This window comes from Sphingosinicella terrae (assembly GCF_003347635.1).
Taxonomy (GTDB): domain Bacteria; phylum Pseudomonadota; class Alphaproteobacteria; order Sphingomonadales; family Sphingomonadaceae; genus Allosphingosinicella; species Allosphingosinicella terrae.
In genome coordinates, this window is the sequence record NZ_QDFY01000009.1 from 1 (window position 1) to 115,343 (window position 115,343).

A 115,343-nucleotide genomic window follows, 5' to 3' on the forward strand; every position below is an offset into this window, starting at 1 on the left:
CGCGCGGTCAGACGCCCCTTGGCATGCTGCGCCGCGATCCTCTTCTCGCCGCCGCCGAGCCGTGCCTGCTCGCGCCTCTTCTCCAGTTCCTCGATGGTGGTGGCCATAAGCGACTCTTCGTCCGGTTGATCTGCCTGCGCTTCCCTCTTTCAGAAGTCGGCGCGGAAGGCAAAGCCCCGGGTCGCTCAGCGCCCTTCGAAGCGCGGCTGCTGCTTCTGCAGGAAAGCGAACAAAGCGGCCTTGAAATCCGCGGATTGCCCGGCTTGCCGCTGCGCCGCGCGCTCCGCGGCGAGCGCCTCGCCGAGCGTCGAATGGCCGGCCTCGCGCCCGAGCTGGCGAATGAGGCCCAGCGCCACCGTCGGTCCCTGCGCGAGCCGGGTGGCAAGCGCGACCGACTCCTGGGCGAGATCCTGGTCCTCGACGACGCGGGAGATCATTCCCCATTCCAGGGCCCGCTCGGCCGGGATCCGCTCGCCCAGCATCATCATCTCCATCGCCCTGGCACGTCCGGCCAGCCGCGGCAGCAGCCAGGTCGCGCCCGCATCGGGGATGAGGCCGATATTGACGAAGGCCTGGAGGAAATAGGCCGAGCGGGCGGCGACGACGATGTCGGCGGCCAGCGCCAGCGAGCAGCCGGCGCCGGCGGCGGGACCGTTCACCGCCGCCACGAACGGAATCGGAAGGGCGAACAGGGCCTCGACGAGCGGATTGAAATGCTGCTCGAGCGCCAGCCCGACATCCTCCGGCAGCCCGCCGCCGGAGGCGAGGTCGGCGCCGCTCGAGAAGCCGCGCCCGTCGCCGGTCAGCAGCAGGCAACGCGCTCCCGATCCGGGCAGGCTCTCCGCCGCCTCCCGTATCTCGTCGAGCATGCCCGCGTTGAGCGCGTTCAGCGAGTCGGGCCGCGCAAGAGTGATGGTCGCGACGGCGGCGGGGCTCTGCTCGAGCCGGATATGCTGGAAGGCCATGGCGTCATCGCTGTCACGCCGCCGCCCGCCACGCAAGTATCGGGATCACGGACGTGGGATCGGCGCGCCCGCGATCAGCGGGCGGCGGCGACCCGCCAGACGGCGCCGCCCACATCGTCGGCGACGAGCAGGGCGCCGTCGCGACCGATCTCGACGCCCACCGGCCGCCCCATGGCCTTGCCGTCCGCGCTGAGGAAGCCGGTGAGGACGTCGACCGGCGTGCCGGCAGGGCGGCCGCCGACGAACGGGACGAAGACGACCTTGTAGCCGCTGAACGGCCGCCGGTTCCACGAGCCGTGTAGGCCGACGAAGGCGCCGGAGGCGAAGGCGGGCCCGAGCCGCGCCCGTTCGGCGAAGGCCAGGCCGAGCGGCGCGACATGGGATCCAAGCGCATAATCCGGGACGACCGCGCGCGCGACCAGGTCGGGCCGCGGCGGCTCGACCCGCCCGTCGACATGCTGACCCCAATAGCTCCACGGCCAGCCGTAGAAGGCACCGGGCTGGACCCGCGTCAGATAATCGGGAACGAGATCGCTGCCGAGCTCGTCGCGCTCGTTGACGACGACCCACAGGTCGCCGCTGCCGGGCTGGAAATCGAGCCCGACAGGATTGCGCAGGCCGGTCGCGAACAGGCGGTGCGTGCCGTTCGCCGGATCGACTTCCCACACCGCCGCCCGGCCTTCCTCCTCCGCCAGGCCGTGCTCGGCGACATTGCTGTTCGATCCGACGCCGACATAGAGGCGCCGGCCGTCGGGGCTGGCGGCGAGGCTCTTCGTCCAGTGATGGTTGCGCCCGGCCGGCAGGTCGACGACGCGCCGGCCGGGGGAGTCGATGCGAGTCGCGCCGGCGCCATAAGAAAAGGCGAGCAGCGCGTCGGCATTGGCGACGAACAGCGTGTCGCCGACCAGCGCCATGCCGAACGGGGACTGGAGGCCGGTCAGGAAAGGCGAGCGCAGCTCGGCCGTGCCGTCGCCGTCGGCGTCGCGCAGCAGGGTGATGCGGTTGGCGCTCGGCACCGCCGACCCCGCCGCGCGCATGAACATCCGCATGAAAAGCCCCTTGAGGCTGTTATCCTCATACTGCTCAGGCTTGGGCGGAGCGGCGCTTTCGGCGACGAGGACGTCGCCGTTCGGCAGGACCAGCAGCCAGCGCGGATGATCGAGCCCGGTGGCGAAGGCGCCGACCGCGAGCCCCGGCGCGGCGGCCGGGGCGTCTCCGGCCGGCCAGCCGACCGCCTCGGCGATGTGGACGGTCGGTAGGACGGACCGGTTGGGCTCGGGCAGAAGCGGCGCCGGACCGGTGCTCTGGGCGATATTGAGGTCGGCTGTATCGCCGCAGCCGGCGGCGATCAGGGCGAGCGAGGCAGCGACGGGTATCGAGCGGCGAGGGCGCATGGACGCCTCCCCTCATGGCTTCGTCGGGCCTTGGACGCCCGCCGCGGCCGGAAGTTCCCGCCGTGCCCCCGCCCGCGCCTATTCGATCGCGGCCGGCTCCTCCGGCGCGTGCAGGCGAAGGCGGGTGACCCGCCTGGTGTCGCCTTCGGTGACCTCCAGTCTCCAGCCGCTGGGATGTTCGAGTATCTCGCCCGGCTGAGGGATGTGGCCGGCAAGGACGAAGGCGAGCCCGCCGAGCGTATCGACATCCTCCTCCACCGCGCCGAGCCGGGCATCGATCGCCTCGGCCACGTCCTCGAGCTCGGCGCGCGCGTCGGCGTCCCAGACCCCGTCCTCGAGCGGGATCAGGAGGCCCGGCATTTCCTCGTCATGCTCGTCCTCGATTTCGCCGACAATCTCCTCGACCACGTCCTCGATGGTCAGCAGGCCCTCGGTGCCGCCAAATTCGTCGACGACGATCGCAAGATGGACGCGCTCGCTGCGCATGCGCGCGAGCAGATCGAGCACGCCCATCGATTCGGGGACGTAGAGCGGTGCCCGGACGAGCTGCCGGATGTCGTCGGGCGGCTCGCTCTCGGTGACCTGGACCGCGAACACGTCCTTGACGTGGATCATGCCGATGACGGTGTCGAGGCTGCCTTCGTAGAGCGGTAGCCGGCTGTGGCCCGCCTCGGCGAAGGCGGCGACCAGCTCCTGGAAGGAGGTGGTCGTCGGCACCGCGATGATGTCGCTGCGCGGGACGGCGACGTCGCCGACCGTCTTCTCGCCGAAATGGAGGATGTTGCGCAGCATCTGCCGCTCGACATGGCTGAGGTCGCCAACCCGCGGCACCTCGCCCTCGCGATTCTCGATCGCCTCCTCGATCTCGTCGCGGAGGGTAGCCTCGCTTTCCTCGCCGAACAGGAGCGTGCGCAGACCGCTCCAGAAGGTACGCCCGTTTCCGTGGTCGTCCGGACTGTCGTCTTCCATTGTCTAGGTGTTCACCTCTGTGACCCGATAGGGATCGGCGATCCCGATCGAAGCGAGCGCGCGGCGCTCCGTCTCCTCCATCGCATCCGCATCCGCATCGGTCGTTTCGTGGTCGTAACCTAGCAGATGAAGCGCACCATGCACCACCAGATGTGAGGCATGGGTCTCGATGGCCACGCCCTTCTCCGCCGCCTCGGCGGCGCAGATACCATGAGCGAGGACGATGTCGCCGAGCATCGTCTCGCCTGGGCGGCCGAGCCGGGCGGGCTCGACCATGGGGAAGGAAAGGACGTTGGTCGGCTTGTCCTTGCCGCGCCAGGCGGCGTTCAGCGCGCGCACCTCCGCGTCGTCGGTGAACTTCACCGAGACTTCGGCCTCGCCGTCGGCAAGGCCGGCATGGCGGCTGTGATCGATCGCCGCGCGCACGGCGCGATCGGCGAGGGACGTCCAGTCGGTGCGACTGTCCCATTCGTCCGAGACGTCGGCCTCGACCAGCATCATTTCGGCTGGCCCTCATAGGCTTCGACGATCCGGCCGACCAGCGGATGGCGGACGACGTCGCCGGGGCCGAAGCGGATGGTGGCGATCTTGTCTATGCCCTCGAGCCGACCGACGGCGTCGTGCAGCCCCGACTTGCCGGGCTCGGGCAGGTCGATCTGATTGGGGTCGCCGCAGATCACCATACGGCTGCGCATGCCGAAGCGGGTGAGGAACATCTTCATCTGGGCCGGCGTCGTATTCTGCGCCTCGTCGAGGATGATGAAGGCGTCGGCGAGCGTGCGGCCACGCATGAAGGCGATCGGCGCGATCTCGATCTCGCCCGAGGCGATCCTCCGCTCGACCTGCTCGGTCGGCAGCATGTCGTAGAGCGCGTCGTAGAGCGGCCGGAGATAGGGATCGACCTTCTCCTTCATGTCGCCGGGCAGGAATCCGAGCCGCTCGCCCGCCTCGACGGCGGGGCGCGACAGGATCAGCCGGTCGACGGTGCCGCCGATCAATTGCTGCACCGCCTGCGCCACGGCGAGGTAGGTCTTGCCCGTGCCGGCCGGGCCGAGCGCGAAGATCATGTCGTCGCGCGCGAGCGCCTCCATATAGACCGCCTGGGTCTTGGAGCGCGGGACGATCGTCTTCTTGCGGGTGCGGATCATCACCTTCGGCGGATCGGCCACGTCCGCGACGATGATGCCGTCGAGCGTCGGCTCGCCCGACATGGCGATGATCGCGTTCACCGTCTCGGCATCGATGTCGTGGCCCTCGTCGAGCCGGTTATAGAGGCCGATCAGCACCTCGCGGGCGCGGGCGGCGTCCTGCGGCTCCCCCTCGATCTGCACCTTGGCGCCGCGGGCGGCGATGTAGACGCCGAGCCGATCCTCGATGGCGACGAGATTGCGGTCGAATTCGCCGAACAGCGGCCCGAGCAGATGGGGTTGCTCGAATTCGACCTCCAGCCGTGCGCGGGCGCCAGCGTCCGGGCTCTTCTTCTGAACCATCAGGCGGCCGATCTCATCAGGGGCGCGCCGGAAAGGCTGTTGGGACCGGCATCGAGGATCTGCACCTCGACGAGATCGCCGATCGCCGCCCTGCCGGCCTCGAGGTGGACCGATTGCAGCCAGGGTGACTTGCCGATGAGCTGCCCGGGCTTGCGGCCGGTCCGCTCGACCAGAATCTCGGTGCGCGCGCCGACGGTGGCGCGGTTGAAGGCCAGCTGCTGCTCGCGAAGCAGCCCCTGCAGCCGTTGGAGTCGGTCGTCCATCACCTCCGCGGGCACCTGATCTGGCATGCCCGCCGCCGGCGTGCCGGGGCGGGGCGAATATTTGAACGAGTAAGCCTGCGCATAGTTGACCGCGCCGACGAGGAGCAAGGTCGCCTCGAAATCCTCCTCCGTCTCGCCCGGAAAGCCGACGATGAAATCCCCCGACACCGCGATGTCGGGGCGGGCGGAGCGCACGCGCTCGATGGCCCGAACATAGGATTCGACGCTGTGGCTGCGGTTCATCGCCTTGAGGATGCGGTCGCTCCCCGACTGCACGGGAAGGTGCAGGAAAGGCATCAGCTTCGCGACCTCGGCATGAGCGCGGACGAGATCCTCCCGCATGTCGTTGGGATGGCTCGTCGTGTAGCGGATCCGCGCCAGTCCCGGCAGCGCATCGAGCGCGCCGATCAGGCCGCCGAGACCCTGGCGACGGCCTTTCTCGTCCTCGCCCTCCCAGGCGTTGACGTTCTGGCCGAGCAGGGTGATCTCGCGCGTGCCGCGATCGACCAGCGCCTTCGCCTCGTCGAGGATCGCCGCCCACGGGCGCGAGACCTCGGCGCCGCGCGTGTAGGGAACGACGCAATAGGTACAGAACTTGTCGCAGCCCTCCTGCACGGTCAGGAAGGCGGCCGGCGCCTGGCGCCGGCGGCCGGGCAGGGCGTCGAACTTGGACAAAGCGGGCATGTCGGTGTCGACCGCTTTCTCTCCCTGGCGCGCCCGGCGCACCAGCTCAGGCAAGTTGTGATAGGCCTGGGGACCGACGACGATGTCGACACCGGGGGCGCGGCGCGGGATCTCGGCGCCCTCCGCCTGGGCGACGCAGCCGGCGACCGCCACCAGAGGCTGCGACTCGCCCGGCCGGTGGAGCAGGCGGCCGATTTCCGAATAGACCTTCTCCGCCGCCTTCTCGCGGATGTGGCAGGTGTTGAGCACGACCAGGTCGGCCGGCTCCGCCTCGCCGGCCGGCGCTAGGCCTTCCGCCTCGAGCAGCTCGGCCATGCGCTGGCCGTCATAGACGTTCATCTGGCAGCCGAAAGACTTGACCTGGAACGTGCGGGGATTCCGGTTCTTCATCGCCGGCCATATAGGGGATGGCCCACGGCTTCGAAAGCCTGACGACTAGGCACGGTAGAGGGCCTCGACGATTTCGGCGCGCGCGGCCGCGGCAAGGGCCTTGCGCTCTCCCGCCGCCTCGGGATCGACCGGTGGCAGGAAGCGCAGCACGACCGGAATGGTTCCGGCCCTCGACAGGATCCGCCCCGCATTGGCGCCTGCCGGTTCCGCGCCGACCCAGGCGATCTCCTCCGCCGCCGCGCCATAGTCGATCGCCACCGGCTGCACCCGCACCCCCGGCAAGGGCGGGTAGAGCGACGCGAACAGGCTCGGCCGGAAGGGAAGCACCGCATGGCCGCCTTCGGTGGTGCCTTCGGGAAAGAGCGAGACCGCTCGACCGCTTGCGAGCGCCTGCCGGAGGCGGTCTGCCTGGCCGTGGACCTCGCGACGGGCGTGGCGGGCGACGTAGATCGTGTCGTTGAGCCCGGCGATCCAGCCGACCAGAGGCCAATGCTCGACATCGTCGCGGGAGACGAAGGCCGTGCCGGTCGCGCCGCCCAAGGCGAGAATGTCGAGCCAGGTCACGTGATTGGATACGAACAGGACATGGCCGGCGAGCGGCTCGCCCTCGATCCGGACCCTGAGGCCCGCGCGGCGGCCTGCAAAGCCGAGGAAGCGGCGCGGCCACGGCGAGCGGAACCCGGCCGCCTTCCACAGGAAATGCAGAGCGACGCAGGCGCCGAGGCCTGCCGCCATCGCGGCGACTCGCAAGCCGAGCCTGAGGCTCGACCCGCGCGCGCCCTGTTCCGACAGATCAGTGATCGCGGGTAAGGGCGACGCCGTAAAGCTCCATCCGGTGGTCGACGAGGCGAAAGCCGAGCTTCTCGGCGATCCGCCGCTGGAGCGCTTCCAGCTCTTCGTCGGCGAACTCGATGACCTTGCCCGTCTCGACGTCGATGAGATGATCGTGATGGGTCTCGGCCGCCGCCTCGTAGCGGGCGCGGCCGTCTCCGAAATCGTGCCGCTCCAGGATGCCCGCTTCCTCGAACAGCCGGACCGTCCGATAGACGGTGGCGATCGAGATGCCGGGATCGATCGCCGAGGCGCGGGCGTGGAGCGCCTCCACGTCCGGATGATCGTCCGATTCCGAGAGGACCCGGGCGATGACCTTGCGCTGCTCGGTGATGCGCAGGCCCTTTTCCGCGCAGAGCGCTTCGATGTCGATGCTACGTGCCATTTCGCGTCTATGTAGAGCAGAACCGAGCCCTAAGCCAAGCGCGGCGGCGAGGTCTGCGAAACGGGCAAAGCTAGAAGCCCGATCCTTGCCGGGCGCGCACCCTGCGCGTCTCCGGCCCGGACCGGGCTTCCGAACTCCGACGCGGTCAGGCGCGGGCGGGTCACGCCGCCTGCGCCTTCACCGCGCGAGCCTGTTTCGTCTTTCTGCCCCCAGGTCTCGCTTACTTGCGGCCGGTGCGGCGGCGCTTGGTGCCGAGGCCGATCTTCTTGGCCAGGCTCCGACGCTGCTCGGCGTAATTCGGCGCGACCATCGGGTAGTCGGCGTTGAGACCCCATTTTTGACGATATTCGTCCGGGGTCATGTTGTAGTGGGTCATCAGATGCCGCTTCAGCATCTTCAGTTTCTTTCCGTCCTCGAGGCAGACAATATAGTCCGGCTTGATCGACGAACGGATCGAGACCTTCGGCTCGGGACGCGGCGCAGGCTCTTCCTTGCGCTCGCCGAGGCCGCTCAGCGCATTGTGCACATTGCTGATCAGCAAGGGAAGATCCGAGACGGCAACGCTGTTGTTGCTGACATGGGCCGATACGATATCTGCTGTCAGGGTGATCAACGTCTCCCCGAAATTGTCCTGGTTTTCCATGAGTCGGTACCAACTTTCTATAAGTGTGAGGGGCCCGCCATTGGCCGTGGCAGGTGATATTATCGATAGGTCCGTTTTGGTGGCTTTGACAAGCTTAAATGCAGGCCGCGGCGTCTCAGTCGAGACCGTCTACAATCTTGGCCATGGTCAAGGCATCGTAACAGCGTCCATCTGGACCGCTGTAATAGTTGCGACGACGGCCCACCAAGGCAAAGCCGAACTCCTCATACAGCTTAACTGCATGATTTCCTTCGCGGACTTCCAGGTGAAGACGATCCGCGCCGCGCTTCTTCGCATCCTCGATGAAGCGCTGGAGAAGCATCTTGCCGACCCCGCGACGCTGCGTCGAGGATCGAACGGCCAGCAGCAGCAGCTCCGCTTCATTAGCGACCACACGCGACAGCGAGAAGCCGATGGCGCCGGCATGGTCGCTCGCCAAGGTCAGCCACACGCCGGGCATCGGCAGCAGGCCCGCACATTGAGGTGCCGTCCAGGCCTCGCCGTAGCGACGGTCGAAGCTGTCGCTCATCACGGCCATCACGGCGTCGATATCGGCCCCGCCACCCGCCCTCAGGTCGATGCCTCCGGCCGTCATGTCATCGGCTTCGCGTCAGGCGCTCGGCCGTAGATCGGTCGCGGCGGCAGGTTGCGCAGCGTATCCGGCAATCGCACCGCGTCCGACGCGCGAGGCAAGGCATCGACCGCCCGGCCATGGCCACGCGCCGCGACCAGCGCTCCGGCGCCCGATCCGACGACCAGCTCGGCCTCGACCAGCGCGGCCGCCGCCTCGGGCGTGAGCGAGCGCAGTTCGTCGGCGGGCGCGAGGGGGTCACCCTCGTAGCTTTGCACGAAAAGCTCGCCATGTCCCCCCAGCATGGCGACGGCGAGCGCCGGTGCCCCGGCGGCGGCGGCGACCAAGGCAAGCGAGGAATAGCCGCGGACCGGCACCTGCCAGCCGATCGCCAGTCCGTGGGCGGCGGCAAGCCCGACCCGAACCCCGGTGAAGCTGCCAGGACCGCAATCGACCAGGATCGCGTCGGGCCGACGGCCGTCGAGCAGCTCGGCGATCATCGGCACGAGCCGCTCGGCATGACCGCGCCCCACCACCTCGTGACGCTCGGCAATGACGCGCCCGTGCGCGCCGATCAGCGCGGCGGAGCAGGCGGCGGTGGCGCTGTCGATCACCAGCTGCATGGCACGGTATCGCGTCGGAACATGCCGCTTCCGTCACGCGCGGAAACGCGAGAGTCCAGCATTGTTTGGCCGAGAAGGCGTGAGCGGGCGCATGGACAGTCGGCAACGATCGGCGGAACGGGTCGTCCGGCGCTTCCGATCAGACGGCCTCGACCGCCTGGACCTCCGGAACGTAATGCTTGAGCAGGCTCTCGATGCCCTGCTTGAGGGTCATGGTCGAGGAGGGACAGCCCGAACAGGCGCCGTGCAGGGCAAGATAGACGGTGCCGCCGCGAAAGCCGCGATAGACGATGTCGCCGCCGTCGCGGGCGACGGCGGGCCGGACGCGCGTGTCGATGAGCTCGCGGATCTGGCCGACCACCTCGGCGTCCGCCGGATCGTCGTCGAACGACTCCTCCGCGGCATCGATCGAGATTCCGGCGGCGCTTCCCGGCCGGAACAGCGGCGCGTCGCTGGCGAAATGGTCGAGCAGGACCTCGAGCACTTGCGGCTTCAGATGCCGCCACTCGACGCCGGGGGCGGCGGTGACCGAGATGAAGTCGCGGCCGAAGAACACGCCTTCGACATCGCCCGTCGAGAAGATCGCCTCCGCCAGAGGCGACGCCTCCGCCTCCTCCGGCGTCGCGAAATCGCGGGTGCCGTGATCCATCACCATGCTTCCGGGAAGGAATTTCAGGGTGGAGGGGTTGGGCGTGGATTCGGTCTGGATGAGCATGTTTCCGATGTGGGCCTTCGCTGACGGCGGATCAAGGCGATCGAACGCCTAGAAGTCGACCTTGTCGTAGTGCGTCGGCGGCATGATCACCTCCATCCGCTCGCTCAGCAGGGGACGGAAGCTGGGCCGCGACTTCATCACCGCATACCAATCGGCGGTCTGCTTGTGGCCGCGCCAGTCGACGCCGCCGAGATAATCGGCGACGGAAAGCTGCGCCGCCGCGGCGAGGTCGGCCAGGGTAAGCGACGGCCCCGCCAGCCAGCGGCGATGGTCGAGCAGATAGTCGATATAATCGAGGTGGCCGTTGGCGGCCATCATCGCCTTCCTGAGCTCGCCCGTATCAGGCGGCGCCCGGCTGATCAGGCGCTTCCTCATCCGCTCTTCCATCAGCGGCGCCACGACCTCGCGATGGAGGCGGCCGTCGAACCAGGCGACCAGGCGCCGCACCTCGGCGCGGTTGATCGCCGTCCCCGGGATCATCGGCGAGCGGTCCAGCGTCTCCTCGAAATATTCGCAGATCGCGCCGGAATCGATCAGCACCGTTCCCTTCTGGTCCTCGACCAGCACCGGGGTCTCGCCGGCCGGATTGAGATCGGCGAAGGCGTCGTCGTCGAGCCAGGGCGACACGCGCTTGAGCTCGTGCGGCACGCCCTTCTCGGTGAGGAGAAGACGGACCTTGCGCGAGAAGGGACAGAGGGGGAATTGATAGAGCTGCCACATGGACAGCCGCTCTTTACCGGACGCGCCGCCCCAGTCCACCGGTCATTTGGAAGGGCGGCGGCGCCCGTCGGATTCAATCCTCCGGATAGTAGGGATCGTCCGGATAGGGATAGTCGTCGCGATAGGGCGGCGGATCGCCGCGGCGGCGCTGATAATCGTCGATCGCGGTGCCGAAAGCGCGCTCCAGCTCGCGGACCGAGCGCGCCAGGCCCGGCGCGGCGGCGGCGAAGGCGCCCATCATCCGGCTCATGTCGGCGGTGGCGCCGTAGACCGATCCGCGCAGCCGCTCCTCGAAATAGGGGTCGTCGCGGCGGCCGAGCTCGCGCAGCGTCCGTCCCGAGCGGCCGTAGCCGGGACGCCGGCCATAGGGATCCGCGGCGTCGAGGATCGGCCCGACGTCGAGGCTCATCAGCGCGCCGAGCGACCGATCGAGCACCGGCGCCATCGCCTCGACCTCGTTCGGATCGGGCAGCGATCGGACGATCGACTCCTCGATAGGATCGACCGGCTGGGCGAAGGCGGCAGCGGGGACCACGGAAATCGCGGCGGCGACCAGGAAACGGAACATAAGAGGCCTCCTCAATGGCTTACGCCAGAGCACGGCGAATCAACGCGCCGCGCATGGGGTCGGTTGCCCTTTGCCCAGGCATCGATGAGCCGATCCTGAACATATCAGGCCGGCGGGCGTGAGTCCCTTTGCGCTTCGTCGCGCTAAAAGCAGTCTCGGCCCCTCGGGCGAGCTCTCGGCGGTCGCTCGACGAAGCGCCCGCTGGCCCGCTCACAAGCGCGTTGTCGTCGAAACCTACTCTGCTAAGGCGACGCCTCTGCCGGCAGGGATTCCCACATGACCTTTCTTCAATTGCTCATCATCGCGATCGTCCAGGGCGTCACCGAATTCCTGCCCATCTCGTCATCAGGCCACCTGATCCTCATCCCGTTCATCACCGAGATGCCGGACCAGGGGCCGCTGATCGACGTCGCGGTCCACATCGGCTCGCTGCTCGCCATCATCCTCTTCTTCTGGCGCGAGGTGATCGGCCTTGCCCGCGGCGGCTTCGCCACGGTCGGGATCGGCCAGGCCCCCGAGCAGAAGAGGCTGCTCTGGTGGATCGCGATCGGGACCGTGCCGGCGATCCTGGTCGGCCTGTTCCTGAAGACCGGCGGCTATCTCGAGAGCTTCCGCTCGACGACGCTCGTCGGCATCAACCTCATCGTCTACGGCATCCTGCTCGGCATCGCCGACCGCGTCGGTGCCGCGACCAAGCGCTACGAGGATATGAGCCTCAAGGACGCGATCATCGTCGGCCTCGCCCAGGCGCTTGCCTTGATCCCCGGCACCAGCCGTTCCGGCGTCACCATGACCGCGGCGCGCTTTCTCGGCTACGAGCGGGTCGAGGCGGCACGTTTCTCCTTCCTCTTGTCGATCCCGGCCGTGGCCGGCGCCGGCACGCTCGCCGTTCTCGACCTCGCCGAGGCGACGGCGGCGATGCAGTGGGACGCCTTCGTCGCCGGCGCGCTGACCTTCGTCGCGGCCTTCGCGACCATGGCCTTCCTGATGCGTTTCCTTCGCCACGCCTCGATGCTCGTCTTCGTCGTCTATCGCGTCGCACTCGGCGCCGCCTTGCTCGCCTTCTTCTGAAGGCCGGCGCTTGTCAGCCGCGGCCCGTCCCGGCATGGCAAGCCGATGCGACGCAAGGCCCGGCAGGCGAGCAAGCCCGAGAACCGCCCCCGCTTGTGGGGCCGCCACGCCGTCGCGGCGGCGCTCGCCAATCCGCAGCGCGAGATCGTCCGCATCTGGACCACCCGCGAGGCCGCCGCGGAGCATGACATACCGCGCGACGTGCAGGTCACCTTCGCCGACGTCGCCGATCTCGGCCGGCTTGTGCCTCGCGACGCGCCGCACCAGGGCATCGTCGCCGAGGTCGAGCGCCTGCCCGACCTCCTGCTTGCCGACCTGCTCGACGAGGCCGAAGACGGGCGGCCGCTGCTGGTACTCGACCATGTCACCGATCCCCACAATGTCGGCGCGATCCTGCGCTCGGCCGCGGCCTTCGACGCGCTCGGCCTGGTGACCCAGGATCGCCATGCGCCGCCCGAATCGGGCGCGCTCGCCAAGGCCGCGAGCGGCGCGCTCGAGACCATGCCCTGGGTACGCGTGGTCAACCTGTCGCGCGCGCTCGACGAGATGGCGGAAGCCGGCTTCTGGCGCATCGGTCTCACCGGCGAGGCCGACACCAGCCTCGCCGACGCGCTCGGGCCGAAGCGGGTCGCGCTCGTCCTCGGCGCCGAGGGCGAGGGGCTGAGGCAGAATGTCGAGGCGCATTGCGACGCGCTGGCGCGGCTGCCGATCAGCGAGAGGATCGAGAGCCTCAACGTCTCCAACGCGGCGGCGATCGCGCTGTACGCCGCGCGGGCTACTCAGGCGTCGTAAGGTCGATTGTCGACGAAGAAGTCGATCAGCGCACCGACAGCCGTGCCGTCAGCATCGGTGATTTTGAACACTGGAAAGCTTCCCCGCCCATGACCGCTCCGCACGGTGATGAGCGCGCCGGCGCCATCACGGGTGGAGATTCGTTTCCATCGGCCGCCCAAGGTTGCCGGGACCGCGGGATCGGGCCGGTTGACGATCTGCCCTAGGCCCTTTCCAGGGTGCTCCAATGCAAGCTGCTCCGTCACGCCGCTCGCGGCAAACAACAGACCGCCCATCTCTAGCCAGAGTTCTTCACCGTCGGTGTTGGTCATCGGCTCGATCATCGCCACGCCCATGTTGCCGCGCAGTAGTGCAAAAACGTGCGATGCGTACTCGGCATAATCGCCGTCCTCTTCGGACCCCTCATGTGCAATCGTCACGACGACCTCGTATTCCCCAGCTGCCAGGTCGACGACAATGCCCGGGTCCGATCGACCCGGGGCGTCCACGTCGACTGCGCTGCCGATAACAAGACGCCCGTCGGGGAGGGGAATCGACCCTGCCGATTCTCGGCGGCTGTTCACGAGAACGCCCTCCCAGGCGTCGGTCAGCCGTTGCGTCCAATCAGGGTCCGGGCGGACACGAATATGTACGCACGGATCGAGTGGGTGCTGGACCTCGGTTTGCACGCCTGCCCGCTCGACCGTGTCCACCTGCTCTTGGCTTAGACCGAGGCGCGCAGCGACGGACCTGAACCACGTCCATTCCATGCCCTCAGTCCTCGGGCGCGATCGTGACCCGCAGGCCGTCGAGCGCGTCCTTGAACTCGATCTGGCAGGACAGCCGGCTGGTTTCGTTGCGGTGATCGGAGGTGTCGAGCAGGTCGCCCTCGTCCGCATTGGGCGGGCCGACCGCGTCGAGCCACTCGGGATCGACATGGACGTGGCAGGTCGCGCAGGAGCAGCAGCCGCCGCAAAGGGCGAGCAATTCGTCGAAGCCGTTGTCGCGGATATTCTCCATCACGCTCCAGCCGGCGCGGCCCTCGACCGTCTTTTCGGTGCCGTCGCGGGTGACGATGGTGAGCTGGGGCATTCCGGCATCCTGCAAGAAAGGAGATGTGCGCGCGCCGACCTATGCTAGGCGGAACCGCGCAGCGCAAGGCGGGAGCAGGCGGTCGGGATGGGCATCGGTGCGGACCAATTGCGGGAGTCGCTCGACGCGCTTGCGATGATCGAACCGGCTTTCGCTCCAGTGATCGGCCGCATCGGCTATCCGCCGCCGAGGATCCTCGATCGCGGTTTCGAGACCCTGCTGCGCGCCATCGTCGGCCAGCAGGTCAGCATCAAGGCCGCCGCCTCGATCCTCGCCAAGGTGGATGCGGCGACCGGCGGCATTGCCGATCCGGAGAATGTCGCCCGTACCAGCGACGAGACGCTGCGCGCCGCAGGGTTGTCTCGCCAGAAGATCGCCTATGTGAAGAGCCTGGCCCAAGAGGCCATCACCGGCGGTATCGAATTCGAGCGGCTGCCGGAAGATGACGAGGCGGCGGTTGTCCTTCTCACCCGTGCCAAGGGCATCGGCCGCTGGACCGCCGAAGTCTATCTGATCTTCGCCGAAGGCCGGCGCGACATCTTCCCGGCCGGAGACCTCGCCGTCCAGGTCGAGCTCGGCCGCATCCTCGGCCTTGACGAGCGGCCGACCGAGAAGAAGGTGCGCGAACTCGCCGAACCGTGGCGCCCGCATCGCGGCGCGGCGGCGATCTTCGCCTGGCACCATCGGCATGTGGTGCCGGTGTAACCGGGGCCGAGAAGAGACGCGGCCATCGAGCGCGCGGCGTCGAGACCTCATACGTATCCCAGCGAAGGCTGGGATCTCAGTGCCTTACGGCTGTCGTCCAAAGGAAGAGAGATGCTGGCTTTCGCCAGGATGACGAGCAAGGGGACTTCTTCGCCCGTTCTAAAGCGGCGATGAATAGGATGGGCTACGCCGTGCGCTTGCGTGGCGGCCTCATTGCGGATGCGCCTCAGCGCTCCACCACCCTCAGCTCCTCGAGCAGGTGGTCCATGCTGTAAGCGTGGCGGAGCGCCGCGGTGATGGCGGCGGTGGTGACGAGGACGCTGCGATTGACCGCCGGATCGTAGCCATAGGCGTTGCGCTGGGTAAGCACCGTCGAATCGAAATTGGCGCCGATGATCTCGCCCGCCGCGTTGACGGCCGGCGAGCCGGACGAGCCGCCGATCGTGTCGGTCGAGGCGGCGACGTCGAGGACCGTTTCGGCCGGGATCCGGTCACGGGCGGCCGCGAGGCGGGGCGCGAGGTCGAAGGGCGGCGCACCGGTGGCGCGGTCCCACAGGCCGGCGAAGGTCGTGGCGTGGGGGATTGTGCGCCCCTGGTGCGTCCAGCCCTCGATGCGGCCGTAGGTCAGCCGGAGCGTTCCGGTCGCGTCCGGATAGAGGCTGGTGCCGTAGACGGCGAAGCGGGCGCGGGCGAGCTTTTCCCCGGCGCGCTCGGTCGGCGCCTCGACCCGCGCTTCATATTCGCTGCGCGTGCTCCGGGTGACCTCCTGGATCCGGAGCAGGAAGCGGATGAGCGGATCGTCCGAGGCGCTCACGGCCGCAAGCCCGCCCTCCCAGAGCGACCGCCGGAAGGCGAGATCGCCAAGGCGGGTATTGTGGGCGAGCCGCCGCGCCAGCGCCTCCGGCGATTCTTCGCCGAGCACCGCGCGGACGCGTGGATCGTCCACGGTCAGTATCTCTCTCAGCTTGGACAGCCACCAGGCGAGCTGGACCTCGTCCAGTGCGGGATAAGCGGGCCGCTCGGCGAGAAGGCTCGTCTCCACCTGGGGCAGCCTTGCGTCGCCATATTCGGGCAGGCGCTCGGCATTGGGCTTCTCCCGCTCCTGGGCGCCGCGGACCAGATCCTCGGCCCAGCCGAACAGGCGCGAGCCGCCGCCCGCGCGGATCTCGAGCAGATAATAAGCAGGATGGAGGCGGCGCACCTCGTCCTGCACCTCCGCCAGCTCCGCCCAGGGATCGCCGATGTCGCGCGCGAGCGCCGGGTCGGCGGCGACGCGGCGGCGGAAATCCGCTTCCGCCGCGGCGCGCCGCTCCATGAAGGCGCGGTCGACGAGGGCCTGCTGGCGGCCGTAGCCGCGCTTGTAGCCGTTCTCGACGCTCGACAGCGCCTGGCCGGCGATGAATGCATTCTGCTCGCTCGCGGCGCCGAACTGGATGAGCCGCCCGCGCAGCTCGCTGTTGAGGAGCTGCTCGAGCGGCAGGATCAGGTCGGCGACGGTGCGCAGCTGGTCCTGGGTGAGCAGGCGCTGGGTGGCGCCCGGGCTTCCCGACAGCAAGACCGGCTCGCCCTCGCGCGGCGGCGCCGGGTTCCAGCGGAAATGGACCGGCGTCGCCGCCGGACGGTCATTCTCGTAGATCCGCACGAAGGCCGCATCGACGGCGAAGCGCGGAAAGCTGAAATTATCGAGATCGCCGCCGAAGGCCGAGGCGCGATGCTCCGGCGCGAAGGCGAGGCGCACGTCGGCATAGCGGCGATAGGCATAGAGCTTGAACTGGCCGCCGCGGTAGAGCGGCACCACCTGGCAGCGCCGGCTCGAATCGCCGCCGCAGGCCTCGCTCTCGATCCGCGAGATCTCGGCGTCGCGGGCGCGCGTGAAAGCCTCGCCCTCGAGGCCGCGTCCCGCCGCCTGCACCCGGTCGGTGACGTCCGAAATGTCGGTGAGGATCTCGGCGACCATGCCGGGGCAGCGCCGCTCTTCGCTGCGAGAGGCGGGCGTGAAGCCGGACGCGACGAAGTTCCGCTCCGGCGTCGACAGGTCCTCGACGCAGCGCGAGGCGACATGCTCGTTGGTCAGGATCAGGCCCTCGCCGGACACCAGCCCGCCGGAGGCGCCGCCGAGCCGCACCGAGGCCAGGCGGACGCGATCGAGCCAGGCCTGGTCGATCCGCGTATCGAGCGCCGCGTTCGCCGCCGGAATCGGAAAATTGTCGAAGGTCCACATTCCCTCCTCGGCCGCCGCGGCGGTGGGAAGGGCGATGGCGGCGAGGAGAAGGGCGCGGACGCGGCGGCTCGGCATGAATGGGCTCCTGAGGGGTAGCGCCCGCCTACCGCGGCGCAGCGCCGCTTGTCACCCGCTCAGCCGAGTCCGGACTCCGACTCGGTTCTCGATCAGGCCGAGCGGGCCCGCCGCCGCTCCGCCAGGCGCTCGCGCAGGAGCTCGTCCAGCTCGTCGAGGGTGAACGGCTTTTCGAGGATGCGCACATCCTCGCCGGCGGCGCCGCGCAGGGCGCGCAAGGCGGCATGGCCGGTCGAGAAGATGATCGGAAGCTCGGGATCGATCGCGGCGATCTCGCGGGCCACCTCGGTCCCGTCCATCCCCGGCATCATGTAATCCAGGATGATCAGGCTCGGCGCCTTCTCGCGCACGAGCTCGATCGCCGTTGGGCCATCCGGCGCCTGCCGGACCGCATAGCCGAGCTCGGTCAGCGCCTGGGCGATGGTGGCGCGCACCGTCGAATCGTCGTCGACGACCAGGATCATGGGGCATTTTCCGTCATGGGCGGCGGTCACTACGAGCCCCCGCACAAAAGCTCAACTGCGGTGTGGCCGTTCGGCTCCCCGCCCGCGACCGACTATTCAGCCGCCTGGCTCAAATAGCCGTCCTGGCCGGCGCCCTGACGGAGCAGCGGAAAGGCGTCGGCATAGCCATAGTCCACGACCGCCCGGAGCCGGTAGGAGGCGCCGGCCGGCGGGCGGCGCGGCGGCGCGGGCACGGCGGGAATGATTCGCGGCCGACCCTGCGGCCGGCGGACGACCATGTCGCGGAACCACTCGCCGACATAGGTGCCGTCGAAGCGGTGGACGCGGCAGCCGACGATGCGGCCGAGCGGGATTCCCTCGAGATCGTAGATATTCGTCTCGTAGACGAAGCCGACGGGATCCCCGTCGGTGCTGTACACATACATGGTCATTCGAACGCCCCACAACTCGGCGAGCAGACGGCTCGCCCCGACTCGTACGCGATCATGCCGGCTGGCGGCATGACGCCGCCGAACGTGGGCATGCCTGGGGCCGCGACGCGAGTCCCGCTGCGACGGGTTGTTTTCCCAAGGCGGCGGGCGGATGGTTAACGGCCTAAAAGGAACGCCGGGGCGGGCAGGCCGTTGCCGCGGCGTCACAATGGAGGGACTCGCATGAAGCTGAGAACGGTCCTCGCCGCCGGTGCGGCCCTGGGCGCCATCGCCGCGCCCGCCGCCGCGCAGAACAGCAGCGCCGAGCCGCCTATCGTGGCGGTGCCGCCGCCGCCGCAGAAGGCCGAGCCCGGCCCGCCGCCGCCAAGCCCGCCCGCTTCGCCGCCGACGCCCGCGCCGCCCGAGGGCGGCACGGCGAGCCCGCCGCCGGAGACCGTCACGGCGCCGCCGCCACCGCCGCCGCCTCCCCCAGCCGAACCGGTGGTCATCAATCCCGATGCGGTTTATCCCAATGGCTTCGCCGATCCCGCCGATCCCTTCTCGAACGAGCTTTCGCCGAGCTATCGCGACGACGACGGCTTCGACTGGGGATTGCTCGGCCTGCTCGGCCTGCTCGGGCTCATTCCGCTCTTTCGCGGCCGTGAAGGGGGGCGCCGCGTCGTCTATGTCGAGCGGGACGACGACCCCCCGATCCGGCGCACGGTCCGTCGCGAGCGCGAGGAATAAAGGGACAAGGGCCGCACCTCGCGGTGCGGCCCTCGTTGGCGCCGGAGGGGAGGGCGCGATCGCGTCCGCTTCGCCTCAGGCGGCCAGGGGCAGCTCGCCGCCACCCAGCGACCGCAACCGTGCCGCGGCCTGTCCGATCGAAGCTTCCGCGGCGTCAGGGAAGCCGAGACGCTCGGCGCGGACCCATTCGACGTCGTCGATGCCCATGAATCCGAGCAATGTGCGGATATGAGGCTCCTGCGTGTCCATTACTCCCGCCGGACCTTCGCTGTACAGGCCGCCGCGGCTCTCGATCACGATCGCCTTCTTGTCCTTGAGCAAGCCCTCCGGGCCGGTCTCGGTGTAGCGGAAGGTGACGCGGGCGCGAAGGACATGGTCGAACCAGGTCTTGAGCGTCGAGCTCATGCCGAAATTGTACATGGGCGAGGCGATGACGATGAGATCGGCGGCCTGAAGCTCGGCGATCAGCCGGTCCGAGAGCGCGCGCGCCTCCTGCTCCGCCTCGGTCCGCGGCTCCGCCCGGACGCCCGCGACGGTCGCGGGGGTGAGGTGCGGGATCGGCTCGGTGCCGACGTCCCGGCGCACGATCTTCGCGCCGGGGTGACGGGCAAGAAGCGCCGAAGCGAAATCGTCGGCGAGGCGGGTCGACACGGACTCACCGGCCTGGGCGCTGCTCGTGACGATGAGGACGTTGTTCATGATCTTTCCCCTTTGCCGGAAATGACGTTGCAGGCCCTGATCTAGTGGTCTAGCGGCGTTGCCAGAAGTGAAGTGAACGGCATTGCAGGGTTGTGAAACATGGAACACTCGACCGATCTCGTCGATGTCCTCGCCTTCGTCAGGGTCGTCGAGACCGGCTCGTTCGCGCGCGCGGCCGAGCGGATGGGGCTGTCCAAGCCGGTCCTCTCGAGGCGGGTGGCGCGGCTCGAGGACCAGTTGGGCGCGCGCCTGCTCACCCGCACGGCCCGCGGCGCCCACGCCACCGACATCGGCCAATCCTATTATGCGCGCGCCGCCAACATCCTCGCCGAGCTCGAGGCCGCGCAGGAGGTGGTCGCCGAGGCGGTGACCCAGATAGCGGGACCGATCCGGCTGTCGGCGCCGCTCTCTTTCGGGATCATGCATCTGGCGCCGGCGCTGACCGATTTCGCGGCGGCCCATCCCAAGGTCGAGCTCGACGTCGAGTTCGAGGACCGTACGGTCGACCTCACCGGAGGCGGCTACGACCTGGCGATCCGGATCGGAAGCCTGCCCGACTCATCGCTGGTCGCGCGCCGGATCGCTCCCGTCCGGACGGTCGTGGTCGCCTCGCCGGCCTATCTCGACCGGCGCGGGCGTCCGCAGCGTCCCGCCGATCTCGCCGCCCACGACGCCATCGCCTACGGAACCGACCCCTGGCGTTTCCGCGTCGGCGGCCGTTGGGAGACCGTCAGGGGACAGACGCGGCTCCGGGGGAATAATGGCGAGCTGCTGCGCGCGGCGGCGGTGGCGGGCCTGGGCGTCTGCATCCTCCCCTCCTTCATCGCCGCTCCGGCGATCGACAGCGGCGAGGTCGAGGTGATCCTGCTCGATTTCCCTCTCGAGGAAAGGGCCCTGCACGCGGTCATGCCGCCGGGCCGTTCCACCACGGCGCGGGTGCGGGCGCTGGTCGACTTTCTCGTCGCCCGCTTCGGCCCGGAGCCCGCCTGGGATCCATGCTGGCTGGCCCGGTCCACCGAGGTTGGACGCGCGCAGGCCAGCCGCTAAGGAACCGTCCTGCCCGATGAAGGACCAAGTCTTGAAGCCCCAACTCCCCCTCATTCTCCTGCTGCTCGCCGGCGCCTGCACCACCGCGCCGACTCATCTGGGCTCCGCGCCGGGCGCCGGTGCCGCGACGCTGCCTGTCCCTGAAGCCGCGCCGGCCGATCCGGCGGCCGAGGATGCCCGGCTGACCGCCTTTCTCGACGCCGCCTTCGACGCCCAGGCCGCGCTCAATCCTCAGCTGCTGACGAGCCTCGGCAGCAAGGCGCAATATGACCGGCTCAACGACTATACCGACCTTCATCGCGAACGGCAGCTCGCGCTCGCCGAGCGCCAGCTTACCGAGATGCGCCAGGCTTTCGATCCGGCGCGGCTGAGCCCGGCGGGCCGCCTCTCCTTCCGGCTGTTCGAGACGGAGGTTGAGCGCGACCGCGACGCCTTCCGCTGGCGCTGGCACGGCTTCCCGGCGACCAACAATGGCAGCCCGATGGGGTCGATCCCGGTCTTCCTGATCAACAATCATCGGATCGACGACGTTTCCGATGCCGAGGCCTATGTGTCGCGACTGCGCGAGGTCGATCGCGTGATGGGCGAGATCTCGGCCAACATGCGCCACCAGGCGGAGCTCGGCATCGTCCCGCCGGCCTTCAATTTCGCGCCCGTCCGGGCCGATGGCCGCCGCATCCTCGACGGCGCGCCCTTCACCAGCGCCGCCGACAGCGCCGTCTTCGCCGACTTCAAGCGCAAGGTCGGTGCGCTCGACGTCGCGCAGGCCGAGAAGGACCGGCTCGTCGCGGCCGCGCGCGAGGCGCTGACGGGTCCCTTCCGGCGCGGCTACGAGACGATGCTGGCGACGCTCGACGCGATCGAGCCGCGGGCACAGGGCATTCGCGGCGCCTGGTCCCTCCCGAGCGGAGAAGCCTTTTACGCGCAGCGTCTGCGCCAGTCGACGACGACCACCCTCGGGGCCGAGGAGATCCATCGGACCGGCCTCGAGCAGGTCGCCCGTATCCACGGCGAGATGGAGCGGATCAAGCAGCAGGTCGGCTTCGACGGCTCGCTGCGGGACTTCTTCCGCCACATCGATTCGAGCGACGACTTCAAATATCCGAATACGGAAGCGGGCCGGCAGGCCTATCTCGCCGACGCCCGCCGCTTCATCGACCAGGTGATGGCGGCGGCGCCGCGCTGGTTCGCCCGGCTGCCGCGCGCGCCGCTCGAGGTTCGCGCGGTCGAGGCCTTTCGCCAGGACACGGCCGCCGTCGCCTTCTACAACCGGCCGGCGCCCGACGGCTCCCGGCCCGGAATCTATTATGTGAACCTCGCCGACATGAACCAGGTGCTGCGCCCGCAGACCGAGGCCATTTCCTACCATGAGGGCGCGCCCGGCCACCATTTCCAGATCGCGCTCGCCCAGGAGCTGCCGGACGTGCCGAAATTCCGGCGTTTCGGCGGCTATGGCGTCTACAGCGAAGGATGGGGCCTCTATGCCGAGGGGCTGGGCAAGGAGATGGGCTTCTACCAGCAGCCGATTTCCGAGTTCGGCATGCTGTCGACACAGCTCTGGCGGGCGATCCGGCTGGTGCTCGATACCGGCATCCATCATCATCGCTGGAGCCGCGAGCAGGCGATCCGCTATTTCCTCGACAACGGCCTGCTCTCCGAGCGGGACGCCACCAAGGAAGTGGAGCGCTACTTCAACAATCCCGGCCAGGCGACGAGCTACATGATCGGGCAGCTCAGGATCCTCGAGCTGCGCGACCGAGCGCGACGGGAACTGGGCGACCGTTTCGATATTCGCGAGTTTCATTCGGCGGTGCTCGAGAACGGAGCGGTTCCGCTCGACGTGCTCGAGCAACTGGTCGAAGACTGGATAAGGCAAAGGAGGAACGGCTGATGGCCGACAATGCACCCCCCGATCGGCTGTCGAACAATCCGCGCAGCGAACATTTCGACATGGACGCCCTGCAGCGCGGGGTCGGCGTGCGCTTCAAGGGGCGCGAGCGGCAGGATGTCGAGGAATATTGCGCGTCGGAAGGCTGGATCCGGGTCCAGGCCGGCAAGGCTGTGGACCGGCACGGCCTGCCGGTGACGGTGAAGCTGTCAGGCCCGATCGAGATCTGGTGGCGGGACGAGCCTCCGGCCGGCGAAGGCGAAGATGAGGGAAGCGGCGACGGAACCGAAGAGGGGGCCGAATAGTCGCACGTGGCGTGAGAATCGCCACCTTCAACGTGAACGGCGTCAACGGCCGGATCGACCTCCTGATCGAATGGCTTGCGGCCACGCAGCCCGACGTTGCCTGCCTGCAGGAGCTGAAGAGCCCTGACGACAAGTTCCCCATCCAGGCCATCGAGAAAGCCGGCTACGGCGCCGCGTGGCACGGCCAGGCGCGCTGGAACGGCGTCGCCATCCTCGCCCGCGGCTGCGAGCCGGTCGAGACGCGACGCGGCCTGCCGGACGGCGCCGGCGACAGCCACAGCCGCTACATCGAGGCGGCGATCGCCGGCGTGCTGGTCGGCTGCCTCTACGCGCCGAACGGCAATCCGCGGCCCGGCCCGAAGTTCGACTACAAGCTCGCCTGGATGGATCGGCTGATCGCCCATGCCGGCGCGCTGCTGGAGGCGGATTGTCCGATCGTCCTCGCCGGCGACTATAACGTCATCCCGACCGATGCGGACGTCTACAAGCCGGAGCGCTGGGCCGACGACGCCCTCTTCCAGCCCGAGCCGCGGGAACGCTATCGCCGGCTGCTCGGTCTCGGCTGGACCGATGCGATTCGCCATCTCCACCCGGACGACACCATCTACACCTTCTGGGACTATTGGCGGAACGCCTGGGCACGCGATGCCGGCATCCGGATCGACCATCTGCTGCTCAACCGCCAGGCCGCGGACCGGCTTGTGGCCGCCGGGGTCGATCGTGAGGTGCGGGGATGGCCGCATGCCAGCGACCATGCGCCGGTCTGGGTCGAGCTTCGCGACGCCTGAGCCGCCCGGTGGTCGTGAGTTCCGGCCGCCGCGCCCGAAGGCGTCGCGCGTCCGTCGCCACCCATCGGCAAGAAAGAAAGCCCTCGCCAGGGAATGCCTCTTCCAAGTGGGCAGCGAATTCCGTGCTCGCATTACAAAGGCGGGAACACGGCAAGATGATTTGACTTCTGCGGCCGCGAGAGTTCTACTTTGGATCGAGTCGCAGGAAGATCAGGCGAGCATCACGACTTGCCGGTCTCAGGCGCCGCCCCCTCACGGGCTCTAGCTCAAGCGGACAGCTCATTGACGTTCGACCAGCCCCAGCTGCGGAGAGGGGGAGCGATATGGACGTGCCTTCGGGTTTCGAGCAGCGCCAGGCGGAAGCCGACGCGAAGGCCGGGGTAGAGGCGCAATATCCTGCGCCGGCGATGAGACGATTGCGGGTCTATGCTTTCGACCCGCAAGCCTCGCTCGATCTCGACACCGCGGTCGTCAACGATGCCGTCATCAGCCTGCCCTGGGAAACGCCGTGGGAGGAACCGCTGACGGCGGGGCCGCGCAACGAATATCTCGAGGTCATCGACTACGATCCCACCAACGGCCTGTTCTACGCGCCGGTCGATCTTTCCGATCCGCTGCTGCTGGCTCAGGACGGGCTGCCGCCATCGGAAGCTCAGCCGCAATTCCATCAGCAGATGGTGTTCGCGGTGGCGATGAAGACGATCCGCTTGTTCGAGCGTGCGCTCGGCCGCTCGGTAATGTGGGCGATGGAGCCGCGCGAGACCGAGGCGCAGCGGAAGGAAAGGGCCGATCTCGACCTCCCTCATCCGCGCGACAAATATGTGAAGCGCCTGCGCATCTATCCTCACGCGCTTCGCGAGGCGAACGCCTATTACAGCCCGGAAAAGACGGCGCTCCTGTTCGGCTATTTCCGCAAGGGCGAAGGCGAGGAGGCCTATGACAAGGACAGCGGCTGGGTCTTCACCTGCCTGTCCCAGGACATCATCGCCCACGAGACCGCCCACGCCATCCTTCACGGCATGGAGCGCCGGTCGATCGAGGCGAGCAATCCCGACTCCCGCGCCTTTCACGAAGCCTTCGCCGACATCGTCGCCTTGTTCCAGCATTTCGCGATGACCGACGTGGTCGCGCATCAGATCGCGCATACGCGCGGCAGCCTTCGCGCCCTCAGCCTGCTCACCGGCCTTGCCCAGCAATTCGGCCATGCCACCGGACGCGGCGGCGCGCTTCGCAGCGCCCTGGACACGATCGGCCGTGAGGCAAAGGCGATGGACGCAGCGCCGGACGCCGGGGTCCGCCGCGAGACGATCTCGCGCACCACCAAGCCGCACGACCGCGGTGGTTTTCTCGTTGCGGCAGTCTTCGACGCGTTCGTCACCATCTACGAACGCCGCACCGAGGATCTGATGCGGCTCGCGACCGGCAGCTCGCGGCCGGACGGCCGGGAGCTCTCGCCCGATCTGGTCCGCCGGCTCGCTGCCGAGGCGACCAAGGCGGCCGACCACCTCCTGCGCATGTGCGTGCGGGGCCTCGACTATCTGCCGCCGACCGGCATCCGGTTCGGCGAGTATCTGCGCGCGGTGGTGACCGCCGATGCCGATCTGGTTCCGGACGACCCGCTCCGCTACCGGGTGGCGCTCGCCGAGGCGTTCAGCAAGCGCGGCATCTTCGCTCCCGGTTGCCTCTCCATGTCGCCTCCGGCCCTCTATTGGGAGCCGCTCGATTTCACGGAGTTCGAATCCCTCGGTCCGGCGGCGGTCAATGCGGCCTTCGAGAGGCTGCTCCCGAACATCCGTTCGACCGTCAATTACGAGCGGGTCCAGGAGGAGATGCACCTGACCGGCGCCCGCCGGCTCAACCTGCGCGAAGAGAGCTTCCGGGTCATCCGCGAGAACCAGATCGCCGTGCATCGCTGGCTCAAGGACCTCATGTCCGGGCTGTCCGGCGACGGGCCGGAGGCGATGGCGCAGCGGCGAGACTGGGAGAGGATGCTCGGGGTCAAGCTGGACGGCAGTCTCCGCTCGATCTCGCGAAACCGAAAGGGAGAGCCGGCGGTCGAGGTGCATTCGGCGCGGATCGCGCGCCGGGCCGGACCGGACGGACAGGAATTGCGACAGCTCATCGTCCAGATCACGCAGCGCCGCCGTGCCTATGCGGACGACAAGACCCAGGACGCGGCGGACGACGGCAGCCTCGAGAGGACCGACCCGGAACGCTGGAACGACAATCCCTTCTGGTTCCGCGGCGGTTGCACGATCCATGTCGACCTTCGCGACGGCCGGGTGCGCCGCGTGATGCGGACGCGGATCGACAATGACGCGCGCCTGGAGAAGGAGCGCGCCTTCCGGACGGGCCCTGAAGGTCGCCTCGGCGTGACCGAGCGCGAGCCCTTCGCGATCTTGCACAGGAGCTGAGGGATGGCGCGCAGCACCAGGGCCGCGGCGCGGGCGGACGGCAGCGACGCCGTCGCCGTCACCGTGCGTATGTACAAGGGCATCCTCGGCGACTGCTTCCTGCTTCGCTTCACGCGGGGTGAGCGTACCAGCCGCGTCCTCATCGACTGCGGGATCATCCAGGGCGTTGCCGGCGCCAAGGGACGCATGCAGGAGATCGCCGCCGATATCGTCGCCCAATGCGGCGGCGACGTCGCCGAAGGGCGGGCCGGCCACCTCGATCTGCTCGTCGTCACCCACGAGCATTGGGACCATATCTCAGGCTTCGGCCAGGCCGCCGAAATCTTTATCGGCGAGGATGGCGGCCAGCCCCTGCTCGAGATCGGGCGGCTCTGGATGGCCTGGACCGAGGATCCCGAGGACGATCTGGCGGCGGAGCTCAGGGGCCGGTTCGACCGGCGCAAGAAGGCGGTGGCGATGATGGGACTTGCCGCCGCCGGCGCGGTCAATGCCTTTGCCGCGGCGCCCGCCGAGGCCGCCACCGGGCTCGAGGCCTTCGTCGGACCGCTGGACGAAGCCGGCGCCCTCGGCTTCGGCTCGAAGCTGACCGGACGGGCGATCATGGCGAAGTTGCAGGAGGTCGCATCCGCGACCGATTATCTCCGGCCCGGACAAGTCGTGGAGACGCCGGGCGAGGTCGCCATCCGGACTTTCGTGCTCGGGCCGCCGCGAAGCAAGGATCGGCTGTTCAAGGACAGCCCGAGTGCGGGTGACCGCAAGGAGACCTATCTCGACGAGCCGGACGTGTGCGAGGGGCCGATCCTCGCCTTGGCGGAAAAGGGCAACGAGGCCGATCTCTCCGCCTTCTCGCCATTCGCGCCGCGGCACCGCCGGCTGACGCGTCGCGAGGTCGAGCGCTGCAACGCGGCACGCGGCGACCGCGCCAGCGAGGCTCCCGACGTCTTCGGCTGGCTCCAGCGCCACTATTTCGATCCACGGCCCGGCTGCCGCTACGAGGCGAACCGGCCGAAGGACCATGATTGCCGCAAGGACCTGTTCTGCAGCCTCGATCAGGGCCAGCGGCGGATCGACAATGACTGGATGCAGGCCGCCGGAGCGCTTGCGCTGAAGCTGGACAGCGACACCAACAATACCAGCCTCGTCCTGGCGTTCGAGCTGCCCGGCGGCGAGGTATTGCTCTTTGCCGCCGACGCCCAGGTCGGAAACTGGCTGTCCTGGCACGACCAGACCTATGCCGCCGCCGGCGGCGAGGTCACCGCCGAGGCGCTGCTCGGCCGCACCATCCTCTACAAGGTGGGGCATCATGGCAGCCACAATGCGACCCTCGACGAGAAGGGCCTGCGGATGATGCGCGATCCGCGGCTGACGGCGATGATCCCGGTGGTCGAGGCGGTCGCGAAGAAGCAGCCGGGCCATGGCTGGAAGATGCCGTTCCCGGACCTCAAGTCGGAGCTGCTGGTGCGCACAAGCGGGCGCATCCTGCGCGGCGACTGCGCGGCCGGCCGCGACCTCGACCATGGCGAGGATCGTGACCTCAAGCCCGGACGGGAGTTTCTCGACCGGGTGGCCGATCCCGATCACCAGCTCTGGGTCGAGTATCGCGTCAGCGGCTGAACGAATGGCGGCGGTTCGCCGGCCGCCGCTATCTTCGCGGCTTCAGAACGTCAGCCGGCCACCGGGCGAGAGCACCGGTGCATGCGCCTCGCGCTACGCTTCACGAAATGGGGGTTTCTCACTCCGCTTCGCAGGGGGCGGCGCCCAAGTTTGAAGCGCCGGCCCCGCCTCAGAAGGCCTCGGCCGGGAGCGCCATGGTAGACCTCTTGCCGGCCTTGATCGCCAGGAAGAGGGCATTCACCTGGGGCAGGATCCGGTCGAAGAAGAAGGCGGCCGAGGCGAGCTTGGCCTCGTAGAAGGCGCGGTCGGCATGCCCTTCCTCGATCCGCGCCCGCGCGATCCGAGCGGCCTTGAGGAAGGTGAAGCCGATCCCGACCAGGCCGAGCATCCGCAGATAGTCGCTCGCCGCCGCGCCGGCTTCCTCCGGATCCCTGAGGCCGCGGCGGACGATGGTTGCGGTGGTCAGCTGGAGCGCGGCGAATGCCTGGTAGAGGCCGCCGGCGAGGCCGGACAGGACGTCGTCCTTCGTCCCCGCCATTTCCTCGCACAGGCCCGAGACGGCGTGGAAGAAGGGGCGCAGCGCCCGCCCGGTATGGGCCGCCATCTTCCGTCCGACCAGGTCGAGCGCCTGGACGCCATTGGTACCTTCGTACAGCTGGGTGATGCGGGCGTCGCGGACGAGCTGCTCGACCCCATGCTCGCGGATATAGCCGTGGCCGCCATAGGTCTGCACCGCCAGGTTCGCCGCCTCGGAGGCGAGGTCGGTGAACAGCGCCTTCACGACCGGAGTCATCAAGGCGATGAAGTCGGTGGCCTGGGCGCGCATTTCCGGATCGGCGCTGTGCTTCTCCGCATCGAGCGCGCGCGACACCCATTGGCCGAGCGCGCGGCAGCCCTCGGCGTGGACGCGCATCGTCATCAGCATCCTGCGCACGTCGGGATGGACGATGATCGGATCCGCAGGCCTGTCGGGGAAAGCCGCGCCGCCAAGCGCGCGCCCCTGGAGCCGCTCCCGGGCATAAGCGACGGCCGACTGATAGGCGGTCTCGCCGACGCCGAGGCCCTGAATGCCGACCGAGACCCGCTCGGTGTTCATCATCGTGAACATCGCCGCCAGGCCCTTGTTGGGCTCGCCGACCAGCCAGCCGGCCGCGTCGTCGAAGGCGAGCTGGCAGGTGGCCGAGGCCTTGAGCCCCATCTTGTGCTCGAGCCCCGCGACGGCGACCCCGTTGCGCGGCCCCGGCGAGCCGTCCTCCTTCGGCAGGAATTTGGGAACGAGGAACAGGCTGATTCCCTTAACGCCCTCGGGCGCGTCGGGAAGGCGGGCGAGGACGAGGTGGATCACGTTCTCGGTGAGGTCGTGGTCGCCGGACGAGATGAAGATCTTCGACCCGCTGATCCGGTAGCTGCCGTCCGGCTGTGGGACCGCCTTGGTGCGCAACAGGCCGAGGTCGGTCCCGCAATGCGCCTCGGTGAGGCACATCGTCCCCGACCAAAGGCCGCTCACCATCTTCGGCAGATAGGCGCGCTTGATCGCGTCCGGGGCATGGCCCTCGATCGCGGTCGTCGCCCCATGGGTGAGGCCGGGATAGAGGCTGAACGACAGGTTGGCCGAGCAGATCATCTCCTCGACCAGCTTGTTCAGCCGTTCGGGCAGGCCCTGCCCGCCATATTCGGGATCGGAGGCGAGGGCGGTCCAGCCGCCTTCGCGGAATCGGTCATAGGCCTGCTTGAAACCCGCGGGCGTGCGGACGACGCCATTGTCGAGCCGACACCCTTCCTCGTCGCCGCTGGCGTTCAGCGGGAGCAGCACCTCCTGCGCGAAGCGGGCGGCTTCCTCCAGCACGGCGTCGAGCAGATCGGGCGTGAGCTCGGAAAAGGCGTGGATCCCGCCATAGTCGCGCTCGTCGAACAGCTCGTGGAGGACGAAGCGCATGTCGCGCAGAGGGGCGTTGTAGACTTGCATCGCCTTGCCTTCGATCAGTTGCGAAGCGGCTTGCCGGTCTCGAGCATGTGCTCGACCCGGGCCACGGTGCGGCTGTCACGGACGCTGGCCATGAAGGCCTGGCGCTCGAGCTTGAGAAGATCGTCTTCCGCGACGATGTCGACCGGATCGGCGTCGCCGCCGGTCAGCACCTCGGCGAGACGGCCTGCGACGACCTCGTCATAGGGCGTGGCGACGCCCTTGGCGCGGAAGTCGTGGACGACGCCCGCGATCGCCGTCCGCCCGGCGGCGCCGGGGAGGCGGAAGACGGGCTTGTCCGGCGGCGCATAATCGTCGACGAGCGACAGCGCCCTGGCCTTGGCGTCGGCGAGCAGCCGGTCGCGGTTCATCGTGATCGCGTCGCCGGGCCGCAGGAACAGCAGCTCCTTCGCCTCGGCGGCGGATCGGGACACCTTGGCCGTCGAGATCGTCTCGAATGCCCGGGCCACCGCCGGCATCGGTCCCCTGGGGGCGCCCGGCGCCTTGGCGCAGCGATCGAGCAACTCGCCATTGCCGCCCCAGCCGGGGACCAGGCCGACGCCGCATTCGACCAGGCCGATATAGCTTTCGGCATGGGCCTGGACCGCGTCGGAGTGGAGCAGGAATTCGCAGCCGCCGCCCAGCGCCATTCCTGCCGGCGCGCCGACCACGGGGAAGGGCGCATATTTGAGCGCCTTCAGCGCCTGCTGGCCGGCCGAGACCAGCCGCTCGATCTCGCTCCAGGCGGCGATGTTCACCGCGAACATCGCCAGGCCGAGATTGGCGCCGGCGGAGAAGTTCGATCCCTCATTGTAGATGACCAGCGCCTTGAACTGCGCCTTGACCAGCGGGATGGCCTTCTGGACGAGCTTCATCACCTCCTCGTCCAGCGCGTTCATCTTCGCGGTGAATTCGAGACAGGCGATTCCGTCGCCGACGTCCCAGAGCGCCGCCGAGCCGTTCTTCAGGAGCGGCGCGCCGGCGAGCTTCACGTCCTCGAGCAGCAGCACGCCTTCGGGCCGGACGATGTCGCGATAGACGCCGTCGGCGCCGAGGAACTGCCGCTTGCCGCCCTCGACCCGGTAGAAGGGCCGATCGCCCGCGGTCTCGAGGATCGCCGGCACGTCGCGGCCTTCGTCGCGCAGGCGCGCCGCGAGCCGGCCGGGGCCGAGCCGGTCGACCAGCTCGAACGGCCCGAACTTCCAATTATAGCCCAGCTTCATCGCATCATCGATCGCGACGATGTCGTCCGCCGCCTCGCCCACCAGCATCGCCGCGTAGGAAAGGACGTTGCCGAGGATCGTCCAGGCATAGGTACCGGCCTTGCCGGGCAAGGCGACGAGCGCGGAAAGATCCTTCTCGGCGTTGCCGGGGAGCTTCTCGGGCTTGCGCTCGGGCCGGTATTCGCCGGTGCCAAGGTCGAGCGCGAGCTTGCGGCGGGCGCCGTCCGGCTGCTTGTCGAGACGGTAGAAGCCGCCTTTGCCCTTCCGCCCGGTAAAGCCTTCCGCGATCATCCTGTCGACGAGCGGCATCGGCCGCACGGTGGCGAAATAGGGGTCGCCCGCCGGGAGGGTGGCGGAAAGGCTCTTCGACAGCAGAGGCATCAGATCGACGCCGACCAGGTCGACCAGGCCGAAGATGCCGGTCCTGGGCACGCCCATCGGCCTGCCGCCGACCTGATCGGCCTCCTCGACGGTCAGCCCCTGGTCCATCGCGGCGTTGATCGCGACCGCCAGCCAGTAGGTGCCGATGCGGTTGGCGATGAAGCCGGGCGTGTCCTTGGCGCGGACGATGCGCTTGCCCATCATCCGGTCGACGAAATCCTCGACCCGTCCGGCCACCGCATCCTCGGTGTCGGGGCCGCGGACGATCTCGATGAGCCGCATGTAGCGCGGCGGATTGAAGAAGTGGGTGATGAGGAAGTCGCGCCGGAACGGCTCCGAACGCCCCTCGACCAGATGGCCGAGCGGGATGGTCGAGGTGTTGGACGATACGGCCGTCCCCGGCCGCTTCAGCGTCTCGAGCTTCGCATAGAGCGCCTGCTTGATATCGAGCCGCTCGACGATCGCCTCGACGATCCAGTCGCACTCGGCGACGCGGGCGAGATGGTCGTCGATATTACCGGTCTCGACCAGCTTCGCCGTGGATCGCGACATGAACGGCGCCGGCTCGGTCTTCAGCATCTTCGCGACCGCGCCCTTGGCGACGGCATCGCGGTCCGCCCCGTCCTTGGGGACGATGTCGAGCAGCAGCACGGGCACGCCGGCATTGGCGATCTGGGCGGCGATGCCGGCGCCCATCACGCCGGCGCCGATCACGCAGACCTTCCGGATCGGGTCGGCCATCTTATGGGCGCTCCAGCACCGTGGCGATGCCCTGGCCGCCGCCGATGCACTGGGTGGCCAGCGCATAGCGGCCGCCCTCGCGCTCGAGCAGGGCCGCGGCCTTACCGACGATGCGCGCGCCGGTGGCGCCGAGCGGATGTCCGATCGCGATCGCGCCGCCGTCGACGTTGATCGTCTCTTCCCTGAGGCCGAGGTCGCGGATGCAGGCGATCGCCTGGCTGGCGAACGCCTCGTTGATTTCGACGATGTCGAGGTCGGAGGCGGCGATGCCGGCCCGCTCCAGCGCCCTGGTCGAGGCGCCGATCGGCCCGAGCCCCATCGTTTCGGGCTCGCAGCCGGAGATGGCCACGGACTTGATCCGCGCGAGTATCTTGAGGCCGTTGCGCCTCGCGAATTCCTCGGAGGTCACCAGCACCGCGCTGGCGCCGTCGGTGAGCGGCGAGGAGGTGCCGGCGGTGACGGTGCCGTCCTCGCTGAAGGCGGGCTTCAGGCCGGCAAGAACCTCGGCGCTCGTCTCCGGGCGGATCGTGCCGTCTTCGGCGACCAGGCCCGCCTTGGTGCGGATCGGGACGATCTCGTCCGCGAGCTTGCCGCCGGCGCGGGCGGCGGCGGCCTTCTTCTGGCTGCCGACGGCGAAGGCCTCCTGGTCGGCGCGGGTGATCTGATACTTGCGGGCGACATTCTCCGCCGTCTCGCCCATGCCCATATAAGCGGCGGACCTTCCGGCGAGCTCCGGATTGGGCATCGGGTTGAAGCCGCCCATCGGCACGCGGCTCATCGATTCCAGCCCGGCGCAGATGAAGGCCTCGCCGGCACCGATCGCGATCTGACCGGCGGCGATATGGACCGCACTCATCGACGATCCGCAGAAGCGGTTGACGGTCATGCCGCCCACCGACAGCGGCAGATCGGCGAGCAGCCCGACCAGGCGCCCGGCATTGAGGCCCTGCTCCCCCTCCGGGAAGGCGCAGCCGAGGATGATGTCCTCGATGGCGGCCGGATCGACCTTGGTCTTCTCCAGCAATCCCCGGATCACCTGCGCGGCGAGCTCGTCGGGGCGAACCCGGGCGAGCTCTCCCTTGCCGGCAAGATGGAAAGGCGAACGGGCATAGCCCACGACGACCGCATTGCTCATCGAAACCCTCTCGTTTCAGGGACCTGCGCTTGCTAATGTCCTATAGGTAGGTTAGCTGACGTATACGTAAGCTGTATAGGAGCACAATGCCCCGGGGGCAACCGGTGCGTTGCGAGACGGGACGGAGAGACGGTCGATGAATCCGGCGATGGCCAGCGGCATGGCTTTCGATTTCACCCCGCGGCTGGTCACCGACATGTTCGACGAGACGGTGCGGCGGCACGGGGGCCGGCCTGCGGTGGATTTCATGGGCCGACGCACCCGCTACGACGAGCTTTCCGCGCTGGTCGAAAAGGCCGCGGCCGGCCTGCAGGCGATCGGCGTCGTGCCCGGCTCTCGCGTGGCCTTGTGCCTTCCCAATGTCACCCATTATCCGGTGCTGTTCCTGGCGACGCTCAAGGCCGGCGGCATCGTCGTCAACGTCAATCCGCTCTATGTCGAGCGCGAGCTAGCGCATCTTCTCGAGGATTCGGGCGCCGAGATCATCGCGACCTGCGACCTGCCCGAGATCCACGGTCGCGTGGCCTCGGCGGCGGCGCGGCTGGGACTGCGTCACGTCGTCACCTGCCCGATCGCCGAGGCGCTCTCGCCGCTCAAGGCGTTCGGATACAAGCTCTTCAAGCGCCGCGACATCGCCGCGCTTCCCGACGATCCCCACCATCTGAGCTTCGCCGAGCTGGTCGATCGGGGCTCCGCCTTTCGGCCGGTGGACGTGACGCCGGACGCGACCGCCGTCCTCCAATATACCGGCGGGACCACCGGCGAGCCCAAGGCGGCGATGCTGAGCCATGCCAATCTCGTTGCCAATGCCGATGCCACCTTGGCCTTCTCGGGCGGCGAGCGGGCGGAGCCGGACCGGGTCCTGGGCGTCCTGCCGCTCTTCCACGTCTTCGCCCTGACCACGGTGTTCAGCTTCGCGATCCGCACCGGCGCCGAAATGGTGCTGCTGCCGCGCTTCAACCTCGAGCAGGTGCTGAAGACGATCGCGCGCACCCGGCCGACCTACTTTCCGGCCGTGCCGACGATCTTCGCCACGATCGCCGGCATCGCCGCCCAGCGGAAGATCGACTTTTCGGACATGCGCGCCTGCATTTCCGGGGGCGCGGCGCTCCCCGCCGAGGTGCGGCTCGCCTTCGAGCGCACGACCGGGGCCAGGCTCGTCGAGGGCTATGGTCTTTCCGAGGCGTCGCCGATCATCACCTGCAATCCGATCGACGGCATCAGCAAGGCGGGCTCGGCCGGCCCGCCTTATCCGGGCACGACCATCGAGATACGCGATCGCGACGATTCGAGCCGGCTGACGGCGATCGGAGAGCCGGGCGAGATCTGCGCCCGCGGGCCCCAGGTGATGAAGGGCTATTGGAACCGGCCGGAGGCGACCGCCGCCGTCTTCGTCGACGGGGCGCTGCGCACCGGCGACGTCGGCTATCTCGACGAGGAGGGCTATCTGTTCATCGTCGACCGCATCAAGGACGTGATCATCGCCGGCGGCTACAACGTCTATCCTCGGGTGATCGAGGAGGCGCTCTACGAGCATCCCGCGGTCGCCGAGGCGGTGGTGATCGGCGTCGACGATCCCTATCGCGGCCAGGCACCCAAGGCCTTCGTCACCCTCGTCGCCGGCGAGGCGGCCACGCCGGAGGCGCTGCGCGACTTCCTGCGCGACAAGGTCAGCAAGATCGAGCTGCCGCGCGAGGTGGAGATAAGGGACAGCCTTCCCAAGACGCTGATCGGCAAGCTCTCGAAGAAGGAGCTGGTCGCGGAGGAGAAGGCCAAGGCGGCCCTCGCCCAACCGCCGGAGGACGCCGTTTGAGCGACGCGGAGATGAAGCTGTGCGGGATACAGGAGGTCGCGGACCTCCTCGGCATCACGCCGCGCACGTTGCGCTTCTACGAGGATCGGGGGCTGATCGAGCCGCACCGCGTCGGCACGGCGCGCATCTACACGAAGCGCGAGATCGGCCGGATGCAGCTCATCCTGCGCGGCAAGCGGCTCGGCTTCTCGCTGCGCGAGATCCAGGAGTTCCTCGATCTCTACGATGCCGATCCCCAGCATCTCGAGCAGATGCGCGTCCTCGCCGAACGCTGCCGGGCGCGGATCGAGACGCTGGAAGCCCAGCGCCGGGCGCTCGATGAGACCCTGGAAGAACTGAATGCGATGGAGCGTCAGGCCCGCGACCGCGTTCGGGCCGGCGAGAAGGCCCCGGCGGCGGGACGGCGCTGATCGCGCCGTTCGGGCGGCGCTGGTGCGCAGCTTCAGTCCAGCCCACCGATTGGGATGGCGCCGCTCCACGACGGTCTTTCCGACCATGTTTGGCGCAGATGCGCGATGAAGGCGCGCGCCGCCGCCCCGGCCGGTGCCGCCGACGCAACGGCGTAGATGCCGACATTGGCGGATCCCTCCAGCCAGGGCAGCACGCGCACGAGCCGCCTTGCCGCGAGATCCTCGCCGACGTCCCAAAGCGAGCGCAGCGAGACTCCGAGGCCCGAAAGGGTCAGCTCGCGGACGACCTCGCTCGAATTGGTGCGGACCCGGCTTTCGCCGTCGACCTCGATGTCGCCATCGGGTCCGCTCAACAGCCAGGGAAGCTGGCCCGTGGCGGCGAGCAGGCTGTGGTTGCGAAGGTCGTCGAGCGAGGCGGGTTCGCCGTGCCGGGCCAGATAGGCGGGCGCGGCGCAGAGCACGCGCGGACTGTCGGCCAGGCGCTCGGACCGGGCATCCGCCCCGATCGACGCCGTGATCCGGATCGCCACGTCGATCCGGGCGCCGACCAGATCCTCGAACGCGTCGGAGAGGTCGAGCTCCAGGGCGACGCGGGGATGCGCCTCCAGGAAGCCGCCGAGGGCCGGAGCGATATGGAGGCGGCCGAACGAGGTCGGCGCGCTGACCCTCAGAACCCCTGAGGGCTCGGCATCCGCGTCGCGCACCTTTTCCTCGGCGGCGCGAATCGCTTCGAGGATCGCTTCGACGTCGCGATGAAAGGCCTCGCCGCGCGCGGTCAATTCCATCCGCCGGGTGGTGCGGTGGATCAGGCGCACGCCGAGGCGGGATTCCAGCCGGGCGAGCCGCTTGGAGACCATGGCCGGCGAGGTCCCGCGGCGGCGGGCGGCGGCGCTGAGGCTGCCGGCACGGACCACCTCGTCGAAGAGGGAAAGGTCGGGATCCATCTTTGCCCCTGAGGAAAAGGACTATTTGATTTTCTTTATCTACCGGACAAAGCGGCGCCATTCTATGGAAACCGGCATGACCCAGAACGAACGCATGATCGACAAAGCGGGGACCGGCGTCGCCGCTCCACTGGCAGAATTCATCGAAAAGCGGGCACTGCCAGGGACCGGGATCGAGCCGGACCTTTTCTGGCAGGGCATGGCCGGGATCTTCGAGCGCTTTGCGCCTGAGAATCGCCGTCTCCTGGAGGCACGGGATTCGATCCAGGCCAAGCTGGACGCCTGGCACAAGGCCGGCCCCGGCCGGCCGCGCGATCCGGCGGCCTATCACGCCTTCCTGCGCGAGATCGGTTATCTGCTTCCCGAGCCTGCCTCGTTTCAGGTCGCGGGACTGGAGGTCGACGAGGAGGTCGCGCGTATCGCGGCGCCCCAGCTCGTCGTTCCCATGCTGAATGCCAGGTTCCTCCTCAACGCCGCCAATGCGCGGTGGGGAAGCCTCTACGATGCGCTCTACGGGACCGACGCACTGCCCGGCCCGAGGGGCGGCGGCTACGATCCCGAGCGCGGCGCACGCGTCATCGCCTGGGCCAAGGCCTTCCTGGATCGGGCGGCGCCGCTTCGCGACGGCAGCTGGACGGGCTGGACCGGGGGCGACCTGCCGCTCGCCGACCCGGCCCAGCTGGTCGGCCGCGCCGGCGAGAACCTGCTGCTTCGCCATCATGGCCTGCATATCGAAATCGTGGTCGATCGCCGTCATCCGATCGGGCGCGAAGACCCTGCCGGCATCGCCGACATGGTGCTCGAATCCGCCGTCACCACCATCTGCGACCTCGAGGATTCGGTCGCCGCCGTTGACGCCGACGACAAGATTGCCGGCTACGCCAATTGGCTCGGGCTGATGAGAGGCGATCTCGAGGCGCGCTTCGAGAAGAACGGAAGGACCTTTGCCCGCGGGTTGGCCGACGACCGCCATTTCGCCCGGCCGGACGGCACCGCCTTCACGCTCCCCGGGCGGAGCCTGCTGTTCGTCCGCAATGTCGGAATGCACATGGTGACGCCGGCGGTGCGCCTCCCGGACGGCTCCGACGCGCCCGAGGGGATATTGGACGCGATCGTCACCAGCCTGATCGGGCTCCACGACCTGAAGGGGATTGGCCGCTTCCGCAACAGCCGCGCGGGCTCGATCTACATCGTGAAGCCGAAGCTTCACGGCCCCGCCGAGGCGGCGTTCACCGACCGGCTGTTCGCCGCCGTCGAGGATCTGCTCGGTCTCGCGCGCAATCGGGTCAAGCTCGGGATCATGGACGAGGAGCGCCGGACGTCGGCCAATCTCGCCGCCTGCATCGCGGCGGTGAAGGACCGGATCGTGTTCATCAACACCGGCTTCCTCGACCGCACCGGCGACGAGATCCACACCTCCATCCATGCCGGCCCGATGGTGCGCAAGGACGGCATGAAAGGGTCGTCCTGGATCCGCGCCTATGAGGATCGCAACGTCGCGATCGGTCTCGCCTGCGGACTCTCCGGCAAGGGGCAGATCGGCAAGGGCATGTGGGCGGCGCCCGACCTGATGGCGGACATGCTCCTCCAGAAGGGAGCGCATCCGCGATCCGGCGCGACCACCGCCTGGGTGCCGTCGCCGACCGCCGCCACCTTGCACGCCACCCATTATCACGATGTCGACGTGTTCGCGCTTCACGGGCCGCGCGCCGGCGCGCCGGCCGAACCGCTCGAGGCGCTTCTCGAGATCCCGCTCGCCGCCGGGCGCGACTGGGCTCCGCAGGAGCTGGCGGAGGAGCTCGAGAACAACGTCCAGGGGATATTGGGCTATGTCGTCCGCTGGATCGATCGCGGCGTCGGCTGCTCGAAAGTGCCCGACATCCGCGACATCGGCCTGATGGAAGACCGGGCGACGCTCCGCATCTCGTCGCAGCACGTCGCCAACTGGCTGCTCCAAGGAATCGTCACCGCCGAGATGGTGGACGAGGCGTTCGACCGCATGGCCGCCAAGGTCGACGCCCAGAATGCGGGCGAAGACGGCTATGTACGGCTGCTCGGGGCGGACGGGCGCAGCCTCGCCTTCGAGGCCGCCCGGGCCCTCGTCTTCGAGGCGCTGGACCAGCCCAACGGCTATACCGAGCCGCTGCTGCACCGCTTCCGCCTCAGGAAGAAGTCCGGACTCTAGCTTCAGTCGGCGGCGGCACCGCCGCGATGCCGTCCGATGAAATCGAGGACGGCGGCATTGAACGCGTCCGGCTGCTCCCAATGGAGCGAGTGGCCCGCTTCCGCGACGATGACGAGCTCGCACCGCGGCACCCGCCGGGCGACGTCACGCAGGCGCGAGGGCGGCATCATCAGGTCGGCATCGCCGGTGATCAGCAGGATCGGCGCCGTGCCCGCATTCATCCGGGCGAAGGTGATCGGCGCGGCCGTGCCTTGCCGGACCGTACCGCCCTGCCAGGCGACCGCATCGAGCGCCTCCCAGGCCGCGACCCCTTCGGGATTGCCGGCGCGATAGGATGGCCCGAGCTCGCTGAAGGCATGGGAGATGGCGTAGACGCCGCGCGGAAACATCCGTCGCCCGATCTCGACGAATTCGGGGTCGCTGATCCCCAGGATACTCGAGGCGAGGACGAGGCTGGCCGTCCGCTCCGGAAAGGCCAGCCCGAAATCGAGGGCCGGAAGCGCTCCGCCCGCCGTCCCGACCAGATGGGCGCGTCGGATGCCGAGATGGTCGAGCAGGGCTTCCAGGTCGGCCGTCGCCGTCCCGGGATCGGCGGGATCGATCGGGCCGGATTGCCGGTGGCCGCGCATCGAATAGCTGATCACGCGATAGCCGGCGGCCGCGAGCGGACTTTGCTGATACGCCCAGGAGGCATGGCTTCCCGTCCAGGCGTGGAGCAGCACCACCGCCTCGCCGCTGCCGCCGCTATCCTGGAACCACAGGCGGGTCCCGGGAAGCTCGGCCAGCCCTTCCCGGAGCGGCGGCAGCGGCGGCGGCGGCGCCCACTCCGTCTGGGCCGGCAGCAGGCGCTCTCCCGGGGGGGCGGCGCCTGGAGCTGTACAAGCCGTGGAGGCCGCGGCGGACCGGGAGGTGCCGGCCGCCGCCAGCGCGCCGGCCAGCCCGGCGAGGGTGCCCCGGCGCGTGAGGCGCATCGATCCTCCCATTCTAGAAGCGCGCCCGAACGCCCGTGCGGAAACGTGCCCCGAGCGTATCGAACAAGGCCGGATTGGTCGGATAGCTCGACTGGACGACGCTCCCGGTCGTGCCGGGGGCGATCGGCGGATCGGTGTCGAACAGATTCTCGACGAGGCCGAATATCTCGAACTGGTCCTCGCTCGATCCGACCGGCAGCCGGTAGGTCAGCGCGAGCGTGAAATAGGTCCGGGACGGCACGCGATTGTGGTTGATCGAGTTGATCAGGGTCGGATCGTAATCGGGATCGTCGGGTCCGATCAGAGTCCGGCTCAAGGCGCCGCTGCCGACGTAACGCGCCTGCACCACGCCGGTGAAGCGGCCGACCTCCAGCGTCAGGGTCGAGTTGAACATCCATTTGGGCGTCGAGTTGAAGTCGCCGAGCGGCGCGTTGGGGCCGCTCTGCCCGGCGAAGTCGATGACCGAGGCTCCCGGCGCGCCCTGGATGAGCAGGTCGTAGAGATGGGTGCCGACGACCCGCAGATTGACGCGGCCGTCCCAGGCCGGGACCAGCTCGCGCAGCGGGACCGTGTAATCGAGCTCGAGGTCGATTCCGCGCGACGTGAAGGAGCCGAGATTGAGCTGGCGACTGTCGATGAAGGTGATGTCGCCATTGCCGGGCACGGCCGGGTTGAAGGTGATCCGGTCGCAGAAGGCACCGAGATTGAAGCAACTGTCGGCGATCTGCTGGCCCGACGGCGTGGTCACGGCATCGTCGATCCGGATCTCAAACCAGTCGGCCGAGAGGCTGAGACGGCTGCCTAGCGGGCGCAGGACGATTCCGAAGGTGGTCGTGTCGGCCTTTTCCGGAGCCAGGCCGAAATTGCCGCCGCCCCGGATCGGCGTCGAATCGGTCGCATTGCCGTTGAACGGATTGTTGACCCGCCCCTGCGCGCTGCCCGGCTCGCTCGCCAGCTGAAGCTGGAAAAGCTCGCGGAAACCGGCGGCGCGGATGTCGCGGGAACGCGTTCCGCGCAGGCGCAGCCAGTCGACCGGCTCGTACACGGCGCCCGCCTTCCAGCTCCAGGCGCTGACCGTGCGGGAATCGTCGGTGGCGCCGTCGGTGCTGCGCGTGCGCGTGTACCGCACGGCGCCGTTCAGCTCCAGGAGCCGGGCCCCCGGCACGTCGCGGAGCAGCGGCACGTTGAGCTCGCCGAAAGTCTCGAAGACACTGATCTCGCCGCTATAGTCTAGGCCGAGGCTCAGGCCGAACTGCTCGTAATAGGGAACGTCGCCGTGGGTAACGTCGCCCGAATCGGCGCGATATTCCAGTCCGGCGGCGAAACCGACCGGGCCGGCGCCGATGCCGGAGAAGAGATCGCCCTGGACCGAGGCGGCGACCACATGCTGGTCATATTCGAAATCCTCGATCGCCTCGCGCCAGGCATAGGCAATGCCTTCCGGCGTGAGGTTGCCGGTTCCGAACAGGTTGATGGGCACGCAGCCCTCCGCGTCGGGATTGCCGAGCAGGACCGCCCGGCAGACGGGATTTCCGGTCACCGGGTCGGCAACGGCGTCGGCGGCGAAGGCGAAGAAGGTGTTCACGCGCGAATGGCTGAGCGACTGGTGGCGCGTGTTGCGGCCATATTGGTAATAAGCGTCCCAGGTCCAGTTGCCGATGCCCAGCTCGCCGTCGAGCCCGGCCACCGCGCGGAAAGTCTCGACGCGGGCGCGGTTGACGTTGGTGAAATCGTTGTCGAGATCCTTGCCGAGGGTGAAGCCCGGGCTTCCGACCAGGGCCGCGCGCACCTCTTCCGGCAGGAAGACGTTGTCCGGCCGGAAGACGTAGGTCGATGCCGGCCCGAGGCTCACGCCGATCGCCGACGCCTCTCTCGCGCCGAACGAGGCTTCGAGGGTGGCATTGAGGCTCTCGGTCAGCTCGTAGCCGAGATGGCCGTAGAGGGCGAAGCGCTCGACCGGCGTGCGCAGGCGCGATTCGGCGAAGGTCGACTCGCCGTCTCCGCCCTGGCGAGGGCCGATCTGGGAATTCTGCACGTAGAGGCCGGGATCGAACGGCACCAGCGCGCGGCCGTCCGCCGTGAACTGCATGTTGCGAAGCGAGGCCGGCGTCGTGGCGACATTCCGGATGGCGCCGGTCGCGCTGTTATAGGCGTGGCGCGATCCGGGCCCGAGGATGTAGTTGGGCTGCCCGTAGGTCGGCGATCCGGGGACGTTGTAGCCGGAAGGGACGCCGTTCACGCGGATCCCTGCATTGGTGTAGACGTCCCAGCCTTCGGCGCACCAGTCGCGAACCTCGGCGCAAGGCCCGACGCCGCTGGCATCCTGATATTCGCCGCTGATCACGACATGGCCGCGGCCGCCGGCGAAGCCGGTGCCGAAGGCCGCCGCCGCGTGACGGGTGGATCCTTCGCCGCGGAACGTCTGGCCGTAGTCGAGCTGGGCCCGAAAGCCGGTGAAGCGCCGGTCGAGGATGATGTTGACGACGCCGGCGACTGCGTCCGAACCGTAGGCGGCAGAGGCGCCGCCGGTGACCGTCTCGACGCGTGCGATCAGGGTGGACGGGATCAGGTTCAGGTCGACCGCGCCGCTGTCCGATGTCGGCACGAACCGGCGCGAATCCACCAGGGTGAGGGTGCGCGTCCCGAAGAAGGGGTTGAGGCCACGCAGATTGGCGTAGGACGCGCCGATATTGGAGCTGGCTCGGCTGCCGACGCTCGGGCCGGTATTGGTATCGGACTGCGCCGCCAGGTTCTGGGGGATCGAGCTGAGCACCTCCGACACGCTGATCTGACCGAGATTGTCGATCTGCTCCGCCGAGATCACCGTGGTCGGCGTCTGCTCCTGGAAGCCGCCGCGGATGCGCGAGCCGGTGACGACGATCGGTTCGCTGGCCTCGGCCTCGATCTCCTCGCCGGCGGGGGCGGCTGCCGCCGGCTCCTCCTGCGCCAGCGCCGGAGCCGCCGTGGCCAGAGCGAGCAGGCTGGCGGCCGCCGCCGCGCCGCGCAGGCGCCGACAGGGCGAGCTGGTTCGAATATGCAATCCGTGGTTCACGTCGGTGCCTCCCCGCCTGTTCTCAATCATGGGCTTGCCGGCCGGCGAGGAGCGCGCGGGCTTCCTCGACGACGCTGGTATCGATCAGCCGCGAAAGCTGCTCCCGGTCGCGGGGCGGACGGCTTTGCCGTGCCGCCAGCCACGCCTCCTCCCTGACGAGGATTTCGAGCAGGTCGTCGGCGACCTCGCCCGGAAAGCTGTGATGCGGCCAGGCGGTCCGGACCAGCTCGACGGGATAGCCGGTGGTCGCCACGACCATCGCGATCGCGTCGTCCGGTGCCGTCGCCAGCAGCCGGGACGTCTCGATCAGGCCCGCGACGAAGCGGACGATCTGCGCGCGCCGCGCCGGGTCGGCGAGATTTTCGGCCGTGGTGTTGAGATTGAACAATTCGTCATAGCCGACGTCCGGCGCGAAGATGATGGCGTCGTCGCCGAGCGCGTCGATGGCGCGCTGCATCTCGGGTTCCCAGATCGCCAAAGCGTCGACTTCGCCCGCGATGATGTGCCGGGAGATATCGCGCGGCCGCGGCAGCGACAGGATCTGCACGTCGGCCTCGGTCATTCCCGCGGAGGCGAGGACATTGTGCAGGTGGAAGCCGGCCGAGGTGTCCAGCATCGTCGCGATCCGCTTGCCGCGGAGATCGGCGAGGCTGGCGATGCCTGCGGATCGGCGGGCAACGATCCGGTAGTGACCGCGGGCGATGGTGAGGATGATGCGGACGCTGGGATGCTCGAGCGAGTTCCTGAGCGCCTGGGTTTCCGCATGAGTCGCCACGTGCGCTCGTATCTCGCCCGGCGGCGCGAACAGGTTGGGGATGCCCCCGTTGCGCACGACCGCGCCATCGCCGGGATAGATGCGGGCGGTCGTGTAATGGACGGGCGCCAGCTCGATCGTCTGGTGCATGCCGAAGACGTTGAGTGGGCCGGCCTCCGGCTCGGCGCCGTGGGCGCAGCCGGCAAGCAGCATGGCGGCGAGCGCGGTTCTCCATGCCCCGCCTCGTCCGCGAACGATCCTGGATACGGATGAGGCCATGCGCCGCTCTCCCCTTTTCCGCGGCAGCCTCTTTTTCCGGCGATACGCCGGTGATCATCGGGCTGCTTGCTGGGGCCGAGCATAGCGAAGGGTCGCTGGCTCGGCAAGTTATTATAACTTGCTTGAATAATAGATGAAGTCGCGCAGGCGCTTGAGGCCAGGGATGTGAAATCCTGCTCTAAGGCACTCCTACTCTCTATCCGAGTCGCTTCGGCGGCAAGGCCGCACGCGCCGCCACTTCCCCTATTTCAACTAATGTGCAAATTATAGCGACGAAAACCGAGCGGGATCGTGAGATGGACCGCATCGGCAGGGGAGGGAATCATGGCCGAAGGCGCAACCAGCAGGCTCATCGAATCGATCACCGGCGCATGGCGCACCCGTGCCATCTACGAGGGTGTCCGCTCGGGTCTGATCGATCGGCTCGATTCCCAGCCCCGCACCGCCGCCGCGCTCGCCGGTCCGCTCGATCTCGACGCCGACACGGCGCGCCGCGTCTTGCGGGCGCTCGCTGTCCTCGGCCTGTGCGACCAGGTTGCCGCGGACGGCTTCGTGGCCACGGAGCTGGGTGGGCGGCTTCGTGCCGGCGTGCCGGGGTCGTTGCGGGGGATGGCGATGCTCTGGGGCGACCGAATCTGGAGCTCGCTGGAGACGATCGGAGAGACCTTGCGCACGGGGACGCCCGGGTGGGGGAATGGCGATTTCGGCGCGCTCCACGCCGATCCTGCCGAATCGGATATCTTCAGCCGGGCGATGGCCGAGCAGTCCGAGGCGATCGCCCGGGCGGCGGCGGAGAGCGTCGACTTCTCGGGCCATCGCCGAGTCATGGACGTGGGCGGCGGCTACGGCGCCGTGCTCATCGAGGTCCTGCGCGCCCATCCGGGGCTGACCGGTCTTGTCTACGATCTGGGATCGATCGCGGAGGGTGCCCGGCGCTACCTCGTCGAGGCGGGGGTCGGCGATCGCGCCGATTTCCTGGGCGGCGACTTCTTTATCGACGTGCCCGGTGGGGCCGACTGTCTTCTCCTCAAATATGTGCTGCACGACTGGTCGGACGAGGACAGCCTGCGCATCCTCGCCAATTGCCGCGCCGCGCTCGAGCCGGGCAGCGCTCTGGTCGTGCTGGAGCGGATCATGCCCGAGCGGGTCACCGCCGCGGACGAGCCTGTCGTACGGACGGACCTCGTCATGATGCCGATCAGCGGCCGCGAGCGCCGGCTGGACGAGATCCACGTCTTGCTGCGGGCGAGCGGCTTCGAGCCGGACGAGGCGAGGCCGCTGACCGACGGCTGCTGGGCCATCGAGAGCCGCGCCGTCTGAACTCTGGCCATTCTCAATTCGGCTGGACGGATAATAATGGACCAGGACCGGGAACGCTTCGTCTCCGCCGTGCAGGTGCTCGAGCGCCCGTCCGCCTGGGCGCTCAAGCGCTTCATGCGCGCACCACTTATTTTCTAGATAGCTATAAATCTATTGCCTCGAACGCAGATCGGACCTAAGCCTGAAGGCCAGCCGACGATGCGGCGAGGACGACAAATAGGGGAGAGGTTGCTTGGCTGAGGCGCGTAACGTGCGGACAGGTGTGTTCCTGCCTCCCCATCACGGCAATGACGAAGATGTCACCCTGTGCATGCAGCGCGACTTCGAGCTCGTTCAGTGGCTGGAGCATCTCGGCTTTTCCGAGGTCTGGATGGGCGAGCACCATTCGGGCGGCATGCAGATCTACGGCTCGCCCGAGCTCTTCATCGCGGCGGCGGCCGAGCGCACGACACGGATCAAGATCGGCGCCGGCGTGATCTCGGTGCCCTATCATCATCCCTATATGATCGCGGATCGGATCGTTCAGCTCGATCACCAGACGCGGGGGCGGGCGATGTTCGGCTTTGGGCCAGGCATGCTGGTGTCGGACGCGGCCATGCTCGGAATCGCCCCTGAGCAGCAGCGGGCGCGCCTGGTCGAGGGCGTCGACGTCGTCATCCGGCTGATCGACGGCGAGACCATCAATCATGACGCCGACTGGTTCACGTTGCGCGACGCCAGCTTGCAGCTTTCGCCTTTCAGCCGGCCCCGACCGCACATGGTGGTCGCCACCTCGAAGACTCCGACCGGATCGCTGCTCGCCGGGAAATACGGCCTCGGCATCCTCACCCATGGTGCAGGCGACGTGAAATCGAGCTGGGCGGTCGCCGAGGAAGCGGGCCGCGAGCACGGCAATGCCCTCGATCGCGACAATCTGCGCGTGGTGGTTTCCTTCCATCTCGCCGAAAGCCGCGCGGAAGCCGCGCGTGCGGTCGAATTCGGACTGGAGCCGTGGTTGCGCTACCTGGAAGCGCTCAACCCCAAAAGCTATGCCGAAACCCGCGCGAAGGGCGGCTCCGATCCGGCCAAGCTGGTGGCCGCACGGGGCGGCCTGGTCGGCACGCCCGACGATGCGGTCGCCTTCCTCGAGGAATTGTGGGAGCGCACGGGTTCGTTCGGCTGCCTGCTGATGACCGGCACCAACTGGATGAATTTCGAAGCCACCAAGCGTTCCTACGAGTTGATGGCCCGCTACGTCATGCCCCGCTTCAATGGCGCGAATCGGCAGCGCGAACGGTCGTTCGACTGGGTTTTCGACAATCGCGAGGCGTTCAGCGGCGCCAACCAGGCCGCGATCAACAAGGCCGTGGCGGCCGGCGGCCGCACCTGATCACGCTGCGACGGCGCTGAGACGCCGGCCTCGCCGGGTCAAGGACGTGGCGCCGGTCTATCGGTGGCGCGCGCCCAACCTTCCTCAGGCGGCAAGCAGGCCCGCCGCCTCGATCCCGGCCCGCGCGCAGGCCTCGTCATTGTCGGACGTATCGCCGGTGACGCCGACCGCACCGAGGATCGGTCCGCTTGGTGTCTCCCGCACGAGGAGCCCGCCCGCCGCCGGCACGACGCCCCACGGCGCGAGCGTGCCGAGCGCGGCGACGAAGCTGGGCCGCTCGGCCGCCATCTCGGCGATCGCCCGGCTCGGCAGGCCGAGGCCCAGCGCCCCGCCGGCCTTGCCCATGGCGATCTGCGGGCGCAGCGTCGAGCTCGCATCCTGACGCTGGAAGGCGACGAGATGACCGCCGGCATCCAGCACCGCCACCGACAGCGGCTTCAGCCCGAGCTCCTTGCCCCGCGCCACGGCGGCCTCGATGATCCGATTGGCCTGATCAAGTTTGATCGATGTCATTTCCCTCTCCCTGGATGGCGATGGTCGAGCCTGTCCGGCTTCGGGCCGCCCGCGGCCCAGTCGAGCAGCTCGACAAGGTGGAGTACCGGTACCGAAACGCCGCTCTCGATCTGGACCATGCAGCCGATATTGCCGGTCACGACCGCGTCCGCCTCGAGGGCGTCGAGCCGCATCGCTTTCCGCGCGCCGAGCTGGGCGGCCACGGCCGGCTGCAGGATGTTGTACGTGCCCGCCGATCCGCAGCACAGATGCGCTTCGGCGGGAAGCACGACCTCGAAGCCCGCCGCCTCGAGCAGCGCCTTCGGCTCGGCCCTGATCGCCTGGCCATGTTGGAGCGAACAGGGCGGGTGATAGGCGATCCGGAGCGGCTCCGGCGCTGCGAGCGCAGGAGCGAGGCGGGCCAGCAGCTCGGAGACGTCGACCGCCATGGCCGAGATCCGCGCCGCCTTGTCCGCATAGAGCGGGTCGTCCCGCAGCAGGAACCCGTAATCCTTGAGCATCGTGCCGCAGCCCGAGGCGGTGACCGCCACCGCTTCGATCCCGGATCGCGCGATCGCGGCCGTCCAGGCGTCGACATTGTTCCGGGCCGCCTGCAGCGCGGACCCGGCGAGGCCGAGATGATGGGTGAGGGCGCCGCAGCAACCCTCCCGCTCAACGTCGACGACTTCGCAACCGGCGCGCTGGAGCAGTCGCACCGCCGCGGCGCGGATGTCCGGCCGAAGCACCGACTCGGCGCAGCCGCGCAGCAGCGCCACCTTTATCGCGCCGGCCGGGGCCGGGGGCGCCTGACCCGCCGGGTCGCCCGGACGCGGCCGCCGCCTGGCGATCTCCAGCATGGCGGCAAGCGGCGCCAGCGCCTCGATGCGCGCCAGCGGCGCCGCCAGCGGCCGCACCAGCCGGGCGAGCCGGAGTGCGGCCCGCAGGCGCGGCGGATGAGGCAGGATGGCGGCCAGCGCCGCGCGCAGCAAGCGTTGGTGCCACGGCCGCCGATGGCGGCGCGCGACGAAGGCCCGCGCATGGTCGATCAGGTGCATATAGTCGACGCCGCTGGGGCAGGTCGTCCGGCAGGACAGGCAGGACAGGCAGCTGTCGATATGCTTTACCGTCGCGGCGCTGGGTTCCCGGTCCTCCTCCAGCATCTTCTGGATCAGGTAGATCCGGCCGCGCGGTCCCTCGAGCTCGTCACCGGTCAGCACGTAGGTGGGGCAGGTCGCGGTGCAGAAGCCGCAATGGACGCAGCTGCGGATCGCCCTGGCCGACGTCGCCACGTCGGGATCGGCGAGCTGGGCCGGCGTGAACTCAGTGCGCATCACGGCCCCCGAAACGCCGACCGCCGAAGGTGCCGAGCGGGTCGAACGCGTGCACGACCCGCGCCTCCAACGCGGCATTTCCCGCCGGCAACGGATGGAAGGCCGGCACCACGGCGCGAAGCGCCGGCGGCGCCCGCAGGAGCATGGCGTGGCCGCCCGCTTCCGCGGCCGCGGCGCGGATCGCCGCCCCATCCTCGTGACAGGCCCAGACGAGGCCGCCTCCCCAGTCGGCCAGCCACGGCGCGCCGAGCCGGTCGAGCCGCCCGGCGAGACGCGGAAGCCGGCGGGCCGGGATCGGGATCCGCCAGAGCGGCCTATCCGGGGGGAGTTGGCCGGGTTCCGGCCACCCGCCCTCCTCACCGCCGGACGCCGCTTCGATGGGGTCGAACAAGGTCCCCAGCAGGCTGCACCGTGCTTCGACGGACGGGGCGAACCCTTCGATGCGGACGAAGACGCGCCCGTCCTTCCCCGGACGATAGGCCACGGCCGCGACCGCGGCGGCGGAGCCGAGCACCGACGCCATGATCCGCGCGGCCTGTTCGGGGTCGCTTGCCGGGATCGCCTGGACGATCGTCCGCGCGGGCGCCGGGAGCACCTTCAGCGACAGCTGGATCAGGGCGGCCAGCCGCCCCCAGCTCCCCGCCATCAGCTTGGCGAGATCGAATCCGGTGACGTTCTTCACGACCCGTCCGCCGGCGACGAACCTTTCGCCCCGCCCGGAGACGGCGGAGAAGCCGAGCAGATGGTCGCGCGCCGCGCCGGCGCTGATCCGCCGGGGACCCGACACGCCGGCCGCGACGATCCCCCCGATCGTGGCCTCCCCCGCGCCGGCTCCGAGGATCGGACCATGGTCGAACGGCTCGAAGGCGAGCATCTGCCGCTGCTCGGCCAGCACCGCCTCGATCTCGGCCAGAGGTGTGCCGGCGCGCACCGTCAGCACCAGCTCGGCCGGGTCATAGTCGACGATGCCGCGAAAGCCGCGCATGTCGAGGATCGTGGTGTCACGCTCGGCTCCCACCGCGGCCTTGCTTCCGCCGCCCCTGATTTCGAGCTTTGCGCCACGCGCTCCGGCCGCGCGCACGCATTCGGCGAGCGCCTCCTCGGTCGGCGGCGTGACCGTCTCCATCAGAAGCGGGGAAGGTCGGGAAAAGGGAGGCTTCCCCGGTGGACGTGGACCCGGCCCTGCTCGGCGCAGCGATGCAGGATCGGGAAGACCTTGCCGGGGTTGAGCAGCCCGCTCGGATCGAAGGCGTGCTTCACCCGGCGCTGCTGGTCGAGATCGGTCTCGCTGAACATCTCCGGCATCAAGTCGCGCTTCTCGACACCGACGCCATGTTCGCCGGTCAGCACGCCGCCCATCTCGACGCAAAGGCGCAAGATGTCGGCGCCGAAGCTTTCCGCCTTGTCGAGCTCTCCCGCAGCGCTGGCGTCATAGAGGATGAGCGGATGGAGGTTGCCGTCGCCGGCGTGGAAGACGTTGGCGACCGCCAGCCCATATTGCGCGGACAGCGAGCTGATCCGGGCCAGCACCTCGGGCAGGCGGCGACGCGGGATGGTGCCGTCCATGCAGTAATAATCCGGCGAGATCCGGCCGACCGCGGGAAAGGCGGCCTTGCGGCCGGCCCAGAAGAGCTGCCGCTGCGCCTCGTCTGCCGAGACCCGCAGCTCGGCCGCGCCATGGGCCGACGCGATCCGCTCGACCTCGCCGATGAGGTGGCTGCACTCCGCCTCCGGGCCGTCGAGCTCGACGATCAGCAGGGCCTCGACGTCGAGCGGATAGCCCGCCCCGACGAAGGCCTCGGCGGCATGGATGGCGAGGCGGTCCATCATCTCCATCCCGGCCGGGACGATGCCGTGACTGATGATGGCGGCGACGCAGGCGCCGGCGGCCTCGACGCCGGCAAAGCCGATCAGCATCGCACGCGCCGTCTCAGGGGTGCGCAGCAGGCGGACGGTCACCTCGGTGACGATCCCGAGCAGCCCCTCGGAGCCGACCATCAGCCCGAGCAGGTCGAGACCGGCGGATTCGAGCAGCAGCCCGCCGAGCCGAATGATCTCGCCATCCATCAGCACCAGCTCGAGGCCGAGCACATTGTTGGTGGTCAGACCGTATTTGAGGCAGTGCACGCCACCGGAATTCTCGGCGACATTGCCGCCGATCGAACAGGCGATCTGGCTCGATGGGTCGGGCGCGTAATAAAGGCCGTGATGCGCGACCGCCTGGGTGACGGCGAGGTTGGTCACGCCCGGCTGCACCACCGCGAGCCTATCCTCCTCGTCGATCGCCAGGATCCGGTTGAACCGCGCCAGCGACAGCAGCACCGCATCGGCGAGCGGCAGCGCCCCGCCCGACAGCGAGGTGCCGGCGCCGCGGGGCACGACCTTCACGCCCTCGGCATGACACCAGGCAAGGATGCGCGAGACCTCGGCGGTGGTCTCGGGCAGCACCACCAGCATCGGCGGCTGGCGGTAAGCGGTGAGGCCGTCGCATTCGTAGGGGCGCAGCTCGTCGGCATGGTCGATGACCCGCGCCCCTGGTGCGAGCCGGCGCAGCGCCGCCGCAATCTCGTCGCGCCGGGCGAGCACCGCCGCGTCGGGCTCCGGCATGCTGATCGACATGGCTCCCTATGCCACCCGGGCGTAGCGGCCGTCGACATAGATGAGCGGATCGATCTCGCCGTGGAGCCGCACCGCCTCGACCCTGCCGATCACGATCCGATGCGTGCCGTAAGCCAGCGACTGCTCCTGCCGGCAGGCGAAGCTCGCCTGGGCGTCCTCGAGCCAGGGCGGCTCGACGTCGGCGCCGCTCCAGCGGCCGGTGGCGAAGCGCGCCTCACCCTTGGCCTGGCCGCTGCAGGCCACCGCCAGCTCGGCCTGCTCCCGGTGGAGAAGATTGACGCAGAAATCGGCCCCGGCGGACAGCGGCGCCTCCAGGCTCGCCGATCGGTTGACGCAGATGAGCAGCGACGGCGGATCCATGCTGAGCTCGCTCACCGCCGTGGCGGCCATGGCGAAGCGTACCCCTTCGTGCCGGCTGGTGATGACGACAACACCCTTGGCGAGCCGCCGCAGGCCGGCCCGCAAGGCGCCGCCGAGGTCGTCGCCCGGATTCATTCACCCCGCTCCCGGCGGTAGGCGATCAGCGCATCGATGGCGGCGATCCTGAGGCCGTGGCGGCGGGCGAAACGGCGCAAATCGCCGAGCCGGGCCATGGTGCCGTCGTCGTTCATGATCTCGCAGATGACGCCGGCCGGGACCAGGCCGGCGAGCCGGGCGATGTCGACCGCCGCTTCGGTATGGCCCGGCCGCTCCAGGACGCCGTGCGGTCTCGCGACGAGCGGGAACATGTGGCCGGGTGTCGCCAGATCCTCAGGGCCGGCCGCGGGATCGATCGCGGCCGCGATCGTGTAGGCGCGGTCATAGGCCGAGATACCGGTGGTGATCCCCCGCGCCGCGTCGATCGACACGGTGAAGGCCGTGCCGTGGATCGACTGGTTGTCGCGTACCATCGGCGGGAGTGCGAGCCGATCGGCGCATTCGCGGGTGATCGCCAGGCAGATAAGGCCGCGGGCGTCGCGCGCCATGAAGTTGACCAGCTCCGCCGAGGCAAACTGGGCGGGGATGACGAGGTCGCCCTCATTCTCGCGATCCTCGGAATCGACCAGGATGAAGGGGCGCCCGGCGCGCGCTTCGGCCAGGATCTGGGGGATCGCGGCGAGCGGCTCCTCGGGCTCCTGCCGGGCCAGGCCATATTCGAGGGCGTCGAGCACCGGGACGGTGCAGTCTTCAAAGAGCATCGGCCAGCTCCACCACCGGGACGAGCAGATAGGAGGCGCGGCTGCCGCCGGTGTGGAGACGGTGGGTCCCGACGTTCACCGTCTCCTCGTGCCGCATGTAGAGGAGCGGCTTGGGATGGTCGTAAATGTCGCGCCCCTTGACGATCAGTCGCAGCGTCTCGCCGGGGCAGAAGCGCGTGCCGGACGGCAGGATCTCGATATCGACGTCGACCACCTCGCCCGGTGCGAGCTTGTCGTCGCGGTCATTGGCGAGGACCGGCTGGAATTCGGTGGAGCGATCTGGGTCGAGCGCCCGGCGGGAGACGCGCAGCCATCCCAGCGCCACCGGCCCATCCTCGAACACGGCCCAATGGGCGAAGCCTTCCTTGCTGCCGTCCGCCCTCAGTTTCTCGACCGCGACATGGAGGTCGAGATCGTCGCCACGATCGGTCGAGACCCACAGCTTCAGCTTCATGTGACCGACGAGCTCGACCTCGGCCTCGATGGGAAGGTCGAAGACCGCTTCGCCCTCCTGATCGAGCGGATCGTAGCTCGCCTCGGCCGGCGCCGCCGGCGCTTCGGGAGTGAGCGCGGCTTTTGCCGCATCGAGATAGAGTCGTTCGTATCGCGTGCCCTCGACCGGCCACTGGTGCGCGGGCTTCTGGACCGCCTCGGCGAAGCGGTCGCGGACGTGCAGCCTTACCGGCGGCCAGTCGGCGAGCTCGGTCTCCTCGGCCTTGAGGAAATGATCGAAGAAGGCGGCTTGGCGTTCTACCGACGCCGGCTCGTAATAATAAGCCCACTTCTTGCTGCCATGGACCTCCAGCCATTTCTGCCGGGAGGCGATGCGCTTGAATCCTTCCAGGGTGCCGCGCGTGTGGACGCCGTGATCGGTCCAGCTGGCGACCACATAAGCGGGCACGTCGATCGCCGCGAAATCGGCGATCTTGGAGCGCCAATAATCGTCGAAACGGGGATGCTCCGCGGTCAGCGCCCAAAGATCCTCGACCTTCCGGTCCGAGACGCCCCAGCGCACCTGGATATGGGGCCAGAAAGAGGTCTCCGGGATGCCGCCGTGCCGGACGATCTCGTTGAAGGTGTCGGACCAGCCTTCCCAGATATTGATCGCGGCGAGGTGCGGCGGGCGCAGCGCCGCGACCCGCCACTGCGCGCTCGAGAGGTAGGAGACTCCGGACAGGCCGACCTTGCCGTTGCTCCAGTCGCGCGTGCCCGCCCATTCGATCAGGTCATAATGCGCTTCGGCTTCGCGCGGGCTGAAATAGCCGGCGTCGGTCTCGGCATGCCAGGTGCCCGGCACGTCGGCGGTGATCACGGCATAGCCGCGCCTGGTCCAATAGACCGGGTCGGGCGCCTCGAAGATGGTATGGTCGGACATCCAGTCCTGCTGAACCCCGCAGGCGGGATAGAGCGTCGCCAGCGGCGCGGGATCGTGCTTGCCGTAGGGGGTCCAGGCGACCAGCACCGGCATGTGCAGGTCGGCATCGACGGGCCGGTAGAGATCGACCCAGATATCGAACCCGAAACGGGTGGGGACGCGCAAATCGCGCTCGATGACCATGTCCCCATCGACGATCCGCTCGTAGCCGCGGGCGGGCGCGCCCCGGAATTCCGGGCTGTTCAGCGGCGCCCGCAAGCGTTCACGGAAGCCTTCGCTCATTGCCCGATCCTTGGTGCGTTCGCCCAACATTCCGGACTTCTAGCCGGCTCCGGCAATAATTTCAAGTCATCTAGAATTATCTCGATCCGAAATAGAAGTCGGCGGCGGTGCGATGAATCGCATCCCGGCAGGAAGGATCGGGGACGAGAGACTCGAATCGGGCGATGGTCTGGGCGTAGCTGATCTCCTGCTCGGCCCCGGCGAAGGGCCAGTCGCTTCCCCAGAACAGCCGATCCGCGCCGGCATGAGCGAGCAGATCCGCAACGAGCTCGCGGACCATGGCGTCCGATCCGACCCGGAAGTCGGCCGACATCTTCACCCAGCAATGGCCTCGCTCGACCGCGCGCAGCACCGCCTGGAAGCCGGCGCAGCGGGCGCCCAGCGCCCGGTCGGGCCTGCCGAAATGGTCGACGACCAGGGGCGCGCCGCTCCTCTCGATCCGTGCGATCGATGCCGGCAGACGCGCGCCATTGTCGTGCAGCTCCACGTGCCAGCCCAGATCGGCGATCGTGCGGAGCAGCCGGCGCCATTCCGGCGCGTCGAGATCGGGGATCACCGGCGTGCTGCGCCATTGCAGCCGGATGCCGACCGCGCCGAGGCGGTTCATCTCGCGCAGCCGCGAGAAAGGGATCGAGGGATCGGCGATCACCGTCGTTCTCAAGCGCGGGTGCGCCGCCGTGGCCGCGAGCGCATAGTCGTCGGCGTCCTCGAACAGGCTGATTGCCGCCAGCACGGCGCGGTCGACCCCGGCTTGGTCGAGGCAGGCGAGATAGTCTTCGAGCGGCGCCTCGTGGTCGGGGCGGTGCCATGCATCGGCGGCGAGCCGCATGCCCGCATGAAAGACATGGGCATGGGTGTCGACCGCCGGAACTGGGGAGAGCGAACCATTCATTCCACCGGATCTCGGCTTGGCCGCGATTTATATCAATAGTGAATTATCTTGCCCGCGAAGGACGCGGCGGTGCATTGCCCATTGCCCGGGGAGAAGCTAATCTTCGCTCATTCCCGGGCCTCGGTCCGGCGGCAGGAATTCGGCCTGCGGTGAAACGGGGTGAACGGCAGGTGACAGAAGACAGGGGCCCGGCCGAGGCGAAGACGGCGTCCAGCCGCAAGGCGAGCGGGCGTTCCGGCAAGGCGACGCGCGCGATCGGCCGCCCGGCGGGGAAGAGGCGGATCGGCAAGGAATATCTGGTCGAGAAGACCGCCGAGCTGCTGCGCACGGTGCCGCCGGAAAAGCTGTCGCTGTCCCTCGCCGCGCGTCACGCGCGCGTCCACCTCACCTTGTTCAAATATTATTTCCAGGATCGCACCCGTCTCCTCGTCGACGTCGCGCGCACCCTCTCGAAGGAAATCGGCGACCGCGTCGCCGCGATCGAGAGCGACGCCAAGTCGGCGCCGGAGCGCCTCGCCATTCGCATCGACGCGATGGTCGACTTCTTCCTGGTCAATCCCTTTTACCACCGGCTGATGGTCGAGATCATCGGCGACGAGACCGATCCGCTGGCAAGCGAGCTGATCAGCGTGTGGATGTCGAAGACCCTCGACATCTACCGGTCGATCATCGACGCCGGCGTCGAGGAAGGGACGTTGAGGCCGATCGACCCCTATTTCACCTTCCTCGCGATCATGGGCCTGTGCGAGAAGTTCCAGCACGCCTCCAAGCTGATCGATCGCGGCCAGGCACCGTCGGGGGAGACGCCGGAGCAGGCGGCCGCGCATTACAAGGCCTTCGTCATCGACATGATCCTCGAGGGCATCGGCGCCTCCGCAGGCGGTGCCGCGGCCAGACCCAGGCGTGCCGTCGGCGCCTGAATTCCATCTCATCGTGCTGGAAGGCCCCGACCATCCCTGCCGTGCGCCGGCTGCAATTTAATTATAGTCAGATATAAAATTCTTTTGAAAGGCGTCCGGCTGTGCTAGGCACGGCGGCGTAACGGGAGAGTCTGATGTCTGAACGCATTGGGGAGACCGGGCCGGTTCTGCCGCGCCCCGCTTATGCCGGCCGCGAATATCGCCGGGACCATGACGGCACCTATCTCAAGAATTGGAACCCGCTGATGCTGGCGGAGGAGCTTCCCGCCGGGAAGATCATCGGCCGGGATTTTCTCGGCACGCGGGTGATCGTCTATCGCAACGCGGAGGGGCAGCCCGTCGTCCAGAGCGCCTATTGCCCGCATGTCGGCGCCGACCTTTCGGAAGGGTGCCTGGTCGACGGGGCGGTGCGCTGCGCCTATCACCACTGGAAATTCGGTCCCGACGGGCAGTGCGTCGACATACCGGGCGAAACCCACATCCCGCGCGCCGTCCGCATCTATTCCTACCCGGCCGCCGAGCGCTGGGGCATGATCTGGGCGTTCAACGGCGAGGAGCCGCTCTTCGGCCTTCCCGAATTCCCGAACATCGCCGAAGAGGACGTCTTCTACCGCGCATTCCACCGCGGCCTGCGTCCCATCGAAGGCTGGATCGGTTCATCCAACCTCGTCGATTTCCAGCATCTCAAGACGGTGCACAACATTCCCGACCCGAACCCGACCAAGGTCGATTTCGGCGACTATCTGATCGTCGTTCGTCAGGAATCGGAAGCGCGCACCGCCGACACGCAGCTCTACGGCGGCACCTGGCTGACCGCACGCACCGAGCTGGCGGACGGCACGGAGCGCTTCTTCATGGCGGGAAGCTCCCAGGTCGCCCCCGGCTGGTCGGATGCCTATTTCGTCGTCGCGATGCGCCGGTCACAGGCCGAGGCGCTCGGCACCGAGGCGGCCGAGGCCGAGCTTCAGAAGCGCGTCGATTATGTCCACAAGCTCTATGCGGAAGACGAACCGATCCTCTTCTCGCTGCGCTTTCGCGGCTACGGCAAGAGCGCGCTGATCCGCACCGACAAATATTTCGGGCAGTTCCTCCGCTATATCGAGCGATATCCGCGCTCCGCCCCTTTCGATGTCTGAGGCGGCGGGCAAGGTCGCGCTGGTCACCGGCGCGAACAAGGGAATCGGCTTCGAGATCGCCCGCGGCCTCGCCCGGGCGGGTGCCACCGTCCTGCTCGGCGCGCGCGATGGCCGTGCCGGCACGGATGCGGCCGCCTTGCTCGGCGGAGAAGGCCTGGACGTCCGTTTCGTGCCGATCGACGTTACCGACCGTGCGACCGTTCAGGCCGCGGCCGATCTCATCGTTCGAGATGAGGGGCGGCTCGATATCCTGGTGAACAATGCGGCGGTGTCGCCCGAGCATGGCGTGCCGCCGAGCGCCGCCGATCCGGACCTGCTCCGCCTCACCTACGAAACCAACGTCTTCGGCCTCGTCGCCGTCACCCAGGCGATGCTGCCCCTCCTTCGGGCGGCGCCCGCGGGGCGGATCGTCAACATGTCGACCGGCCTCGCCTCGCTGAAGCTCACCAGCGGGCGCGACGCTCCCTTCTCGTTCAGCCGCCTGCTCGCCTACAATTCGTCCAAGACGGCGGTGAATGCCGTCACCGTGCAATTCGCCAACGAGCTGCTCGATACGCCGGTCAAGGTCAACGCGGCCAATCCCGGCCTGTGCGCGACCGACCTGTCCAGCGGCAAGGGCCGCCCGCCCAGCGAGGGCGCTGCCGTCGCCATCGGCCTCGCCTTGCTCGGCGAGGATGGGCCGACCGGAGGTCTCTTCAGCGATACGGGCCAGGTTCCCTGGTAGGCTGACCGGGCGGCGCCCGGCGCCGCCCACGCCGGCGCCCCACTTTCGAAACGGTATCAAGCCTGCCGCTGGGCCGCTCGGCTTCCCCGCCGCAGCGCGCTCGGCGCGAGGCGTGGGCGGCTTTCGGCACCGGCTCGCTGCCGCGAGCCGCACCGGCCCCGAAATCGATGCCTTACTCGGCGGCGGCGGGCGCCGCGACTGTCGTCGGCGCAGGGGACGCCGCTGCGCCCTGGTCCGCCTTGATGCGATGGAAGATCAGCATCGCCAGAGCGGCGATGAGAAGCGGGGCGGCGATCGCGGTGTAGATCTGCCACGCCCCCCATCCGGCCGCCAGCATCGCGCCACCCAGGCCCGGGCCGATCATCGACGTGATCCGGCCGATGCCCCCGGCCCAGCCGATTCCGGTCGAGCGGATCGAGGTCGGGTAGCTCGACGCGACCAGCGAGTTCAAGCCGGCCTGGGAGCCGATCACCAACAGTCCGAATCCGAAGCCGAGCACCCAGCCGAGCCAGGGCATCTGTGCGACCAGTGCCAGCAGCGTCATCGCGACGAAGGCGCAGGAAAGGGTCAGCATCAGCGAGAAAGGCATGCCGAGCCGTTTCATCAGATAGGTCAGCAGGACCGGTCCCGCCATCGCCCCGAAGGCGGAGACGGCGGACATGCGCGTCGCCGTGCTGGTCTCGAGGCCGCCGAGGACGTGGAGATAGCTCGGCATCCAGGCGGACAGCGTCGCGGTGGCGCACAGCGCCGCGCCCATCGCCATCCACAGCAGCAGGGTCATCGGCGCACGGCCGTCACGGAACAGGGAGACCAGCGGGATACCCGACGTCCTCACTTCCGTCGTCGTGAAGCGGGTGCCCTCGGCGAAGGCGAAGGCTGGGTCGACGCGATTGAGGATGCGGCCGATCCGTGGATCCTGGGGATCCCGGACGAGCAGGAACCGGCAGGATTCGGGCAGGTGGAGGTAGAGGAAGGGGACGAACAGAAGGAGCAGGATGCCGCCCGCCCAGAAGGCCGCCTGCCAGGAATGATATTCGACGAAGGTCGGCCCGAAGAAGCCGGCCGCCGAGGCGCCGAGCCCGTGGGCGATGAACAGCCAGGTGAGCAGCCGCCCCCGCCTTGTCTCGGGCATGAACTCGGCCACGAGCGCGATGATGTTCGGCATTGTTCCGCCGAGCGAGGCGAAGGCGAGGAACCGGACGAGGGTGAACTCCTCGAGCGTCGTCGCCAGGGTGGAGGCGAGCGTCAGGATCCCGAACAGCGCCGATCCGACGATGATGATGTTGCGCCGCCCGATCCGGTCGGCGAGCATCGGGATCGTATAGAAGCCCAGCGCCATGCCCGCCGCCTGGGCGGTGAACACGAACGCCATAGAAGGGATGGGTATGTCGAGGCCGCGCGCGATGACCGCGGCGAGATTGGAGACGATGTAGGCGTCATAGCCCTCAAGGGCCATCAGCACGCCGCAGGCGGCATAGAGGCTCCAGCGATAGGCACCCATGGCCTCCCGCTCCAGCACCGGATCGATTGATTGCTCATCCCCGCGCACGTCGCTCTCCCTGCCTGCCACTTCTCCGGTGGTCCGACCCTGGGTAGCATGGCGATGCCGGCCTCACAATATTATTCTACGACCCTTTAATTATCAGGCGAGGACGGATGCGCGGCTCCGGGCGGGAAGGCGCGAGCGATCAGCCGAGTGCGTTGAGCGGTATCGACGCGTCGGCGAGCCTTCCCGAGTCTGCTGCGGCGCCGGCCTCGACCAGCTTGCGCCCCTGGACGTAGTCCTTGACCCTATTGACGCAGTCGAGCGCGATGATCCGCTTCTGCCTCAGATAGACGATCGAGAAGCTGCGCGCCTCCGGCCGCCCGCGCAGCACGGCCTCGTCATGCCCGAGCGACAGTCCGACCGTCTGCAGCCTGAGGTCGTACTGGTTCGACCAGAACCAGGGCACGGCGCCGTAAGGCGCGTCGAGCCCGGATATGTGCCGCGCCGCCGTCGCGGCCATGTCGTTCGCATTCTGCACCGATTCGAGGCGGATCCGCGCGCCCTGCGCGAACCGGCTGACATGGGCCGCACAATCGCCGATCGCATAGATGTCCGGCAGCGACGTGCGGCAGTGGGCGTCGACCTCGACCCCGTTTCCGCCTTCGGCCCCGGCGGCGAGCAGCGGCTCCACCGCCGGGACGACGCCGATCCCGACGATCACCATGTCGGCGGCAATCGTCTCGCCGCCGGCGGTGCGGACGCCGGTGACGCGACCGCCCCGGCCTTCGAGCCGGTCGATGGCGATTCCGGTCCTCAGATCGACGCCGTGGGCGCGATGCTCGGCCTCGTAGAATCGCGAAAGCGCCTCGCCCGCCACTCGCGCCATCACCCGCTCGAGCGCTTCGAGCACGACCACCTTCTTGCCGAGCTTGGTCAGCACCGCGGCGGCTTCGAGGCCGATATAGCCGCCGCCGACGATGACGACCTGCCGCGTCGCCTCGAGCTGCGCCGCCATTGCGTCGACATCCGCGCGGGTCCGGACGAAATGGACGCCGTCGAGATCGTGGCCGTCGCAGGCGAGACCGCGCGGCCGTCCGCCCGTGGCCCAGACAAGTTTGCCGTAGGCGAGCGAAGCGCCATCCTCGAAGCCCAGCCGATGCGCCTGCGCATCGACGGAGACGACGCGCGTGCCGAGCCTCATCGTGATCGCGCGTTCGGCCCAGAAGGCCTCGGGCCGCAGCATGATCCGCTCGAACGGCTTCTCGCCGGCGAGATATTCCTTGGAGAGGGGCGGGCGCTCGTAGGGAAGCTCGCGCTCCTCGCCGATCAGGGCGATCGATCCTTCGAACTTCTGCTGGCGCAGCATGATCGCCGCCTGGGCGCCGGAATGTCCGGCGCCCACGATCGCAATGTCGACCCGCTCGGTCATGAGTCCTTTCCCTGTCCGCCCGGCCTGTCCGACGTGAGCCGGGCGCAGGGCGCCCGCCGCCTAGAAGCGCAGGTTGACGCCGACCTGGAAGGCGCGGCCGATCTTGTCATAATAGACACCATTGGTCGGGGTGATGAAGACCGGATAGGGCACCACCGGCGGATCGGTGTCGAACAGATTGTTCACGGTGAAGCTCAGTTCGGCGTCCGGCGTGATATTGATCGTCGAATAGAGGTTCACATAGGCGATCGCCGGCACGTCGTTGTCGGTGATCGTCAGCGCCGGCGCCGTGTTGTAGCTGTTGTCGATCGTGCCGGAGCTCACGAAGACGACCTGTCCGGTCAGCGAGAAAAGGGTATCGGCATAAGTGAGCGAGGCATTGCCGCGGAAGCGCGGCACCGCGCCCGCATTGGCCTGGCCATTCTCTCCCGACCGGTCGATGTCGACGCTGCCGGGCGCGCCGCTGTTGACGTAGGAATGGAAGACATAGGTGCCGCTGAGCGCGGCGCTGAGCGAGGCGCCGCCGCCGAGGGGGAGCCTGTAGTTCAGGACCGCGTCGATCCCGTTGGTGCGTAGCGAGCCGATATTCTGCTGCGGCGCGGTGACGCTGACCGGGACGCCGGCGCCGTTGAAGGTGATGTAGTCGCAGAACTGGGTCTGGCCGAGCGTGCACAAGGATCCGATGGTGCCGGCCGAGATGCTGGTGATCGCGCTGTCGAGGTCGATCTCGTAATAGTCGATCGAGGCGCGCAGATTGGGAATGCCGCGCGGTTCTATCACCATGCCCGCGGTGAAGGTGTCGCCCTTCTCGGGGTCGAGATCGGGATTGCCGACGGTGACGTTCTGCGGAACCCGCGCCGAAATGCCGTTGACCGTGATCAGGTTCACCAGCACCGATCCGGGCCCGAAAAGCTCGTAGATGGCGGGCGCGCGGATGTCGCGCGATCGGGTGACGCGCAGGCGCAGGCCGTCGACCGGCTCGTAGACGGCGCCGACCTTCCAGTTCGTCTGGCCGCCGACCGTGCTGTAATCCGCGTAGCGAATGGCGCCGTTGAGATCGAGCGCCCGGGCGAAGGGGAGGTCGCGGGCGAGCGGCACGATCGCCTCGACATAACCTTCGGTGACGTCGAAGGCGCCGCGGAACGTGCCGACATTGCCGACCAGGGCGAAGCCGCGATTGCCCGAGACCGGATCGGCCTCGACCCGCTGCGTCTCGCGCCGATGCTCGCCGCCGAACGCGATCGAGACGGGTCCGGCCCAGGTGGAGAAGGGCTCGCCGCGGACGTTCACGGCCGCCGCGTCCTGGGTATAGAGCGACGTGCTCCAGCCGGAGCCGTTCACATAGGCCTGCGCCTCGGGCGTGGTCGCGTTCGGGCCGAAGGGATTGATCGGGACGCAGCCGGCGGCGGCGGGATTGCCGGCGAGGGCCGCGCGGCACACGATCCGGCCCGTCGCGGGATCGACGACGGCATCCACCGCGAAGGCGATGTTGGCGCCGAGCAGGTTGTTGGTGATGTCGTTGCGGAAGCGGTTCTCGCCCCAGGAATAATGGGCGTCGTAATGCCAGGAGCCGCCGAGATCGCCTTCGACCGCGACCATCAGATGGGGCGTGTCGTTCGATGCCTCGAAGCGGGCATTGCCCATGTCGTAGAAGGTCTTGGCGAGCGTGAAGCTGGTCAGGCCCTGCGCGTCCATCGCGGCCCGCACGGCGGCGGGGAGATAGGCGTTGTCGCGGCTGATGACCTGCGAGTTGAAGCGCGCGATGCCGCCGCTGAGAATGCCCCGCGTCTCGGCATAGCCGCCTTCGACCGAGGCGGTGAGGGCCTCGGAGAATTCATATTCGAGCCGCGCATAGGAGGTGAAGCGCCGGACCGGTGGCACCAGGCTGATGCCGACGGTGGAGGTGCGGCCCTCGCCGCCGATCTGGTAGGTGCCGTTGTTGAGCGAGCCGGAGTCGAACCGCCGCACGGATCCGTCGTCATTGAAGGTGAAGCCGCGCAGCGCGAACCCGACCGGCCCCAGGATGACGCCGCCGGCACCGACATTGTTGTGGACGTTGGGAGCGACGATGTTCGCCGGCAGTCCGTTGGTCGCGAACGCGCTGTTGGACACGATCATCCACTCCTCGCGGCCCCAGTCGCGTGCGTAGATGTCGTCGACACCCTTGGAATCGTTATATTCGACGCTGGCGACGAAATGACCGCGCCCGTCGGCGAAGTCGAAGCCGCCGATCGCGCCGAGCCGGTAGTTGAAATTGTCGCCGGCCTCGGCGATCCCCGCCTGAGCGGTCAGGCGAAGGCCCTCCATTCGGCGGTGCAGCAGGATGTTGACGACCCCCGAGACCGCGTCGGAGCCATATTGGGCGGAGGCGCCGCCGGTGACGATCTCGACGCGGTTGACCATCAGGGTAGGGATGACGTTGAGGTCGGTCGTGACCGGGGCACTGGCATTGACCGAGGCGGCCGACGGCACGACCCGGGAGCCGTTGACGAGGACCAGGGTCCGTTGCGGGCCGAGGCCGCGCAGGTCGGCCATGGCCTGGCCGGGACTCGAGAAGTTGATCGCGTTGGCGCTCGGCGAGCGCGTCGCCCGGAAGGCCGGGACCTGATAGAGCACCTGGGCGATCGTCGCCGCGGATTGCTGATCGACCAGCTCGCTGCCGACCACCAGGGTCGGCGAGGGCGCCGAGAAGCCGTTGACGGCCGCGCGCGAGCCGGTGACGACGATGTCCGCCTGGGCGGTCGGCGCCTCGGCCTGGGCGGGAGCCGGCGCCGGGCCGACATCGGCCTCGGGCAGGTTCGTCGTCTCGTCCTGCGGATCCTCTGTTGTCTGCGCCGCCGCCGGAGTCGCGACCGCGACTCCCCCGACGAAGGTAGCGGCGGTCAACATCAGCGCCAGTCGCGAAGTCCGCACCCCGACCCTTGTCGCTTCAAGCTTTGGCTCAGCTTTCATCTTTTCGACCTCTCCCCGGGCGCATTTCTGCGCTCTTGTCGGCGCTCGACTGCGCCGTTCCTGCCCTCGCCGCCCTTGTCGATGCATTCGGGCGATCTGTTATTTGACTGGACTATTGAATTAACTTCCCCGCACCGCCCTGGCGGCGCGAACGACCTTGGCAATCGTTCTCCACCGGGGAAGCGACCCCTTCCATAGCAGCTTCGACACGTAGCGCCAGTCTTATTCAAGGAGAGTAGAAATACACTGCCGGAGAGGGGCGAGGATGGCGCCGGGTCCCGCGCCGTCGCCGATGGTCCTCATGGGCAAACCCCGCTAGGTTTCGCTTTCCCGAAGATGCCTGCGTCGAGCGACGCGCCCGAGGAAGCGAGCATGCCCCTGCGCGATCGAGTGCCCTGGCTGCGCCGGGTGGACAGTCGGATCCTCCTGGTCTTTCTCGTGCTGGTCCCGTCGCTTCTCCTGTTCGGGAAGATCGCGTCCGAGATGATCGAGGGCGACACCCTGGCCTTCGATCGCTGGCTGCTCGTCCAGTTGCGGACGGCGGCCGATCCCGGCCTGCCGGTCGGCCCGCGCTGGCTGCACCGGGCGATGGTGGACATCACCGCCTTGGGCGGCGGCGCCGTGCTGACCCTGATCACCCTGCTCGCGGCCGGTTATCTGCTGGTGCGGCGCAAGACGGCGCTCGCCGTCTATCTGGGGCTGGCGATCGGCGCCGGCGGCCTTCTCAACAGCCTCCTCAAATACGGCTTCGTCCGCGATCGGCCCGACATCGTGCCGCATCTGGTCGAAGTAAGCTCGGCGAGCTTCCCGAGCGGCCATGCGATGAACTCGGCAACCGTCTACCTGACGCTGGCCGCCTTGCTCGCGGGCGCCGAGCGGAACTGGCGGGTGCGGATCTTCCTGCTCTCGGCCGCCGTCCTGGTGACCATCCTGGTCGGCTTCTCTCGCGCCTATCTCGGTGTCCACTGGCCCACCGACGTCATGGCCGGCTGGAGCGTCGGCGCCGCCTGGGCGGCCTTGTGCTCGCTCGTCGCCCTGCGTCTCCAGCGGACCCGCGTCGTCGAAGGCTCGGAGACAACGGAAGAGCCGGCCGACGAGGCCGCTTGAGCGCGGGCTCTCCTGGGGGAAGCCCCGTCCGCGCGCCGCCAAGGAGAATGGTGCCGGGAGAGGAGGAGAATCGTCTATCTAAGCTATCGTACACACGGACGGTACGGCGTTGTCGATCCCCAGCGGGGACGGAAGCGGCCTCGAGAGCGGTCCGATCCGCGACTTTCACGCGTTGTTCGGGTGAGGCGGGGCGCACCGGGACGTGGCAGCAAGTGGCTGGCTGTTAACAAGAATTTACAATTCCCTAACCTTCTGTTTACGATTTTCCCGGTTATACCGCCTGCGTCGGAAACGAGGGGAGTTCCTAGCGGGGACATAGGCTGACGGTCGAGGGAGCCGCCTCAGCCTCTGAAAAGACCACAATTTGTCGGCCGAGGCGTGCGAGCGCCGGTTGCGCGCGCTCGCATCGCGGATCGCGCGCGGCCGATCGGATCCGACCCAGGGGTGGAAGGGGATTGTGTGAGTCGCGTACGCAAGGTTGGCCAGCCCGCCAGGGCTGGAGTGAATGAGGCGTTCTTCAGGAGCTTCATGGGTTACGCGGCGGTCGTCGCGCTGAGCATCGCCGGAGGGGGGAGCCTGGCGGCGCAGGAAATGGCTCCCGCTGCGCCGGTAGCCACGGTCGACCAGGCCGTCGATCTGGCCATCAACACGCAACCGGAAGTCCAGGCGCGCTGGGAGGCCTTCCTCGCCGCCGGTGCCGACCGACGGGCCGTCAGGGGCGGCTATCTTCCCACGGTCGACGTGAACGGCGAGTATGGCGCCGCCACCCGCGAATATGACGATCGCGGCTGGTTCGCCCGGGACTATGTCGAGCTGTCGATCACCCAGATGCTGTTCGACGGTTTCCTGGTCCGCAGCCAGCTGGAAGAGGCGGATCAGACCCGCCTGACGCGCTATTACGAGCTGCTCGACGAGGTTCAGAGCAAGGCCCTCGAAGCGATCGAGGCTTATGAGGACGTTCGCCAATATCGGGAGACCCTCGCCCTCGCCCAGCGCAATTACGAGACGCACCAGCAGGTGCACGCGCTGATCAGCGAGCGAGCCCAATCCGGCGTCAGCAACAGAGCGGACCTGGAGCAGGCCGCCGGCCGCCTCGCGCTTGCCGAGTCGAACATGCTGACCGAGCAGGCCAACCTCCACGACGTCACCGCCCGCTTCCAGCGGATCGTCGGCCGCCAGCCGGCCGAGGCACTTCAGGACTTTCCGGTCGCCAGCGCCCGCGTGCCCGGCGATCTGGAGGCGGTGATGACCGAGGCCCTGCGGAATCATGCCAGCCTCTATGCCGCCAATGCGACCGTGGAGGCGGCGAAGGCCGCCGTCAGCGAGAGCAGGGCAGCCTATTATCCGAGGGTCTCCGTGGCCGCGCGTGGCGGAACCTACCGGAATAGCAGCAGCTTCGATGCGCAGTTCGACCCTCGCGGTCGCGGCGAGGAAGCCTTTGTCGGGCTGAACTTCAGCTACAACCTGTTCCGCGGCGGTGCCGATCAGGCGCGCACCGACGCCGCCGAGCGGCGGCTCTTCCAGAGCGAGGATCTTCTCGACAAGGCCTGCGTGGACCTTCGCCAGAGCGCCTCCATCGCCTGGAACAACGTCAACAGCCTGAGAGCACGGCTGCGCGCCCTGGAAGCGCACCGCATCGGCGCGGCCAATGTGGCGACGGCCTACGAGCAGCAATTCTATATCGGGCGCCGCACCTTGCTGGACGTCCTGGACGCCAAGAACGAGGCGTTCCAGGCCGAGCGGGCTTTTGCCCAGGCGCAGCATGAGCTGACCAAGGCCTATTACCGCACGCTGCGCGCCATGGGCATCCTGCTCGACGTCCTGGGGCAGACGCGAAGCGGCATGCCGAGCATCAGCGAGTTCGACGACGACGCCCAGCGGCCCACCTCGATCGACTGCCCCGGCGCGATCGCCTCGGCGAGCTAGGCTGCTGTGCGGGCGCGGCGTTGCCGTTCGCGTCAGGAAGTGAAGGTGCATCCATGGGTCATCGCGGCAGAGACGATCTTGTAGAGTGTCTGCTGCTGCTTGCCGCAGAGCACGGCGTCACCAGTACTCGTGACGCGCTGACGTCCGGACTGCCCGTCGAAGGCTCCCTGACGCCCGCCTTGTTCCCGCGTGCGGCCGAGCGTGTCGGCTTCACGGCGCGACTGGCCGAGACACCGATCCGCGATCTCAACCCGGCGCTTCTGCCGGCCGTGGCGCTGCTCCAGGACGAGCATGCCTGCATCATCCATTCCGTCGATCCCGAGGCGGGGACGGCATCGATCGTCTTCCCCGAGCTCGGATCGGCCGATCGGCCGGTCCCTCTCGCCCTGGAGGAGCTCGAGGCGCGCTATCTCGGCTACGCTATCTACTGCCGCCCGGCCTACCGCCCCGACGAGCGCGTCGCGGCGGCCCCGGAGGAGGCGGAGGGGCACTGGTTCTGGGACGTCATCAAGGGCAATCGCCGGCTCTACGCCGACGTTTTGGTCGCAGCGCTTTTCGTCAATCTCTTCGCGATGGCGATGCCGCTCTTCGTGATGAACGTCTACGACCGGGTTGTCCCGAACCAGGCGACGGACACCCTCTGGGTGCTGGCGGCAGGAATTCTGATCGTCCTGGTCGGCGACCTGGCGCTGCGACACATGCGCAGCTGGTTCGTCGATGCGGCGGCGGCGCGTGCCGACACGCGGCTTTCGGCCCATATCATGGAACGTGTGCTCGGCATGCGGCTCGAGCAGCGCCCCGCTTCGGTCGGCAGCTACGCGACGAGCGTCCAGTCGTTCGAATCGGTGCGCAGCTTCATCGGCTCGATGACCGTGCTGACCCTCATAGACATGCCGTTCTTCCTGCTCTTCGCGCTGATCATCGGCCTCATCTCGTTCTGGATGGTGCTCCCCCTCATCGTCGGGACCGCGATCGCCATCCTCTACGCACTCTCCGTCGCCGCACGATTGAGCGCGATCTCCGACGAGGTGAGCCGGGCCGGCGCCCATCGCAACGCCACTCTGGTCGAAGGTCTCTACGCGCTGGAGACGCTGAAGGCCTTCGGCGCCACCAGCCGGGTGCAGAAGGTCTGGGAGCAGGCCACCGAATATCTGTCGTCGCAGGTCGCAAGGCAGCGGCTGCTGGGCAGCTCCGTGGCCAGCGTCTCCGCCCAGATCCAGCAAGCCGTGGGCTGTGTCCTGATCATCGTGGGGGTCTATCTGGTGATCAATGGCCAGATCAGCCAAGGCGGCATGATCGCCGCCTACATGCTCGCCTCCAGGGCGATGGCGCCGATCGCCCAGACGGCTTCGTTGATGACGTCCTTCTACCAGGCGCGGACGTCGCTCGCCCAGCTCGACGAGACGGTCGCGCAGCCGCAGGAACGGCCCCGCGGGAAAAGCTGGATCAGCCGGCCAGCCATCAACGGGGACATCGCCTTCCGCAACGTGGTCTTCAACTATCCGGGCGCTGAGGCGGAGGCCGTGAAAGGCGTCAGCTTCCACATTCGTGCCGGCGAGAAAGTGGGCATCATCGGGCGCGTCGGCTCGGGCAAGAGTACGCTCGGCAAGCTCCTGCTCGGCCTGTACCAGCCGGCATCGGGCATGGTCATGGTCGACGGCGTTCATATCGGCCAGATCGATCCCGACGAGCTGCGGCGCCGGATAGGCTATGTCCCGCAGGAACCGCTGCTGCTGTTCGGCACCGTTCTCGACAACATCATGCTCGGGGCCCGCCGCGAACAGGGGGACCGGAACCTCGCGGCGGCGCTCCATGTCGCGGGGCTGACCTCCATGCTCGGCGCCAACGCGGAGGGTCTCGATATGCAGGTCGGCGAAGGCGGCAACAGGCTCTCCGGCGGCCAGCGCCAGGCCATCGCCATAGCCCGGGCCATCGCCATGGACCCGAGCATCCTCGTCCTCGACGAGCCGACCAGCGCGATGGACGGACGGCTGGAGGGGCATGTGACCCGAGCGCTGGCCGCTTATGCGGAGGACCGGACGATGGTGCTGATCACCCACAAGCCGGCCATGCTCGATCTGGTGAACAGGCTGATCGTGATCGACGACGGCAAGATCGTCGCCGACGGACCGAAGGCGGCGGTTCTCGACAGCCTCAACAGCGGCAACATCCAGAAAGCGGCGGTATGACGAGCTCGGATCCAGCCCGGCCGATGGAAAGGCGCCTGTTCGAGGGACTCGATCGCGCGGCCGGCGCCGTACGGGCCGGCAAGTGGCTCGACACCCTGTTCAAGCCGTTCTGGAGACGCCCGTCGCAGGACCTCCGCGATTGGGGCTCGAACGCAAGGCACGCGGTCGAGGGGCAGCAGGTCCTCCGCGCACGCGGGCTGCTCTACGGCATCGTCGCGCTTTTCCTGGTCCTCCTGATCTGGGCCGCCTTCGCCACGGTGGACGAAGTCACCCGGGGCGAAGCCCGGGTAATACCGTCCCAGCAACTTCAGATCGTCCAATCGGTCGACGGCGGCGTCGTCGAGCAGATCTTCGTCAGGGCTGGTCAAAGGGTCGAGGCGGGCCAGGTTCTCGTTCGCATCGATCCGACCCGGTTCGTCGCCAACCTGCGTGAGGGCGAGGCCAGGGCCTTCGCCCTCAACGCGAAGATCGAGCGGCTGCAGGCCCTGGTCAACGGCACGGCCTACGAGCCGGAGGAGCCCGCCGGCACGCAACCAGGCCAGGGCAGCGAGGCGGCGCTGATTCTGGCGCAGGAGCGCCAATATTATTTCGAGAGCCGCCGGCAACTCGACGAACGGCTGCTCATCGCCCGGCAGCAGGTCGCCCAGCGTCGCAGCGAGCTGCGCGAGGTGGAGGCGGCGATCCGCACCGCGGATCGTGCCTACCAGATGGCACAACAGGAACTCGCCATCACCCGGCCCCTGCTGGCTTCGGGCGCCGTCTCGAGCATGGACATATTGAGGCTCGAACGGGACGTGTCGCGGGCCCAGGGCGAGCGGCAGCAGGCGGGCGCGAGGCGCGGGCAGCTCACGGCCAGCATCCAGGAAGCCGAGACCCGGATCCGCGAAACCGAGCTGACGACCAAGAACGAATGGCGTGCCGAGCTCACCGCAGCGATGGCCGAGCTGAACAGTCTCGGCGCCAACGTCACCGGGCTCGCCGACCGCGTGAAATATTCCGAGATACGCTCACCGGTGGCCGGCCTCGTTCAGCGGGTGCTTTACAACACGGTCGGCGGCGTCGTTCAGCCGGGTCACGCCGTCGTCGAGGTGGTTCCGACGGACGGCCGGCTCGTCGTCGAGGCGAAGGTGTCGCCGCGCGACATCGCCTTCCTGCGCCCCGATCTGCCGGCCATCGTCAAGTTCACGGCTTATGATTTCACCATCTACGGCGGGATGCAGGCGCGAGTGACGCACATCAGCCCCGACAGCATCACCGACGATCAGGGCAACACTTATTATCTGGTCCGCGCCGAGACCACCGGCAACCAGTTCCGGGAGGGCCTGCCGGTGATACCCGGGATGACCGCACAGCTGGACATCCTGACCGGCAAGAGAACGGTCCTTTCCTACCTGCTGAAGCCGATCCTGAGAGCGCAGCAGAATGCCCTGAGCGAACGGTAGCCGGCTGCCCGGGGGCGGCGAGTGAATGTGGATGCGTGAGGATCGAGTATGAACAAGAACGGGATCGTCGTCGGCGTCACGGGAACGGCATGGGCAAGGGGCGCCGACGGTTCTCTGCGCCAGCTCGCCGCCGGGGACCGGTTGAATGGCGACGAGACCCTGATCCTTGCCGCAGGCGCCACCGTCACGATCAGCTATGGCTCCGACGCCGGATTGATCACGCATTCGGCCCCTGAAGGCAGCGGGTTCACCATCGTTCCGCCCGACCAGGGCGAAGCCTTCGTGGCGACGCCGGATCTGGTCAGGATGATCGAGGAGGATCTGCGCGGCGACGATGGCGGGGAAGACGTCGCCGAGGGCGACCGCGACGGTGGCGGCCCGGCGCGAGCCGGCGACGGCTACCGTTTCGTTCAGCTCGTCCGCGTGGACGAAGATCTCGAGACCGACGCCATCACGCCGCTCAACCTGGCGCGCGTCCAGGAAATCGTTCGGCCGATGACGATCGACTGGGAGGACGCGACCGAGGAGACGATCGAGTGGCGCTACAGTCGCGGACGCGAGGACGAGGGGCCGACCAACCAGGCTCCGGAAACCGCGCCCGACAGGCGGATCATCCAGGAAGACGAAGTCGCCGCCGGCAACGTGCTCGACAATGACGTCGATCCCGACAACGGCACCTTGGCTGTGGTCGGATTCCAGGTGGGCGGCCAAGCCTACTCGGCGGGCGAGACGGCGACGATCGAGGGCATCGGCGTCCTCCTGATCGGCGCCGACGGGAGCTACAGCTTCACGCCGGCTCCCGATTGGAACGGCATGGTGCCGACCATCACCTACACGGTGGATGACGGGCGGGGCGGAACCGCCACCAGCCGGCTCGACATCGAAGTGGAACCGCGCCTCGATATCGAGTCCGACGATGTCACGACCCATTCCGGAAAACCGGTCACGACGGACGTGCTGGCGAACGACACGTTCGAGGATGAAGCTGCGCGAGTCACGAGCGTGACTCAAGGCGAGCACGGCACGGTCGTGGTGAATCCCGACGGCACGATCACCTATACACCCCTTCCGGGTTATGTCGGGATCGACAGCTATACCTACACCGTCACCGCCGGCGGGGTGGAAGAGACGACGACGGTCACGGTCGATGTCGCCAATGTGACGCCGACCGCGTCTCCCGAAACGGAAACGATTCCCGAAGACACGCCCTTGTCCGCAAACGTCCTGGACAATGATGGCGATGCCGATGCCGATCCGATCACGGTGACCGGCTTCGAGATTGGCGGCCAGGTCTATTCGGCGGGCGAAACGGCCCGGATCCCCGGTGTCGGGACGCTGGTGATAGATCGGAGCGGGAACTACGTCTTCACGCCCGACCGGGACTGGAACGGCAAGGTGCCGACAGTCACCTATACCGTGACCGACGGCAACGATGGCGGCATCGCCACCAGCACCCTGGACATCTCGGTGACGCCGGTGAACGACACCCCGGAGGCGTCGACGCTTCCGGAACGCGCGAATTTCGATGCCGACGCGATCGCGAACGTCGACCTTTCTTTCGCCTTCACCGACACGGACGGCGACATGCTGACCTATTCGGCGACGGGCCTGCCGCCGGGGCTGGCGCTCGATCCCTCGACCGGGATCGTCAGCGGCACGATCGCCCCTTCGGCCAGCCACTCGGGCACGCCGGGTAATCCGGTCGGCACCTATACGGTATTGGTGACCGCCGCCGATCCTGGCGGCGCAACGACGACGCAGAGCTTCAGCTGGACGGTGTCGAACCCGGCGCCGGAAGCCGCCAACGATATCGGAACGACGGACGAGGACACGTCGCTGGTCGTGGCTGCGGCGGACGGTGTCCTGGGCAATGACGGCGACCCGGACGGGGATGCCCTCGTCGTCGCAGCGGTGAACGGAGCCGAAGGCGCTGTCGGTTCGGCGATCGCTGGCTCGAACGGCGGTACGTTCACGCTCAATGCGGACGGGAGCTACGATTTCGATCCGGCCGGTGCCTTCGGCGATCTCGCGGTCGGGGAAACGCGGACGACCAGCGCCACCTACACGATCAGCGACGGCGAGGGCGGCACGGACACGGCCATTCTCGAGGTGACGGTGACCGGCACCAATGACGGGCCGGTGGCGGTGGGAACGCTGCCCGGCCAGGCCAATGCGGATGCCGATGCGATCGCCGAAGTCGACGTCAGCGCCGCCTTTGCGGACCTGGATGCGAGCGACGCGCTGACCTATTCGGCGATCGGTCTTCCGCCCGGATTGACGTTGAACCCGGCGACCGGGATCATCAGCGGCACGATCGATCCGTCTGCGAGCCAGACGGGCACTCCGGGCGATCCCGCCGGCACCTATGCGATAGTGGTGACCGCCGCCGATCCGCACGGCGCATCGGTGACGCAGAGCTTCACCTGGACGGTGACGAATCCCGGCCCGGTAGCGAGCGACGATGCCGGCACGACTGGCGAGGACCTGCCGCTGGCCGTGGCGGCGCCGGACGGCGTCCTCGGCAATGACGACGACCCGGACGGCGATCCTCTGGTCGTCGAGGCGGTGAACGGCCTCGCGGCGAATGTCGGCGCGGATGTGACCGGCACCAATGGCGGCCGGTTCACCCTGAACAGCGACGGGAGCTACGACTTCGATCCGAACGGTCAGTTCGGCGATCTGGCGGTCGGTGAGACGCGGACGACGAGCATCACCTACACGGTCAGCGACGCCGAGGGCGGCACGGACACGGCCACTCTCGAAGTGACGGTGACGGGCACCAATGACGGGCCGGTGGCGGTGGGAACGCTGCCCGGCCAGGCCAATGCGGATTCCGACGCGGTCGCCGAGGTCGACGTCAGCGCCGCCTTTGCGGACCTGGATGCGAGCGACGCGCTGACCTATTCGGCCGCGGGCCTTCCGGCCGGCCTCACGCTGAATCCGATCACCGGGATCATCAGCGGGACGATCGATCCCTCGGCGAGCCAGTCGGGCACGCCGGGAAATCCGGCCGGGGTCTATGCCGTGGTGGTGACCGCCGACGACGGCAATGGCGGCACGGTGACGCAGACCTTCACCTGGACCGTCACCAACCCCGCTCCGGGCGCAACCGACGATGTCAACACGGTGGACGAGGACACGCCTCTCACCGTCGGCGCGGCGGATGGCGTGCTCGGCAATGACGCCGACCCGGATGGGGACGCGCTGGTCGTGGAGGCAGTGAACGGCGTCGAGGCCGGCGTCGGCACTTCGATGGTCGGCACGAATGGCGGCCGGTTCATCCTGAACAGCGACGGCAGCTACGATTTCGACCCGAATGGCCAATTCGACGATCTGGCGGCCGGCGAAACGCGAACGACGAGCATCACCTACACGGTGAGCGACGGCGAGGGGGGCACGGACACGGCCACGCTCGAAGTCACGGTGACCGGCACGAACGATGCGCCCGATGCGGTGGACGACGCCAACACGACCGACGAGGGCACCCCGCTGACGGTGACCGCAGCGGACGGCGTGCTGGACAATGACAGCGATCCGGAAGGCGATCCGCTGGTCGTGGAGGCGGTGAACGGCGCGACGGCCAATGTCGGCGCTGCGGTGACCGGCGCGAATGGCGGGGCCTTCACGCTGAATGCGGACGGCAGCTACGCCTTCGATCCCGACGGCGCATTCGACGATCTCGCCGTCGGCGAGACGCGGACGACGAGCATCACCTACACGATCAGCGACGGCGAGGGCGGCACGGACACGGCGACGCTCGAAGTGACGGTGACCGGCACCAATGACGGCCCGGTGGCGGTGGGGACGCTGCCCGGCCAGTCCAGCGAGGATGCCGACTCCGTTGCCGAAGTCGATGTCAGCGACGCCTTTGCGGACATGGATGCGAGCGACGCGCTGACCTATTCGGCGACCGGCCTCCCGACAGGCCTGACGCTGGACCCGGCGACCGGGATCATCAGCGGGACGATCGATCATTCGGCGAGCCAGGCGAGCACGCCCGGCAACCCGGCCGGCCTCTACACGGTTGTCGTGACGGCCACCGATCCCCATGGCGCGACGGTGAGCCAGAGCTTCGACTGGACCGTCGCCAATCCGGCGCCGGAGGCGGCGGCGGACCAGGGCAGCGTCACCGAAGACGGGCCGGCGCTCGTCGTGTCGGCGGCCGACGGGGTGATCGAGAGCGGAGTCGCCGCGGGGGGTGCCGATATCGACCCCGACGGCGATGCCTTGTCGGTCACGCATGTGGTGGCCGGCACGGCCGCCGAACTCGACGACTTTCCCGGCATCCCGAATGCCGGAACGCAGATCGTCGGCGCGTTCGGCACGCTGACCCTCAATGCCGACGGCAGCTATAGCTACGAGCTCGACAATTCGAACCCGACGGTGAACGCGCTGGACGGCGCGAGCCCGCCGCTGTCGGACGTTTTCAGCTATGCGATTTCCGACGGTGAGGGCGGCAGATCGTTCACGACGCTGACGATCACGATCAACGGAAATGACGACGGCGTTCCCTCGATCGTGGCGGCCGACGGCAATGGCATCGAACCAGGTCAGGTGACGGTCTACGAGGCGGGGCTCACCAGCGACGGACCTGCCGGCCAGAACGAGACAGCCACCGGCACCCTCACCATTACGGCGGCCAACGGGCTCGCCGCCATCACCATCGGAGCCACGACCGTCACGCTCGCGCAGCTCGAGGCGATCGCCTCCGGCACGCCGATCGAGATCGACACGGCACAAGGCAGGCTGACGCTGACCGGATTTACGTCGTCGGGCGAGACAGGCGGCGTCTCCACGGGCGGCACGCTGAGCTACACCTATACTCTCGAAGAGAGCGTCTCCAATCCCGACGCGGCATCGGCGAACAGTGTCGAGGAGATCCTGCTGGCCGTCGAGGACGCTGCAGGGGCAGTCAGGCAGTCCAGCCTGAACGTCAATATCATCGACGACGTGCCGTCGATCGGCACGCCGGATGCGGCCACGGTCGACGAGGCGAGTCTTCCGGCCGGCACCGACCCCGATCCGGGCGCGCTGACGCGAACGGGCTCGCTCGACCTGCGGACCGGCGCCGACGACGGCTCCCTCACGACGGTCTTCGATCCCGCCCAGTCGGCCCCGGCCGGCCTGACCTCCAACGGCGTACAGATCGTCTACGTCGTGAGCGCGGACGGCCATACCCTCACGGCGACCGCGGGACCCGGCGGCGCCGTCATCTTCATCGTGTCGCTGACCGATCCGGGGTCGCCGACCACGGGCTACAGTTTCGAGCTATCCGGTCCCCTCGACCATGAGGGAACAGATATCGACCTGTCGTTCGGCTTCACCGTGACCGACGCGGACGGCGATGCCGCCTCCGGGAGCTTCCAGGTGGCCGTGGCCGATGACGCGCCGGTGGCCGTGGACCAACCCGGACTGTCGCTGGACGAAGGCGGGGCAGTCCTCGGATCCGGGAGCGGCGGCGCGAATCTCCTCGGGAACGACCAGGCCGGCGCGGACGGATCCGCCAAGGTGGTTTCGATCACCTATACCGACGAGTCCGGCAACAGCGCGACCGCGGCAGTGCTCCCTGGCGGCGTGACCGTGGACACGCGCTATGGTTCCCTCACCGTCAATCCGGACGGCACCTGGAGCTACGTCAGCGACGCGGCGGAGGACAATAGGTCGGGCGTGTCGGACAGCTTCGGCTATACCATCGAAGACAATGACGGTTCGACCGCGTCCGCGATCCAGCCGCTGACGGTGGACGATACGAACCCCGTCGCGGCGCCGGTGGGCCTCGCCATCGACGAGCAGGACATCCCCGGGGCGGGGAGCGCGGGCTCGCCGGCCAATATGGTGACAGAGGATCTGGCGATCGCGAAGGGGGCCGACGCGATCAGCGACGTGGTTTTCGAAGTCTCGACCGTGAATGGACTGGAGGCGCTGAACCTGACGTCGGGCGCTACTGCTCTTGCCTTCGCGCTGAGCGCCGACGGCCACGTGCTCACGGCCACGGCCGGTCCGGGCGGACCGGTTGTGTTCACGCTGACGCTGAATAACCCGACCGATGCATCCGGTACCAGCCAAAGCGTGACCATGATCTTGACCGGAAAGCTGGACCATGGGCTCGCGGACGGCGAGAACGGCCTGTCGATTTCGGTCGACTACCGGGTCGACGACAGCGACTCCAGCGTTGCCGGGAGGCTGAACCTGACGGTCGTCGACGACGTGCCCACGGCGCAGGCCGATGCCGATGCCGGCGTCGTCGAAGGCGGGCAGACCGTGACGGGCACATTGCTGCTCGGCAACGATGTTCAAGGCGCCGACGGCGCCCTCGTCCACCAGATCCAGTACACCAACGAGGCCGGCGACCTGGTCACCGTCACGGTTGCCCCCGGGTCGGACGGCAGCACCTTCGATACCCTTCACGGCAGCCTGACCGTGCGCCAGGACGGCAGCTGGAGCTACACGAGCGATCCCGCCGCCACGTCCGGGCCTTCGGTGGACCACCCGCAGCCCGGCAACGATCTCTCCGTCGACGACGTCTTCTCCTACACGCTCATCGACGGGGACGGCGACGTCAGCGCTTGGGCCAGCCAGACCGTCGCCGTGGCGGACACGGCGCCGTCGATCGGCGATCCGACCACGAACGTGGTGAACGAATCCAATCTGTCGAACGGCAGCGATCCCGATCCGGTGGCGCTGACGCAGACCGGATCGCTCGCCGTCACCCAGGGTGCCGACGGAACCGATGTGACCTTCGCCACGACGCAGGCCAATCTGGAAGACCAGAACCTCACGTCCGGCGGCACCGAGCTCGTCTATACGGTCAGCGGCGACGGCCACACGCTGACAGCGACGGCCGGCGCAGGCGGAGCGGTCGTCTTCGTCGCGACGATCGTCGATCCCACGGCAGCAAGCGCCAGCTACAGCTTTACCCTCTACCGTCCGCTGGACCACACGAGCGGGGACGCGATCGAGCTGCCCCTCCAGTTCGGCGTGACCGACGCTGACGGCGACAGCGACAGCTCGAACTTCATCATCATCACCGTCACCGACGACCAGCCCGCGACCGAGCGGACCTTCACCCTCGACGAAGACGAGAGCGGGATCACCTTCAACACGAGCGCCGATGCCTCTGATGAAAATCTGGAGGTGACGGATCCATCCAACGGCTCGTTGACGGTCGGTGCCGACGGCAGCATCACCTACAGGCCCGATCCCGATTTCAGCGGGACGGACAGCTTCACCTACACGACGACGGCCGATGACGGCAGCACTGTCACGACGACAGTGACCATGATTGTCAACCCGATTTCGGACGCCCCGCAGTTGCCCGGCCCCGCGACGGTGCAGACGAACGAGGACAGTGCCGTCGCGCTCGGGCTGAGCGCGCCGATCGTGAGCGATGCCACGGACCAGAACGGTTCAGCGGCGGGGGACAATCCGGAGCTTCTGGGCGCCATCACGCTCAGCGGCATTCCTGCCGGCGCCGCCTTGCTCGACGGCTCGGGCAATGTCCTGTGGGTATCGGACGGCGGCGAGATCACGATCCAGTTGTCGGACGGTCCGCATGTCGCCGGCATCGGTGCGGACCTGTCGCTGTCGACGGCGACCTACGAGGCCATGCAGGTCCTGCCGCCGAACGAGGACCACGCCAACTTCACCGTCGGCGTGAGCGTGACCAGCTATGAAGTGGAGGCAGACGGAACGCCGATCGACGGCGTGCCCGGCGCGACGTCTTCGACGAGCGTCACCGTCAACGTGCAGGCCGTCACCGACCCCGTCGAGATTGCGCTCGTCGACGGAGGCGATGGCGACGGCCTGGCGAGCGATCACACGATCGTGGAGGATTCGAGCTTCGATCTCGCGCAGCTGATTTCGGTTGGCTTCCCCAGCGCCGGCGACGGCAATGCGACCTCCGACCTGGACGGCTCCGAGATTCGCTGGATCGAGATCTCCGGCTTGCCGATCGGCACGACCGTCAATGGCGAGACGGTGACCGCGTCGAACCCCGTGGCCCTCGTTCCGGCACCCGGCCTGAGCACTTCCGCCGGCGGTCTGCCGCCGATGACGATCGTGCCGCCGGCCGATTTCAGCGGCGACGTGACGGTCACCATCACGCTCAAGGGCCGCGACGCGGACGACGACGGAATTGGGTCCGGTCCGACCGACGGGGCGGAGGTGCAGGATTCGGTGACTTTGGACTTGCATGTCACGCCGCGCGGCGGCGACGTGACCGCGTCCGACGTCTCGACCACGGAGGACAATGCCGTGGCCTTCCTCTCCGGGGTCCGCACGACGGACACCGGCGGGGGCGGCACCGAGGTCATCACCGAAGTGCAATTCGAGGTTCCTGCAGGGTGGCTGCTGACCGATACCGGCGATGGCGTCGGTTACGGCGTCGACGAGAGCGGCGGGACCTACACCATCACCTTCGGTGCGGGCCTCACGCAAGAGCAGCGCGAGGCGGTGCTGGACGGCTTCCTGATCAGGCCGCCGAGCCATAGCAGCGCGGATGTCACGATCGACGTTGCCGTTACCAGTGCCGACACGGTCAGCATCAACGGCGGCGACGTCACCCAGGCGACCAGGGTCGATCTCTCGATCGATGTCGCCGTGTCTGCGGCCGCCGAAACGGTAGGCAGCGATACGGACGGCGACGGGACTTCGGACGCCGGAATGCCGGGGAGCCACGCCTACGGCACGGCGGGTCAAGAGGATGCCTGGTTCACGCTCGGCACCGACGGCGGTTTCGATCTCGGCAGCGGCTGGAGCGACCAGGACACCGACGAAGCCGTCTATGCGCGTCTCACGCCGGAGCTGATCTCCGGCGACGGCGGCGCCGGCAATGCGATCGGCTCACAGTTCCGCTATTCGACCAATGGCGACACGAGTGAAGGGGGCGGCGCTTGGGTCGTCGTCACCTATTCCGGCACACCCGTGGACATTCCCGTCGAGTATCTGAGCACGTTGCAGTTCAAGGCACCGGAAAACCTGTCCGGATCCTTCAGCATCGGCGTTCAGACCCTTACCGTCGATAACGATCCCGACGGGGGCACCGCCGAGGCGGTCTCCGGCTCGGCGCAGCTGACGAACCTGATCATCCAGCCGGTCGCCGACGAGGTCACGATGGCGCTGAATGCTCGCGCGACCGGGATCGAGGACGAAGGCATTCCGCTGGAAATCAGGCCGACCAGTTCGGACCCGTCCGAGACCTTCACCGTGACGATCTCCGGAATCCCGGTGGGAGCCGAGCTCTATTATGACGGCATTCTCCTGACGCAGACCGACGGCAGCGTCACCATCGAAGACTTCGATTCCGCCAGGGCGCTGACGATCCAGCCGCCGCCCGACAGCAACGACGATTTCGCCCTCGGCGTCTCGGCCTATTCGGTCGACGGAACCGACGCGTCGAGCTCGCAGGATCTCAGCGTCAACGTGTCTATGCGGGGCGTCGCGGATGCCGCCGACGTCGAGGCCGTCGCGACGGTCTACGACGAATCCGCGCTCGACAGCGGCGCCGACCAGGTGATGCTCAGCGAGCTGGTGAACGTGGCCCTGGGCGACTCGGACGGCTCGGAGGTCCTGACGCTGCGCATCACCGGGCTGCCCGAAGGCTTCTCCCTCAGTCAGGGCACGATGCTGGTGGGCGGCACCGGTGCGGAGCGCGTCTGGATCCTCACCCAGCAGCAGTTCGCGACCGCTACCGTCTCGACGCCGGCGAATTTCAGCGGCACCCAAAGCTTCACGGTCACGCCGGTGACCACCGAAAATGACGGCGACTCGCTCACCGGAAGCCCCTCCACGGTCCAGATCGAGGTGACCCCCTCGGCCGAAGCCGCGGTCACGACCAGCGCTGTCCTGGTGGAGGACGAGGTGACGCCGCTTGGCCTCGGCATCGTCCATCAGAACGGCGACACCGACGAGACCCTGACCAAGCTGTGGATCGCGGTAGACGATGCCGAGACCGTCAACTTCACGCTCTACCTCGGGGCCGTTCCACTGGCGGATGTCGCCCCGGTCGAGACCATCGATGGGCAGGATTATTACCTGCTGACCGGCGATCAGATAGCCCAGCTCGCAGCCAAGGGCGCTGACAATCTCGACGGAGCTCTCGGATCGTTCGACTTCAAGTACGAGATCACGGACGAGCGCTACGGTTCGACTCCGTCCGGCGCGGCTGCCACGAGAGTGCAGGACGGCATCTTCGAGCTTACGGCGAGTCCGGCGACGGATCCGATCGACGTGTCGATCACGGCGATCAGCGGCACCGACGGAGTCACGGCCGCGTCGGACGAGCGTGCCGATGACGATGCGACGCCCGACACGGCCGTCCTGAGCGCCGGAGACCGGGTGACCGTCACCCTGAACATCGCCGGAGCGGCCGATCCCGACGTGCCCGGCGCCACGCCGGACACGGACGGCAGCGAAAAGATCATCCGCGTCGTCATCGAAGGCGTGCCCGACGGCGTGTCGGTGCAGGGCGGCGCCTATAGCGGTGCAGGTACCTGGCTGCTGATCTTCGAAGACGCGGCCGCCCTGCCGATCAATTCCGCGGGCGGCATCGACCTTCCGGTCGTGTTCGACGTCAGCGGCTTTGCCGGGAGCCTCGACGACGTCCCGATAACGATCGAGGTGCAAAGCCAGGATCGCGGCGATGCCGGGGCGGAAACGACGGTCCGCTCCGACCGCGTCACTTGGCACCTCACCACCAATTTTGCCCCAGGCGACGCCGCGCTACCGGCGCAGATCGACCAATGGGAGTATAACGGCGCGCACGCCGCCGAAGACGCGACCTTCTCCCTCTCGCAGGTCGTCGACGCCCAGGTCACGATCAGGGACGACAGCGTCCCCAACATCTTCACCGTCTCCCTGGCGGATCTGCCGCCGGGCACGATCATCGAGGGCATGACCAGAACGACGGTGGGCGGAGCGGACGTCTGGACCGCGTCGATCACGGTGGATCCGGGCGACGATGGCGATGCGGCGCTGGCCGCCTTGCTCGACGCTATCCGGATCACGGCTCCGGAAGACAGCAACGAGAACAACGCGCCCGGTTCGTTCCAGCTCGACGCGCGGCTGACCGTGTCGGTGCCGACCGGCCGCAGCGAGGTCGCCGACCTCGATGATATGACGGTGCCGGTCGATCCGGTCACCGATGCGGCGGTAATCTCGATCTCCGCCGCCCCGATCGACGAAGGCGTGGAATCGATTCCGGTGACCGTCACCGTTGCCAACGATGCCGACGGCGCTTTCGGCGCGATCGTGGACGGGAAGCTCTACATCCGGGTGGACGCGGCCGGCAGCACCAACGGTCTCGAGAATGGCACTCTGGCCTATCAGGGCTCCGCGCTGGCCACCGAAACCGTCGACGGCGAGCAATATTACGTGGTCGAGGGCGTTACGCCCGGCACTACAATCGAGCTGGTCTACACGCCGGACAACAGCACGGCCGGCCAGGTGTCGTTCAGTGCGCAGGTCAGGACCCAGGAGAGCAATTCCGGCCAGATCGTGACCGGCACCGGTTCCGGAACCGGGCAGGTCGTCATCATCAACAACGGCGTCGAGGTGACCAGCTCGCCGTCGACGGGAACGGAGTCGAGTCAGATTCCGATCACGAACCTGGTCGTCGGCCTGATCGACGATGACGGATCCGAGGCCATCAAGTCGGTTCTGCTCTCCAACCTGCCGAACGGATTCCTCGTCTATGTGGGGAGTTCGGCGGAGACGGCCGCGCTGGCGAGCAATGCCGGCGGCGACAATACCTGGGTCATATCCAATCCGGACGGTTCGCTGCCGGCCTATATCGCTATCGTTCCGCCCCAGCATTGGAGCGGAACGCTCGACGACCTTGTCGTGAACGTCGAGAGCGGCGAGAGCGTGTTCAGCGAAGGCCTGATACAGAGCTTCGAGCTCGGCGACGTGACGATCGAGGCGGTGGCGAACGGCATCGACCTGACGGCGACGAACACGTTCGGCCCGGAAAATTCCGTCATCGCCTTGAACCTGAATGCCTCCATGGCCGATCCCGCCGATGCTTCGGTGCCCGGCGCGGCCGACGCCTCCCAGGAACAGGCGACGGTGAAGCTTACCGGCCTCGGCGAGTTCGCCTCCTTCTACATCGATACGGATCAAAAGCTCGACGGGATCAGCTACGACGCCGGCACCGACACCTATACGATCACCGGCATGACCCAATCGGACCTCGATCGCCTCGGCTTCCTGCAGGCGCGCAACGCGCTGACCGATCAGGACGGCGCCGCCGGCGTGCAGGTCCGCGTGGAGGCCTTCACGTCCGACGGTGCGAGCGTCTCGGCCTCCGACACCGCCTATCTCACCGTGGAGTCCTTCGCCCAGCTGCCCACGAGCGGTGACGACAGGCTGCTCTGGCACGGCGGCAACATCAACGCCGGAGCCGGAAACGACACCGTGCAATTGCGGCTCGGCGAAACCCTGTCGGGCGCCCAGCTCGACGCCGGCCTTTCCAATGTCGAGGCGCTCGATCTGAACGGCAACGATATCGGCAGCCTTTCGGCGGCCGACGTGCTGGGCATAACCGGCAGCGGCGCGCTCCTCACCCTCCTGGGCGATTCCCGCGATACGCTCGACCTGAGCGAGGGCTGGACCTCGGGCGGGACGCAGGACATCGGCGGAATCGAATATGCGATCTACACATCGATGGTCGGCGCGACCGAGGTGGAAGTGCGCGTTCAGGCCGGGATCTCCGTGGATTGAGGGCGCGCAGCCCGTCGCGGACCGTGCGAAGCCCGAACATCCGATGCCGACGCTTCATTCGGAAGGGCGCCGGTCGTTGAGGGTTCGCGAGCGGTCGGAGCCTGTTCGATCCGGGCGCCGGTCCTGCCTGCCTCGTGAGACGATGGCGATAGGTAGCGGTTGCGCCGACACCCGGTCAGGGTAGGAATGGGCTATGCGAAAGAATTTCCGCCGAACCGCTGCCATCTGTCTCGCCCTGGCCTGCGCCGGCTGTGCGAGCGACGGAGTCATCGTGGATGCGCGAGGCGCACTGCCGTCGCGCGGCACGTTCGCCTTCGTGGACGGGGATGAACGGGAGAGCGTTGCGCTCGAAGCCGGAATGGCAGCGAGGCTTCGGGCGCGAGGCCTGATCCCGGCGGAAGAGGCCGACTATCTCGTCGACATCGGCGCCGCAGAAAGGCGAGCCGGAACGGGTGCGCTCCTGCCGACGCGAGGCGAGCCCCAGCAATGGCTTCGCGCTCCAGATCTTGCCCGCCGCCGCGTCGGCGTCCGCACGGTGGCGATCGCCGTCTCCGACCGGGCGGGGCAGGAGGTCTACCGCGCGAGCGCCTCGGCCCGCGCGGGAAGTGACGACGGCGCGTGGGACACGCTCATCGAGCATCTGACGGCTCCGCGTCCCGGCGAGGCCGGGCTGCCATAGGCAGGCGAAGGATGAAAGCGCTGCCTTTGCCGACCTGGCTTTCGCAGGAGATGGTGCCGCCGTGGCGGTGGATCACGGTCTCCACGAAGCTGAGGCCGAGGCCTGCGCCGCCTGAACCCGACGATTCAGGCGATCCGCGCTGGAACCGCTGGAACAGCTTGCCGACCTGATCGCTCGAGAAGCCCTGTCCTTCATCGCGAATGACGCACACCCCCCAGCGATCGGCACCGAAGTCCTCGACGGAGAGATGGCATTCCAACCGGCTGCCGCTGGGACTGTATTTGACGGCGTTGTCGATGAGGTTGATGAGAGCCCGGGTCAGCAGCGACCCCTCACCCATGACCGGCAGCTCGAGATCGTCGCCGTGGACCTGCAGCTGGATGCGCCGCTTCGTGATCTGCGGCCAGAGCTCGTCGAGCGCGTCGCCGAGAAGATCCGAGAGATTCAGCTGTTCCGGCTCGTAGTTCAGCAGCTCCGCGCGAGCGAGATGCACGATGTGATCGGCCAGCTCCAGCGTTCGTTGCGCATAATGGTCGATCCGCCGCGCGAGGCGCGTGTCGATCTCACCCGGCTCGGCGCTCGAGGTGAGAGCGAGTATCGACGCTTGCGGCGAACGCATGTCGTGCGTCAGGAAGCGCAGCATGTCGTCGCGCTGGCGCTGCGCGAGGCGCATGGCACTGACGTCGCTCATCCGGACGATCCAGCTCTGCGCCTCGCCCGATGAAGGTTCGCGTGCAGTGTAGAGGATATCGAATATCCGCCCGTCTGGAGTCACGGCTTCCACACGGGAATCGACTTCCGGCGGCGGCCACAACTGTTCCCCGGCGCGGTCCGAAGCGGGTTCGAGCAGGCGGACGAGGTCGCGGAAGAACAGGCCCCCGATCTCGAACCCAAGGTCCAGGCAGAGTCGCTCGGCACACCGGTTGGCGAGCACGATGCGGCCATCGACTCCGACGACGAAGATCGCGTCGGGGAGCTGATCGAGACTTTCGTGGATGAAGCGGCGCGTCGCCTTCATGCCGTCGATGGCGCCGCTCAGCAGCATCGTCTCCGCCATGAGTGGATCGGTGGGAAGGCTGGGGGGAGGAGTCGAGAAGTGGTCGGGCTCGGCGCGCAGGCGCGCGAGTTCGCCTACCATATAGGCGCTCACCCCCGCCAGGCGCCGCCACGCCCAAACCGGCGAAACCACCAGCAAGGCGACGACCGCCGGTCCCGGAGGGAGCCATATCCGGGATGCCGCGAAGGCTCCGGCGGTAGCGCCGATCGTGCCGACGATGAGGGCGACGAGCAGGAGCGTCGTACTGCGAGGGCGAAACGTCCTGAAGCCGAGCAGGAGCGCCCATACCGGGATGAGGCCGGCAACGATCTTCAGCCCATGGCCTGCCGGCGTGACGAGCCTGTCGTTCAAGAGTCCGTCGAGAAGGTTGGCCTGCAGCTCGATGCCGGATATCACGCCCTCGGCGTTGGCGCGGGCAACGGCATGGCGATCGCCCAGCCCTTGCGCGCTGGCGCCGACGATGACGATTCGACCGGCCAGCAGCTCCGGCGGAAAGCGGCCGGCGAGGACATCCGCTGCGGAGACGGAGGAGTAGGTTCCCGGCGGACCTGAAAAGGGGATGAGCACCTCCTCGGGCCAACGGTCCCGTGGGTCCGCTTCCAGCTGCCGCGCCAGCAGCATCACCAAATGAGGCCATGACCGCTCGCCGTCCCGCTCGACGAGACGCATCCGGCGGATCAGCCCGTCGGGGTCGGCGTGGAGATTCACCTGTCCGATATCGGCAGCGGCTTCCCTGAGGCTGGGTACCGGCGCGATCTGATCGAAGCGCGCACCATTCCTGCCCGGGGCGTCGAGCAGGAGCGGAAGGAAGAGCGGCGGCGACTGCCGGATCGCTGTGGCGAGCTCGGGATCGTCTTCGCTCGTTTCGAGGAACAGCACATCATAAGCGATGGCGCGCGGAGCACCCGCGGCCAGACGCTCCACGAGCCGGGCGTGCACGTCCCGAGGCCACGGCCAGCCGCCCACCCGCTGCAGGCTGTCCGTATCGATCGGGACGAGCAGGATTCGCGGATCGGGTTCGTGCGCGGTCAGCCGCAGGAGCTGATCGTAGATCAGATGATCGAGGCGCTGGGCGGCGCGCGTCTCGGTCAACACCCACACCAGCACGCTGGCCAGGAGCGCGACCAGCCACCATTCCGCGGCGAGCCGCCGAGCCCCCGGGCCTGCGCTCATTCCTCGGCGCTGATCGTCAGCTGCTGCATCGCCGACCATTTCGCGTGAAGGGTTTCTTCCGCGCGCTGGATCGTCATCACGCGCCAGAAATAGGTGCCCGGCTCAAGATCGGTGACCACGAACCCGTCGAGGGCGAGTCCGGGCTCGTCGATCACCGGCACACTATCGGGGCTGCCGCGCATCAGCTGGAAGCGGAACCGATGCGTGCCCGCTCCTTCGACGGCCCAGCGGAAGAGATATTCGTGATAGCGGCCGATCCGGCGGCGCTCCGAAGCCGTCATGATGTCGAGGCGCAGGCGTCGGAAGCTATAGGTCGCCGGCATGCCTTCGAGGCCGTCCGGTCCGAGGCCGGAGATGCGGACGAACCAGGTACCGTCCGGAAGGCCGGGCAAGGTCGCCTCCGGCCCGGCAGAAAAGGTCTCGCTCACGACGTCGACGAAGCCGGCATCCTGCGCCACCTGCACATGGTAGCGCTCGGCCCCCTGAAGCGGAGCGACGCGGAAGGCGAGATCCGCTCCATCCTGCACGCGGCCCGGCCGCTCCAGCGCCGGTGGCGGGAGCAGGGGGATGACGGTGCCGGTCCCCTCGGGCGTCGCGACCGCGCCGAAGCCGGCGGTAACCGACACGCTCGCCCGGCCGGCGGGGTCGCTTACCCCCACCTCGCCTTCGATCACCTCGGTCGAGCCGCTGCGTCCGTCCGCATCATAGCGGGCGCGGAACTCGGTGCCGCGCACGGCCGAGATCGCGACGGGCGTGGAGACCCGGAAGTCACCGGGTGTCTCGTCCATCGGTGTCACCACGGCCCGGGCGCGGCCATTCTCGAGCATGAATTCCCGTTCGATTTCGCCGGTCAACAGCAGCCTGCGCAGCCGGCGGACGAGGACCCGGCTTTGCGAGGGAAGGGCGACGAGCGAGCCGTCCGCGAGCCGCAGCGTTACGAAGGAATTCGGCCCGGTGAGCAGGGAATCGCCTTCGCCGACCACCGTGCCCACGGCGGTCGGCGCCACCCGGCCGCCGCGGGAGACGCGAACGTCTCCGCGAAAGGCCGCGACACGTGCGGTCAGCGGCTCGTAGCGGAGCAGCCGGCGGGGAATTCTCAGCTGGCGGTTGGTCGGCAGCCGATAGGGATTGGCCACGCGATTCAGCCGCTGGACCTCGACATAGTCATGAACGCGAATGAAATAGCGCCGGGCCAGCGTATAGAGGTTGTCGCCGGCCTTGGTCGTGTACGCGACCATTTCGTCATTCTCGGCTGCGGCCGCGAAGTGGAGCGGGGCGAGGAGCGCCGCCAGGAATAAGATCAGCGCGCGCACTCACCAGCCCCCGAAGCTACTCGAACCCATCCCCGGTCGCCTCGAGGCGATAGCCATAGGCGTAGATCGGGACAAGGCGGTAGCCGTTGGCCGCGCGAAGGCCGAGCTTCGTGCGCACCTTCGATATGTGGGCGTCGAGCGTGCGCGTCTGGAGATCGGGGCTGCCTCCCCAGACGGCCTCGAAAATGTAGGACCGCGAGAGCGTCCGGTTGAGATTGTGGAAGAGCATGAGGGCCAGGGCAAATTCCTTCGCCGTGAGCTGCACGGCCTCCTGCCGCACCCTTACCGTCTCGGTTGCGCTGTCGAACGCATAGTCGCCGAACTGCTCCACGCGGCCGCGCGCCGGCTCCGGGTAGGCGCGACGGCATAGCGCTTCGATGCGGGCGAGCAGCACCGCGGGCTGGACAGGCTTCACCACATATTCGTCGGCACCCGCCTTGAGCGCCGTGACGATGTCCTCCTCTGCGGCGCGCGCCGTCAGCACGACGATCGGCGGGTGGCGAGCATTCTCGCTACGGACCCAGCGGATGACGTCGATGCCGGGCACGTCGGGTACGTTCCAGTCGAGGATCAGCACGTCGACCGTCTCGCGCGACAGGAACCCGATCAGCTTCTGGCCGCTCTGATAGAGGAAGCAGCTATGGCCTTCGAGCGACAGGAGTTTGCGGAGCTGTTCGGCGGTTGCCGGGTCATCCTCCAAAATGCCGATCCGCATCGTCCTCGCTTCTGTTCTCGTGGGGTAGAGCGGCGGCGCCGTGTCGGTAAGCCGCGGAGCCGGCCGTCCGACTAGCAGCCCGCGATCTGAATGTTGCGCGCCAAGCGGAAGATTTGACATTCCTTTACATTCGGCGGCGCGGGTCCTTGCTACCAGGCGGATTGAAGCCCGTACCGGAACGTCCCGTCCAATCAAGATTGTGGCGGCTTCCGGTGAGTTGACCCTGCGCCCTTCGGCCGGGCGGTTCCCCTTCGCGATGCAAGAACGGGTAACCGCCGGCAATGACTGTCGGGCGGCCGGTATGGCGACAGACATGAGTACGATCTAGAAATTGCCTCGCAGCTCGGCGATCTCGTCGTCGCGGCCGGTCATCTCCCATCGGATGAGGGAGATGGGGATGGCGCCGGCGGCGCGGAACGCGTCGTGGAAGCGATGGAGGTCGAAGTCCGTCCCGAGCTGCATCGATCGCTCGGCGAGCAGCCGCTCGAGCTCCACCTTGCCGATATAATAGCCGATGCCGTATCCGGGCTGGCGCAGATAAAGCTCGATGTCGAACTGGGCGATGGCATCGTCCTCGTCCATCCAGCGCGGCGTCCGGTTGATGAGCGACCGGTTCGCTTGCGCCCAGGTCCATTCATTGGCATGCATCCGCAGCTCCGGGAGCAGGCGTGCGGCTCGCTTGGCGCCGAGTATATAGTCGATCTCGCGCGTGCGCGGCCGTTCGTCGAGCAGCCCCGCCTGGAGAATCATCTCCTCGAGATAGAAGGCCCAGCCTTCGTTGCGCAGGCCGTCGACGAAGAAAAGCCGCCGCTGGCCGCGGATCGGGCGGGTGTCCCGGCTGGCCTGGAGCTGGTCGAAGGCGTGGCCGGGAAGATTGTGGGCCCGCAGCGGCAGGCCGTCGCGGAACTCGGTCTGGAAGAAGAAGTGGACGTTCTCCGGATCGTCGAACAGGCCGGGCCGGCTCGGGTCGCGTTCCGCGGGAAGGATATAGGGTCCTTCCTCCGGATCGTGCTGGACATAGTGGGGGATGGTCACCCAGCCGTTCCGGAGGAAGCCAAGAAGCTCGTTGTCCTCGCGCGCCCGCTTCGCATCGAACTCGGCGCGCGTGCGGACCATCGGCAGCTCGGGCAGGCCCCTGTTGCGATGCTCCTCGATGCGCAGGAATGCGATCATGCGCTGGTATTCGCGCTCGCCGATCGTCTCGACCTCGTCGGCCGTGTAGGGCAGCAGGAGGACGTGGCGCAGATACCAGTCGTAATTCTCGCGTCCGACGCCGCCATGGGCCGGCAGGCCCGCCTCGATGTCCTCGAGCCAGACGAGGAAGTTCGCCGCCGCGGCGCGGGCCGCGAGAGCGGGCGCGATCAGCTCGGGATGATGGGCGCGAACGTCCTCGGCGAGCCGTCCGAAGACGTTCACCTCGATCCTCTTCTGCTGGACGGCGAGGCGGGCGAGGTCGCCCCGAGGATCGGTGAGGTTCGCGCGCGCCTGGCGCAGCGCCTCGGGTACGGCTTCAAGCTGGGCCTTCAGCGCTCGCACCTGCTCGGCCGTGGCGGGGAGCTGCGGGATGCTGAAGGCGCCGTGCATCTTGGGGCCGAAGCCCAGGTTGGTCGTGCTGTAGAAAGCGGGGTCGCGCTTCCACGGCTGGACGACCCGGTGCTGGAACTCCATCCCGCGCATCTCGGCAAGGACGAGCATGTAGTCGACGCGCCGCGAAACGGGCCATTGGCTGTCGTCGATCGCGCGCAGTCGCTCCATGAAGCGCTGAAGTCCGGAATATTGGACGGACATGGCGGCCGGCGAGTAATCCGGCACGCCATCGCGCATCGGCGGCGGCACGAAGGCGCGGAACTCGCCGTAGAGGGCGACCAGCTCCTGATACCTGGCCGGCACCGCCTCGGACGCGACCGCGGCGGGCACGGCGGCCGGCGCCTGGGCCGCGCCGGCCGAAGCGGCGGCGAGCGCCAACAAGGAGACCGTCGTCGGGGCGAGCAGGCGTCGGATCATCGTCTTCCCTCCCATGCGCGACGGCCTACAGCCGGTTGAAGAAGCGGCTCAGCCGCTCCATCGCTTCGTTCAGGTGGGCCTCGGATACCGAGCCAAAGCAGATACGCAGATGTCCCTCGCCCGCCGGCCCGTAGAAGGCGCCCGACTCGGTGACGACATGCGCCTCCTCGAGAATCGCGGTGGCGAGCTCCTCGGAGTCGCGTCCCGTCCCGCGGATGTCGGGAAAGGCGTAGATGGTACCCTCGGGCATGGCGCAGGTGACGCCGGGCATCTGATTGAGCGCCCGCACGACGAGGTCGCGCTTGCGGCGGTCGGCCTCGACCATCGCGTGCATCGGCTCCAACGGACCGGTCACCGCCGCGTGCGCGCCCTCCTGGACGAAGACGTTCACATGGGTGACGTCCGTCATGACGATGCGCAGGATGGCCGGGATCAGCTTCGCGTCGGCGGCGAGATAGCCGATGCGCCAGCCGTCCATCGAATACGCCTTGGTGAAGGCGAAGCAGGTGATGGTTCGCTCGCGCATGCCCGGCAGGCTGGCGATGCTGACATGCTCGGCCTTGTCGTAGGTGATATATTCGTACACCTCGTCGGAAAGGACGAGCAGGTCGTGGGCGATGGCGAGGTCGGCGAGGTCCTGAAGCTCCTCGCGCGTATAGACCCGCCCGGTCGGGTTGGCCGGGTTGACCAGAACGATCATCCGCGTGCGCGGCGTGATGCGGGCGGCGATCGCCGCCTTGTCGATGGCGAAGTTGCGCGAAGCGTCCAGCGGCGCGGTCACGATACGGCCCCCGGCCATCTCCGATTTGCCGATATGCTGCGGATAATAAGGCTCGAGCAGGATCACCTCGTCGCCCGGATCGATCGCCGCCATGAAGGCCGCGAAGGAGCCGTGAGTGAGGCCGTTGGTGACGAGGATCTCGTCGACGCCGTAGTCGAGCCGGTTGAAATCGCGCAGCTTCGCCGCCAGCGCCTCGCGCAAGCTCAAGGTGCCGCGGAAGTCCCCATAATGGACGATGCCGGCGTCGAGCGCGCGCTTGACCGCTTCCTTGATGTGGCCAGGCGTGTCGGCATGGGGCCGGCCGAACTCGAGATGGATGAGGTCGAGTCCCTCCGCTTCGAGCCGCGCGGCCTTCTCGTACATGCCGAAGCTCTTCTTCGAGCCCAGGACGAGCCGCTGAGCGGGCCATTTCATCGCCGGTCCTCCTCAGTCGCGCCGGAGCTGCGAGAGCGGCGTGTGCGCCCAGAAGCGCGAGACTTCGTCGTCGTTCCCGGTGAGGTCGTAGCGCAGCAGCGACACCGGCAGCCGGCCGGTGTTCAACAGATAATCGTGGAATGCGCGCAGGGAGAAGGCATCCCCGAGCTGCCGCTTGCGATCGACCAGCAGCCGCTGGAGCTGCATCATGCCGATCGTGTAGGTCATGCCGTAGCCCGGCGGGCGGCGGATATAGATGCCCGCATCGACCCGCGCGACATTGTCGTCGAGGTAGGGCGTCCATTCCTTCCAGAACTCCATCACCTGCTCGACGCTCATCTCGTTGCGCTGCATCCGGACGTCGCCGATTGTGCGGGCGGCCCGGAACAGGCCGAAGATGTAGATGAGCTCGCGCGTGCGCGGCCGCTCGTCGAAAAGGCCGAGCTGGAGCGCCGTCTCCTCGAGATAGAAGCCCCAGCCCTCGGTGCGTCCGCTGTCCGAGATGTGGGCCCGGATCGGGTGCTGGACGCGGCGGGCCGCATGGCCGTCGAACCGGTGGCCCGGAAAGGTAGCGTGCAGATGATCCGGAGAGGCGTCGCGGAACTGGATCTGCTCCCAGAACATCGGCCCGTTCTCGCGGACGATCCAGGGCGCGTTGTAGCCCATCTCCTGGTAGGTCCTGGGCATATAGTCGGGGATGGTGAGGATCTCCTCCTCGGCCAGCCAGCGCCGGATCATCGCGTCCGTCCCCGCGAGCTGGGCTTCATATTCCTCACCCGACTGCGCCAGTTCGACCTCAGGAAGCTCGCGGTTGCGGTGCCGCTCGGTCGTGTAGAAGGCCCAATGCCGTTCCAGCTCGCGTTGCGCGAGGGTGACGATATCGTCCGAATCGTAGGGCATCAGCCGCACGTTGGTGAGGAACCAGTCATAGGCGGCGCGGCCGACGCCGGCCTTAGCGGTCATCCGCGGGCGGTTCGCGGCCAGCCAGTCGCGGAATTCCACAATAGCCTGCTCGGCCGCTCTGATGTCGGCGACCAGATCCGGCTGCTGCTGCTCGGCGCGGCCGCGAAGGTCGGCGAACCAGCCGATCAGGCCGGCGGGCTCCACCGCACGATAGGGCATGCCGTGGCCGACGCCGTCGCCGTTGGAGAGATTGTGGAGGGCGAGGTCGGCATAGTCGCCCGCGACCGAATCGAGGTTGATGAGCGCCTGGGCCAGCTTGGCGGGGATGCTCCGCAGCCGAGTCCGGAGGGCGGCGAGCTCCTCACCCTCCAGCGGAAGCTCCGTGTAGGCGAGGCGCTGGATCTCGTCGACATACATTCCCGGATCGCGCGCCCACGGCTTGGTGACGTTGAGCGTGAAATCCTCGAGGTCCATTTGCGCGCGGACGGCGAGATAGTCGACCTGCTTGTGCCGGTCCCAGCTGGCGACAGCGAAGTCGGGGAGGCGTGCCTGGAACGCCCTGAGCTCGGCGCGGCGGCGATCCGTCGCGGCGGGGCTGTAGTCGACGACGCCGTCGGCCGGCCGCGCCGTCCGCCAGGCGTGGAATTGAGTGAAGAGCGCAACGAAGTCGTCATAGCTGCCGGCCCCGTTCGGCGGACCCGGTCGCTCCGGCCCCGCCTGGGCGGCCTGGGCCGGCGAATCGGCCCAAGCGGCGGATGGTGCGAGCGCCGCCGCGCTCGTCATCAGCCAAGCCAAGAAAAGCCCCGTTCCCCTTCGCATCATCTCGCACCTCCACCCTTGGTGCCGGCGTGGTTGGCCGCCGTGCCGGCCGTGCGCCGATCTCAAGCACTCCAATTCATGTGAATATGGACATAGTTTCGTTTCGGCGCGCGGGTCAATCCGCAAATCGGCGGTAGCGCCGGCGAATTGGCGTGCCGCCGCCGGTCGCGCCGGTGGCGAATCGCGCCGAGTGCCGTGTTTTTCCCGGTATGAAACTGGGCAGCGAATCACGCATGAGCCCCGCTAGCGGGCGGACGCCGCTCGGCGCAATGCGCTGAGATCGGTCAATTTTTCACGTCATCCGGCAAGCCGCTTGATCGCCGCTCCTAATTATGATCAAAATCACGCATATTCTCACTCAAAAAAGCACATGCCGTGGGGCGGGAGGGAGCGATGATGGATATGAAGCGGGGTAGGGCGACGAGGACGAATCTAAGGGGTGGCTCCGCCATCCTCCTGGCGGTGCTGGCCGCCGATGCCGTGTTTGCGCAGGCCGTGGAAGAGCCAGTCGCCGTCGACACGGCGCCCGAGACGGCCCTGCAGGGCGATGCGGGCGGCGAGGCGATCGTCATCACCGGATCGCGCATCCCGCGGCCCGACGTCGAGTCGAACAGCCCGGTGAACGTGATCGGCGAGGAGGAGATCCAGCTCACCGCCGCGAACGAGACCGAGCAGATCTTGAACTCCATGCCGCAATTCGTGGCGGGCTTCGGCTCGCAATCGAACAATCCGGGCAACGGCACGGCGACGGTCAACCTGCGTAACCTCGGCACCGTCCGGACGCTGGTCCTGATGAACGGCCGCCGCATCGTCGGCTCCGGCGAGGACGGCGTCGTCGACATCAACATGATCCCTCCGGCGCTGATCAGCCGCGTTGACGTCGTCACCGGCGGCGCCTCTGCCGTCTATGGCTCGGACGCCATGGCCGGCGTCGTCAATTTCATCATGAAGGATGATTTCGAGGGAATGGAGATCGGCGGCTCGGCCGGTGTCTCGAGCCGCGGCGACAGCGCGCGCTACAATATCGACCTCACCGTGGGCGGCAATTTCGCCGACGGCCGCGGCAATGTCGTCTTCTACGCCAACTATTTCGATCGTGCGCAGACCCGCGGTGCGGCTCGCGACCATGCCACTTTGTTCCTGGTCGACGCGGTGCAGAACGGCCAGGGCGTGCTCGTCCCGGGCGGAAATGCGGTGACGCCGCAGGGCACGATCTTCTCGCCCTCCCTGGTCGGCCTGACCGATCCGTTCGGCAACGTGATCGGGCCGCAGGGCATCTTCTTCGCGGAGGAGGGCTGGCGCGCCTACCGGACGAGCGACGGCTTCAACGACCGTCCGTTCAACAACCTCCAGCTTCCCTTGGAGCGCATCCAGGCGGCGGTGCTCGGCCACTACGAAGTGACCGACGACATCACCTTCTTTTGGGAAGGCACCTATGCCCGCACGCGGGTGAACTCGACGCTGGGAGCGCTGCCGATGAGCAGCTCGGGCTTCATCCCGGGCTTTCAGCTCGACCTGCGCAATCCCTATCTACCGGACACGCTGCGCGACTTCCTGAGCGTCAATCTCGATGCGGACGGCAACAATCTCGTCCCGTTGAACATCAATCGCCGCGTCCTCGAATCCGGCCCCCGCACCAGCGACCAGACCCGCGATTTCTGGCGGGCCGTCGTCGGCCTGCGGGGCGGCCTCACCGATCAGCTGAACTGGGAAGTCTTCTTCAACCACGGCGAGAATGACCTCACCGACGAGCAGGGCGGCGGCGTCCTCATCGACAATTTTGCCGCCATGTTCCTGACGGACCCCAACGATCCCTTCTCCTGCGCCAATGGCGATCCGGACTGCGTCGTCATCAATCCGTTCGGACGCGACGCGCTCACCCAGGAGATGGTCGACTATTACAATGTCGATCTGGTGAACCACACCCGCGTCCGGCAGACCCAGGTCGGCGGCACGATCAGCGGCTCGCTCTTCTCGCTTCCCGCCGGCGACGTCGGCATCGCGGTCGGCGCCGAGTATCGCAAGGAGTCGGCACGCTTCCAGCCAGACCAGCTCTACGTGCTCGGCGAGGCGATCTCACGTTCCGCCGGCCTGCAGCCGACTGGCGGCAGCTATGACGTCACCGAAGTGTTCGGCGAACTGTACGTGCCGATCCTGGCGGATCGGCCGGGCTTCGAGCTGCTCGCCTTCGAGGGCGGCATCCGCTTCTCCGACTATTCGACGGCGGGTTCGGTCCTGTCATACAAGCTGGGCGGCGAATATTCCCCGTTCCGCGGCCTCAAGTTCCGCGGCCTCTACCAGCGGGCGGTGCGCGCGCCGAACATCACCGAGCTCTACTCGGGCGCCACGAACACCGCGCCGCTCGCGACCGACTTCTGCAACGCGACGCCGACGCGGACGGCCGCCGAGCGTGCCTTCTGCCTCGAGTTGGGCGTCCCGGCGGCGCTGATCGACGTCTTCCAGCAGGAGAATGTGCAGATCCGCGCCGTCACCGGTGGCAATCCGGATCTGTTCGAGGAGACGTCCGATACCTGGTCGGTCGGTGCGGTGGTCCGTCCGGACTTCATCCCGAACCTCCAATTCACCGTCGACTATTACAACATCAAGATCACCGACGCGATCGCGCTGTTCGGCGGTGGCCTCCAACCGACGATCAACGCCTGCCGGGGCAATCTCTCGCTCGACAACCCGTTCTGCGTCCCGCTGCAGACTCGTACGCCCGACGGACAGCTCCAGGACGTGCCGCTGCGCAACCAGAACATCGCCGAGATCACCGCATCGGGCATCGACTTCCGGCTCGACTACCGCCACGGGATCGGGCGCTACGGCGAACTCTCCTACTTCATTGCCGGTGCCTATCTCTTTGAGAACGAGACGACGAGCAGCCCGGTGCTCAACCCGATCGATTGCGCCGGCTTCATCGGCGGCGGAAGCTGCGGCAGCGCCAATCCGAAGTGGCGGTTCAGCCAGCGCCTGACCTGGGAGTTTGACGCGTATCAGATCTCGCTGCGTCACCGCTTCGTCGGATCGGCCAGGGACGGTCGCATCGCGGCGGCCATCTCGACGGGCTCGGCGCCGCCGCTGCTGGCGGTGCCGAGAACGCCGGACGTCCACTATTTCGACCTCAGCGCCAACGTGCGGGTGAACGATCGCTTCCGGTTCTACGGCACCGTCGACAACCTCTTCGACCGCGATCCGCCGTTCCAGCTCTACGAGCGGCAGACCTATGACGCTATCGGCCGCCGCTTCACCGTCGGCTTCACGGCGAACTTCTGAGGCGAAAGGGCGGTCGACACGGGTCCAGGCATTCTCGAAAAAGCATTGTTATGAACATGAATCGAATCCTCGCCCGCGCCTTTGCCGCCCTGGTGCTGTTCGTCGCGACCGCCCCTGCCGCCCAAGCGCAGGCCCAGAGCCATGCGCCGGCGCGGGGGACGGCCGACGTGCCGGGCACGAACCTATCGATCGACGAGCTCTATCAATATCGGAGCCTCGTCGGCACGACGCCGGAAGGCTATAGCTGGTCCGCCGACGGACGGCAGCTCCTGTTCCTCTGGAACGAGGAAGGCTACAGCTTCCGCGACATCTGGTCCTACTCGCCTCAGAGCGGCGAGCGGACCCGCCTGACCTTCCTGGCCCGCAATGTCGCGCCCGAGAGCGAGCGCCGCGGAATCTCCGAAGCCTTGTTCCTCGATAGCGAGCGCATCGCCTTCGTCGTCGATGGCAAGCTCCATCTGCGCGAGGCCGACGGCACGGTAACGCCGATCGAGACCGACAAGAGCGCGATCCGCCGGCTGACCCTCTCGCCCAACGGGCGTACGCTGGCGTTCGTCTCCGGGCAGCCGGTCGACTCTCGTAGCCGCGTGACGCTGGGCGGATTGCTCTGGACCCGCGACGCCGCCGCCCGGGGCGACACGGCCGCGCGCCGAGTGGTCGGGGCGGACGATCCCAAAATCCACGTTTCGGACTACGAATGGGCGCAGGACAGCCGCGCCATTGCGTTCGAGCAGTCGGACGACCGGGCCATGCCCGAGCGCGACATCCATTATTACGCCAATGGCGAGCTCCAGAACAACCGCGTCATCCGTGCCTTTCCCGGCGACGAGACGACGCAGGCGCGCATCGGCATCGTCGATCTCGCCTCGCTTCGGACCCGCTTCTTCGAGCGGCCCGACGCGAAGCACCATATCTGGGGCTTCGGCCTTTCCCGCGACGGCCGGCGGTTGTTCATCAACAGTTCCGACCTCGAGGTGAAGGAGCACAGCATCTACGTCTTCGACGCCGCGACCGGGGCGCGCGAGACCTTCTATCAGGAACGCGATCCCCGCCACATCCGGCCCGACTGGCGGGTCGAATGGGCGCCGGGCGATCGCGGCCTCATCATCCTCACCGACCGCGACGGCTGGCTCCAGCTCTATCACCAGGAGCGCGCGGGAAGCGTGCCGCGGCAGATCACCCGTGGCGAATGGGAGATCGAATCCTTCGCCGTGGACAACGCCAACGACCAGATCTACTTCGTCGCGAACGAATCCTACATCCCCGAGCGGCAGCTCTATCGTGTGGCCCTGACTGGCGGCCCGATCCAACGGGTGAGCCCCGACACGCCGGGAACGCACGTGCCGACCTATTCCCCCGACTTCCGGCACATTGCGAGCTTCTTCACCAACGATACGACGCCGCCCGAATTGTTCGTCATCGATCCGGCGCGTCCGCGCGACGCCAGGCAGGTGACGCGCTCGCCGCAGCCCGAATTCCATCAGCAGACCTGGGCAAGTATCGGCTATGTCGAGTTTCCCAGCCATGTCGACGGGACGCCGCTGATCGGTCGGCTCAGCCTTCCCGCCAATTACGATCCGAACAAGCGCTACCCGCTGATCGTCGGCTCGATCTATTCGGACGCCGTCCGCAACCAGTGGGGCGGACGCCGCGCGCATCCGACTTGGGGAATCGATCAGTATTTCGTCGCCCAGGGCTATATCGTCCTGAACGTCAACATCCGCGGCAGTTGGGGGCAAGGGCGCGCCCATACGCAGGGCCAGCTTCACAGTTATGGCGAGACCGACATCAACGATCTCGAGAGCGGCGTGCGCTACCTGGTCGCCGAGGGCTATGTCGATCCTGAGCGGGTCGGCATCTGGGGCTCCAGCTATGGCGGGCTGATGACGATCATGTCGCTGGCAAGAAAGCCGGGAGTCTATGCCGCCGGCATCGCGGGTGCGCCGGCCACCAACGTCTGGCACGCTTATCCCTCGCAGATGTGGATCATGGGCCCGCCTGACGGCCCGGATATGCCCGGCCGCTACGAGGCGCAGTCGCCGCTCTACCAGGTCCAGGGCGTTCGCGATCCGCTGATGATCATCCACGGCACCCGCGATCCGGTCGTGCTCTATTCGGACACGGTCGCCCTCACCGAGCGGATGATCGCGAACAACCAGATGTTTGAGCTCGTCAGCCTGCCGGGCGCGAACCATGCCTGGGCGAGCGACAATCTTCCGCAGACCCGCTTCGCCTTCAAGAAGATGGTCGAGTTCTTCGACCGCCACCTGAGGCCCGGCGAGTGATGCTGCGCGGTCTCCTGCGGCTCATGCTCCCATGCTCCCTGTTCGTGGCGGCCTGCGCCGCCTCGGCGCAGCCGGTCCAGGCGCTGAGCGCCGAATATTGGGAGTGGCGGGCCGCCAACCAGCCGGCCACCAGCGACGACATCCCCCGGATCGTCCGGCCCGACGGCTGGGTGCCGGACTGGTCGCCCGAAGCCGTACGGCAGCGCCAAGCCGATCTCGCCGCCTTCGAGGATCGCTGGCGCGCGCTCGCCGAGGCACCGCAGAGCGTGACTGAGCGGGTCGACTATCGTCTGGTCGGATCGGCGCTGGCGCGCGCCCGCTGGGAGCTGGAGGTCGTCGCCGCCTGGCGCCGTCAGCCGCAATTCTATGTCGACCAGGCGCTCATCCCGATCTTTGAGCTTCTCCTGCCGCCCCCGCCGGTGGAGCGGGCGCGGGCCGAAGGGGTGATCCGCCTGCTCGAGAGTATCCCGGCGATGCTCACTGCCGGCCAGCGGAACCTCGACGACATGCGCGGCCCCTTCGTCGACGTCGCGCTCGGCGGGCTCGACCGGGTCGCCCCCAGCCTTCAGGGCATGGCAACCGGGCTCGAGCCCTTTATGACGCCGACGCAGGAGCGCCGGACAAGAGGCGCGCTCGAGCGCGCCGTGGCGGCGTTCGAAGCCTATCGTGCCTTCCTCCAGCAGCGTCGCGACGGCCTTCCCTCCGAAACCGCCGTCGGCCGCCAGGGCTATGAGTATTTCCTGAGCCAGGTCGCGCTCCTCCCCTACGCGCCCGAGCAGCTGCTCATCATGGGCCGCCAGGAATGGGCGCGCACGGTCCAGTTCGAGGCGCTGGAGCGCAACCGCAACCGGGGGGCGCCCGAGCTGGCGATCGGACCCGATATCGGCGCCGTCGTCTCGCGCCTGGATGCCGACGAATTGCGGGTCCGCGAGTTTCTCGAGACTCACGATATTCTTACGATTCCGGACTGGGCGGGCCACTATAACGCCATGGCCTTCCCGGCCTATCTGGCGCCGATCGGCTGGCTTGGCCGGACCTTCGACCTCACCGGTCTCGATCGGGTGGGGCAGAATGCCACCGTCTACCTGCCCGAACCGTCGCCCGCGCTCGGCTTCTTCAACCTGTCAATCGCGCGCGACCCGCGGCCGATCATCGTCCATGAGGGCGTGCCGGGCCATTTCCTGCAGCTGACCCTGAGCTGGCGCCATCCGAATCCGCTGCGCCGGCGCTATTATGACAGCGCCGCCAACGAGGGGACGGGCTTCTACGCCGAAGAGATGATGCTCCAGGCGGGGCTGTTCGACGATTCCCCCCGAACCCGCGAGATCATCTACAGCTTCGCCCGGCTGCGGGCACTGCGGGTCGAGGTGGACGTGAAGCTCGCCCTGGGCGAGTTCACGATCGCCGAAGCCGCCGAGTATCTGGAAACGGCGGTGCCGATGGACCGCGCCACGGCCGAGGAGGAGGCCGTCTTTTTCGCCGCATCGCCCGGCCAGGCGATCAGCTACCAGATCGGCAAGATCCAGACGTTGGACTTCCTGGCCGAGGCGCGGACTCGGCTCGGCGAACGCTTCGACCTTCGGCATTTTCACGATTATCTCTGGCAGAACGGCAACGTCCCGATCGCGCTGCAGAAGGAAGAATATCTGTCAATGGCCGCGGGGGCAGGACAATGAACCATATCAGACTGACCGAGCCGGCATCGGGCCTGTCCGCCCGGTGCGCGCTGCTCGAGCGGGAGGCGCCGCAATCCTGCGCCTTCCTGCAGGATCTGGCGGCGCGGCGCGCGAGCTTCGAGGCGATGCACGCCATCTGGACGGGCCCGGAAATCTCGGTGCCTATGCCGTCCGGCCTGCTTCCCGCCGATATGCCGCAGCCGGCGATCCCGGAAGAGAATGCCACCTCCTATCCGTCGGCGGGCGACATCGTCCTCGCTTATCTGCCGGCGGGCAGCACGCTCGGTCTTCCGCCGGGCGCCTTCTACGACATTGGCCTGTTCTACGGCCCAGGGGGCCGGCTGCTCATGCCCTTCGGCTGGATCAAGGCCAATGTCTGCGCCCGGATCGTCGAGGAGGACCTCGCCAAGATTCAGGCCGACTGCCGTACCATCCGGCGGAACGGCACCTGCCAGATCACCGTCGAGCCCGTCTGAAAACCCAAGGGTCCCCTGATGCAATTTTCCGACCTGCTGAGCCTGATGGGGGACTGGCTGCTGCCGGGGTCTCTGGTCTGCATCATGCTGTCCATGGGCCTGTCGCTCGTAGCGGACGACTTCCGAATGGTCTTCCGCAACAAGCGCGCCCTGATCGTCGGCATCTGCTCGATGCTGATCGTGCCGCCGCTGATCGGTCTGGCCATCGCGCTCACCCTGGCGCCGACCCCCGCCTTGGCGGTCGGCTTCATCCTGCTCGCGACGACGCCCAGCGGCATGCTGTCCAACCTCTTCACCGACATGGCCAAGGGCGACCTCGCTTTGTCCATGTCGATGACCCTGCTGCTCAGCATGATCTACATCCTGGTCGTTCCCTTCTACGCCCATTTCGCTATCCTGCACTTCATGGGCGTCGAGGCGGACGTCGAGGTGCCGCTCGTCTCCTTCTTCTGGGACATCTTCTCCATCACCGTCTTGCCGGCCGGAACGGGCTTCCTCATCCGAGCGCTGCGGCCCGAATTCGCGCTCTGGATCAAGGGCCACATCAAGCGCGTGGCGACAATCGTCCTCTTCACCTCCTTCGGCTTCATCCTGGTCGATCAGATCCCCGTCCTTCGCGAGAATCTGGGCGCGCTCTTCTGGATCACGGTCGGCCTCAACCTGGCGATGATTGCGGTCGTGATGACGCTCGTCCGCTTCGCCGGCCTCACCAGGCGCGAGAATATCGCGATCAGCATCGAGCATCTGATGCGCCAGGAGGGCACGGCCATCTTCATCGCCGTCTCCATCGTCGGCAACAACGAGATGTCGTTGCCGATGATCCTGAACACGCCGGTGGCGCTCGTCGTCGTGCTGCTCTTCGTCGCGATCACGCGACGAAGTGCGGAGACGTCCGCGTCCCCCGCCTAGGTCAATTCGCGCCCGCCGCGCGGGCGCTAGGGATAACATTCGATGACATTGCCGTGGTTTCCCGCTCTCGGGAGGGCTCAGCTTCCTTCCGGCACGCCTTTCTGGTCCCGAATCCCGGCCTTCCGCCGGGAGAGGGCGTGATGCCCTTCGTCCTCTCCAGCAGACAGGCGACTTTGTGGCAGGCCACCGCGCCGGCCGCGCCCGCCCTGGCTCCGCTCGACGGCGATGTGCAGGCCGACACCCTCGTCGTCGGCGGCGGTATTGCCGGCGTGACGGCCGCTTTGCATCTCGCCGAGGCCGGCGTGGACGTGCTTCTGCTCGAGGCAGGCGAGCTCGGGAGCGGGGCGACGGGACAGAGCGGTGGACTGATCGCGCCCAATTTCGTGCGCCACACGCCTGCCAGTATAGTCAGGGACTTGGGCCGATCGGCCGGCGAGCGCATGACTCGTCTCGTCGGGGACTCGGCGCAGCTCTGCTTCGATCTCATCGCCCGTCACGGCATCGAGTGCGACGCCCGGCAGGACGGCTTCTACACGCCCGTCCACAACCAGCGGCTCGCCGCCACCCACGCGCAAGCGGCGGTCGAATGGGCCGAGCGTGGCTTCGACGTCTCCTTCATCGGCAAGTCGGAGACCCACGAGATTCTCGGCACGCGCGCTTATTGCGGCGCCCTGCGTTTCGGCCGAGGCGGGTCGCTCAATCCTTTGGCCTATGTGCGCGGCCTCGCGCGTGCCGCGGTCGAGGCAGGGGCACGTCTCCACGTCGCCAGCCCCGTGGAGGCGCTCGAGCGCGTGGACGACGGCTGGCGGGCGCGCACGCCGCACGGTCGGGTGCGGGCGCGCCGAGTCGTCCTGGCCGCGAACGGCGGCAATGCTCGGCTTCATCCGGCGATGCGGCACGCGGCGCTGCCGCTCCACGTCGTCGAGTTCGCGACCGAGCCGCTGCCGCGCGAGTTGCGCACGAGGGTGCTGCCGCAGGGCGGCGCCTTCACCGACAAGGCGGCCTATATCTTCACCGGGCGCTATGACGGTGACGGCCGCCTGATATCGGCCTTTCCCAATTCCTTCCTGATCCGAGGCCAGCAGGCCTCGCTGAACGAGGCGCGGCGGCGGCTGGCGCGCCATTTCGAGGGGCTGGAGTCGGTGCGGATCGAGGCGCTTTGGGAGGGCGTCGCCTGGATCAACGGCTCCTTCCTGCCGGAGATCTATAATCTCGGCGGCGGCGCCTTTGTCGTCCAAGCCTGCAACGGGCGCGGCATCTCGATCAACACGGCGATCGGAATCGCCCTCGCCGGCGCGTTGGCCTCGGACGATTTCGAGACGCTGCCGATAAGCCCGCGGCGGCCCAAGCCGATCCGCTTCCATCGGGCGGCGGCGCAGCTGCCGAAGGCGATGATGACTCTGGCCTATCTCTCGGACTGAAGGGAAGGAAATGGCGAAACGAGTCCCCGCCCTCGCACTCCGGATCAGCCTCTCGGCGGCCGCGCTGCTTCTCGGCGGCGCCGCGTCGCCGTCGACGCTTGCGGAGGTGATCGCCGGCTATGAGCGCTTCACTCGGGAATATCCGATGGAGGCCGGGCGATCGGATCCGTCCTCTGCGCGCGAAGGCTGGCCGCGAGAGACGTCGGAGGCCATGGCGGAGCGCCGCGCGGGCCTGGTCGCGCTTCGGACCCAGCTCCAGGCGGTCGACGCAGTTTCGCTCGACACCGAGGCGGCGCTCAACCGCGACTATCTGCGCCAGCTGATCGACTGGCGGATCGAGGGGATCGACTTCGACGAGCGCCGCTTCGCCTTCGTCGCTCATGAGGGCTTCTACAACACGCCCTATCACGCCGCCCGATCGACCGTCCTGCGAAGTGAGGCCGAGGCGCGCACCTGGGTCGATCGCCTCGCCTCGGTTCCGGCCTATTTCACCGAGCAGCGAGCCAATCTTGAGCGTGGAATGGCGACCGGCTGGACCCAACCGGAGCGGGTCGTGGATGTCGCGGTGGCGATCCTCCGCAACCAGACCGCGCCGCAGCCCGAGCAGGATCCGTTGCTCGACCCGCTCAGGACGTTTTCAACGAGTCCCGCATTGCTGGCGGAGGCGACCGCCTTGGTCGCCGATCGGATTCGCCCGGCCCAGCGCGAGATGCTGGCCTTCGTCGACGGCCCCTATCGCGCCGCGGCGCGGACGCAGATCGGCATCGCCTCGATTCCGCACGGGCGGTCCTATTACGATTTCCTGCTGCGCTACTATACGACGACGGACCTCAGCGCGGAGCAGATCCATGCGCTCGGCCTGGCCGAAGTGAGGCGGATTCGCACCGAGATGGAGCGGGTCATCGCCGCCGCCGGCTTCCAGGGCAGCTTCGCGGAATGGCTGGCCTTTCTGCGCACCGATCCGCGCTTCTATGCCACCAGCCGCGAGCAGCTGCTCGAGCGGGCGAGCGCGGTGGCCAAGCGCATCGACGGCGTGCTGCCGCGCTATTTCGGTCTGCTGCCGCGGCAGCCCTTCACCGTCGAGCCGGTGCCGCGCGACCTGGAGGAGGGCTATACCACGGCGCGCTACGGCGGCGGCGACTTCGCCCGCGGCTTTCCGGGCCGCTTCATCGTCAACACTTCGCATCTCGACCAAAGGCCGCTCTACGAGCTCCCGGCCCTGGCGCTGCACGAGGCGGCGCCGGGGCACCATACCCATTTCGCGCTCACCAGCGAGCGGGGCGAGTTGCCGTCCTTCCGGCGGCAGCGCGACATGCTCGCCTATCGCGAAGGCTGAGCGCTCTATGCCGAGCGCCTGGGCCACGAAATGGGCGTCTACCGAGATCCCTTCGAAGCCTTCGGAAGCCTCTCCACCGAGATGTGGCGTGCCTGCCGCCTCGTGGTGGACACCGGCATCCATGTGATGGGCTGGACCTACGAGCAAGCACGGGCCTGCTTCACCGGGAATACAGCGCTGGCCGACATCAATATTGATACCGAGCTGGCCCGCTATATCGGCGCGCCGGGTGGTGCCGTCGCCTACAAGGTCGGAGAGCTGCGGATCGTCGAAATCCGGCGGCGCGCCGAGCAGCGGCTCGGCGACCGGTTCGACATACGCGCCTTCCACGACCTCATCTTGGCCCAGGGCCAGGTGCCATTGAGCATGCTCGATGCGATCGCCGATCGCTGGATCGAGGCGCAGCTGGCGCGGGCGGAGTAGAGGGCGTGCCGTCCGGACCGGCTTGAGCCATTCGCGGCAGACTCCTTCGTCATTCTCGCGCAAGCGGGAACCCAGCTTCTTCCCGGGAGCGGAAGAAGGAAAAAACCGAAGCTAGGCCGAGCCCCCTACGCGCGCGATCGTCGCCTCGGGCGCCCCGCCTTCCTCGTCCGCGAGCGCAGCCTCGCGCAGGCGGCGCAGCTGCGCCGCGTCCAGCTTGCCATCGCGATACTGCGCGATCACCCGGTCATATTTGGCGAGGCCGCGGGCGAAGGTGTCGCCATAGCCCTTGATGAGCTGCTGGCACTTGGCAAGCTCCGTTGCCAGCGCCGGATCGCGCGTCGCCGCGTCGCGGATCAGGCCGAGCCACGCATCGATCCGCGCCTGCTCGTCCGCGTAACGCAGGGTGCCGCGCCGCCAGCGGCGAAAGCCCGCCAGCAGGGACAGGAGGAGGAACCAGCGCAGGCTGGTCGTCTCGACATGGCGGCCCTTGGCGAAGAAGCGGTGCAGTTGGCCCGAGAGTCGCGGGCTGGCGAGGATGCTGCGGCCAAGGGCCGCGGGCAGAGTATCGCAAATCTCTTCGAGCCGGGGGTGCATATACTCGGTCACGCGGACGATCTGTCCGGGGGCGGCTTTCACGTCCGCGCGCACCCGCTCGAGTCGGCTGGCGCGGATCTTGAGGTCGGCGACGCGGATCGTGTCCTCATAGGCCATCCACAAGGCGAGATGCCTCGCCGTCTCCCGTAGCAATTCGCCGTCGCGCGAGGATATCGCGGCCAGCCGGTCCAGGTAGTGACGGGCATAGGCCTCGTCCTGATAGTCGAGCAGGCGCCGGGCGCCCTCGACGGCGAAGACATGGGCGGCGTCTGGAAGATCGGTGCGGATGCGGGCGAGGAGCGCGCGGCCGGCCGCGCCTTCGGTGCGGAGCGCCTCGGGGGCGCTCGGTTCCTTTTCCGCCAGCCGCCCCTGAGCGCCCGCGAACCCGGCTTCGAATCCGGCGAGGTTCGCCTCGACCGCTTTGCCGCCGGCACGGATTGCCGCCTCGAACGCCGTGCGGGCGAAGGGGAGGGCGCCGCTGCCCGCCAGCGCGCCGAACAGGACCGAGCTGATGACGCTGGCGGTCCGTTCCGACACCGCGTCCATGTCGAAGCCGATGAAGTGCTGCGCCCGCTCGCGCGCGGCCTCCAGGACCCTCCGCTCGCTCGCCCGGCCGTCGCCCGGGGCCGATTTCTCGGCGATGGCGTAGATGCGGTGGGTGGAGGCGATCAGGGTGGTCCGGTCGCCGGTGACGAAGCCCCGAAGGATGGCGCGGCCCGCCTCCATCAGCTCCGCGGCGATGACGATGTCGACATCGCCCGGAACCGGCATGAGGGCGAGCACCGGATCGACCGGGCCCTCCTGCGGCATCATCTCGACGTAATAGACGGTCGTCCCGGTCCGTTGGGCGGTGCCGGGGACGGAGGTGCCCTGGGCGACATAGTCCGCATTCTCGCCGAGCTGGACGATCCAGTCGGCGAGAACTCCGCCGCCCTGGCCGCCCAGGCCCAGAATGGCTATAGTGATACGCTGACGCGGCAAGTCAGAAGGCCCGCGCCTGGCGTCGGCGATCGGCCCAGCGCTGCAGCCGGCCGATCGCCCAGCCACGCAGACGATCGCCCATCCGGTCCTTCCAGGTCGGATTGATGACGATCGCCGCCTTGTAGAAGGAGGGACAGAGCACGGCCGCGTGGCTCACCTCGCCGCACACACCGCAGCCGACGCAGCTATTCTCGACATGGGCGACCGGATGCTCGCGCAGCGGATCGGGATTGGGCTTGATCGTTAGCGATGGACAGCCGGACAGGCGGATGCAGGCGTGATCGCCGGTGCAGGTGTCCGGATCGACGCCGAAGCGCTCGCGCACCACTCGCCGGCCGGACTTGATCGCCTTGGCGATCTGGGGCTTGATCCGCCGCTGCCGGTTGAGCTGGCATTCGGACTGGGCGACGATCACCTTCGGGCCCTTTTCGGACGAGGTCACCGCCTCGCGTATGGCATCACGCATCGCCGCCACGTCGTAGGTGCGGCGGATCGTCTTCGCCCAGCCGACGCCGACGCCCCGCACCGCCTTCTCGATCGGATTGTTGGTCCGGCGGTTCGCATTCTCGGCCTTGGAGGAGGGGATGTCCTGACCGCCGGTGGCGGCCGAATAGCCGTTGTCGATGATGATCGTGAGGTTGTCGTCCTGGTTGAAGACGGCATTGCCGATGCCGGACGTCAGGCCGTTATGCCAGAAGCCGCCATCGCCCATGATGGCGATGGCCCGCTTGCCGCGCGGCTTGAAGGCGGAGGCGCCGGCCGTGCCGAGCCCATAGCCCATCGTCGTATTGCCAATGTGGAAGGGCGGCAGGATCGAGAAGAGATGGCAGCCGATGTCGGCAGAGACATGGAAGGCGCCCAGTTCCTTCTGCACCAGCTTCATGGCGCTGAAGATCGGCCGTTCCGGGCAACCGGTGCAGAAGCCGGCAGGTCTCTGGGGCACGGCGCTCGCAGACAAGGCCGGGGCCGGGGTGGAGACGGGGGTCTCGGGCGGCGCGTGCTCGGGCGCCCAGGCGCGCAGGAAGTCGGCAAGGCCGTCCCGGATGACGGCGCCGGTATATTCGCCGGCGCGGGGCAGCACGTCCTTGCCGACGATCCTGGTGTCGAGACCGGCGCGCGAGACGAGCGTGTTGAGCTCGTGCTCGATGAATTCGGGCTGGCCTTCCTCGACGACGAGGACGGCGCGCTTGCCTGCGCAGAAGTCGCGCACCTCCACCGGCACCAGCGGATAGGTGACGTTGAGGACGTAGACGGGAAGGCGCGCATTGGCGAAGGCATCGGACAGGTCGAGCAGCTCGAGCGCCCGGTTGAGCGTGTTGAACAGGCCGCCCTGGACGATGATCCCGATCTCGCCCTCGGCGGGGCCGAAATGCTCGTTGAGACGGACGGTGCGGACGAACTCGATCGCCGCGGGCCACCGCTTCTCGATCTTCTCCACCTCGTGCAGGAAATTGGCGGGCGGCAGCACGATCCGGTCGACGTCGCGCATCGGCGACTCCGCGGCCTCGGCGACCGTCATGGAAGGGCGACGGTTGTCGCGAGCGACGAAGCTTCCGGTCATGTGGCAGCTTCGCACCCTGAGCTCGAGCATGACCGGGGTGTTGGACGCCTCGGACAATTCGAAGCCCCGCTCGACCATGTCGACGATGTGCGCGAGATTGGGCCGCGGATCGAGCAGCCACATCTGCGACTTCATCGCAAAGGCGTGGGTGCGCTCCTGCATGATCGAGGAGCCCTCGCCATAATCCTCGCCGAGAATGACGAGTGTGCCGCCGGTGACCCCACCCGAGGCGATGTTGGACAAGGCGTCGGAGGCGACGTTCGTGCCGACCACTGATTTCCAGGCGACGGCGCCGCGCAGCGGATAATTGACCGAGGCGGCCAGCATCGCCGCGGCGGCCGCCTCGCTGGCGCTGGACTCGAAATGGGTGCCGAGCTCTGCCATCAACTCGCTCGCATCGGCAAACACGTCGATCAGATGGCTGATCGGCGAGCCCTGATAGCCGCCGACATAGGCGACCCCCGACTGGAGCAGCGCCTTGGTGACCGCGAGAATGCCTTCGCCATGGAAGACCTCGCCCGCGCCGATACGCAGTTGCTCGACTTCGGCCTTGAAGGAGCGTTCGGCCACCGCGTCAGCCTGCGACCAAAGCGATGACTCGCAGCGGGCTGCCCGAGCCGCCGGCAATCTTGAGCGGCGTCGCGATCACGACGCTGCCGGTCGGCGGGAGCCGGTCGAGATTCTGGAGGCATTGCAGCCCATAGCGGCCGGCCGCGTGGAACAGGGTGTGGGCTGGGTAGGGCGGATCGAGCAGGTGCGCCTGGCCCGCATCGGTGCCGATGGTCTCGACCCCGAGGCCGTGCGCGTCGCGTTCGTCGACCAGGAAGCGGACCGCCTCGGCCGATGGCCCGGGCGTGTGGGCTCCGTCCTCGCGGCGATTGGTGTAGGCGTCGACCGGCCGCTTGCACCAGTCGGTCCGCAGCAGGATCCAGCTGCGCGGCGGGATGCGGCCATGCTCGGCCTCCCAAGCCTCGATGTCGGCGACGGCGAGCAGGTAGTCGGGATCGGCCGCGCATTTGGCCGATATGTCGATCACGACCGCCGGGGCGATGAAATCGGACGGATCGATCGTGTCGAGCGCGTTGTTCGGCAGGTCCTTGCCGGTGACCCAGTGGATCGGCGCGTCGAAATGGGTGCCGGTATGCTCGCCGACGGTGAAATTGTTCCAGTACCAGGCGACGCCGCGCTCGTCGTAGCGGGAGATCTCCTGCTGGCTGAAGCCGGCGCACTGGCCGAATTCCTCCGGAAGGACGAGGGTCGGCGTCTCGGGCGAAAGCGTCTGGGTCAGATCGACGGTCCGGATCGTGCCTGAAGTCACCGCCTGGGAGAAGTGCTGCAGCAGCTGGGTAGTCATCTCGCTCGTTCCTCCATCAGTGAAGCAGGTTATCGGCGCGGCACGACATCGAAGGCTATGGTCAGCCGGTCCGCTTCATCCACGAAGGGTGTCGTCCCGTGGTAGAAATAGGAGGGGAAGAGGACGAGCATGCCCGTTTCGGGCCGGACCATCCGCGCGACCCGTTCGCGCGCGCCGAGCCCGATTGCGCTCTCCCCGAATTTGAGCCAGCCCTGCGGCTCAGGCGCGCTCTCGACCGCGGGGGGCAAGGCAACATAATAGCAGGAGCTGATCCACCCTTCCGGATGGATATGGTTCAGGTGGTGGCCGCCCGAACGGAGGCGCACCGACCAGGAACCCGAGAATCGGAAGTGCCCACTGCGGCGTCTGAGGAACGGATGGTGCGTATCCTCCGGCAATGCGGCGATATAGCGAGCGACCTCGGCCTCGATCATGGCGCGAACCGCCTGGATCTCGGGGATCCGCCGGTCGAACAGGTCGCCGACCGTCTGCGTCCCGCCGCGCAGCGTCTGCTCGAGCGGATGGCGCTCGAGCTTGTGAAGCTCGGCGATCGCCGCTGCCAACTGGGCGTTGAAAGCGGCGACGTCGCCCTGGTCCGCAGGCGGGGTCAGGATCGAGGTGGCGACGAAGCGGTCATGGTCGTTCAGGCGCTCGGCACGCGGATCGCCTAGGAAGCGCCAGCACAGGCCGCGATAGGCGAGGGCCTGCTGGTCGGGACTATCGTCCTCGCCGAGCACTTCCACAGCCTCGGCATAGCGCTCGAGGAAGATGAGCGCCCGCGCATATTCCCGCTTGATCGCTGTATCCGCCGGATTCTGGCCGAGACCGGAAGTAAAGTGCGCCAGCGCCTCGACGGGGCGGCCCTGCAACCAAAGCGCCTGGCCGAGGCGGTGGCGTAGTTCGGCACCGTCCGCTCCCCGCGACAAGGCGGCCGTGAGGAGCGCGACGGCCTCCGCCTCGCGGCGGAGCAGGCTAAGCTGATGGGCGTAATCGGCGAGGAGCCCCGCATCGTCGGGCGCTTGCCGCAGCGCCTCCGCATAGCTTGCGAGATATTGCGCCTCCTCCCCCAGTTGCCAAAGGAGGCGGTTCAGAGAGCCGTGCGCTTCGCGGTCGGACGGACGCAGCGCGACGACCTTCCTGTAGATCTCGATGGCGTCGCGGAATTGACCCAGATCCTGCAGGCAATGGCCAAGGACATAATGAGACTCGGCCGAGGAAGGCTGGGCCGCGGCGCATTGCTTGAGCAGCACCAAAGCCTGGTCCGACCGCCCGGCGAGGCGAAGCGCGACCGCGAGATTGTGCTTGGTGGGCACGTGGCCAGGCCTCAGCTCGAGGGCGGTCCGGAAGGCGGCGACTGCTTCGTCGAGCCTGTCCTGGGCGCGCAACGCGCGGCCTAGGGCGGCCCAGGCCTTGCCGTCCCGCGGCTCGTCCCGAACCGTCGCCTTGAGCACGAACACGGCCTCCCGCGCCTCGCCGCTGGCGACAAGGGCAAGACCCAGATTGACCTTGGCCTCGCGATAGGCCGGGTCGAGCCGGAGCGCTTCGCGATAGCGCACTATCGCCTCGCGGCTGCGGCCGAGGTCGAGCAGAGAATTGCCGAGATTGTTGAGCACATGGGGCTGGCGAGGATCGGCGCGCAGCGAGGCTTCGAACAGCCGTGCCGCCTCGTCATGGGCGCGGCGCCCGCGCGCAAGCATTCCCATGAGCTGGAGAGCTTCGGGATGGCCGGGCGCGGCATGGAGGACGTCGCCGAGCAGCTTCGCGGCGGCATCGTTCCGTCCGTCCCTGCCCAGCCTCATCGCCTGCTGAAGCGTCTGCTGGAGCGACATCTGCCTCATCAGTTCCACGGCGGCTCCCGTTCGCGACCGGCGATCGGCGGGCCCGCGGCCTGCCGAGGGTTCAGAGAGCAAAAATGGGTTGCGCCGTCAAGAAAATCGCGCTCTTAATCATATGCAAATTCACCTAACGGGAGGGTAGGACATGCGTCGGTGGTCGCAATGGTCGGCTTTCAGGAGCGCGTGGACGCTGATTCTGTCGCTCGCCGTCGCCTCACTGCCCATGTCCGCCTCGGCCCAGCGCGGCACCTACGACACGACCGACGACGTGCGCCGACTTCCGATTCCGCCGGTGGACCGAAGCCGCGAGCCGATCGTCGTCCTGACCGGCGCCACCCTCATCGACGGACGGGGCGGGGCGCCGGTGCCGAACGCGGTCGTGGCGATGCAGGGGGATCGCATCCTCGCCGCCGGGCCGGCCGGATCCACCACGGTGCCTGTCGATACGGCGCGAATCATCGACGCCACCGGCCTCTACGTCATGCCGGGACTCATCGACCTCCACATCCACTTCACCCAACAGCGTGGCGACGACATGGGCACCTATGTCGACAGCCCGGCGGCGGCGGCGGTGCGCGGCACGGCCCTGGCGGGCCAGCTTATCGAAGCCGGCATCACGGCCGTGCGCGACGTCGGAACGATGGAGGACGTGGCGCTACGCATCAAGGAAGGGATCGACCGGGGGATCATCCGCGGCCCCCGAGTCTTCTGGAGCGGGCGTCTGATCGCGAGCCCGGGCGGGCATGGCGACGAGGTCACGTCGACGGCGACCGGCCGCCAGCGATCGGGCGGTTCGGCGGGCCGGCGCGTGGCCAACGGTCCCTGGGAATGGCGCGGCGCGGTGCGTGAGCAGATTCGCGCCCTCGCCGATTGGATCAAGATCAGCGCGCCGGCCGACGAGGAGGAGATCCGGGCGGCGATCGATGAGGCCCACTCGCTCGGCGTTCCCGTCGCGATCGACAGCTATGGCGCCTATACCGACATGGCGATCCGCGCCGGCGTCGACACGCTCGAACATCCGCTCAACATGAGCGACCAGGCAGTGCCGCTGATGCGCGAGCACGGCACGGCCTTTGTGCCGACGATCGGCGCCTTCCACAATCTGCTGACCACCGGCTATCCACCGGCCGGAATTCCGTCAGGTGGGTTCTTCCATACCCATAGCCGGCGCTTCCCGATCGACCAGCAAGCGCATCTGGCGCGGGTGCGCGAGGCGCACCGGGCGGGAGTCCCGATCGGGGTCGGCACCGACATTCCGTTCGAGAACGAAAAGCGCTATCCCGAAGCCTATTTCCGCGAACTAGAATATCTCCGCGAGGCCGGCCTTTCCAACGCGGACGTGTTGGCCTCCGCCACCCGCGTGGGCGCCGAGATCATGCGGATGGGAGACAAATTAGGCACCATCGAGCCGGGCAAGATCGCCGACATCCTCGTCGTGGCCGGCAATCCGCTCGACGACCTCTCCAACCTCCGGCAGGTCCGCTACGTCATTGCCGACGGGGACGTCGTCGTCGAGCGGCCGGCGCCTTGAGAGGCGCCCTCACTCGATCGGCAGCTTGCTTAGATTGTGGCTGATCTTGTGAAGCGTGCGAAGCAGGTGGGAGATGTCGCGGTCGCTCACCCCTTCCATAGCCCGGGCGAATTGCCGCCCGACAATGGGGGTCAGTTTGCGCAATTTCTGCTGGCCGGCAGGTGTCAGCGTCACCTCGGTGATGCGATTGTCCTCGGGATTGGGCTCTGTCGTGACAAGACCCTGCTCGATCATGCGATCGATGATACGGCTGACAGTCGAGCGCTTGGTCAGGGCGGCCTCTGCCAGAGCGCCAATGCTCGCAGGCTGTCGCTCCCGAAGGACAGTCATTATGCGATAGACGGTCTTGGTCACACCATTCTTATGTAGGACCTTGTCCATGTCTTCGTGATACTTGAAGTCCGCGTGCGCCATTAGGTAAAATGGCGAGTTCTCGAGCCTAAATTCGGGGTTGCTCGGATCGTAAGCGCTTCTATCGCTCATGGAATTCGAGAACCCCCTCATCCTTATTGGCAGCCCGGTGTCGAACATTGACGCTACGCTGTCGACCGTCGGGGCAGATGCCTCGCTTGACTTCCCTTAGCAGGTGCTGGCCGGTTGTGGAGCCATAATCCGTCAAAACGCACATGTCATCTCACGCAATTGAGGCAATCTCGTTGGATCTGGAGCGATGCGCCCGTGCCCGAGCGAGCGAAGCTGCCCTGCGGACGGGGCCTGATCGGAATTCGCGGCTGGGCAGCATTCGCGGGGCATGGCGAATCAGTCGGTCGTTGTCGTGAGAGGGGCATGGGGGAATCGCCGGCAACCCTTGGTGACATGCCCAGCGCCAAGTCGTCGAACGTTAAGAAGCCGCTTGGAGTTGCGGTTGAAGGCGTAGGCTGCCCGCGACATTTGCCAGGATGAGGCACGACAGAAGCCTGAGCCAGGCGAGCACCAGGCGGAAGGCGTGGCCTTTCCCTCGGCAAGAAGCTTGCGCACCGCGTGTCGCTTCTCGCGTGCGTCCGCAAGGCCAACGTCGGGATTACCGCACTGCGCCGATCTCTCGCTGATAAGGAACGACGCAATCCACGCATCGATGGAGCATCGTCCGATGCCATCCTCGATGGAGGCCTTCTTTGCCCGGCTTGTTTGTTCGCGCTCAGCTCACCGTCGCATTCCTCCTGTGCTCTTGGTTACCTCACGACTTGGCTGCGGCGGAACGGCCGCTGACTCCAGACGATGTGCTGTCCGTCGAGTCATTCGGATCTGTTCGATTCGATCCGACAGGCCGTAGACTGCTCTTCGAATATCTCGAGCCGTTCGAGCGCCAGGCCGATTTCGGCCGCGACTACGTTCCGGGCCAGCTGCGCGGCCGGATCTATGTGCTCGACCTCCAGGCTGAGATCGGGCCCGTCCCGCTGTTCCAGCCGGAGAGCGGCGCCGGTTACGCCTTGGCCGGCATATCCTCCGACGGGCGATATGCGGCGCTCCGAGAAGCTTCCGACCGAGGAATGCGCGTAGGGATCGCCTCCCTAGCCGATCGCGAACTGGTCCGCGTGGACGCTCCTCTTGGCTATGGTTCCGGTCGAGATCTGCCATGGGCTGATGAGAGATTTGCGCTCCAGGTTCTTAGAGACGGAGAGGTCGACCTTACCGCGAGCCTACACCGGGAAAACAGGGACGAGCTGGTGGCGCTGTGGAGCGCGCGCAACAGGGGCAATCAAGCTACCTCGAGGCAAGTTGGCAGCGGCGCTTTCGCCAGCCCCGTGTCATCGGAAAGATGGCTCGGGGTCGTCGACGCCGCAACCGGCAGGATTCAGCGCGTCGCGCCGGGCACTTTTTCAGCTTGGTTCCCTTCACCGGACGGCGAGGTCTGGGCAGCATTGCGCGAGCAAAGGCTTGAACTGGCAGGCGACCAACGCATCGAGAACGGTGCCAATGGAGGGGGCATCGAGCGCCGGCTCGTGATCACGACGCCGGACGGGCCGGCTGGCGGGATTGAAGTCTGCCCCGATTGCGATGTGCTGCCCTGGTCGCTCAACTGGTCGGCGCAGGCCCCCGTCCTGGCCTTCGTAGGCAGAGATCGTGGACGTGATTGGGCAGCCGCGCGTTTTCGCACCTACGACCTACGCACGGGTCAAGTCGTTGCCATCGACCTCGGCACCCTCCAGCCGCACCTTGCCTGGGCTGGGCTCGCGGTGGACATTCGCTCCGCCTGGATTGGTGAGCAGCTTGCCGTTCTCGCCAAGCCGCCAGCGGACGAGGAAGGCGCCTCGCCGCGTTCCGGCTGGTACCTCGTCGGCGAGGGAACACCACGCAATCTGACCGCCACGTTCGAAGGCGAGGTGCCGCAGCTGCTCGGGTCCAATGGCGCCGGTCTCCTCCTCCTGCATCGGGGAGAGGCCTGGCTCGTTGCTCCAAACGGGATGCGCAGCAATCTCACCGCTGAGGTCACCGCGCCGGTACGCGCCTGGCGCGAGCCCGAACTTTACAGCTACCTCCCGCCTGCCAATCCCCAGCCCCGGGACTCCCTGGTGCTCGAGGCCACCTCGCCCGGCGTTGCCGGAACGCACCTGATACTGATCGACATATCCAGCCGACAGATTACCACGATCACGGCACCCTCGCCCGGGGCCACCTTTGTGGCTGTTTCACCCAAGACGCGGCGGGCGGCGGTCATCGATCATACCGACAATATGACGACGTTGTCCGTGATCGGGCCGGACGGCCCGGTTCGTGAAGTCATGCGTCTGAATGCCGGTCTGCGCGATGTCGTGGGAGGGTCGCCGGTTCGGATCGACCATCGCGGGCCCGACAATGATCCGCGCATGTCATGGCTGTTGCTGCCTCCAGGATATCAGCCGGGCACGCGTGTTCCGACCGTTGTCATTGTTTATCCTGGCTCCGTCGGGCGTGAGACATGGTCACGCAGCCGCGTCGACTCTTTCGATCCGCACAACGACCACATCCTGGCCGCGCGCGGCTATGCCGTGCTGCGTCCAAGCCTTCCGGTGCCATATGGGGAGCTTCCCCGGGAACCGCTTGAAGGCTTGGTCGACGAGGTGTTCGCTGCCGTCGATGCCTCTGTCGCTCAGGGATATGTCGATGCGGAACGACTAGCGGTACAGGGCGGAAGCTATGGCGGCTATGCGACCGGTGCGCTGGTAGGCCTCACGGACCGGTTTCGATCCGCCATCGCCATGGCCGGCTTCTACAACCTTACGAGCAAGTACGGTCAGTTCGACGTGCGCCGCCGGTTGGAGGTTGAGCGCACGGGCCCCGATCTCTCGGCTGCAAGCCTCATGGAGACGGGCCAGGGAGGAATGGGGGCACCGCCCTGGTCGGACCCCCAACGGTACCTGCGTAACAGCCCACTCATGCATGTCGAGAATGTTCGCACACCGATCATGCTGATGACCGGTGATCGCGACTATGTCTCGACCACGCAGACCGAGGAGTTCTTCACCGCTCTGGCGAGGCTTGATCGGGACGCGCTGATGGTGCGCTATTACGGGGAGGATCATGTCTACAACTCGCCCGCGAACATCCGCGACATGTGGCGCCGGATATTCGATTGGTACGAACGAAC

The 115,343-nt window shown here is 67.8% G+C and carries 80 protein-coding genes and 2 pseudogenes (1 of these 82 running past the window's edge); 33 read left to right on the forward strand and 49 right to left on the reverse strand.

What is annotated here, in order from left to right; all coding sequences use genetic code 11:
* Positions 1 to 185: 185 nt before the first annotated feature.
* From DDE10_RS16365 to DDE10_RS16430, 14 genes are all read right to left on the reverse strand, one after another.
* Positions 186 to 965, reverse strand: a complete 780-nt coding sequence (locus tag DDE10_RS16365; RefSeq protein WP_114953867.1) for an enoyl-CoA hydratase-related protein — start codon at positions 963 to 965, stop codon at positions 186 to 188.
* A 74-nt stretch (positions 966 to 1,039) separates the two neighbouring features.
* Entirely contained in the window at positions 1,040 to 2,359 is a 1,320-nt protein-coding gene (locus tag DDE10_RS16370) for a PQQ-dependent sugar dehydrogenase (RefSeq protein ID WP_114953868.1), read from the reverse strand.
* Between the two features lie 78 nt (positions 2,360 to 2,437).
* Complete coding sequence (locus tag DDE10_RS16375; protein ID WP_114953869.1) at positions 2,438 to 3,328, reverse strand: hemolysin family protein; 891 nt, start codon at positions 3,326 to 3,328, stop codon at positions 2,438 to 2,440.
* Between the two features lie 3 nt (positions 3,329 to 3,331).
* Positions 3,332 to 3,829, reverse strand: coding sequence for an rRNA maturation RNase YbeY (gene ybeY, locus DDE10_RS16380; protein WP_114953870.1), 498 nt, complete (start codon positions 3,827 to 3,829; stop codon positions 3,332 to 3,334).
* Positions 3,826 to 4,818 carry a PhoH family protein gene (locus DDE10_RS16385; protein WP_114953871.1) on the reverse strand — a complete coding sequence of 331 codons (993 nt, stop codon included), beginning with the start codon at positions 4,816 to 4,818 and terminating at the stop codon, positions 3,826 to 3,828. Before DDE10_RS16385 ends, ybeY begins: the two co-directional genes overlap by 4 nt.
* The gene (gene miaB / locus DDE10_RS16390; RefSeq protein WP_114953872.1) at positions 4,818 to 6,155 is read right to left on the reverse strand and encodes a tRNA (N6-isopentenyl adenosine(37)-C2)-methylthiotransferase MiaB; all 1,338 of its coding nucleotides are present in this window, start codon (positions 6,153 to 6,155) and stop codon (positions 4,818 to 4,820) included. Before miaB ends, DDE10_RS16385 begins: the two co-directional genes overlap by 1 nt.
* 45 nt (positions 6,156 to 6,200) lie before the next feature.
* Positions 6,201 to 6,890, reverse strand: coding sequence for a lysophospholipid acyltransferase family protein (locus DDE10_RS16395; RefSeq protein ID WP_114953873.1), 690 nt, complete (start codon positions 6,888 to 6,890; stop codon positions 6,201 to 6,203).
* Between the two features lie 58 nt (positions 6,891 to 6,948).
* Positions 6,949 to 7,371 (reverse strand): Fur family transcriptional regulator, encoded by a 423-nt coding sequence (locus DDE10_RS16400; RefSeq protein WP_114953874.1) that lies wholly within the window; start codon positions 7,369 to 7,371, stop codon positions 6,949 to 6,951.
* 220 nt (positions 7,372 to 7,591) lie between these two features.
* Entirely contained in the window at positions 7,592 to 8,014 is a 423-nt protein-coding gene (locus tag DDE10_RS16405; protein ID WP_114953875.1) for a Ros/MucR family transcriptional regulator, read from the reverse strand.
* A 115-nt stretch (positions 8,015 to 8,129) separates the two neighbouring features.
* Complete coding sequence (rimI, locus tag DDE10_RS16410) at positions 8,130 to 8,609, reverse strand: ribosomal protein S18-alanine N-acetyltransferase (protein WP_114953876.1); 480 nt, start codon at positions 8,607 to 8,609, stop codon at positions 8,130 to 8,132.
* A complete protein-coding gene (tsaB, locus tag DDE10_RS16415; RefSeq protein WP_114953877.1) occupies positions 8,606 to 9,208 on the reverse strand; it encodes a tRNA (adenosine(37)-N6)-threonylcarbamoyltransferase complex dimerization subunit type 1 TsaB in 603 nt (200 codons plus the stop codon). Before tsaB ends, rimI begins: the two co-directional genes overlap by 4 nt.
* Positions 9,209 to 9,347: 139 nt before the next feature.
* On the reverse strand, positions 9,348 to 9,923 hold the full coding sequence (locus DDE10_RS16420) for a NifU family protein (protein ID WP_114953878.1): 576 nt from the start codon (positions 9,921 to 9,923) through the stop codon (positions 9,348 to 9,350).
* 48 nt (positions 9,924 to 9,971) lie between these two features.
* Positions 9,972 to 10,643 (reverse strand): glutathione S-transferase family protein, encoded by a 672-nt coding sequence (locus tag DDE10_RS16425; RefSeq protein ID WP_114953879.1) that lies wholly within the window; start codon positions 10,641 to 10,643, stop codon positions 9,972 to 9,974.
* A gap of 73 nt (positions 10,644 to 10,716) precedes the next feature.
* A complete protein-coding gene (locus DDE10_RS16430; protein WP_114953880.1) occupies positions 10,717 to 11,211 on the reverse strand; it encodes a hypothetical protein in 495 nt (164 codons plus the stop codon).
* 276 nt (positions 11,212 to 11,487) lie between these two features.
* Between DDE10_RS16430 and DDE10_RS16435 the strand changes: the two genes are divergently transcribed.
* Both DDE10_RS16435 and rlmB read left to right on the forward strand, forming a co-directional pair.
* Positions 11,488 to 12,282 carry an undecaprenyl-diphosphate phosphatase gene (locus tag DDE10_RS16435; RefSeq protein WP_114953881.1) on the forward strand — a complete coding sequence of 265 codons (795 nt, stop codon included), beginning with the start codon at positions 11,488 to 11,490 and terminating at the stop codon, positions 12,280 to 12,282.
* Between the two features lie 45 nt (positions 12,283 to 12,327).
* Positions 12,328 to 13,074 carry a 23S rRNA (guanosine(2251)-2'-O)-methyltransferase RlmB gene (gene rlmB / locus DDE10_RS16440; RefSeq protein WP_114953882.1) on the forward strand — a complete coding sequence of 249 codons (747 nt, stop codon included), beginning with the start codon at positions 12,328 to 12,330 and terminating at the stop codon, positions 13,072 to 13,074.
* Here rlmB and DDE10_RS16445 read toward each other — a convergent pair.
* On the reverse strand, positions 13,062 to 13,823 hold the full coding sequence (locus tag DDE10_RS16445) for a hypothetical protein (protein ID WP_114953883.1): 762 nt from the start codon (positions 13,821 to 13,823) through the stop codon (positions 13,062 to 13,064). The two genes, rlmB and DDE10_RS16445, sit on opposite strands and share 13 nt — an antisense overlap.
* Positions 13,824 to 13,827: 4 nt before the next feature.
* Positions 13,828 to 14,145 (reverse strand): 2Fe-2S iron-sulfur cluster-binding protein, encoded by a 318-nt coding sequence (locus DDE10_RS16450; RefSeq protein WP_114953884.1) that lies wholly within the window; start codon positions 14,143 to 14,145, stop codon positions 13,828 to 13,830.
* An 87-nt stretch (positions 14,146 to 14,232) separates the two neighbouring features.
* Here DDE10_RS16450 and DDE10_RS16455 point away from each other — a divergent pair, with 87 nt between their 5' ends.
* A complete protein-coding gene (locus tag DDE10_RS16455; RefSeq protein WP_114953885.1) occupies positions 14,233 to 14,850 on the forward strand; it encodes a DNA-3-methyladenine glycosylase family protein in 618 nt (205 codons plus the stop codon).
* Between the two features lie 226 nt (positions 14,851 to 15,076).
* Here DDE10_RS16455 and DDE10_RS16460 read toward each other — a convergent pair whose 3' ends face one another.
* From DDE10_RS16460 to DDE10_RS16470, 3 genes are all read right to left on the reverse strand, one after another.
* On the reverse strand, positions 15,077 to 17,146 hold the full coding sequence (locus tag DDE10_RS16460; protein ID WP_114953886.1) for a S46 family peptidase: 2,070 nt from the start codon (positions 17,144 to 17,146) through the stop codon (positions 15,077 to 15,079).
* Positions 17,147 to 17,238: 92 nt separating this feature from the next.
* Positions 17,239 to 17,610 carry a response regulator gene (locus DDE10_RS16465; RefSeq protein ID WP_114953887.1) on the reverse strand — a complete coding sequence of 124 codons (372 nt, stop codon included), beginning with the start codon at positions 17,608 to 17,610 and terminating at the stop codon, positions 17,239 to 17,241.
* Positions 17,611 to 17,702: 92 nt separating this feature from the next.
* Positions 17,703 to 18,041 (reverse strand): 4-fold beta flower protein, encoded by a 339-nt coding sequence (locus DDE10_RS16470; protein WP_162806678.1) that lies wholly within the window; start codon positions 18,039 to 18,041, stop codon positions 17,703 to 17,705.
* A gap of 222 nt (positions 18,042 to 18,263) precedes the next feature.
* Between DDE10_RS16470 and DDE10_RS16475 the strand changes: the two genes are divergently transcribed.
* A complete protein-coding gene (locus tag DDE10_RS16475; protein ID WP_114953889.1) occupies positions 18,264 to 18,767 on the forward strand; it encodes a hypothetical protein in 504 nt (167 codons plus the stop codon).
* 75 nt (positions 18,768 to 18,842) lie between these two features.
* Here the strand turns inward: DDE10_RS16475 and DDE10_RS16480 are convergent, their stop codons facing one another.
* A complete protein-coding gene (locus DDE10_RS16480) occupies positions 18,843 to 19,466 on the reverse strand; it encodes an FMN-dependent NADH-azoreductase (protein WP_114953890.1) in 624 nt (207 codons plus the stop codon).
* A 99-nt stretch (positions 19,467 to 19,565) separates the two neighbouring features.
* Here DDE10_RS16480 and DDE10_RS16485 point away from each other — a divergent pair, with 99 nt between their 5' ends.
* From DDE10_RS16485 to DDE10_RS16510, 6 genes are all read left to right on the forward strand, one after another.
* Positions 19,566 to 20,513, forward strand: a complete 948-nt coding sequence (locus DDE10_RS16485) for a LysR family transcriptional regulator (RefSeq protein ID WP_114953891.1) — start codon at positions 19,566 to 19,568, stop codon at positions 20,511 to 20,513.
* A 31-nt stretch (positions 20,514 to 20,544) separates the two neighbouring features.
* Entirely contained in the window at positions 20,545 to 22,404 is a 1,860-nt protein-coding gene (locus DDE10_RS16490) for a DUF885 domain-containing protein (RefSeq protein WP_114953980.1), read from the forward strand.
* Positions 22,404 to 22,706, forward strand: coding sequence for a DUF3297 family protein (locus tag DDE10_RS16495; protein ID WP_114953892.1), 303 nt, complete (start codon positions 22,404 to 22,406; stop codon positions 22,704 to 22,706). Before DDE10_RS16490 ends, DDE10_RS16495 begins: the two co-directional genes overlap by 1 nt.
* An 11-nt stretch (positions 22,707 to 22,717) precedes the next feature.
* A complete protein-coding gene (locus tag DDE10_RS16500) occupies positions 22,718 to 23,494 on the forward strand; it encodes an exodeoxyribonuclease III (RefSeq protein ID WP_114953893.1) in 777 nt (258 codons plus the stop codon).
* A 323-nt stretch (positions 23,495 to 23,817) separates the two neighbouring features.
* Positions 23,818 to 25,908, forward strand: a complete 2,091-nt coding sequence (locus DDE10_RS16505; protein WP_114953894.1) for a gluzincin family metallopeptidase — start codon at positions 23,818 to 23,820, stop codon at positions 25,906 to 25,908.
* A gap of 3 nt (positions 25,909 to 25,911) precedes the next feature.
* Complete coding sequence (locus DDE10_RS16510; protein WP_114953895.1) at positions 25,912 to 27,522, forward strand: ComEC/Rec2 family competence protein; 1,611 nt, start codon at positions 25,912 to 25,914, stop codon at positions 27,520 to 27,522.
* Between the two features lie 169 nt (positions 27,523 to 27,691).
* On the opposite strand, the gene DDE10_RS16515 is transcribed toward DDE10_RS16510, so the two are convergent.
* The 3 genes from DDE10_RS16515 to DDE10_RS16525 are packed head-to-tail and all read right to left on the reverse strand — an operon-like array spanning position 27,692 to position 32,965.
* A complete protein-coding gene (locus DDE10_RS16515; RefSeq protein WP_114953896.1) occupies positions 27,692 to 29,488 on the reverse strand; it encodes an acyl-CoA dehydrogenase C-terminal domain-containing protein in 1,797 nt (598 codons plus the stop codon).
* 14 nt (positions 29,489 to 29,502) lie between these two features.
* Entirely contained in the window at positions 29,503 to 31,830 is a 2,328-nt protein-coding gene (locus DDE10_RS16520) for a 3-hydroxyacyl-CoA dehydrogenase/enoyl-CoA hydratase family protein (protein ID WP_114953897.1), read from the reverse strand.
* A 1-nt stretch (position 31,831) separates the two neighbouring features.
* Positions 31,832 to 32,965 carry a thiolase family protein gene (locus DDE10_RS16525; protein ID WP_114953898.1) on the reverse strand — a complete coding sequence of 378 codons (1,134 nt, stop codon included), beginning with the start codon at positions 32,963 to 32,965 and terminating at the stop codon, positions 31,832 to 31,834.
* 136 nt (positions 32,966 to 33,101) lie between these two features.
* Between DDE10_RS16525 and DDE10_RS16530 the strand changes: the two genes are divergently transcribed.
* Positions 33,102 to 34,778, forward strand: a complete 1,677-nt coding sequence (locus tag DDE10_RS16530; RefSeq protein ID WP_284734717.1) for a long-chain-fatty-acid--CoA ligase — start codon at positions 33,102 to 33,104, stop codon at positions 34,776 to 34,778.
* A complete protein-coding gene (locus DDE10_RS16535) occupies positions 34,775 to 35,188 on the forward strand; it encodes a MerR family transcriptional regulator (protein ID WP_284734718.1) in 414 nt (137 codons plus the stop codon). The genes DDE10_RS16530 and DDE10_RS16535 overlap by 4 nt, the downstream gene beginning before the upstream one ends.
* A gap of 32 nt (positions 35,189 to 35,220) precedes the next feature.
* Here DDE10_RS16535 and DDE10_RS16540 read toward each other — a convergent pair whose 3' ends face one another.
* Complete coding sequence (locus DDE10_RS16540; protein WP_114953899.1) at positions 35,221 to 36,132, reverse strand: LysR family transcriptional regulator; 912 nt, start codon at positions 36,130 to 36,132, stop codon at positions 35,221 to 35,223.
* A 76-nt stretch (positions 36,133 to 36,208) separates the two neighbouring features.
* Here DDE10_RS16540 and DDE10_RS16545 point away from each other — a divergent pair, with 76 nt between their 5' ends.
* Positions 36,209 to 38,317 (forward strand): malate synthase G, encoded by a 2,109-nt coding sequence (locus tag DDE10_RS16545; RefSeq protein WP_284734719.1) that lies wholly within the window; start codon positions 36,209 to 36,211, stop codon positions 38,315 to 38,317.
* A gap of 2 nt (positions 38,318 to 38,319) precedes the next feature.
* Here DDE10_RS16545 and DDE10_RS16550 read toward each other — a convergent pair whose 3' ends face one another.
* Genes DDE10_RS16550 through DDE10_RS16560 form a run of 3 tightly spaced genes read right to left on the reverse strand, consistent with a single transcriptional unit; the run spans position 38,320 to position 43,373 of the window.
* A complete protein-coding gene (locus DDE10_RS16550; RefSeq protein ID WP_162806679.1) occupies positions 38,320 to 39,288 on the reverse strand; it encodes an alpha/beta fold hydrolase in 969 nt (322 codons plus the stop codon).
* 13 nt (positions 39,289 to 39,301) lie between these two features.
* Positions 39,302 to 42,340: a TonB-dependent receptor domain-containing protein gene (locus tag DDE10_RS16555; protein ID WP_162806680.1), complete on the reverse strand. Its 3,039-nt coding sequence runs from the start codon at positions 42,338 to 42,340 to the stop codon at positions 39,302 to 39,304.
* Between the two features lie 22 nt (positions 42,341 to 42,362).
* Complete coding sequence (locus tag DDE10_RS16560) at positions 42,363 to 43,373, reverse strand: ABC transporter substrate-binding protein (protein ID WP_114953902.1); 1,011 nt, start codon at positions 43,371 to 43,373, stop codon at positions 42,363 to 42,365.
* Between the two features lie 324 nt (positions 43,374 to 43,697).
* Between DDE10_RS16560 and DDE10_RS16565 the strand changes: the two genes are divergently transcribed.
* Positions 43,698 to 44,693 carry a methyltransferase gene (locus DDE10_RS16565; protein ID WP_114953903.1) on the forward strand — a complete coding sequence of 332 codons (996 nt, stop codon included), beginning with the start codon at positions 43,698 to 43,700 and terminating at the stop codon, positions 44,691 to 44,693.
* 232 nt (positions 44,694 to 44,925) lie between these two features.
* Entirely contained in the window at positions 44,926 to 46,062 is a 1,137-nt protein-coding gene (locus tag DDE10_RS16570) for an LLM class flavin-dependent oxidoreductase (protein ID WP_114953904.1), read from the forward strand.
* Positions 46,063 to 46,146: 84 nt separating this feature from the next.
* Here DDE10_RS16570 and DDE10_RS16575 read toward each other — a convergent pair whose 3' ends face one another.
* The 8 genes and pseudogenes from DDE10_RS16575 to DDE10_RS16610 all read right to left on the reverse strand — a co-directional run bounded on the left by DDE10_RS16575 (position 46,147) and on the right by DDE10_RS16610 (position 54,231).
* The gene (locus DDE10_RS16575) at positions 46,147 to 46,575 is read right to left on the reverse strand and encodes a GlcG/HbpS family heme-binding protein (RefSeq protein WP_114953905.1); all 429 of its coding nucleotides are present in this window, start codon (positions 46,573 to 46,575) and stop codon (positions 46,147 to 46,149) included.
* Entirely contained in the window at positions 46,572 to 47,885 is a 1,314-nt protein-coding gene (gene glcF / locus DDE10_RS16580) for a glycolate oxidase subunit GlcF (protein WP_114953906.1), read from the reverse strand. The genes DDE10_RS16575 and glcF overlap by 4 nt, the downstream gene beginning before the upstream one ends.
* Positions 47,875 to 49,011, reverse strand: a complete 1,137-nt coding sequence (glcE, locus tag DDE10_RS16585; RefSeq protein ID WP_114953907.1) for a glycolate oxidase subunit GlcE — start codon at positions 49,009 to 49,011, stop codon at positions 47,875 to 47,877. The genes glcF and glcE overlap by 11 nt, the downstream gene beginning before the upstream one ends.
* Positions 49,011 to 50,504, reverse strand: coding sequence for an FAD-linked oxidase C-terminal domain-containing protein (locus DDE10_RS16590; protein WP_114953908.1), 1,494 nt, complete (start codon positions 50,502 to 50,504; stop codon positions 49,011 to 49,013). Before DDE10_RS16590 ends, glcE begins: the two co-directional genes overlap by 1 nt.
* 6 nt (positions 50,505 to 50,510) lie before the next feature.
* Positions 50,511 to 50,999: a flavin reductase family protein gene (locus DDE10_RS16595; RefSeq protein ID WP_114953909.1), complete on the reverse strand. Its 489-nt coding sequence runs from the start codon at positions 50,997 to 50,999 to the stop codon at positions 50,511 to 50,513.
* Between the two features lie 11 nt (positions 51,000 to 51,010).
* Positions 51,011 to 51,682 (reverse strand): annotated as a pseudogene (ribB, locus tag DDE10_RS16600) (3,4-dihydroxy-2-butanone-4-phosphate synthase); the annotation flags it as partial.
* Positions 51,672 to 53,339 carry a CocE/NonD family hydrolase gene (locus DDE10_RS16605; protein WP_162806681.1) on the reverse strand — a complete coding sequence of 556 codons (1,668 nt, stop codon included), beginning with the start codon at positions 53,337 to 53,339 and terminating at the stop codon, positions 51,672 to 51,674. The pseudogene ribB and the gene DDE10_RS16605, both read right to left, overlap by 11 nt.
* Before the next feature lie 76 nt (positions 53,340 to 53,415).
* Positions 53,416 to 54,231 (reverse strand): amidohydrolase family protein, encoded by an 816-nt coding sequence (locus tag DDE10_RS16610; protein ID WP_114953912.1) that lies wholly within the window; start codon positions 54,229 to 54,231, stop codon positions 53,416 to 53,418.
* Between the two features lie 170 nt (positions 54,232 to 54,401).
* On the opposite strand from DDE10_RS16610, the gene DDE10_RS16615 reads away from it, so the two are divergent.
* The 3 genes from DDE10_RS16615 (at position 54,402) to DDE10_RS16625 (ending at position 57,011) form a co-directional block, all read left to right on the forward strand.
* Complete coding sequence (locus tag DDE10_RS16615; protein WP_162806682.1) at positions 54,402 to 55,151, forward strand: hypothetical protein; 750 nt, start codon at positions 54,402 to 54,404, stop codon at positions 55,149 to 55,151.
* Positions 55,152 to 55,285: 134 nt separating this feature from the next.
* Positions 55,286 to 56,287, forward strand: coding sequence for a Rieske 2Fe-2S domain-containing protein (locus tag DDE10_RS16620; RefSeq protein WP_114953913.1), 1,002 nt, complete (start codon positions 55,286 to 55,288; stop codon positions 56,285 to 56,287).
* On the forward strand, positions 56,280 to 57,011 hold the full coding sequence (locus DDE10_RS16625; RefSeq protein ID WP_114953914.1) for an SDR family oxidoreductase: 732 nt from the start codon (positions 56,280 to 56,282) through the stop codon (positions 57,009 to 57,011). Before DDE10_RS16620 ends, DDE10_RS16625 begins: the two co-directional genes overlap by 8 nt.
* Before the next feature lie 172 nt (positions 57,012 to 57,183).
* Here DDE10_RS16625 and DDE10_RS16630 read toward each other — a convergent pair whose 3' ends face one another.
* The 3 genes from DDE10_RS16630 to DDE10_RS16640 all read right to left on the reverse strand — a co-directional run bounded on the left by DDE10_RS16630 (position 57,184) and on the right by DDE10_RS16640 (position 62,812).
* Positions 57,184 to 58,560 carry an MFS transporter gene (locus DDE10_RS16630; protein ID WP_114953915.1) on the reverse strand — a complete coding sequence of 459 codons (1,377 nt, stop codon included), beginning with the start codon at positions 58,558 to 58,560 and terminating at the stop codon, positions 57,184 to 57,186.
* A 139-nt stretch (positions 58,561 to 58,699) separates the two neighbouring features.
* Positions 58,700 to 59,926 carry an NAD(P)/FAD-dependent oxidoreductase gene (locus tag DDE10_RS16635; RefSeq protein ID WP_114953916.1) on the reverse strand — a complete coding sequence of 409 codons (1,227 nt, stop codon included), beginning with the start codon at positions 59,924 to 59,926 and terminating at the stop codon, positions 58,700 to 58,702.
* 60 nt (positions 59,927 to 59,986) lie between these two features.
* Positions 59,987 to 62,812: a TonB-dependent receptor domain-containing protein gene (locus DDE10_RS16640; RefSeq protein WP_162806683.1), complete on the reverse strand. Its 2,826-nt coding sequence runs from the start codon at positions 62,810 to 62,812 to the stop codon at positions 59,987 to 59,989.
* Positions 62,813 to 63,250: 438 nt separating this feature from the next.
* Between DDE10_RS16640 and DDE10_RS16645 the strand changes: the two genes are divergently transcribed.
* The 6 genes from DDE10_RS16645 (at position 63,251) to DDE10_RS16670 (ending at position 82,938) form a co-directional block, all read left to right on the forward strand.
* Complete coding sequence (locus tag DDE10_RS16645) at positions 63,251 to 63,985, forward strand: phosphatase PAP2 family protein (protein WP_114953918.1); 735 nt, start codon at positions 63,251 to 63,253, stop codon at positions 63,983 to 63,985.
* Positions 63,986 to 64,513: 528 nt separating this feature from the next.
* Positions 64,514 to 65,911: a TolC family outer membrane protein gene (locus DDE10_RS16650; protein WP_114953919.1), complete on the forward strand. Its 1,398-nt coding sequence runs from the start codon at positions 64,514 to 64,516 to the stop codon at positions 65,909 to 65,911.
* 53 nt (positions 65,912 to 65,964) lie between these two features.
* A complete protein-coding gene (locus DDE10_RS16655) occupies positions 65,965 to 68,100 on the forward strand; it encodes a type I secretion system permease/ATPase (RefSeq protein ID WP_114953920.1) in 2,136 nt (711 codons plus the stop codon).
* Positions 68,097 to 69,542: an HlyD family type I secretion periplasmic adaptor subunit gene (locus DDE10_RS16660; protein WP_114953921.1), complete on the forward strand. Its 1,446-nt coding sequence runs from the start codon at positions 68,097 to 68,099 to the stop codon at positions 69,540 to 69,542. Before DDE10_RS16655 ends, DDE10_RS16660 begins: the two co-directional genes overlap by 4 nt.
* 48 nt (positions 69,543 to 69,590) lie before the next feature.
* Entirely contained in the window at positions 69,591 to 82,259 is a 12,669-nt protein-coding gene (locus tag DDE10_RS16665) for a cadherin-like domain-containing protein (protein ID WP_114953922.1), read from the forward strand.
* Between the two features lie 193 nt (positions 82,260 to 82,452).
* Entirely contained in the window at positions 82,453 to 82,938 is a 486-nt protein-coding gene (locus DDE10_RS16670; RefSeq protein WP_114953923.1) for a hypothetical protein, read from the forward strand.
* Here DDE10_RS16670 and DDE10_RS16675 read toward each other — a convergent pair.
* The 6 genes from DDE10_RS16675 to DDE10_RS16700 form a co-directional block, all read right to left on the reverse strand.
* The gene (locus DDE10_RS16675; RefSeq protein WP_162806684.1) at positions 82,889 to 85,168 is read right to left on the reverse strand and encodes a CHASE2 domain-containing protein; all 2,280 of its coding nucleotides are present in this window, start codon (positions 85,166 to 85,168) and stop codon (positions 82,889 to 82,891) included. The genes DDE10_RS16670 and DDE10_RS16675 overlap by 50 nt on opposite strands.
* Positions 85,165 to 86,481 (reverse strand): FecR domain-containing protein, encoded by a 1,317-nt coding sequence (locus DDE10_RS16680; RefSeq protein ID WP_114953925.1) that lies wholly within the window; start codon positions 86,479 to 86,481, stop codon positions 85,165 to 85,167. The genes DDE10_RS16675 and DDE10_RS16680 overlap by 4 nt, the downstream gene beginning before the upstream one ends.
* A 16-nt stretch (positions 86,482 to 86,497) precedes the next feature.
* Positions 86,498 to 87,196: a response regulator transcription factor gene (locus DDE10_RS16685; RefSeq protein WP_114953926.1), complete on the reverse strand. Its 699-nt coding sequence runs from the start codon at positions 87,194 to 87,196 to the stop codon at positions 86,498 to 86,500.
* 324 nt (positions 87,197 to 87,520) lie between these two features.
* Positions 87,521 to 89,200, reverse strand: coding sequence for a DUF885 family protein (locus DDE10_RS16690; RefSeq protein ID WP_162806685.1), 1,680 nt, complete (start codon positions 89,198 to 89,200; stop codon positions 87,521 to 87,523).
* Positions 89,201 to 89,225: 25 nt separating this feature from the next.
* Positions 89,226 to 90,395 (reverse strand): pyridoxal phosphate-dependent aminotransferase, encoded by a 1,170-nt coding sequence (locus DDE10_RS16695; RefSeq protein ID WP_114953928.1) that lies wholly within the window; start codon positions 90,393 to 90,395, stop codon positions 89,226 to 89,228.
* Between the two features lie 12 nt (positions 90,396 to 90,407).
* Complete coding sequence (locus DDE10_RS16700) at positions 90,408 to 92,081, reverse strand: DUF885 family protein (RefSeq protein WP_162806686.1); 1,674 nt, start codon at positions 92,079 to 92,081, stop codon at positions 90,408 to 90,410.
* Between the two features lie 429 nt (positions 92,082 to 92,510).
* On the opposite strand from DDE10_RS16700, the gene DDE10_RS16705 reads away from it, so the two are divergent.
* The 7 genes and pseudogenes from DDE10_RS16705 (at position 92,511) to DDE10_RS16735 (ending at position 103,919) form a co-directional block, all read left to right on the forward strand.
* Positions 92,511 to 95,393, forward strand: coding sequence for a TonB-dependent receptor plug domain-containing protein (locus DDE10_RS16705; RefSeq protein ID WP_114953930.1), 2,883 nt, complete (start codon positions 92,511 to 92,513; stop codon positions 95,391 to 95,393).
* Positions 95,394 to 95,443: 50 nt separating this feature from the next.
* On the forward strand, positions 95,444 to 97,678 hold the full coding sequence (locus tag DDE10_RS16710) for a prolyl oligopeptidase family serine peptidase (protein WP_114953931.1): 2,235 nt from the start codon (positions 95,444 to 95,446) through the stop codon (positions 97,676 to 97,678).
* The gene (locus DDE10_RS16715; RefSeq protein WP_114953932.1) at positions 97,678 to 99,354 is read left to right on the forward strand and encodes a DUF885 family protein; all 1,677 of its coding nucleotides are present in this window, start codon (positions 97,678 to 97,680) and stop codon (positions 99,352 to 99,354) included. Before DDE10_RS16710 ends, DDE10_RS16715 begins: the two co-directional genes overlap by 1 nt.
* Positions 99,351 to 99,830 (forward strand): DUF3830 family protein, encoded by a 480-nt coding sequence (locus DDE10_RS16720; protein WP_114953933.1) that lies wholly within the window; start codon positions 99,351 to 99,353, stop codon positions 99,828 to 99,830. Before DDE10_RS16715 ends, DDE10_RS16720 begins: the two co-directional genes overlap by 4 nt.
* An 18-nt stretch (positions 99,831 to 99,848) precedes the next feature.
* Positions 99,849 to 100,739 carry a bile acid:sodium symporter family protein gene (locus DDE10_RS16725; RefSeq protein WP_114953934.1) on the forward strand — a complete coding sequence of 297 codons (891 nt, stop codon included), beginning with the start codon at positions 99,849 to 99,851 and terminating at the stop codon, positions 100,737 to 100,739.
* 140 nt (positions 100,740 to 100,879) lie between these two features.
* A complete protein-coding gene (locus DDE10_RS16730; RefSeq protein WP_114953935.1) occupies positions 100,880 to 102,160 on the forward strand; it encodes an NAD(P)/FAD-dependent oxidoreductase in 1,281 nt (426 codons plus the stop codon).
* A gap of 145 nt (positions 102,161 to 102,305) precedes the next feature.
* Positions 102,306 to 103,919: pseudogene (locus tag DDE10_RS16735) on the forward strand (DUF885 domain-containing protein).
* Between the two features lie 111 nt (positions 103,920 to 104,030).
* Here DDE10_RS16735 and DDE10_RS16745 read toward each other — a convergent pair.
* The 4 genes from DDE10_RS16745 to DDE10_RS16760 are packed head-to-tail and all read right to left on the reverse strand — an operon-like array spanning position 104,031 to position 110,247.
* Complete coding sequence (locus DDE10_RS16745) at positions 104,031 to 105,494, reverse strand: indolepyruvate oxidoreductase subunit beta family protein (RefSeq protein ID WP_114953985.1); 1,464 nt, start codon at positions 105,492 to 105,494, stop codon at positions 104,031 to 104,033.
* 1 nt (position 105,495) lies between these two features.
* A complete protein-coding gene (locus DDE10_RS16750; RefSeq protein WP_114953938.1) occupies positions 105,496 to 107,625 on the reverse strand; it encodes a ferredoxin family protein in 2,130 nt (709 codons plus the stop codon).
* Positions 107,626 to 107,629: 4 nt separating this feature from the next.
* A complete protein-coding gene (locus DDE10_RS16755) occupies positions 107,630 to 108,409 on the reverse strand; it encodes a cyclase family protein (RefSeq protein ID WP_114953939.1) in 780 nt (259 codons plus the stop codon).
* A gap of 29 nt (positions 108,410 to 108,438) precedes the next feature.
* Positions 108,439 to 110,247 carry a tetratricopeptide repeat protein gene (locus tag DDE10_RS16760; RefSeq protein ID WP_114953940.1) on the reverse strand — a complete coding sequence of 603 codons (1,809 nt, stop codon included), beginning with the start codon at positions 110,245 to 110,247 and terminating at the stop codon, positions 108,439 to 108,441.
* 142 nt (positions 110,248 to 110,389) lie between these two features.
* Here DDE10_RS16760 and DDE10_RS16765 point away from each other — a divergent pair, with 142 nt between their 5' ends.
* A complete protein-coding gene (locus DDE10_RS16765; protein WP_114953941.1) occupies positions 110,390 to 111,775 on the forward strand; it encodes an amidohydrolase family protein in 1,386 nt (461 codons plus the stop codon).
* A 9-nt stretch (positions 111,776 to 111,784) separates the two neighbouring features.
* Here the strand turns inward: DDE10_RS16765 and DDE10_RS16770 are convergent, their stop codons facing one another.
* The gene (locus DDE10_RS16770; protein WP_162806689.1) at positions 111,785 to 112,258 is read right to left on the reverse strand and encodes a MarR family winged helix-turn-helix transcriptional regulator; all 474 of its coding nucleotides are present in this window, start codon (positions 112,256 to 112,258) and stop codon (positions 111,785 to 111,787) included.
* A gap of 632 nt (positions 112,259 to 112,890) precedes the next feature.
* Between DDE10_RS16770 and DDE10_RS16775 the strand changes: the two genes are divergently transcribed.
* Positions 112,891 to 115,343 carry the 5' portion of a S9 family peptidase gene (locus DDE10_RS16775; RefSeq protein ID WP_162806690.1) on the forward strand. It continues 31 nt past the right edge of the window, so only the first 2,453 of its 2,484 coding nucleotides appear in the window; its start codon is at positions 112,891 to 112,893; its stop codon lies off the right edge, out of view.

What these genes read in the sequence shown, in the direction of transcription:
- DDE10_RS16370 (WP_114953868.1), bottom strand. Translation starts at nt 2,359, where the DNA reads ATGCGCCCTCGCCGCTCGATACCCGTCGCTGCCTCGCTCGCCCTGATC.
- DDE10_RS16545 (WP_284734719.1), top strand. Translation starts at nt 36,209, where the DNA reads ATGACCCAGAACGAACGCATGATCGACAAAGCGGGGACCGGCGTCGCC.
- miaB (WP_114953872.1), bottom strand. Translation starts at nt 6,155, where the DNA reads ATGAAGAACCGGAATCCCCGCACGTTCCAGGTCAAGTCTTTCGGCTGC.
- DDE10_RS16480 (WP_114953890.1), bottom strand. Translation starts at nt 19,466, where the DNA reads ATGAACAACGTCCTCATCGTCACGAGCAGCGCCCAGGCCGGTGAGTCC.
- DDE10_RS16520 (WP_114953897.1), bottom strand. Translation starts at nt 31,830, where the DNA reads ATGGCCGACCCGATCCGGAAGGTCTGCGTGATCGGCGCCGGCGTGATG.
- DDE10_RS16385 (WP_114953871.1), bottom strand. Translation starts at nt 4,818, where the DNA reads ATGGTTCAGAAGAAGAGCCCGGACGCTGGCGCCCGCGCACGGCTGGAG.
- DDE10_RS16730 (WP_114953935.1), top strand. Translation starts at nt 100,880, where the DNA reads ATGCCCTTCGTCCTCTCCAGCAGACAGGCGACTTTGTGGCAGGCCACC.
- DDE10_RS16405 (WP_114953875.1), bottom strand. Translation starts at nt 8,014, where the DNA reads ATGGAAAACCAGGACAATTTCGGGGAGACGTTGATCACCCTGACAGCA.
- DDE10_RS16670 (WP_114953923.1), top strand. Translation starts at nt 82,453, where the DNA reads ATGCGAAAGAATTTCCGCCGAACCGCTGCCATCTGTCTCGCCCTGGCC.
- DDE10_RS16655 (WP_114953920.1), top strand. Translation starts at nt 65,965, where the DNA reads ATGGGTCATCGCGGCAGAGACGATCTTGTAGAGTGTCTGCTGCTGCTT.
- DDE10_RS16560 (WP_114953902.1), bottom strand. Translation starts at nt 43,373, where the DNA reads ATGGCCTCATCCGTATCCAGGATCGTTCGCGGACGAGGCGGGGCATGG.
- DDE10_RS16685 (WP_114953926.1), bottom strand. Translation starts at nt 87,196, where the DNA reads ATGCGGATCGGCATTTTGGAGGATGACCCGGCAACCGCCGAACAGCTC.
- DDE10_RS16715 (WP_114953932.1), top strand. Translation starts at nt 97,678, where the DNA reads ATGCTGCGCGGTCTCCTGCGGCTCATGCTCCCATGCTCCCTGTTCGTG.
- DDE10_RS16700 (WP_162806686.1), bottom strand. Translation starts at nt 92,081, where the DNA reads ATGACGAGCGCGGCGGCGCTCGCACCATCCGCCGCTTGGGCCGATTCG.
- DDE10_RS16595 (WP_114953909.1), bottom strand. Translation starts at nt 50,999, where the DNA reads ATGAATCCGGGCGACGACCTCGGCGGCGCCTTGCGGGCCGGCCTGCGG.
- glcE (WP_114953907.1), bottom strand. Translation starts at nt 49,011, where the DNA reads ATGGAGACGGTCACGCCGCCGACCGAGGAGGCGCTCGCCGAATGCGTG.
- rimI (WP_114953876.1), bottom strand. Translation starts at nt 8,609, where the DNA reads ATGACGGCCGGAGGCATCGACCTGAGGGCGGGTGGCGGGGCCGATATC.
- rlmB (WP_114953882.1), top strand. Translation starts at nt 12,328, where the DNA reads ATGCGACGCAAGGCCCGGCAGGCGAGCAAGCCCGAGAACCGCCCCCGC.
- DDE10_RS16510 (WP_114953895.1), top strand. Translation starts at nt 25,912, where the DNA reads ATGGCGCGCAGCACCAGGGCCGCGGCGCGGGCGGACGGCAGCGACGCC.
- DDE10_RS16465 (WP_114953887.1), bottom strand. Translation starts at nt 17,610, where the DNA reads ATGATCCTGGTCGTCGACGACGATTCGACGGTGCGCGCCACCATCGCC.
- DDE10_RS16695 (WP_114953928.1), bottom strand. Translation starts at nt 90,395, where the DNA reads ATGAAATGGCCCGCTCAGCGGCTCGTCCTGGGCTCGAAGAAGAGCTTC.
- DDE10_RS16690 (WP_162806685.1), bottom strand. Translation starts at nt 89,200, where the DNA reads ATGATCCGACGCCTGCTCGCCCCGACGACGGTCTCCTTGTTGGCGCTC.
- DDE10_RS16435 (WP_114953881.1), top strand. Translation starts at nt 11,488, where the DNA reads ATGACCTTTCTTCAATTGCTCATCATCGCGATCGTCCAGGGCGTCACC.
- DDE10_RS16605 (WP_162806681.1), bottom strand. Translation starts at nt 53,339, where the DNA reads ATGAGCGAAGGCTTCCGTGAACGCTTGCGGGCGCCGCTGAACAGCCCG.
- DDE10_RS16365 (WP_114953867.1), bottom strand. Translation starts at nt 965, where the DNA reads ATGGCCTTCCAGCATATCCGGCTCGAGCAGAGCCCCGCCGCCGTCGCG.
- DDE10_RS16650 (WP_114953919.1), top strand. Translation starts at nt 64,514, where the DNA reads ATGGGTTACGCGGCGGTCGTCGCGCTGAGCATCGCCGGAGGGGGGAGC.
- DDE10_RS16525 (WP_114953898.1), bottom strand. Translation starts at nt 32,965, where the DNA reads ATGAGCAATGCGGTCGTCGTGGGCTATGCCCGTTCGCCTTTCCATCTT.
- DDE10_RS16460 (WP_114953886.1), bottom strand. Translation starts at nt 17,146, where the DNA reads ATGCCGAGCCGCCGCGTCCGCGCCCTTCTCCTCGCCGCCATCGCCCTT.
- DDE10_RS16425 (WP_114953879.1), bottom strand. Translation starts at nt 10,643, where the DNA reads ATGTGGCAGCTCTATCAATTCCCCCTCTGTCCCTTCTCGCGCAAGGTC.
- DDE10_RS16430 (WP_114953880.1), bottom strand. Translation starts at nt 11,211, where the DNA reads ATGTTCCGTTTCCTGGTCGCCGCCGCGATTTCCGTGGTCCCCGCTGCC.
- DDE10_RS16635 (WP_114953916.1), bottom strand. Translation starts at nt 59,926, where the DNA reads ATGACCGAGCGGGTCGACATTGCGATCGTGGGCGCCGGACATTCCGGC.
- DDE10_RS16625 (WP_114953914.1), top strand. Translation starts at nt 56,280, where the DNA reads ATGTCTGAGGCGGCGGGCAAGGTCGCGCTGGTCACCGGCGCGAACAAG.
- DDE10_RS16565 (WP_114953903.1), top strand. Translation starts at nt 43,698, where the DNA reads ATGGCCGAAGGCGCAACCAGCAGGCTCATCGAATCGATCACCGGCGCA.
- glcF (WP_114953906.1), bottom strand. Translation starts at nt 47,885, where the DNA reads ATGCGCACTGAGTTCACGCCGGCCCAGCTCGCCGATCCCGACGTGGCG.
- DDE10_RS16660 (WP_114953921.1), top strand. Translation starts at nt 68,097, where the DNA reads ATGACGAGCTCGGATCCAGCCCGGCCGATGGAAAGGCGCCTGTTCGAG.
- DDE10_RS16705 (WP_114953930.1), top strand. Translation starts at nt 92,511, where the DNA reads ATGATGGATATGAAGCGGGGTAGGGCGACGAGGACGAATCTAAGGGGT.
- DDE10_RS16400 (WP_114953874.1), bottom strand. Translation starts at nt 7,371, where the DNA reads ATGGCACGTAGCATCGACATCGAAGCGCTCTGCGCGGAAAAGGGCCTG.
- DDE10_RS16645 (WP_114953918.1), top strand. Translation starts at nt 63,251, where the DNA reads ATGCCCCTGCGCGATCGAGTGCCCTGGCTGCGCCGGGTGGACAGTCGG.
- DDE10_RS16475 (WP_114953889.1), top strand. Translation starts at nt 18,264, where the DNA reads ATGAAGCTGAGAACGGTCCTCGCCGCCGGTGCGGCCCTGGGCGCCATC.
- DDE10_RS16675 (WP_162806684.1), bottom strand. Translation starts at nt 85,168, where the DNA reads ATGAGCGCAGGCCCGGGGGCTCGGCGGCTCGCCGCGGAATGGTGGCTG.
- DDE10_RS16470 (WP_162806678.1), bottom strand. Translation starts at nt 18,041, where the DNA reads ATGACCATGTATGTGTACAGCACCGACGGGGATCCCGTCGGCTTCGTC.
- DDE10_RS16450 (WP_114953884.1), bottom strand. Translation starts at nt 14,145, where the DNA reads ATGCCCCAGCTCACCATCGTCACCCGCGACGGCACCGAAAAGACGGTC.
- DDE10_RS16485 (WP_114953891.1), top strand. Translation starts at nt 19,566, where the DNA reads ATGGAACACTCGACCGATCTCGTCGATGTCCTCGCCTTCGTCAGGGTC.
- DDE10_RS16725 (WP_114953934.1), top strand. Translation starts at nt 99,849, where the DNA reads ATGCAATTTTCCGACCTGCTGAGCCTGATGGGGGACTGGCTGCTGCCG.
- DDE10_RS16720 (WP_114953933.1), top strand. Translation starts at nt 99,351, where the DNA reads ATGAACCATATCAGACTGACCGAGCCGGCATCGGGCCTGTCCGCCCGG.
- DDE10_RS16505 (WP_114953894.1), top strand. Translation starts at nt 23,818, where the DNA reads ATGGACGTGCCTTCGGGTTTCGAGCAGCGCCAGGCGGAAGCCGACGCG.
- DDE10_RS16530 (WP_284734717.1), top strand. Translation starts at nt 33,102, where the DNA reads ATGAATCCGGCGATGGCCAGCGGCATGGCTTTCGATTTCACCCCGCGG.
- DDE10_RS16455 (WP_114953885.1), top strand. Translation starts at nt 14,233, where the DNA reads ATGGGCATCGGTGCGGACCAATTGCGGGAGTCGCTCGACGCGCTTGCG.
- DDE10_RS16710 (WP_114953931.1), top strand. Translation starts at nt 95,444, where the DNA reads ATGAACATGAATCGAATCCTCGCCCGCGCCTTTGCCGCCCTGGTGCTG.
- tsaB (WP_114953877.1), bottom strand. Translation starts at nt 9,208, where the DNA reads ATGCAGCTGGTGATCGACAGCGCCACCGCCGCCTGCTCCGCCGCGCTG.
- DDE10_RS16375 (WP_114953869.1), bottom strand. Translation starts at nt 3,328, where the DNA reads ATGGAAGACGACAGTCCGGACGACCACGGAAACGGGCGTACCTTCTGG.
- DDE10_RS16590 (WP_114953908.1), bottom strand. Translation starts at nt 50,504, where the DNA reads ATGTCGATCAGCATGCCGGAGCCCGACGCGGCGGTGCTCGCCCGGCGC.
- DDE10_RS16575 (WP_114953905.1), bottom strand. Translation starts at nt 46,575, where the DNA reads ATGACATCGATCAAACTTGATCAGGCCAATCGGATCATCGAGGCCGCC.
- DDE10_RS16495 (WP_114953892.1), top strand. Translation starts at nt 22,404, where the DNA reads ATGGCCGACAATGCACCCCCCGATCGGCTGTCGAACAATCCGCGCAGC.
- ybeY (WP_114953870.1), bottom strand. Translation starts at nt 3,829, where the DNA reads ATGATGCTGGTCGAGGCCGACGTCTCGGACGAATGGGACAGTCGCACC.
- DDE10_RS16395 (WP_114953873.1), bottom strand. Translation starts at nt 6,890, where the DNA reads ATGGCGGCAGGCCTCGGCGCCTGCGTCGCTCTGCATTTCCTGTGGAAG.
- DDE10_RS16755 (WP_114953939.1), bottom strand. Translation starts at nt 108,409, where the DNA reads ATGACTACCCAGCTGCTGCAGCACTTCTCCCAGGCGGTGACTTCAGGC.
- DDE10_RS16550 (WP_162806679.1), bottom strand. Translation starts at nt 39,288, where the DNA reads ATGCGCCTCACGCGCCGGGGCACCCTCGCCGGGCTGGCCGGCGCGCTG.
- DDE10_RS16445 (WP_114953883.1), bottom strand. Translation starts at nt 13,823, where the DNA reads ATGGAATGGACGTGGTTCAGGTCCGTCGCTGCGCGCCTCGGTCTAAGC.
- DDE10_RS16770 (WP_162806689.1), bottom strand. Translation starts at nt 112,258, where the DNA reads ATGAGCGATAGAAGCGCTTACGATCCGAGCAACCCCGAATTTAGGCTC.
- DDE10_RS16620 (WP_114953913.1), top strand. Translation starts at nt 55,286, where the DNA reads ATGTCTGAACGCATTGGGGAGACCGGGCCGGTTCTGCCGCGCCCCGCT.
- DDE10_RS16420 (WP_114953878.1), bottom strand. Translation starts at nt 9,923, where the DNA reads ATGCTCATCCAGACCGAATCCACGCCCAACCCCTCCACCCTGAAATTC.
- DDE10_RS16665 (WP_114953922.1), top strand. Translation starts at nt 69,591, where the DNA reads ATGAACAAGAACGGGATCGTCGTCGGCGTCACGGGAACGGCATGGGCA.
- DDE10_RS16610 (WP_114953912.1), bottom strand. Translation starts at nt 54,231, where the DNA reads ATGAATGGTTCGCTCTCCCCAGTTCCGGCGGTCGACACCCATGCCCAT.
- DDE10_RS16515 (WP_114953896.1), bottom strand. Translation starts at nt 29,488, where the DNA reads ATGCAAGTCTACAACGCCCCTCTGCGCGACATGCGCTTCGTCCTCCAC.
- DDE10_RS16765 (WP_114953941.1), top strand. Translation starts at nt 110,390, where the DNA reads ATGCGTCGGTGGTCGCAATGGTCGGCTTTCAGGAGCGCGTGGACGCTG.
- DDE10_RS16540 (WP_114953899.1), bottom strand. Translation starts at nt 36,132, where the DNA reads ATGGATCCCGACCTTTCCCTCTTCGACGAGGTGGTCCGTGCCGGCAGC.
- DDE10_RS16760 (WP_114953940.1), bottom strand. Translation starts at nt 110,247, where the DNA reads ATGAGGCAGATGTCGCTCCAGCAGACGCTTCAGCAGGCGATGAGGCTG.